The sequence below is a fragment of the Ectobacillus sp. OTK genome (assembly GCF_059698935.1).
In genome coordinates this window covers 5,082,843-5,198,185 of sequence record NZ_AP048547.1, presented here as the reverse complement: position 1 = coordinate 5,198,185, position 115,343 = coordinate 5,082,843, and the positions used below count along the sequence as shown (strand labels likewise).

Here is a 115,343-nt window from a genome sequence, read left to right as displayed (position 1 = left end):
CATATCTTCGCGAGATATTTTCACCTGGTAGATAGTATGGGTATAAGCCATGATGCCTTGCCGCTCGGTAAGGGAAGAATTGATTGGGGAATGGTGAAGCCTTATGTTAAGGATAAGGATTTCATTTTTGAGATAGATTTAGAGTCTTCAAGTCATAGTGACTGTACTCCTATGATTCTAAGTGCAAATTACTTTAACCACATTTAAGAGAAAAATAGAACGTCAAGCTGAAATTATGGGATGATCTGCTTCTATCAGATTTTCTCTATTATCCAATCTCATAGGCGGTAGATTATCGTTCCTTTATATTAATTTGCCTGAAGGGTTTGGATGGAAGACAGAGACTCTTTAGAAGACATCATTGCATCCGCCTGGAATTGGCATTGTAGATTAATTGTATGAGAAAAAACAGAATAGACAGATGTATTTTTTAGCATCTGTCTATTCTGTTTTTTTGTTTTTTGTCGTAAGAAAAGAATAAAGATATTATCAGTATATGTTAGACAATCTTGCCGTTTGACGTGAAGTCTATTTAACCCTGTTTTTGTTTAAGTGAACGAGATATTGTTCGATATGGAATTTCTATTATAAGGCTTTTTATATATGCTTTAGACGATGTCCCTGCTTCTTATAATAATATTTTCCTGCTTCTCGTTCTTTAAAAATGCGTATACCAAATAATTCCAATGGGGTCCAAATCTTTTTTAAGTATAAAATTGGCATTTTCTGTCACCGCCTTATTGGTAATTTGTGAATAATATGGTAAATATATATGTCGTTATTATGTTAATAAAAATTACCATTTTAGTCAACAATTGTAATCGCTAACATAAAAATTGTATGTGATTAGGGATATTTAGAGTGTTTTTTGCAATCGTTTTCAAATGGGTTTAGGTAAAAGACGAACGATGTTGTTTTGGTTGAACTCCCTTTAGTTGTTTCAACAAATATGCGTAAGAGTCCAAAATATAGGAAGCAGCAATTAAACCCCTATTTAAATAAATGTATTTATGGAATTGGGGGGAGTTATTGATTTACTAATTTTTATGTGTATTTGATAAGAAGGCGATTAACAAAATAATGGGGAAAATCTAATTAATCGTATTGACTATTTTAGATTGGTAATCTATTATACTTTATGTGAATAATATTGATAATCATTTTCAGTAGAATGATTTATTTTTTTATTTAATGTTGATAATGATTCTCAAAATCAAAATATAGCGAAGGAAGACGATAGGAATGGATATTCAAGCACAACAAGAGCAGGCAGTCAAAGTAAAGAGCAGGCCGGTTTTAGCTGCGCAGGTCCTTCTTGGTAGCGCGCTGCTTCTGATTGTGGGCTTGATTGGTTCCGTTTCGATAGGAGCAGTCCATATTGATTTTCGAACGGTATGGGAAGCTGTTTTCCATTTTAATCCTGATGTGACTGAGCATCAGATTATTCAAGAGTTGCGGCTGCCGCGTGCTTTGGCAGGTGCGATGGTTGGCAGCTGTTTTGCGGTGGCTGGTGCTATTATGCAGGGAATGACGCGCAATGTGCTGGCGAGTCCGGGATTGATGGGGATCAATGCGGGGGCGGCTTTTGCATTAGCTGTTGTGTTGGCCTTTTATCCGGGCCTTTCGTATCAGTATGTTATTGTTTTTTCTTTCGTTGGAGCGGCTGTTAGCGCAGGGATTGTATATGGGATTGGTTCGATGCATAAGGGCAGGACTAATCCTGCCAGGCTGGTTCTCGCTGGTGCGGCTTTATCCGCTTTGCTTAGTTCATTAAGTGCCGGAATTGCGATTTATTATCATATCTCTCAAGATATTGCCTTTTGGTATGCAGGAGGAATGGGAGGGGTAAAGTGGTATCACATCAAATTGATTGCACCGTGGATGATTGGCGGGGTGATCGGGGCATGCATCCTGTCACGTTCAATTACTCTTCTTAGTTTAGGGGAAGAGATTGCAACCGGGCTTGGGCAGAAGACGAAATGGATTCAATTGATGGGCACTGCGATTGTGTTTATCCTTGCCGGTGCAGCTGTAGCTGTGGTGGGACCGATCGGTTTTATTGGGCTTGTGGTTCCGCATATTGCCCGATTTCTTGTTGGTGTAGATTATCGATGGGTGATTCCTTGTTCGGCTCTTTTAGGCGGTTTGCTGCTTGTTTTGGCTGATATGGGGGCAAGAATGATTAATGCTCCCTTTGAGACGCCGGTAGGCGCCATTACAGCTTTAATCGGGATTCCGTTCTTTCTTTATTTGGCCCGTAAGGAAAGGAGGGAGCTGTAATGGGGCAGAGAGCTATCACGAATTTTATCCTTGTTTTGCTTGTGTTAGGCCTGCTTATTGTAGTTGCTTTTATGGTTAGCATGAATACAGGATATTCCCGTCTTGCTCCGATTGATGTGCTGCAAACACTCGTTGGTGCAGGAACGGAAAAACAGAGCTTGATTCTATTTAATTTCCGGCTTCCCAGAATTGTGATTGCTATATTAGTAGGGGCTGGTCTTGCGGTATCGGGTGCTATTCTGCAGGGGGTTTCCCGTAATAGTTTAGCCGATCCGAGTATACTTGGCATTAACGCGGGGGCGGGTTTGGCCGTTGTATTGTTTATTTCATTCTTTTCCAGTAAGCAGGCTGCTCCTATTTTATTATTGCCGTTTCTGGCTTTAGTTGGGGCAGGGGCTGCTGCCGCGCTTATTTATGCTCTTGCCTATAAGAAAGGGGCAGGGGTTTCCCCGCAGAGCTTGCTACTGGTTGGAATTGCCGTGGGGGCAGGGATTGCCGCTACAATGCTTGTGTTAACGACCAGAATGGATCAAGGAAAGTTTGAGTATGCTACGATCTGGCTGACAGGGAGCATTTGGGGTGCGAATTGGAAATTTGTACTCGCTTTGCTGCCATGGATTCTCATATTGATTCCATTTGCGATTTATAAATCCAGGGTTTTAAATATATTGACTTTGGGGGAGCAGACTGCGAGGGGCCTAGGGGCTTCTGTAGACAGAGAGCGGCTTGTCTTGCTTATTGCTGCGGTTGGGTTGGCAGGAGCCTGTGTTGCGGTTGGGGGAGGTATTGGCTTTTTGGGCTTGATAGGTCCGCATCTAGCACGCAGATTGGTTGGTCCTAGATACCAGTTTGTGCTTCCTGCCTCGGCTTTCATTGGCGGATTGCTCTTATTGGTAGCTGATATTTTTGCACGCGTTCTTTTGCAGCCTACGGAAATCCCGACAGGAATTGTTGTTTCTGCAATTGGGGCGCCTTACTTTCTTTATTTATTGGCACGATCCAAGGATTAAAGTGATTAGAGGAGCGAATGCATGGGGGTAGCGCTTGTGTAATCCTGTTCTTTCATTATTATATAGAAGCTTTTACTTAGAACATTGGTGTATGTAGACAGAAGGAGGAAGATGGCATGGTTGCTTCACGAAAAAATGTATTTGGTTTATTGGCCTTCATACTGATGAGTGTACTGCTTCTTGCCGGCTGCGGTTCTGCCCAAGACCAAAGCGCAGCGGCGAAGGAATCAAGTGCGAATGCGGATGAAGGAAAACGGGTGATCAAACATCTGAAAGGGGAGACAACGATTGAAGGTGAGCCTAAGAAGATTGCCGTGTTAGATTATCGGCTTGCTGATTCTCTGTTAGCGCTCGGTATTAAGCCCTACGCTATGACAAGCTACATGGGTGAAACGAACCTGGAGTACTTGGATGGAAATCCCTTAAAAGATGTCAAAAATCTAGGGGATGAACCGAATCTCGAAGCTATTTTGGAGGCTGAGCCAGATTTGATTATTGGCCGGGAGCCAGATGCCCAGATTTACGATGAATTAACGAAAATTGCTCCTACTATTATTTTGCCAATGCCTGATGATTGGCGCGCTGCATTCGTTGAGTTAGGGGAGGCATTAGGCAAGAGGCAGGAAGCGAATGAATGGTTGGCCCAGTATGATAAAAAGGCGGAACAGGCAAAGCAAAAGCTTGCACAAAAGGTTGGAAAAGATGAAACGGCACTTTATATGCGAGTGATGCCAAAAGAATATAGAATTCATGGTCCTAATCAGTTTCTTGGATCTACCCTTTCTAAGGATTTAGGATTGAAGCCGCTTCCTGAGGTGGAGTCTATCAAGAAGTTTGAAGCTATGTCTATGGAGAAGCTGCATGAGCTCAACCCGGATTATATTTTTCTGCAAATTGGTGCTCCGGTAAAGGGCGGCGATAAAGAGGCGGAAAAGAAATATGAGGAATTGAAGCAAAGCCCGATCTGGAATAGCTTAGAAGCTGTAAAGAAAAACCAGGTTTATATCGTTCCTGAGTGGGTCATCAGCGATTATCCGTATATTCATGATAAGTCCATTGATATCGTGCTTGAGAAAATGGGTGTTAAGCAATAAGAAGAGTATTTTCTAGCTGCATGGGCAGGCGTATTTATTAGCGTCTGTCCATGCAGTTTTTTGTGTTCTCTGCCATTTTCTTATTAGAAGGGAAAAAGGCATTTCAAAATGCATATACATAGTCCGTGGCTCTTCAAATCCCTTTACTGTTAACTTAACGTTAAAAAATTCAAAACAGTATTGACTCTGTACCAAGGTACAGGGTTCATAATAAGGAAGGGGAGGGAGATTATGACAGGACTAACGATGAGCCAAGTAGCAAAGGAAACGAACGTGAATATTGCCACGGTACGTTATTACGAAAAGCGGGGACTTATATGTAAGCCGCCTCGAACGGAAGCCGGCTACAGAATGTTTTCTTCCCAAACGGTTGAAGACATTAAATTCATTAAAAGGGCACAGGATTTAGGCTTTACTCTTGAAGAAATTAAACATCTGTTATCTATATGTAAGGGAGAAGGAGCCCTTCCAACAGAGGAAATGCATCAATTTGCAGTCAAAAAGCATAAGGAAATTGAAGAAAAAATCCAGCAATTAATCAAGCTTCAGTCATTATTAGAATTAGTCGCTGTACGCCCGCCCTCGGAGCATCCGCTTTCAAAGGAACAGTGTCCTATCCTTAAAAAACTAACAGAGGGAGAGATTCATATTGGCTAAAAAAATCGAGGTTTTTACGGCTGGCAGTTATTTGTGTGATGGTGTAGTGAAGCAAGTAAAGCAGCTAGCTTGCCGGCATTGTGAAGTCGTCGTGTATGATTTAAATAGAAGCAATTCTACTGCCGAAGGGGAACAAAAATCTAAAGCATATGGAATTCAAGCGATCCCCGCTGTAGCGATCGATGGAAAAGTCATTGATCTTACGAAGCTGAAAGGAACAAAATGAGGTTTATTCCTGCATGATGCTAAAGCCATGGATGAAGGGAAGATATGGTGGGGAAAGGGAATGTCTTCACTATTTCACAAAGTATGAATAGGGGAAAATAGGAGGGAAGGTCATGTCTTCTTCACATATTTTAAAGAGAACTGGCGGACTAAGTTCGTTTATTTCGGGTATATTATTAGCTTTGGCGCATCTGATTAACCTGTTTAGCGAAGCAGAGTACGGTACTGTATTAGGAAATAGCTTCGTTTTTGCTGCTCATGTCCTGCTGGTATTTGCCTTTATAGGTCTGTATCATGCCCAAGGAGAAGGTAACGGTGTATTAGGTATTTTAGGCATGTTATTCGGTGTACTCGGAACTATATTCGTTTCAGCTGTTGTTTTGATAGAGATCGCAGGTGCATCAGGAGTTAATATTGTACCAATATTTGAACTAGCCGTTCCTAATATGATCCGTACAATAGGGTCTCTTATGTTTGTGATTGGAATGATACTATTCGGTGCTTCCATAGCTAAAAATAAGAAATTACCCTTTTGGGGAGGAGTTCTTTTAATAGTAGGAACCATTGTTTTCGCAGCGGGCAGTGCTGCGGGAGATGCAGAGCCTCTTATTACTGTGATTGGTGCTGCGATTACAGGAGCCGGGTTTGTTTGGATAAGTTTACCCGTTTTTAAGCGAGATACTAGTGTCTTCAAACGAAGTTCAGAAAGTCACAGGCTTTAAGGCAGGGAATGTTATTGCTGTACCAATAGCTGTCTTTCGCCGATCATGCCGCGTTGTACAACGCGGCATCTTTAGCTTTTAATTGACGGGTCTCAAATTTGAGTAACGATGTATGAAAAATGGGTCAAAACAGGTAAATTAATGGTAATAATTATATTCAAAAGAATGCTTCTATAAATATAAAACGATAAAGAGGGGAGGGATTTTATGAAAGAAACGGATGTGGTCATTGTTGGTGCCGGGTTTGCGGGACTTTCTGCTGCTTGGGAATTAACAAAGAGAAAAATAAATGTAGCCGTAATAGAAGCGATGGACCGTGTAGGCGGGCGCGTGTATAGCTTTCAAACGAAGGATGGTGTAACGGTTGATCTTGGGGCACAGTGGATCGGACGCTATCACAGTCGGATGAAGTCTCTCGCTAAAGAATTTGGCTTGCCTCTTGTGGGCACTTATACCGAAGGAAAAACAACCTACCATCTAGGAGGAACGATAAAGAGGATGGAAGGAGAAGATCCTCCCCTTTCACCTGAGGGTCTTTCTGATTTATCCCAGCTCAAGCGTAAAATGGAAAGCCTGGTAAAGGGATTGCCTAAGCAGGAAATATGGAAATCACCTTTGGCAAAGGAAATCGATACATACACGCTAGATGCTTGGATTCAAAGCAATATGTCTACAGAGGAAGGAAGAGCTTTTTTTCGTCGATTTGCAGAGGTGATGTGTGTGGAGCCTTATGAGCCGTCAGCTTTGGATTTCTTATGGGGCTTAAAAACGAACGGCGGTTTTCAAAGGAGTTTAACAGCGGAGGAAGAGTGGTTTTCAGAGGGGGCACAGACACTTGCTTTAAAGATGGCAGATGCAATGAAGGATAACATATACGTAAGTACACCGGTTAAAAAGATTGAATACAGCAAAGATGGTGTGCTTGTTTTTTCTGAAAAGCAGGCTTGGAAGGCGAAGAAGGTCATTGTTGCTGTTCCGCCAAGCGTTAGTGACCGCATTGAATATAATCCGCCTCTTCCAGCGGGACGCGATTTAATGACGCAGAAAATCGGCCAATCATCCATTATAAAAATGGTGCTTATTTATGAAAAGCCTTTTTGGCGGGAGGAGGGTTTAAACGGTGTTGTAGAATGCGGCAGAGGTTTAGTCCGGTTTGTTGCAGATAGTTCGCCGGATGATGGGAAAAGGGGAGTTTTGACGGTTCTCTCCGGGGGAAGATATGCGAGGGAATTAGCGAGGCTTGAAAAGCACGGTCGAAGGCAAATCATTTTAGAGGACATGGGTTGCCTGTTTGGTCCAAAAGCCAGTCAGCCGATCGAGTTTTATGAAAAGGATTGGGCGGAAGAGCCATGGATTCGAGGGGGATATTCTGCTCATTTTCCGCCCGGGATTATTACCTCCTTTGGAGAATGGCTGCGAAGGCCGATTGGGCCGATCCATTGGGCCAGTACGGAAACAGCAGATGAATGGAAGTTCTATATGGAGGGCGCTGTGCAATCAGGGGAACGCGCGGCAAAGGAAGTATTTGATGAGCTGAATTCAACTGACCCGCCGCCTGCCCGCTAGCGTATTAGCGGGCAGGCGGCGGGCAGTTCAATTGATTTCAAAGCAGCTGTTAGAGAGTTCGTAAACTAAAAATATGAATATGGCGTTAATTCTATTTAATTAGCACAATAAGTATCGGCAAAATGATAAAAGAGGCAAGTGTCGTCCAAACAATACAGTTAGAGACAATGCTTGAGGATGCACTAAATTTCTCCGCTAAAATGCCGGCATTCACTGCCACAGGCATACACGCCAAAATAAAAAGAACTAAAAAGAGCGTGCCGTTTATATTTAAAATATATAAACAGAATAATGCTATAAATGGCGATACAATCAATCGGATAAACAGCCCCGTCAAAAATGCCAGCTGCCCCTCGCGCTTCAATCCGTTGACTTTAACACTTGCCATTTGGGCGCCTAATATAGCCAGTACGATTGGAGAATAAGCCGAAGCAACCATTGAAACCCCCTGTTTAACGGAATGCGGAAATTGGAGGTCGAATAGGCGAAGGAAAATAGCTATTAACACTGCGTAAATAGCAGGAAGCGAAAAGATTGCTTTCATAGCATTTGTTATTGAAAATTGTGAACGTGCTGCAAAGTATACGCCTATTGTATTCACAATAATCATTTGGGCAACGACATAAACCGATGCCTTTTCCAGCCCAATTTCTCCAAATGCCAGCAGCACAAGCGGGAGTCCATAATTAACGCTATTTGTTAATGTGGAAACCAAGGTGAGTGCAGCATTCTCAGGAGAGGGCAATTTTATGATTTTACCAAAAGATTTAGCAACTGCCCAAAGAAGAATAATATTTAAAATGCTAAAAGTAACAGTCTGATAGATTTCATTGATGGAGATCTCTGCTGTGGTTAAGGTATTCAAAATGATTGCTGGGCTTAAAACATACAGGTAAATCGTTATTAAGGGTTTTGTATCGAGGTTCTTAAAAATCTTAAGGATTGCCCCGCAAATGACTGGTATGGAAAGCGGGATAATAATCTGATATAGGGTAGAAAAAACTGTCTGAAACATAATTTATACCGTCCTTTCTACAGCTGCGTAAAACGAATCCATGTAGTTTAAGACATAGACGATCGATAGGTATATTTGTTCACTTCGTGAAGGAACTCCTTTTCGGGCAGCTGCCTAAAGCATGTGATGGATCATTTCAACCATTTTCATAACCCTTCAATCAGATTCAAATCCGGGCTATACGGCGGCGGGAACACAAGTTTTCCGTTTTGGAATCGGCGTCTTCCGGTGTCTGATGCAACGCGATGCCGCGTAGGCGTTGTTCCTGCTTCAGTGTAAACCGGCGAGGCGCATCCGGAGAGTACGATATGGTCAGACCCGATAATCTGCCGGTTCGATAGTGTTTGATATATACCCGCCGCCGCGGTCGTTTGGGGTTCAGCGCATCTGTCATTGGTCCATGCGTATAGCAGCCTTTCAAATAAAGAAATACCGCCTGTCAAAAGCCGTCCATTCGTTTTGTATATTCTAGCAGTTAGTTGTTTGTATTTTCTTACTATAATAAAAAGTTATTAAAATATTCTTTTGAAACGAGAGCAGTTTCCTTTTTATCACGGAATATTGCTTCATAATTATTTTCATCCTGCTTCACTAATTCTTTTAGAGAAGATTTATTAATAATAAATGAGCGGTGCGCCCTTAAAAAATTACTCGGCAGTAGCTCTTCTAGTTTTTTTAAAGGTACCCTGACCGATACTTGATTTTCTTTGCATTTTATAAAGGAGCACTGATTTAATCTTTCTATGTAGTACACTTCATCCAAAGGAATGAACAGGACCTGCCCTCTCTTTACAATAACCATTTTATTTGAAACAACAGAAACTGCCAATTCAATCACCCCATTCCCAAATTAATTTACCGAATTTATTTTAAGAGATAAGAAAGTACAGCCTGCCAAGGCTTTGTCTAGCCTCCACGGTCTGCTCCCGGTGGAGAAAGATCCCCGCCCGCCGAGGCAAAAGGAGCCTCATTGTACGGAGAACTGTCTCCTTCAGGAGCAGGGCGGACCGTGTCCGCTTTTCTTAATTCATTCTAGGCAAATAGCTTGGTCTTGATTCTTCGTAGCTAGTAATCAATTCTTCATCACGTAAAGTTAAACCGATGTCATCTAAACCATTGATTAAGCGATAACGCGTAAACTCATCTAATTCAAAGTCTATTTCAAAGCTGCCGCAGCTTAATTTTCTATTTTCAACATCGACACTCAATTCGATATATGGATTTTCCTTAACTACTTCGATTAGCTCTTTTATGGTAGCATCAGATAATTCAACTGTAACTAGACCAACCTTGGAGCAATTCGTTTTAAAGATATCTCCAAAGGAAGGGGCTACAATCACCTGAAATCCATAATCCTGCAGTGCCCAAGGAGCATGTTCCCGGCTTGAGCCGCAGCCGAAATTTTCACCAGCTAGTATAATAACGGAATCTTTATACTCCGGCTTATTTAGAAGAAAATCAGGATTTTCACGCCAATCTCTAAACAAGAAGTCGCTGAAGTTGGCGCGTTTTGAAAATTTCATCGCATCACTTGGGGCAATTTGGTCTGTATCGACATTTGAGAAACCTAACGGCAGTGCTTTTCCTTTAACCTGTTTAACGGCTTTCATTGGACAACCTCCTTATTTAGATCCTGTAAAGATGCAAAGCGTCCCATAATCGCGGTAGCAGCTGCAACTGCTGGGCTAACTAAGTGAGTTCTGGCACCTTTTCCTTGTCTTCCCTCAAAATTTCTATTGCTGGTTGAAGCACATCGTTGTCCTGCTTCAAGGACATCTTCATTCATTCCTACACACATGGAACAGCCGGCAGCACGCCATTCAAAACCAGCATCCTCAAATACAGCAGCTAATCCTTCATCCTCAGCCTGTTGTTTCACATTCATAGAGCCAGGCACTACAATTGCACGTACCCCTTCTTTAACCTTATGGCCTTTCACAATATCAGCTGCCGCTCTTAAATCTTCGATTCTAGCATTTGTACAGGAACCGATAAATACTGCATCCACTTCAAGATCTTTCATTCTCATGCCTGGCTTAAGTCCCATATATTCTAAAGCTCTTTCTTCTGTTGCGTCCTTAGGAACCGGCACTCGGTCATCTATTGTAATAGATTGGGCAGGCGTTGTACCCCAAGTTGTAAATGGCTTTAGTTCAGAAGCATCTATAATTACCTCTTTATCAAACACTGCTCCTTCATCAGAATAGAGCTTGCTCCAAGCCTCTACTGCCTTATCCCATTCTTCGCCTTTAGGCGCATTTGGTCTTCCTTTTAGATAATTAAAGGTAGCTTCATCCGGTGCTATCATTCCTGCACGGGCACCGCCTTCAATCGTCATGTTACATACAGTCATTCTGCCTTCCATAGAAAGAGAGCGAATCGCTTCCCCGCGGTACTCAATTACATGTCCTACTCCGCCATCAGTACCTATTTTTTGTAGTATTCCTAAAATTAAGTCTTTTGCAGTTACATCTTTAGGCAGTTTTCCTTCAACGGTAACCGCCATCGTTTTAGGCTTTCGCTGCGGCAATGTTTGTGTAGCTAAAACATGGGCAACCTCACTAATGCCAATTCCAAAAGCCAAGGCACCAAATGCGCCATGAGTAGATGTATGTGAATCTCCGCATACAATCACCATTCCAGGCTGAGTCAATCCTCTTTCTGGGCCGATTACATGGACAATTCCCTGTCCGCTGGTTCCCCATGGGAACATTTGAATACCAAATTCTTCACTGTTCTTATGTAATGCATTCATTTGTTCTGCAGCAATTGGGTCTTTTACAGGTTGACCAAGATTCGTAGTTGGAACCTGGTGGTCCATTGTAGCAACAGTTAAATCCGGTCTTCTCACTTTTCTTCCCATTTGTCTTAACATATTAAATGCATGAGGCGATGTAACTTCGTGCATCAAATGAAAATCTACATAGAGTAAATCCGGTTCCCCACTTCGGCTGCGGACTAGATTTTTTTCCCACACCTTATCAAAAAGCGTCTTTGGACTATTCATAATGATCCCCTCTCCCTCTACTTTTTTATAAATTCTTAACATTAATAGCAAAAAATCTTTACAAATCCCACTATGTGAGATATGATTCTCATATGATGGATAAACATAGTATAAATGAAAATAATGGTAAGTTCAATAGCGGAGTTGGGGTTTTGGATAAATTTGTTTATATTTTGGAATTTTTAGCAGAAAGGGGTTCAGCAGATCTGAATGAAATTGTTAGGGCAACTAACATTGCCCGTTCTACAGTCCATCGATTATTATCTGCCATGGAGGGGCATCATTTAGTAACAAAAAATAAAGATGGATATCTGTTGGGTTCAAGAATAGCAGGCTGGGGAGAAGTATCGTATTCCAAGAATCTTGTAGATTTAGCTAAGCCTATCCTCGTTAAATTAACAAGCCTGACTGGGGAAAGCAGCCAGATTTACGTTAAGGAAGGAGATAAACGAATATGTATTGCCTCAGTTGAACCGAGCCTGGGATTAACCAATACAGTACCAGTTGGTTCTATATTTCCTTTAGAGGTAGGTTCAGCGGGTAAGGTTTTTTTGGCTTGGTCAGAAAACAAGTCGTATGAGGATAAATATCATAGCATCCGTCAGCAGGGATGGGTGGAAAGTGTAGCTGAAAGGGAAGAGGGCGTAGCCAGCGTTAGTGCCCCCATTTTTTCAGAAACAGGTATTCTTAAAGCAGCGATCAGTGTCAGCGGCCCTATATCCCGCCTTGGTACAAATCCTTCTAAAAAGCTGGCGGAGTATGTTGTAAACGCAGCAAAAGAAATTCAATCCTCTCTCAAAAATTAAATATGGGGCATTCCTTTTGGAGGCTGGGAAATGAAATGGGACATGGAAGAAACTATTGTCCCATTTCATTTGAACGTAATAGTGAAAAAAGATAGGTTTGTTGATGATTTGAGAAGCTCATGCTGATATGGGCTTCTTTTCTTATTTACGTAATTCATAATAAATTTTAATCTTTTTTACACTTAGAAAAGGCTTAAAATGTAAAACCCGCTTCATTAAATCTAGTAGACAGATATTTAAATACAAAACATGCCTAATTGGATAAAATTTACCTTATCTGTAAATTAAATCTAGTATAATTCCCTTTGTAAGTATATTAGTTTGAATTCGGAGGTAAATGATGAAAGTAAAAAATTTAGTACTGTCACAAGAAGCAAGTGCAAGAATTTTTAACTTATTAATTGGCCTAGAGAACAACCCGTATCAAAATTATACACAGTTTAGGGATGAAATTAGCTCGTACATAAAAAGGGATGAGATTCCAAAGGATTTCTTGGTTCTTTGTGAGGAAGTAATAGCTGATCGTAAGACAGGGGCAACGTACGCTCATCTTTTAAAGAATTGTCCGATTGATCCTGTACGTCCTACTTTCGATCACGATAATCCTGTTCAAGATAAATATAATAAAAAGAATACATATGTGGGTGAAGGTTTCCTGGAGTTAGTTGCACAATTATGGGACATGCCTCCTTTAGCATATGACACACGCAATAATGGAGATTTTTTCCATGATGTGTATGCCCAATCTAAATATTCCGGCACGCAAACTCAAAAAACTGATAGCGATCTATTCTATCATAATGACCGTACAGCACATCATGTCCGTGCAGATTACCTGGCATTATTAGGAATGCGTACCCACGATGAAAATCGGGTTTATACTGGGTATATTGATGGAAGGGCTATTCTCAAGCATTTAACAGAAGAGCAGCAGCACGTGCTTCGGCAGCCATACTTTTTTACACCTTTCGATGAATATTCACGAGACTCTAACAAGGAACAAGATATTTCGGAGGCTCATTATATTTTAGAGGATATTCATACATTCCGTTACTATGAAACTCGAACTACTTACTTACACAATGCTCCTGTTGAGGCGAAGGAAGCATTACTAGCTTTGAAAAATGCAATATTATTAGCTGAAAAGGACCACGTGCATATTAACACAGGAGAGTTATTTGTATTCCCAAATCAGCAGGGGCTCCACAATAGATTAATTTTGGAAGTTAAAGATCCAGAAGAGGCAAAGAAGCGTTGGTTGCTTAAAACCTATAATTTTAAAGATAGTGCGGCAATGGAAAAATATCTAGATCATTTCCATTCAGATGTCCCAGGGTTAGTTAAAGAACCTATTCCTGTAATATAACAATTAACGGGGAGAGGGGAAGAACATACTCTCCTCTCCTATTTGCTTTATGAAATGAACAGCAAAGGTGATGAATACAATGAACAAGCTGCTTGAACCAACAACGGAAAATATTATTAGGGCTGCAGAATGCATCAAAAATGGCGGAGTGATTGTTTGTCCGAGTGATTGTAATTTAGGATTGGCAGTGGATCCGTGGAATGACGAGGCTGTGGCAAAGACGTTTGTAATTAAAAAAAGACCGGCAACTAAGCCCCTTACATTATTTATATCCAATCCGGATGATTGGAAGAAATATGCTATTTATGATAGCGAAACAGAACAAATTGTAGAGAAATTAGCTCATGCATTTTGGCCGGGGCCTTTAAATATTATTCTAAAAAGAAATCATAATGTTCCGCAGAAAATGGTATGCGGGGGAGATTCTGTTTCTATTAGCTGTATGGCTAATCCTGTATTGAACAATTTAATCAAAGAATTTAATATGCCGGTGGCAATGACCTCTGCAAACATGGCTGGACAGGCTGATGGGGTTCTGGTTGATATAGAGATGGCAACCAAACAAGTGGGAGATGAAGTGGATTATATCCTTAAGGGCGGCGCACAAGGAACCACCAAATCGAGTACGATTATTGATCTGACTTCAAAACCAACTGTTGTAAGACATGGTGATATTACAGAAGAACAATTAAATCGTGTTGTGAATATTTTCACTGCTGAAAAAGGTTGATTGGATGAAACGAAATATAATCTTTTTCTATATGTATCGCATATCCTCAAGACTCTATTTTCACTTAGCGGTGCTGTTTGTTTATTTCTATGTCAATCATATAGAAATCATGAAGATTGAATTATTTTTAGCGATTTATGGAATTATGCTGATGGTGTCATCGCAGTGGAATGCCAAATTAACAAATTACATATCCGAAAAGTACGTTATTGCTTTGGGTGAAATGGTGAAAGCTGCGGGCTTATTTTTCCTTACGTTAGAGTTTAATTTTTGGCTGCTTTTGGTTGGTCAAGTGCTTTCGGGTATTGGCTATAGTCTGACTGCAGGAACAGATTCAAGCCTTTTAAGGACATTATTATCCGGAACAAACTTTGACAAATACAAAAAGGTCGAGTCCTCCTCCAACAGCATGATGTTTATAGCATTTTTGTTTGCTGGAATTATGGGGAGCATTCTATTTAGCCTTAATGAAAAAAGCGTCTTTTATGTTTCCATGATCGCCAATCTTATAGCGATACTTGCTATTTTAAGTATCCGGGCTGCTAAGGATGAGAAACATACACAAGCAGCAAGTGAGGCGGAAAGTAAGGATCGCCATTCCAGCTTAGAAAACTCATCCTTACAAGGCTTTTGGGTAACATACTATGCTTTATCAAGAGCATTTCCGCTTGCGATTTTTGTTGGGTTCTTACCATATTTTCTATTTGTGGATATTAAAATTAGTCTTTATTTCTTTGGGTTAATTCTTAGCCTGTTTACATTTGCGGGATTTCTTGCTGCTAGATTGCTAACTGGTCTAAGTGCTAAGTTTGACCATAAAGTAATCACAATTGCTTCTATGTCCCTGTCTATTATTTCAATGCTGCTGCTTGGATTAATAGATAATGTTTATATCAGTACGATCGTTGTTTTTCTATTAGGCTTATCTTCTGGCGGAGTCCGTCCATTAGTCGTGATTCATTTAAAAACAGGCCAATTAGAGCCAAAAGAACGAATTTCGCTTTTTTCTTCAATGGAAAGACTGTATGGGTTTTGGAATGCCTCGCTGCTTATATTAGGAGGAGTATTATTTAATCTGATTGGATTCCAATATCTAATGATTTTATTTGCCTCTTTATATACAGTGTTGATTTTCATATTTACAAAGAAATACAACTTTAATTTTAAAGAAAATACCTCAATACATTCGATTAGTAAAGGAGAATCTCTATGAAAATAACTTATTTAAGCCATTCATGCTTCTTAGTAGAATCTGATAATGTAAAGGTCATTATTGATCCATTTCTGACAGGCAATCCGCAAGCATCAGCCCGCGCGGAGGATATAACAGTGGATGCAGTATTAATCACTCACGGCCACTCGGATCACGTAGGAGATGCTGTAGCTATTGCAAAAAGGAATAATTGTAAAATCATTGCTAGTTTTGAGCTGGCTATGCATCTTGCAAAATCCGATGTTCAGGTACATCCATTAGGTATAGGCGGTTCATTTGATTTTGGATGGGGCAAAGTAAAGCTGACGCAAGCATTTCATGGTACAGGTATCGAAACTGAAGCTGGTGAATTGATCTATGGAGGAATGCCAACGGGTATTTTATTAACTATAGGCGAGAAGACATTCTATCATGCAGGTGATACAGGCCTATTTGGTGATATGAAAATAATCGGGGAATTCAATAACATCGATATTGCTGCATTACCAATCGGGGACAATTTCACTATGGGCGTTGAAGATGCTGTTATTGCGGCAACATGGCTTCAGGCAAAGCAATATGTACCGATGCATTATAATACCTTCGATTTAATCAAACAAGATGCAGGAGAATGGAAATCTTTAATGGAAAAACAAAGCTTGGATGGGGTAGTGCTTTCTGCAGGTGAATCTATTTTAATTTAGTTCTATTGGAGAGAAGATGCCTTTTCAATAGTTTAAAAAATGAGCCGTTTTGAAATGGCTCATTTTTTGTTTGTTCCATCACTTGATGAAAGTAATCATAGTCTTATCTATCATTATTTCTGTATATCATGCAGGTGTATTTTATTAAGCTGAAAAATTTTTTTATAATCTAATTTTTTATTTTAATTGAACAAAAGCCGATCATTACATTATTGCTGAAATATATAAAATTTTTGCATACTTGATAATCTTATAAACAGCAAATAAACTCTGATATAATCAGGATCATAGAGGTTATAGAATTGATAACGCGATGTTACGTTAACTATAATTGAATAATTTTATACCAATTCATACATGATAACCTAACTTTTTAAAAGAAGGGTTTTACAGACTTTATTACGAAGTTAAACTTACCTTAAACAAATTATATCACTAGAGCAAGCGGGGGATGGATTACATGATATTCGAAGATCTCTTCATTAACCTCTCTATCTTTTCTTTTTTGGTTAGTACATCTATATTCATTCAAGTTTTCGTAATCCGCAAAATTCATAAGTCTTACCATTGGTTTGGCGGATTGTATGCAGGGGTTGTAGCTGTTATTTTGATGTATTATCCAATTCAATACAATGAACTACTATATGATCTTCGAGACATCCCTTTAATACTTTCATTTGTTTACTTTGGCCGTACTGGCGGATGGATTACAGTAATCAGCATTTGTATAATGCGTATTTATATTGGCGGTCATTGGGTACCAGCCCTGCTTGCTACAATTGGAACCGGTCTTCTACTCACGATGCTTAAAACGTATTTTAAAAATCTTCACCCCTTCAAAAGCAGCTTTCTTTATCTAGCTGTTCATATGAGTATGTATAGTTTAGTATTTCAATCCGTTTTCCTGTTCGAAATATCCCCATTTTTTGAAGCGCAACGTATATTGTTTATTTCTCTCGGACTTTTAATTGGCATTTTTCTTATCGAGTCTTATCATAAATTGCACCGTTTGACACAGGAATTATCGAAAATGAATCAAACATTAGCACAAGCAAAACAAGAACTAAAGGATACCGTGCATGAACAGCAAGGAGGAATTTTTAAGTTTAAAAAGGTGAATGGGTGCTTTATCCATACTTTATGTGATGGACAGTTCTTTTATCAAAATGGGATTCGTCCTGAACAAGTGGTAGGTAAAGATTTACAAACTATGGACTCTTCCATCGTTCCTTCACATTTAGTTCCCCCGCTGCTTGAATATTATCAACAGGCATGGGAGGGGCAGGAGGTTACGTTTGAGCTGCCATGGCCAAATGATACAACCATTATTTTCACCTCGCTTAGACCTATTAAGCGAGATGGAAAGGTTATTGAGGTTGTCGGTTCTGCTATTGATATAACAGGGCGAAAAAAAATGGAAGAGGAGCTAAAGACGACCAAAGAACGGCTGGAATCATTCATCAGTCATAACATAGATGCTATTGTTATATCTGATTTAGAGGGATATATTTTACAAGTCAATAAAGCTTATGAGGAGATATTTGGTTGGTCAGCACAAGAAATTGTGGGGCAAAAGTTACCTTGTGTACCTGATCATTTAATGGATCAAGCTTTAGAAAATATGCAAAAGATCATATCAGGAGAATCCATTATTACTAGATTGGAAACAGTTAGACACCGAAAAGATAGAAGTCTTATCGATGTAAGTGTGACGGTTTCACCTATTCTGGATTCAAAGGGAAATGTGATTGCTTTGTCAGTAATCTGCAGAGACATTTCTACAAGAAAACAGGCAGAGAGAGAGCTCCATCAATTGCATCAACAATTGCGGGAAAGCGAGATGAAATACCGTGCGCTATTTGAACAGGCAGCTGATGCGGTATATCTAGTAGAATTGAATGAGGATCGATTTCCAACTCGATTTCTTGAAGTGAATCCAGTTGGATGTGAAAGATTTGAATGCAGCAGGGAAGAACTTCTCTCGATGCAATTTACCGATATTATTTTGCCCAATTCCGTAATGCTCATAAGAACCTTGGAAGAAATCAAAGAAGGGAACCGTGAGTTCACTCTACAGGACGAATATGTTTTTAAAACAGGAAAAAAGATGAATATTGAGTTTAATGTCCGTGTTTTCAGCTTAGGAGGAAAGGAAGTTTTCCTGGCTATCTCCCGGGATATCACGGAACGGTTAAAAACAGAGGAATTATTAAGAAAATCGGAAAAGCTTGCTGTCGTAGGGCAATTAGCTACAGCGACTGCCCATGAAATTCGAAATCCTTTAACGGCCATAAAAGGATTTATGCAATTACTAAAATCAATGGAAAATGAGAATATTCAGTTTTATGCAGATGTGATGTTATCAGAGGCCGATCGAATAGAGAGTATTACGAATGAATTTATAACGATAGCCAAGCCGCAGGCGGTTAAGGTTCAACCTAATGATCTGCAGATGTTAGTAGAACAGATTACAACCTTGTTTCAACCGCAAGCGATGATGAATAATGTCCAAATTAGGACAAATTTTGAGTCTGACATTCCTTTAGTTTATGGTGAAGGGAGTCAATTAAAACAAGTGTTTGTCAATATCCTGAAAAATGCGATTGAAGCGATGCCGCTGGGAGGAGAGGTTGTAATTCAAATCAATAAACTTGAGGATCAGCAGGTATGTATTTGCTTTATTGATCAAGGATGTGGAATTCCCAAAGAGCGTATCCCATATCTCGGAGAACCGTTTTATAGTATCAAGGAAAAAGGGATTGGTTTAGGATTAATGGTCTGTTATAAAATTGTTGAAGCGCATCAAGGCAAAATACTTGTTGAAAGTGAAGTAAATAAAGGAACAACAGTTAATGTCATTCTTCCTATCTATCCTTTTCAAGGTCAAGATGTTTATACATTTTCTTATGCTGAAGCGAAAGAATAAAAAGGTTATGGTGCAAATATGGTGCGCTTTTGAGATATTCATACAGATCCCTTCTGAAATCGAGGTTTACGCAGTAATTCCGAATCATTGATGTATGAACTTCATTTGATTTTGGACAGACGTGTCCCGTAAGACAAGCTGCCCTTTTTTAACCATATGCACGGCTTCTATTCCAGAAGTATGGAAAGGCTGCAAAGCGATTCTTCAAGAAAGCTTTGCAGCCTTTTTGTCTCTTGTTTTGTTTAGATAAAACTCAACGGTATTTCCTTCAGAATCCACTGTACGATGCAGATACATCCTACGAAATAAAACATCCTCAAGAAACTTTTAAAAGCTGGAACTTCAGGGTGTTGATATGCGCTTTAAAAGTCTGCTAATGCTTATTGAGATTCCGCCTGCACTTTAAAGAAAATATTTCAATTTAGCTAGTCTATCCTCATATTTATTTACTATTAAAAACAAACCATGTACAATGACAATATCTGGATTGTGATAGGGGTGAAGCGAAATGTATTGGACTCCCTTATTTGAAAACGATGTGCCAGCAGCACTTCTCCGTCCTTAATGGAGCAGAAGTGACTGCATCTCTCCGTTAGGGGCATTCTCGACCTAATCTTAAAAACGGAGGGCATAAGCATGAAAAATACCTTGTTAGGTTCTATATATTTAACTTTGGCCGCCAGCATTTGGGGCGGTATGTATGTCGTTGTTAAGGTTGTAGTATCGGTCATACCGCCATTGGAGCTAGTATGGATGCGCTATTTGGTGGCTATTATCGCACTTTTCATTATCGGCTTGCTAACGCGGCAATCATGGCGGATTCATAGACGGGACCTTCCATTAATCATAGCCATTGGACTCATCGGCAACACGATTTCCATCGTCACTCAGGAAATCGGAACCAAATTATCCTCGGCACAAATGGGGGCAATTATCACCTCCTCGACACCAGCATTTATGGTTATTTTTGCCCGTCTTCTATTAAAAGAGCAGTTGAATATGAAAAAGGGATTGTCTGTTTGCTTAGCAACAGCAGGGGTATTGCTTATTGTTGGGAATAGTCATACGGATATGTCCAACCAGCTTGGCGGTATTTCGCTGCTTGTTGCTGCTTTAACATGGGCTCTTATGTCTGTCCTGGTAAAACGTGTTCCAGGTCATTACTCGCAAATTGTGGTGACGGCCTATTCAGCCTTAGTTGCCATAGTGTCGCTGACTCCTTTTGTTTTGGGGCGATTACACGAAATACCTATCCACCAGCTGGCTCATCCGGCTATTTGGGGCGGAGTCTTGTATTTGGGTATTGTTTCGACGGCTGGCGGATTTCTGCTTTGGAATCGAGGGCTCCAGCTGCTTGAGGCATCAAGCGGCGGGTTATTTTTCTTTTTTCAACCCTTAGTTGGAGCATTGCTCGGATGGCTTATTCTAGAAGAGAATATAGGCGGAACGTTTTGGATAGGGTCTATCCTAATTCTTAGCGGTGTTTTAATGGTGGTAAGGGAACCAAAACAGAGTCATGCAGGGCAAGTTAATAGAATATGAGTATTTCGTCAAAATAGAGTAACGGCAGGGAGGCTTCTCCCTGCCGTTTTCTTGTTGTGATCAATCTAATATGATGACAGCCTCCTGCATGGTGATAACAAACTCTATTATATCAACTAATTGTAATATTTTACCCTATACTAAAACCCGGTAAATTACTATAATTAGATTAAGGGCAAACCTTGTGAAAGCTTGGGACGCAAAACTTTAGGGGCTAAAATAGCGAATGCTATCAAGCCAGCCAGTTGCCGTTCACAGGAAAAAAATTAGAGGAGTGAATGTACATGAAAAAGGTAGTTGTAGGAGCATTAGCCGCGTCATTGATATTTTCTCAAGGGCTAGGTGTTGCTGATGCCAAAGGGAAAGATCAAAAAAATGCCGCGAAGGTCGACAAAGATAAGAATGGGATTCCTGACGATTGGCAAAAGAAATATCATTTAGGATACGGAAAGTATGTTGCAGCAAAGGATAACGATAAGGATGGATTAAATAATCTTGAGGAGTATCAATTAAACCTAAATCCAATATCAAAAAATACAGATAAAGACAAATTGTCTGATGGACAAGAGGATAATGACAAGGACCAATTAACAAATCTGCAGGAAATCGAAGCGGATTTAAGCCCATTAAAAGCCGATACCGATAAAGATGGGGTTAAAGATGCAGAAGAAGACAATGACTCCGATGAGTTAAACACAAAAGAGGAATTCGTAGTAGGAACGGATCCTATTAATAGTGACTCAGATAAGGACGGCCTAGTTGATGGCGAAGAAGATAAAGATACAGATAAACTAGAAAACTCTGTTGAATTTGATCTAGGCTATAATCCGAACGATTCCGATAGTGATAATGATGGTTTACAAGATTATAAGGAAGATTCTGACGGTGATGGAGTTTCCAATAAAAATGAAGTAGAAGAGCTTGAAATAGAGCTAGTCGATGCGGCTGATCGTGAATTCGAATTGGAATATGAAATTTCAAGGGAAGGATCTGAAACCAAAATCAAGGATGAAATTGGAATCAAGGACTCTGGAACGATCGTTGAACGATTGGCTTTAACTCCAAATATGACAGATGAGGAGTTAGTTGACCAGGTGAAGCAGGTTCTTGGTACTGAGGATTTTGCAGAATTAAAAATTGAAGTTGAATTTATAGGTGGACAAGAGTTAGAAGCAGAGCATAAATCTGCAGAGGAAACTCAAGAAGACGAGGATGAAGACGAAGAGTAATTTTCTATCCGAAAAAGAAGGAAGGAGGAAGTCTCCTTCTTTTTTTTGTCTATTTGGGCAATTTTTTTTAAGTATAGGTATGTATGCTTCTTAGTGTTTTAGATAGTGTTAATCTTTCATATGGAATTGCTATGATCTTCTTGATTTGATGGGCATGTGACGGTATCCCTACATTAATTTTGAAATAAACATTGTTGCAATTCCAAAATAAATCAGTAGTGATAAAATATCATTCAATGTTGTAATCAATGGACCAGAAGCCACTGCTGGATCTATTTTAAATTTATATAATATAATAGGAATAATAGTTCCAGATAAAGTTCCTATTATTAAAGTCATGATTAATGAACTTCCAACCACTAACCCCAAAATTGGATTCCCTTTCCAAATAAAAGCTATTATTGAAATTAATATTCCGCAGGTAATGCCTATTATCAAGCCAACTTTAAATTCCCGAAAAATGAGTCGCAAAATCATACCTTTATCGATGTCACGGGTAGTGAGTCCTCTTACTACAACAGCTAAAGATTGGGTACCTGTATTTCCGGTCATTCCTGCAATCATAGGCATAAAAAATGCTAAAGCAACTACCTTTGACAATGTTTCTTCAAAACCGCTAATGATGGTTCCTGATACTACTCCGATAAATAAAAGTAAAATTAACCAGGGGAGACGGCGATATGCAGCAACAAGTGCCTTTGTATCAAAGTCTATTGCTTTTCCAGATGCCGAAAGTTTTTCAATATCTTCATTCGCTTCCTTAATGAAAACATCAATAATATCGTCAACCGTTACAATTCCCACAAGCTCATTGTTGTTCTCAACAACAGGAACTGCTAAAAAGTCATAACGTTCAATTACACGAGCTACTTCTTCTTGGTCCGCATTAGCAGAAACAGAAATCACACGGCTGTACATAACATCCTGAATTTTATCCGTTTCATCTGCTAAAATTATATCTCGGTAAGATACAACTCCGACAAGTTTCTTATCGTTATCAATCACATATACATAGTTTATGGTTTCAGAGAATTCAGCAAATATTTTGAGTTTATCGACTGTTTCCCGAATTGTATAATGTTGAGGAATCCATACAAAACGATTTGTCATTAATCGTCCTGCTGTCTCAGGAGGGTAGTTCATGATATTTTGAACGATTTGAGCTTCTTCTTGTTTCATTCCAGAAAGAAACTCCTCTATTTTATCAGGAGATAGGTTCTCAAGCAGTGAGGCTAAATCGTCATTTTCCATTAAGTCCATAACTTGTCCTGATTTTTCAATCCCTAATTTAGTGAGAACTTTTAACTGAATTTCATTTTCAAGTTCCTGAATTAGCTCAGCAATTTGTTCGGAAGAAAGAAACAATAAAAAACGCGTATGATGTTTTTCCGGAAGGTTTTCAAAACATCGTGCTATATCATAAGGTTGCAGCTCTTCCAATATTGTCTGGAATTCTTTCTTTTTCCCTTCTTTTAGTGCCTTTATAATTTGAAGAGTTAATTGGTCCTCTTTCATATTTCTAACCACCAATCCCTTTTAAGTAAATAAAATACGAGCCCCTCAAACAGTAATAAAAAACATTCAAACTGCCTTTTCTTATTATTCCTACAATCCATTGCAAAGTAAGAGGGAACTAAAAAGAACAGGGGAACCAGTAAGCCAAACAAGTATTCTTAACCCCAATATATAATAATGATTCCTGATATTCAAATGCAAAAAATAAGGTTAACGTGACATCCGCGCCAATGGGAAGTGTTCCGGCCGGAATTTGCTTTTTATAATATTGGTTGCTATATTTGCCTAAGGGAATTTGGAAAAAAAGATGTGGAGGTATAAGCACTTGATTCGTGTATTAGCTGTTACGCATGATCATCAAATTTTAAGCGATTTAGGGTTAGACATTCTTAAAAGAAATGATATCAAGTGGTACTGGGTAGATTTTAACATGCCAACAGAAGAAGAAGCACAATTATTAGATACATATTTTCAATTCCACCCATTAGCTATTGAAGATTGTCTTCATCATTTACAGCGGGCAAAGTTGGAGTATTATGATGATTACAGCTTTTTAGTGGTTCACGCAATCAATGATAGTACATTGGAAACGAGTGAAGTGGATTTATTTATAGGAAAGAATTTTATTGTTTCTTTCCACTTTGATGAATTACATGAAGTCGAATCTGCTTGGGAATACTTTCGGCACTTAAAAGATATAAAGAAAAAAGGACCAACGGACGCAGCACATAAAGTTATGGACAAACTGGTAGATACGTATTTTCCTATTGTTTACGCCATTGAAGAGCGGATTCAAGGTCTGGAAAGACATGGGCGAAGGGGTGCCATGTCTGCTTTGATTAATGAAACTTTTATTATAAGAGGAGATTTATTGCATCTTCATCATACAATTACTCCAATGCGTGAGCTGTTATATCGTATACTTGAATCAGAACGTATTCCGATTCAACCAAATAGGAGAGCATATTTCCGAGATATTCATGATCACCTGATAAAGTTAGGGCAATTGATTGAGACAAACAGAGCCATCACCTCGGAAATTCGGGATAATTACCTTTCTTTGAACTCTTATTACATGAACAGCATTATGAAAACATTAACAGTGATTACAACCATTTTTATGCCGCTGACGTTCATTGCAGGAATCTATGGAATGAATTTTGAGAATATGCCGGAGTTAACTTGGGAGTACGGCTATTTTGTTGTATTAGGTATTATGGGGGCAATAGGAGTTGGAATGGTTTTTTGGTTTAGGAAAAAGGGCTGGTTTAAAAGTTAATCATATATTAAGAAGGCAGGGGTCATGCCGACTCCAAACCAAGCTAGTCTAATTATGTGTCCCCTATACGGGAAATACGCTATCCTTTTCGCAGAATTACGAAAAAGGATAGCGTTTTTTAGTGGATCATTTATGGAGATAATCGTTTTAAAATAGTTGTCTTATTCTTTTCAGTGGATTTTTTATTCAATGCCAGCAATAAGATCATTCCAATGATACAAGCAGTACCAATCCATTGAAAGAATCCAAAAGGTGCCTGCAGCCAAACGACTGTTGTTAGAACTGCTGCCAGCGGCTCTAAACTGCCAAGAAGGCTTGTTTCTTTGGGTGAAAGGCTTTGCAGGCTTTCTATATAAAACCAAAATGCGATCATTGTACCGAATATAATAACAAATATTAAATATAGATAAGTTTCTGCCGTTAAACTTGCGAAGTCTAGCTGCCAAGGCGGATGGATAAAGCTTAATGCAGAACCGCCGATCACCATCGCCCAACCAACAATGACAAGAGAGTCATATTGTTTCAGCAGAGAAACAACCTGTAAAGTATAAAATGCTAACGCCAATCCAGATAAGACACCCCAGATGATTGCAAGTGCCGGCACAGATAGTTGAGATATTGATCCATTTGTTAGCAGGAAAAAGCAGCCGATCAAAGCAAGCGAAACGGTTAAAACATCTTGCCGTGTTAAAAGAGCCTGTTTGCGTAGAACGGAGTAAATGATAATCATGACAGGCGCTAAATATTGTAATAGCGTCGCAACGGCGGCATTGCCGTGTTTGATGGATGCCATATAAGTATATTGAACTGCAAGCATGCCCAGCAATCCAAAGATAACCAGTTGAACAGCTGTCCTTCTGTTTTGCCAGACACTAAGTATCTGAGAACGGCCTTTCTTAAAAAATTGAACGGTTAAAAGTAAAAAGCCAGCTATGAGCAATCGTGTTGTTACGAGCCAATTTACATCAATTACAGATTGTTGAAAGAGTTTTTTTGCAACTGTGCCTCCAATCCCCCAAAATATCGCTCCTGTTATGACGAGAAATAAACCTGTTCTTCTAGCATGTTTATTCATGATTGATTTTCCACCCCGCATATAATAATAGTGTTATGATAAGTGGAAAACAGTATGAAAAATACTTAAATTGAACGAAAAAATATCAATATATTGAGGTGGTACTTTGCAGATTAAAGATTTCATGATTGATCAAAGTTTAAAAGAGCTGACTGAACATCGCACAGTCACGTTGCCGGTTGCCTGTTATGAAACAACCATTAGGCAAAATATACATGGCTATATCCCTCTTCATTGGCACGATGAGATTCAATTTGTTTTTATCTTAGAAGGGGAAGCAAATTTTCAAATTAATGAAGAGAAACTAGTGGTTCAAAAAGGGGACGGTCTTTTTATAAATAGCGGCTGCCTGCACATGGCAGAAGATAAGAATTCGTTAGGCTGTGTCTATATCTGTTTAAATGTTTCGCCGCATTTCGTTTTACCGCCAGAACTCTATACGACCTATGTATATCCCTATATCCAAGCTACTAATTTACCTTACTTATATATAGATGCGAACCAATCTTGGGGGGGAAATATTTTAGGTGCTATTGTAAAAATTAATCAATGGATTCAGCAAAAGACACCATACTATGAAATTGACATTACTGTACAGCTTATGTTCATATGGCAAAACTTAATCATTAGTGGTTTTCACTTAGAATACGACCAGACAGAGATGCTGAAGAACCATCGGATGAAGCAAATGTTGAATTGGGTACATGAGCATTACGCTGAAAAAGTCACACTAGATGATATTGCAAAAGCGGGACAGCTGAGCCGTTCTGAATGCTGCCGCTACTTTAAACGAATGCTAAAGACAACACCTTTAAGCTACGTCACTGACTATCGGATTCAAAAAAGCTTGCTCTTACTGCAGCAAACGGAATCAAATGTGACAGAGGTTGCCTATCAAGTAGGATTTAATAGTACAAGTTATTTCATTGAGAAATTCCGAAAGCTGATGAACATGACACCATTATCCTATAAAAAATTAAAAATGAACCTACAAAAATAAAATATCTCCCTGATAAAAGGGAGATATTTTAACTCTTAAATTTTTGTTTACATTTTGGCAAAGTTCGGAGTTTGTGCTAGAACAGAATAGAGCACTAACTCTAAAATAATAATGCATAGCGTTCCTGCACCTACTAGCGCTATTTTTTTGAGAATTTCATTTTCTTTATTAGAAATCTTGCAAACTGAAGTTCCCAGGGCGACTTTAGACGGATTTACCATAATCATTAAAGACGAACTAACATTCTGTGCACAAGCTAATACAATTGGGGGTAAACCAATTTGAAGGGCAGTTTGTGTTTGCAATCTAACAAACATAGTATTTGAGGCAGTATTGCTGCCAGTTAAAAATCCGCCTATTGCTCCAATAAATGGCGTTACATATATGAAAAATTCACCAAAGGATTGCGCTGCCAATGAAGACAGTATGTGTATCATGTCTGCTTCAGCCATTATCTCGGATACAGAAACAAACAAAAGAGTAGTAAGTATTACAGGATTGCATTTTTTTATCGTTAGTTTAACGCTGTCTAAAGTGTCGGACTTACTAACACGAAACATCAATATTGTAAAAAGACAACTTAAAATAAGAAAAAATCCTGGTGAATACAACAAGGCTAAGTGAAAATTGTATTTTGGCAAATTTAAATTTAATATACTGTTTAAAACTTCCTGAAGTGAAGGAAAAGTTCTCGATGTAAACAAAGTTACAATTAAAAACAGATACGGGGCTATGTATTTCAGGAATATAAATTTTTTAGTTTTATTGGCTGAGCTGTCAGGATTCTCATTAACACTTTTACCCTTGCGCAGCTTTATTAGACTAAAAATAACTAACATAACTAGTAAAGATCCAAATAAGCCAGCAAGCTCTACACTTACAAATTTATTGCATAACCAGACCGATCCTCCTAGAATTCCTCCGATTAGGAATACTTCATGTATCCTTTTCATTAACTCTTTTCTGCCAACTGCAACGTATGAGACTAAAATTGCAAAATATATAAAGGTAGGGACACACATGAGTGAACTTCCTACGCCCATTTCATTTAATGGTACGTCGCCTAAGGTTGCTCCAATAATTGTACCCATCGCGAGCGTGCCCCAGGGGATTATACAAAGACTAATTAATGAGATGAGGGTGGATTGCATTCCGCTAAATCCAAGTGCCATAAGAATTGGAGCTATTACAATTACTGCGAGGCCAAAACCGCTAACAGCTTCCACTAGTGGCGACAAACCTAAGGCTAATATTAAAACCTGATAAATTTTATCATTGGTTGATGACGCAATAGTGGAAGCGATCCCTTCAATTGCCCCAGCTTTATCCATTAGGTGAAATAAAAAAATCCCAAAAAATAGTATATAGACAACAATAGAAGTTGTTAAAAAGCTTTTCATAAAAGGTTCTAATAATTGAACAAATTTAACATCGAATATTGGCAATAAAGCAATACATGCAGTGATAATACATGAGATTATGCCTGTAGTTATAGAAGATTTCTTTAATATGAAGATCATAAACAAAATACTTAAAATAGGCAGTAAGGATAATAAAATTTTTATCATTACAAATATGCACTCCTTTTATGTTTATTATTGTGGTTTTTACATCTATACTATAAATATAGATATTTACCATAGTGGAATTTTGTTTGCTATAGAGTAATATGTTACACTATAGTGGATTCTATATCTACCCTTTTTTGGAAAATTTAATTTAAAGGTGGAATTTCTTATGGGATTTGGAAATCGGGTGAAAATGGTTAGGAAGAGCCGCAACTTGACTATTCAAGAGCTTTCATTGTTGAGTAAAGTAAGTTCGTCTATGTTATCTCAAATAGAACGTGAAGAAAAAAATCCAACCATACAGGTCGCCTGTCAAATAGCTGAGGCATTAGACACTACTCTATCAGCTTTATTAGATGAACAAGAAAAAAGGAATACAGTGATAATACGGAAGGACGATAGACTTGTCTATCGTGATGAAAAATCAGGGTTTCAAAGGCATTTATTGTCACCATCTTTTCCATCTAGAGGAATTGAATTTATTTTAAATATTGTCCCTCCACAAAAAGAGTCAGGAGTGTTTCCTGCACATAAGATGGGGGTAAAAGAAATTATTTACGTTGCCCAAGGTAGGTTAAGAGTGGAGCTGGGGAATGGGACTTTTATAGAAGAATTGGGAGAAGGGGACTCGTTCTATTTTGAAGCGGATACTGAACATCGATTTATAAATATATCTGATATAGAATGCCACTATTTTCTGGTAATTGACTCGGCCAATTCAGTTAACCTGTAATGATTTTTTCGGTAGTCTATAAAGTAAAGAATTGTACCGTTACTTAGAAGTGATTAATCTTTTTTAGCAGAATTATGTAAAGATGTACATTGCTCCGGCATGAAACACTCATTTTTTATCGAATTAGAACCAATATTTTTATAAGAACCTTGGATATAAAAGATTATGAATATTTATACTGGAAATTGCTTGAGAAGTATCCTCTGTGAGCATGATTCCAGCGAAAGGCGGCACGGTAATCCATACTACGCAAGGTAAACAGCCTGCCATTTCCACTATTCCCGCCATTCCATGTAAGGCCGTGCTTCTAGGTTATAGCTTATTGAATTGTAAACACCCTTATAAAATATAGCTGTCTTATTTTTATAAGGGTGTTATCTGCAAAAACAAGGTTATTCAGTAAGTGTATCTAAACCTCTAAGCAATCATTCTTGATGCCAGAGACCGTGTTTAACCAATCAATACCTTTTTATCGAGAAGGCATTGTCTTACCAGATTTCAATATATACCCTTCTTTAATAGCATTAGCAGTGCTCCCTACAATAGGAGACTTCTATTGTACAACAAAAGCTCTTGGATACCTGGAAGCTAATAAAGTTCAGTTTTTAGAACTGAGTGAACCAATCTTTGCTACAATCTTTGCTTTTGGATTCCTTGGTGAAACCATTAAAGGTGCAGAGTGGTTAGGTGCTTTGTTAATTCTAATTGCTCTATACATATCAGAATATTCACCAAAAGAAAAAGCGAAAACTGAAAAATCCTTTTAAAAATTTAAAAACTTAAATGTATCCTTTGAATAAAGTTTGGTTGAGGATTAGGGAATATTTTCCGTTTTTGTGTTTGAGGATGAAATGGACTGTCGGTAACTGGTTTTGTATCTACTGGATCAAAAAAAATCGTGTAAAACAACAGTAAGCGACCTCGTCTATCCGTATTGGAATGACAAGGTCGCTTACACTATTTCTTCATCCATTATAATGAACCCTTTCATTTATTTTTATCACGTATTCGGACAGGGGGAGATTAGTAGAAAAAGCGCCTCCTTAAGCAGTATTGTGATTCTTGGATACCTAACGGATCAATTATCCGTTTTCGCCTTACCTACTTCATTGGACTCACCTTTTCCTTAGCTGGATTAGTCTCGTCCCATGTACATCTCCGTACACTTCGCCTTTCACTATCGCACTGGACTCACCCTTTTTGATAGATTTTGGTTATATACCCTGTACATCTTGTACATTCGCCTTTCGCTATCGCACTGGACTCACCCTTTTTTGATAGATTTTGGTTATATACCCTGTACATCTTGTACATTCGCCTTTCGCTATTTCACTGGATTCACCTTCTTGTTGGATTTGTATGTTTTACTTGTTTTTATTATACAAAGAGGGTCGAATCTTGTAAATACTAAAAATTATAAATTTTCTAAAATTTCAGATTATATGTAAGGAAATGGTAAATAGATAAGAGCAGTGTGGAGTTTATAGAAATATAGTCTCTTTTTATCCATAGTATGAACCTTATCACTATCCTAAAAGTGAAGGAGCCGAAACTCTACAATCCACTTAATAATTCATACTATTTTAATTTTTTAAAAGATTCTTAATATTTAGTATTTACACAATTCAGCTTTCTTTGTATTATTTAAGAACAAGAAATACATACATACCGAAAATATCAGAAAAGGAGGCGAGTCCAATGGATTAGGTAAGGCGAAGATGTATAACATATATGCTGGGTATGAGAAAATCATGGAATGTCGTGAAGGATCTCTTTTACAACTATAATCTCCCTGTCCAATTACATTAAAATGAAAATAACTGAAAGGATTTCAGGTTAATGGAAGACGAAATATTATAAGCGGCCTTGTGATTCCTAAGTGGATGGATGATCAAGGTCGCTTAGTTATATATTTTAGAGATAAAAAGATTTTTCTTCTTACTTTTACATGTGTCCAACTCAATAATTTCTCAACAGCATCTATTCATATAATATTCGTGGATTCGATTCTCATTTTCTCTTATAGTTAACAATCCTTGTCTACCAAAAAGGAGATGTGACAATGATATGGATGGATATTTTAGTGCTAGAACACTTAATTAGAGAGAAAAAAGCTCAGTTAATAAATATAGGTGAGAACTATGGACTTAATCATCTTAAGACGATTCAATGCAGCCAAGAGTTAGATCAACTATTGAATCTACACATGAAAGAACAAAATACAGTTACGTATGTAAGCCAAACGTGTGGCTATTCACCTATACATGGCCCTTAGTGAAATCGTTTTCAGGAAATCGTACAAGAGAAACTCGTGTCCATTCCATCATTCAAACAGGAGGTTCTATTGTCATAGGCTATAATGGGGGGCCCATGTATACAATATGCATAATTTTTGTTCTTTTTTGGAAATATACATTTATGAGGAGAAGCGTGGAAAACTGAGAAATAATGAACCTTCTGAAAGTAGTAATCCTGAGTTGTGAATAAGGAAGTGACCTGCGGTGAGTACCAGCCATAAAGACCATATTACGACGCCTCAAGCAACTATTATCGTCATCAATTATGTACTTGGAACGGGGGTTCTGACCTTGCCCCGAACAGCTGCAGAGCAGGTTAAAACACCAGATATCTGGCTAACTGTGATTTTAGGCGGGCTGATCGCGATGATGGCAGGGGTTATCGTAGTCAAATTAAGCCAACAGTTTCCGGGAAAAACTTTTTATCAATACACCCAAGAAATTGTAGGGAAATGGGTGGGCGGGTTACTAAGTCTGCTCCTTGTATGTTATTTTTTTACGATGTGTGGGTTTCATGCCCGTTCATTAGCAGAAATAACAAGTTTTTTCTTGCTAGAAGGCACCCCCCTATGGGCCATCCTTATGCCATATATGTGGACAAGTCTCTATTTGATCATGGGCGGCATAAATCCGATTGCCCGTCTATTTGAAATCATCCTCCCCATTACGGTCGGCATTTTTTTGGTGGTTGCCTTTATGAGCTTCGAAATGTTTGAGGTGGATAATCTGCGCCCGGTACTAGGGCTCGGGATTATACCAGTACTAAAAGGAATAAAAACAACTGCTCTCTCATACACAGGTTTTGAAACCATGTTGCTTCTGTTGGCGTTTATGAAACAGCCAAACAGAGCAGGAAAAGCTGTTCTAGTTGGAATTTTCATCCCGCTGATCTTTTACACGATAACTGTCGTGATGGTCATCGGCGCGTTATCCGTCGATGGAGTGATAACAAGAACATGGCCGACGATTGATCTCATGCGAAGTTTTGAAATGCCTGGTTTGCTATTTGAACGGTTTGAGTCTTTACTGCTTGTGATATGGATTATGCAAATGTTTACTTCCTTTACCGTCGGCTACTATGCCGCTTCTTTGGGGCTGGCCCAACTCTTTAAAAAGAACATTCATCCATTTATGTATGGCTTACTTCCGATTATTTACATCATTGCCATGATGCCAAAAAACATCAATGAACTATTTACACTCGGGGACATGCTGGGTAATAGTGCATTGTTTTTATTTGGTTTACAACCGCTGCTGCTTTTGCTCATCTTGAGATTGAAAAAGAGGAAGAGTGAAGTAGAGTCATAACAATGTACGGTTTCTTTTAGTTTCGCTGTCGGTTCTTTTGCTTCTGCCTCCTACTGGGTGTTAAAGCAGCAACGAAATTGAAAAGTTCTAAATACATCGACTTCCGCTTTTGAATCTTATATCGACCGACAGTCCTAATTAGGGCTGTTTTTTTGGTTCTTAGCGATCAGGTCTGCGTTTTGACGTCAGAACCCCATACCCATCAACCTAGGAAAACAAGTTCCCTCTAAAACAATAAAGGTAGACATCTTTAGAGTAAAAGTGTACAAAATTCTCGTTTTGGAGGGTAATATAAAATCTTAGCTTGACGGGTATGCGTTAGGACCTCTAATAGGGATAAATTTTGCTGAAAGGGAATTACAATGCCTATTCCAGTTCATAGAAATAGTCCAAAACAAATTGTTTAAATAGTCTATTGGGCATCTTGATAACGTCTTCCGCATAATCAATAAAGTTATGTGGTTACCTTATTGCTATCAATGATACTAAAAGCTGCTCCTTCATCATTGCAGTTATACATACTAAGAACTAATAAGGGATTATGCTAACTAAGCATGGATAGAATATACATAATGATATATATCTAGTCTGCCTCTAACAGCATTTTTATATATTCAATAAACCTTTTAGCAGCAGGGGAGATTTCTTTTAGGGATGTTGCGGCAATGCCGATCGTCCGATGCTGCTCTGGCTCTAGACTAAGAATTTTAACTTTATGCGGCATACCTTGCAGAACTAATTCAGGCATGATGCTTACACCTAGTTCATTTTCTACCATTGCTATAATAGCTTGGTCATCAGCCATTTCAAATCTATTTTTGAGAGTAATGCGGGTTTCTTTACATATACGTTTTATATCGTGGTTATGGCCGGACTTATGTGTAATAAAGAGTTCATTCTCTAATTGTTCGATACGAATTTTATCTTGATTACTAAGAGGATGATTGTGTGGAAGGATACACAACATCCTGTCTCTTTTTAGGTGTATCGTTTCAAAAGATTCCAACGTAGGTGAAGTAATAAAGCCAAAATCTATAACTCCGCTAGCAATCCACTCTTCAACATCTTGATAGCTTCCCTGGAAAATCTTAACTTCTATAAAGGGATGGTCTTGTTTAAAATGCTTCATGCATTCAGGCAGCCATTGAATACAAACACTTGTAAATGCTCCTATCCGAACTGTACCAACTTCAAGTCCATTGATAGAGGCGGCTTCTTGCTTCAGTTTTTCATCCCAATGCAGGATCGTTCGTATATGTTTTAATATTCTCTGCCCATTGCTTGTTAAGGTGATACCAGACCGGCTCCTAATCAGCAGCGAGAATCCAAGCTCAGCTTCAAGGTTTGCGATAGAATAACTAACAGCGGACTGAGTTAAATTTAAAGCCTCCGCAGCTTTCGTTAGACTACCGAGCTCAACAACAGTGTTAAAAACCTCGTATTTTGCAAGGCTCATTTTATCATCCCTATCCATAAATTTTATTCATGCTAAATATTTAAAAGTTTGATTTTATTTATATGTAGTTTACCTCTATAATTTGATCAAACACAACTACATAGAAATGGAAAGGTGAAACAAAGTGATGTTAATAGGGGTTCTAGTAAATGGAATAGGTGTAGGTATTGGTACCTTATTAGGTAGTGTACTTCGTCGTATACCGGATAGCATGAAGGACACTGTTATGAATATAATGGGTTTTGTTCTTATAGTTTTGGGAGTACAAATGGGATTTAAAAGTGAGAATTTCCTGATCGTAATTTTAAGTCTTGTTATTGGGGCAGTAATTGGTGAGCTAATTGCCTTAGAAGATAAAATAACCAGCCTAGGAGGTTGGTTAGAGAAAAAAGTCGGCTCAAGTAAACGGGGAAATATATCTCAAGGATTTGTAACAGGTACTTTAGTATTTGTTGTTGGAGCAATGGGTATCATTGGTGCTTTAGATAGCGGCATTAGAGGTAATCATGATGTGTTATATACAAAGGCTGTTATAGATGCATTTATAGCGTTAATATTATCTACAACATTAGGTATTGGGGTCTTATTTTCTGCCATTCCAGTCATTTTATATGAAGGTTTAATTGCTATTTTTGCAACCCAAATTGATCGTTTAGTTCCGGATGCTTTAATGAATCAGTTTATTATAGAAATGACAGCTGTTGGCGGGATTATGATCGTTGCTATCGGTTCAAATTTAGTAGGGATTACAAAGGTCAAAGCAGCCAATCTTCTTCCTGGAATAGTAGTGACTGCATTGCTTGTCTCAATTATTTACGGTTTTAAAACATATTTCTGAATATATATATATTAAATTAAATGGAATTAGAAGAACTAAGGTTATATGTTCAGCGATTGGATTAGTATTTTTTCAACAATTACCTACTCCTAAAGAAGAATTCGTTTTGAAGCACAGAAAAATAGTCCAAGCTCTTATTGAAAGTGGCAGCAAGATTGTTTATGAGTTGATGGAACAAACTGGTTAAGGCCTCCAATTCAATTTTGGATTGGTCCTTTTATTTGTTGCTAGCCTGAGCTAACGTATCCTTTTTAGAAAAAGACGCGGATAATAAGAAGCCAAAATTATCAGAATAAGGTAAATGAAAAGAACGTGTTGTTTATGGAAAATAAAGGGGTTGTAGTCTTCCGCTAACTAAACAGAATGATTGGCCCTGCAACCAATCATTCTGCAAAGAATTTTTTTCTTTCTAAAGGTATCCAAGAGTCCAATTCCTTATCACTTTCCCGTACTAATCGGTTTACTAGAATATCGTGCCATATATAGTCCTCCAACAGGTATACATGGACAGGATCATCTGTATAAAAGGCCTGTCCTTTCTGTTCAATAGAATGGCCATATACCATTTCCTTTCCATCAATTGAAAGAATAAACCATTTTTGATCCCCAATATCACGGATATAATCCGTTTCCCGATGAACAATTAGATTTTCTAAAGGCTGTTCCACTTGAAAAACGATTCCTTTTATATCGCACTCCTGTTGTTTGATTTGCAGGTCTTTTAGAAGGGCAGTATACATAGGATTCCACATTGATAAAATAATCCGACGCTGAGCCCTGCGGATTAGAATACGGCAAAAGGAAAGGATATTATCTGCGCCTTTAAGCGTCGTGACGCGCGGATCCGTTTCTGAATCTTTATTTTCAATCTGTTTTAGCCCTTGTTCTGCAAAGTTATATGTCTCTTTCCATTTATCATGAATCGATTCTAAGAATACCTCCACAGGAAGGGGGGAATATTCGATAGCATCATTAATTTCTTCCTTCATAACAAATCCCTGCTGCGCTAATCCATTCAATATTTCATAAATTCTAGCGCGAGGCACACCTGAAGCCTTGCTGACTTGATAGGCATTGGAAGGACCTAGCTTGACTAAGGCAATGTATGCTTTAGCCTCGTATTGACTGAGTCCTAAGCTTTGAATGTGTTGTACTAAGTTTTCCATAACGTCTCCTTAGATTATTAAGAAACTATCTTCATTTTCTCCTATTTCTTCAATCTAATCTTATTATGAAAGCTCTCTTTACAAATTGCAAATATGTAGTTACTATTTAAGTAGTTACTATATGTTGCGGGAGGGAGCCACATGGAAGACATACATCTTAATACATTACTTTTCTTGGCACTTGCTGGATTTTTAGCTGCATTTATCGATTCAGTTGTAGGGGGCGGCGGGCTGATCGCATTGCCTGCATTGTTATTTGCAGGGCTGAATCCAGCAGCGGCTGTTGCTACGAATAAATTAGCAGGGACAGTAGGCTCCTTAACAAGTACACTGATGTTTTATCGTTCAGGTAAACTCGATTTAACATCAGTGTATAAATTATTTCCACTCGTTTTTATCGGCTCGATGATTGGGGCATGGACTGTTCATTTGATGGACCCTGAAGTGCTAAAGCCATTGATGCTAGTCATGCTCGCAGCTGTTGCGGTTTATACGATTTTCAAGAAAGATTGGGGCAGTACTTCAACCTATAAAAAATTGTCAGTCCGCCGCCTTATTATTTTTACGGTTTTAATTTTTTCTATTGGTTTCTATGATGGATTTTTTGGTCCTGGAACAGGGTCATTTTTAATATTTGCTTTTTTAATGATTGGATTTGACTTTTTAAAGGCAGCGGGGAATGCGAAATTTTTAAACTTTGGCAGTAATATTGCTGGATTGTTGATGTTTATATATTTAGGACAAGTACATTATGCTTATGGCTTGATAATGGGACTTGCACAAATTGCTGGTGCGGTTTGCGGCTCAAGGCTTGCGATTAAAAGAGGAAGCGGTTATGTTCGTGCGCTGTTTATTACAGTAACCTTTTTGCTGTTAGCGAAAAATGTGTATGATTATACCCATTAATATCCAAAAGTTCATCTTGTTGGGAAGGTGCTGTTTCCTTAGGGCAGCATTTTATGTTGAAATTTGCTTGGCGTACAAAATGCGTGTTTTACAGATGCTGCCCCATGCCCATCAAGCCAAGAATTCAGAGTTACCCCAAAACAAAAATTCTATAAAATTTTTGTTTTGGAGTAGTTTATTTTTATTAAGTTGATGGCTATAGGGGGCACCACAAGAACAGCAAGGAGAGAAGATGAAGCAAGTCCCACAATTAGAGCAAAAAAATTCAAAAACAGAATTAGTTCTTGATAAATCAGTGAGCGATAAACACTTAAGTTCAGAGGAAAAAATGATAAAGCTAATTCATAAGGCCTATGCAAAGGCTGGTATGAGCGTACCCCCGAATCTGGAATCGATGACGCTTGAAGAATTAAACAATATCTACCACAGGATATGTTTTTTAGATAGATAACAGACATCTCTTTAAATTGAGGAAGACATTTTTCTGTACTTCCTGTAACGATGATTATATGAACACGAATCCCTTCCAGTAAAGCGATCTGGAGGGGATTTCTATAGGCTTCTAGATACATTGACTCCCGATAATGAATGTTATGTTAACCAGCTCCAAAATTGGGGCTGTCGGTTGATGTAAGATAACTTATCGGAAGTTAATCCTAATTTTTCTGTGTTTTAGATTCAACCTGTTGGTACATATTGTCTTTTACTTAAGGAAATAGTAATTGAGATAAAATATTGTACTTTGGAGGTTGAAGTATGCGAAAAATAACATTTGTTCTTTTTTATATGTTGTGTTTTGTATTTGTTAACAATATATCAGCAAAAGCATCCTCACTTGGTCCTTTACCTATATCAGAGTCTTCTGAACGTTGGCAATTAAAAATTGGGAAAATGGACAATGATCCAAGTCTTTCACAACCAAAACCGGGTGTAGTTAATATGTATAGTTTAGATGTTAAGAACCTGGGAAAGGATGTTTATAATTTAGATGTAGACATATACAGTAACTATAGTGATTCTAAGACTTTGCGGGCAAATATGGATGGAGATGCGCCCGAGAGTACAGCTCCTCAGAATGAAATGCATTTTTCTAACTTTCCTGTATCAGTAAGAGCAAAGGGGATTACAGTTATTATTACATGGCAAGAAGAACTACCTAAGATGTTTAAGGATGGTCAAAAATTACAAGCAAGAAAATATAAAGAAATATTTGTATTTGATCAAAAATGAACGATAAAAAGCTCTCTTTAAAATTTAGAGAGCTTTTTCTGTGTTTAAGTATGAATATCATATCCATGTGAGATTTACATAACATCCGAAAGCGGAAGTTGGAACAAGTGTAATGTTATATCTTTCACCTTAGTTTTAGACTATCAGTATTAAGTTTATTGAGGTCTTAGTTGTTCTGAATGTTTACCATCAGAATCATATAAAGAGGCAGATTTAGTATCTTCACGCCATTTAAAAACATATCCATTACCAGGTTCATCTCTAAATTCAACAATAACTATGGGGGTTCCTGGTGTAAAAGCTTTAAAGTCTACAGCAGCTTTTATATGTAATATATCTTCCTTATGATAGCCTTTCTTTTCTAAATACCATACTGTTCCTACGAGAAGTTTTTCTCTCGTTTCTTGATCACCAATAAAAAATGCACGATCAAGAAGTAATTTCCCGATACTTATAATAGCTATACTTATAAAAACAACTCGTAACAATTTTGACATGTATCTCATCCTTTTATGTCCTTGAATAATTGGAGTTTCATTCATATTTAGTTGTACAGGAAGCACTATTACACAGCAAACCCCTCCCGTTCGGAGAGAGGTTTATCCTTTATTCTGTTTTTCTAACAAATCAATTATTCTGCCTAACTTCTGGTTAATTTGCATAATATTTTTCTGGTTCTCAAATAGACTTCTCATGATGGAAAAACCGCAACCTATTAAAATAAGAATACCAAAAAGATAGAAAATCGTTACCATAGACATTTACCAATACCATCCTTTTTCCTTATTGTACCATCCGGAAGAAGTAATATGTTGTACAAATTGGATGTATATTCCATACATGTGAGGTTAACATAACATGTCATCATCGGAAGTGCCATGCCCATGGGATTCCGCGCCAATACTGAGTTTCTCGCAATCTCAAACATTATCAAGTATGCAGGATTTTATGCAATGCCTGAGTGGCGTGGCTTTTGGCTTCCCCATTCTTTGACAAGCCTCCCTACTTTTTGCATAAAATCCTGCATATTTTATTTATGTTGTTCAATATTAGCACCCGATTGTTGAAGATCTTAACTACTTTTTCTTGTTGAACTAACGCCCCCTTTAGTGTAAGTACATCTTTTCACATTTAATCTAAATCAAACTCAAACTCAAACTTAAAACCTGCAAGTTTAGCGTATCAAATACGTTTCATGAAGTCCTTTTTCGTTGGGCACATGAAACTGGACATATTTTAAAGAATCCAGTTGCAACAATATATTATGTCTTCTAGTTTGAATCCCCTCTTTTTAACTTTAGTAATGAAAATAAGCCAAAACTATGCAACTCTGTATAAAAAGCTGCATAATATCGGCTCTAAGGATTTTATACGTTATAGAAGATTAGCTTTTCGTTATATAGAGCCTTTCTAATTAAAAATTATAGGAAAAGTAAATGTAACGAAAGCTGCCCAAAGTCCGTAGACCGGCAAATACTTAGTAACGGCATCTTGGATAGTTGAAGGTCCGGATTTGTTTTGTAGAAAACGCATATAGGAGAGCATAATCCAAATTAGATTTGCCCAGATAAGTATGTTTACTCCTAAAACAGCAAGTCTATTAGGCGTAATCCCATAAGAAGAAAGTCTGAACACGATGGCTGACAAAGCCACACTGTCAATGATAAGCGCAAGAACAATTAAGGAAAAATTTATATAATCTGAAATGTTCTTTTTCTCGTCTGAGTCGCTCTCGGTAATGGAAAATATGGTAACGGCCAATACACCAAGGAGTACTCCGTTAAAGGCTATCAGGAAATTACGGTCCAAGAATGGATTTTTTCCGACCCATATAACCGTTATAAGATAGACTAACAATGTGACCAGGACAAGAGGACTAAAAATTTTAGCTATATATGGTGTAATATTCTTAGCAAGTTTAAGATTCATTGATACCAGGTATGCAGCCACAATAGCGAGAGCGGCAGCACCAAATAAAACGACATTACTAAAATAGAAGTCTTCTATATCCAAGCCAACAAAGCTAAATAACTGCATGGTTAATGCTGCTAGTACCATTCCGCTAACTGCCATGCTGGCGTAGAGAATACAATATTCCAAATTAAATTTAATATAGGCTAATCTTGTACTGCCTTTTGAATATTCATTTCCTGTAAATGCAAGCCCTACCAATACCCATAAGAATATGGGAAGGTGTAAATAAGCAAGGATAATACTGTCTTTATAATTTAATGGCAGTATATTAAGATAAAACCCGGAAATTAGGAACAACGCTGCAAGGGAATAAATAACACTTTTTTTCGGAGTATTATTGTAAACAAAATAGGCAGCAATAAAGGGAATTATACCAAAAGCCAGGTTAATTGGAGCAATTGCTTCCTGTTCGACAAAATGGAAAATGATCCTGGTGCTTATCCCGGCCAGAATGGCTAAAATGCCCATGAATAAGAAACCTTTTTGAAGCAAGGAGGATTTTTCTGTATTTGCCGTCTCCTTGAAATGCAATCTTTCATACCAAACGCCAAGAACCTGAGAATCAGGATTTTGTTCCCATGCGTGTGAGAATGACTTTTTAAAAGCTTTCGGGTCTTTTCTATACATTCTCTCCAGCTCATGAGGGTTAGCAATATTTTCAATAATCAAATTGTTAATGTCCATAGTTATACCTCCCCTAATAATTGTTATGTTAAGTTTCCTCAATATGTTTAACTGTCTTCGTCACTTTTGTATTCTAAAATATCTCCAGGCTGACATTCTAAAGCCTTACAAATTGCCTCTAAAGTGGATAATCGAATCGCTTTTGCCTTTCCATTTTTCAATATAGAAAGGTTCGCCATTGTTATTCCAACCTTCTCCGAAAGTTCTGTTACGCTCATTTTCCTTTTTGCTAACATCACATCAATATTAATTATAATTGCCATTGTTATTCACCTCAGACCGTTAAATCATTTTCTGATTTGATATTAATTGCTTCTTGTAAAAGTTTTTGGAGAACGGCCGCAAAGACTGCGATAACCATCGAAGCAAAAGGAACAACCAATCCGACAAAGATAACTCCTGGTGCGTCATCTACTTCCGCAAAGATATAGAAGAGCGGCCAAACTAGCACATGCAAAATACTGATTGTGATGGCACAGTATTTGATTTTCTTTAAAGCTTTTACAGATAAATCGGAGAAAGCTTTATTTTTGTCAATATAGCATAAGAGTCTGAAAGCCTGATACAAAGCAAAGTAAAAAGGTATCGCAGATGCATCAAAAGCGATGAAAACGAGATATTTTATAAAAGCAAACTCTGGAAGCAATTTTGCTGCAAGATTCGCCATCTCAGGCACCAAAAAGATGCACAGAGCAAGAACTGGGACCCCTAAAAGAATAACAGCTATTTTTAAAAACAACGTTGTTACTTTTTCCATAAAAAGCACCTCACTTATTTATTCTGATTTTGATTTTAATATATATTTTATCGTTTTACAATAAATTTTTATTAGTTTGGATAATATTTTTATTGTGAGTTTTTGTTTTAAGTAAAAATAAAACGCATTCCTCATTCAAAGAAATGCTCTATAACTTTAAACCATTAAATTTATAACTTGTACAGCTAACCTGTCCCGTTAGCTTAAGTACGTTTCTTCACAATCTTCTTGTAAAAGAAACAAATTTATTATGATTCAACAGCACTCTAATTTTAATATATAGCGACAAATAATTATGCAAGAAATACGACAAGTAAAAGACAGGTACACACCAAAACGATAAAATGAACTTCTCGTAACAAAAACGAACGTTTTTGTTACTGTAAGATCAGCAACTTTTCATATAAATTATGCCTGATTGCCCATTATAGCGTGGCATTCTCCAAAGATACTTTGTCCTTGGTCGCACCGACGCTGGTACTTGGCCGTATAGCACCGGTTTTATTGAGTTTCACGGAAGAGGTAGACTGGACAGCTCTCCACCCGAAACACCCGCCTTTTCTGTAATCTTCAGGACAATTGTAATTAAATAGCGAAAAGTAGAGGGGAATATATAAGGAACCATGAAACATTAAAATACACAGGTTATGCGATTGGAGGTATTTTAGTTATGGAAGCAGCTTTTTCATTGTTGATAGCAGGATTTGCGGTTTGGTTTTTAGCGGAACTCATGGCCAAATTAGAGGCAAAATACCCAAATGACCGACAGGGTACAAGAAAATATCCCATTTCTGTTAAGTTAAAATTCTTAGGGTTTGTAGTATTGTTTCTACTTATCCAATTGTATGTAGTCACAAAGGTTTGGTCCTTAAAAGATTTTACTGGCGGCAATTTCGTTAATATTGTGATATTTGCTATTACTGTTGTGTATTTTTGGATTCCTATGTACCATTATCATCGTGTACTCAACAGGTTGAAAAAAGAACAGGAGAAAACACAAGACTTTAACTAAAGAATACTAGAAATATCTGCACCAAAGATAATGGCGTTTTTTTATATCTTAAAAGTGTCATAACTTAATAGAAGAAACTTATCCGAAGTGGAAAAATAGAGAAATAACTGGAGTTAAATTTATGGAACTATTAGAACTAAAGAAAAATACTTTTTATAAAATAATAAAAGAATATGAAGGTACATTAAATTGAACCAGCTATGAGGGGTAGTACCAGCGAAGCTGACACCACCCGCAATGTAGATGTAATTAAATGGGAAACTTATTGATGATCTCGTTATATCCCTGCTGGGCATCGGTGATTGCAAGCTTTGAATAGACCTCCAAGGACTTGCAGCTATGCCCCTGCCCGCTTCCACTCCGTCCAACCAACTCCTCGTCACGTCCTGGTTCTGCCCCAATAAGGTCGATGAAATTCACTGGCCTTTTTTTAAACGAACGACGAACCACGGGCTCGGTGTCAGTCTTCGATTGCCTGGTAGACCATGGTCCAGAAGTCGTGGATAAGCCGCGCTGAATCCGGGGTGGACATCCCGACCTGGGTGAGCAGGATTCCGATGAGCTGTTTATCCGGATCGGCGTACGTCGTGGTGCCGCTTCCACCGTCCCAGCCGAACTGGCCGATGGACGCGTAGTCACCACGGTAGGTGCGCACCGCCATCCCGAAGCCCCAGCCGCCGTGCTGCCCTTGGCCGAATGACACATGGACGTTGTTGCTGGCCATGGCGTTTCGGGCAGCTTGTTGCTCGGGCGTGAGGCGGTTGGTGGTCATCAGCTGGACGGCGGGCCGGGACAGAATCCGTTTGGTCCCGTGCATCCCGTGATTCAGCAGCATCCGGAAGTAGGCGTGGTAGTCGTCGACGGTGGAGGAAAGTCCGCCGCCGCCGCCCTGGAACGCCGGAGGCTGGCTGTGGCGTCCCCTCTTGGCCTCGTCCCACACGATGAACTCTCCGGTCTGCGGGTCGGGGGCGTAGAGGGGCGGAAGCCGGTCGATCTTGTCGGCGGGCACGTGGAAACCGGTGTCCTTCATGCCCAGGGGGGCAAAGATGCGTTCGCGCAGGAACGTCTCAAACGACTGGCCCGTGACCCTGGCGACGAGCACGCCGAGTAGATCGTTGCTGATGTGGTACTGCCAGCGCTCTCCGGGCTGGTGCATCAGCGGAAGCGTGCCAAGGCGGCGCATCCACTCATCCGGCTCGGGCATCGGCTCCGGTAGATCGGGCGTGAGCCCCTGTTTGAAGACCGCGTCCATGATCGGAGTGCCCAGCGACGTCATATCCATGCCGAGCCCGAACGTGGAGGTCAGCAGGTCCCGTACGGTGATCGGCCGCCGCGCAGGCACGGTATCGTCCAGCGGGCCGTCGGCTCCCTTCAGCACCTGTCGGTTGGCGAGTTCGGGCAGCCACTGCTCTACTGGGTCATCCAGCCGCAGCTTGCACTCGTCGAGCAGGACCATCGCCGCTGCCATCGTAACCGGCTTGGACGTCGAGGCCATCCGGAAGATCGTGTCCCGGCGCATCGGCGCGCCACCGTCATGGCGCATCGTGCCGATCGCTTCGACGTGCGTCTCACCATATCGGCTAACCAAGGAGACGAGCCCAGGAATCTTCCCGGACTCGACATGCCGTGCCAGCACGTCGCGCATTCTGCGCAGCCCTGTTTCGGAAAAGCCGCTGTTGCTTTGTCCCGTTGTAATCTTTTTCATTTGGTTTCCCTCTCTTTACTTTTTTATCAGCCCTATTTGTTCTACAAATTCTCTTTTGTTATTCATGCTTGAAAGTCCTTTGTCACTCTATCTAATCTATTTCCTTTTAGATATAGATATAACTGTTCATTGAATTTTATACCTAAAGATAATAGAAGAAAACCATTCAAAATGGAGGAATGGAGAAATAACAGGCGTTATGTTTATGGAGATGCGTCAGAACCCCATGCCCATTAATTTAGCGGAACAGGTTACTCAAAAAATGATAAAGCTAGCCTTATAGCGAAAAGTATAAAACCCTCGTTTTGGAGGAATCACAAGATCTTAATTTGATAGCGCGGAACTAAGTCAATCCGAGAGCCTCTTAGAATACATAGACTCCATAAGCCGGTTATATTTTCCTGACAATACCTAGGAGCTGTTCTTTAATATTATTCTTACTTAATCCTCCGTGGTAACAAATTACTTTTTCAATATCGAGATCTAAATACTTTTTCAAGGATTGGTATGCGGTATCCATATCTGGTGTGGACGGTGGATGGGGTCCTTGTAAAATGCCTTCTACACTGAACATTGAATCTCCAGCAACAAGAGTTTTACTTTTTCTTAAATAAAGGCTGATATGGCCTGGCGTGTGGCCAGGTGTAAAGATAACGCGAATTCCCCCGCAGTACGGAAGCTCCTCGCCATCAGCCAACGTTCTGTCCACTTTGGCCTTTGGAGGACTCTTTACTGAGGCCAATACTTCCCGGCGTTTGTCTTCTGGAAGCCTCTCTAATTGCCAAGCCATACTATTGGGATTTCCTTTCATGAGAGGTAGTTTCCCTTCGATATATGGTTTATCTGCCTCATGAGCATAGACCTCAATGTCTCCGCCAGATTCTTTCAGGATTTCGGGCAAACTGCCTATGTGGTCAATATCCTGATGTGTTAGAATAATGACTTTTAATTTTTCTAAGGAGACACCGGCCTCATTCATGGCTATACGTATTTGTTCAAATTGTCCAGGTGTGCCGGTATCGATCAGAATGGCAATTTCATCGTCCCAAATCAGAGTGGGATTCAACTCCTGATGACTGCCAAAAGCTTCAATCTGCAATTTCAGCATTTTTACTCTATTTGAAACTAGCATTACTATCTCCCCCTTATATAGATTTAGTGAACGTTCCTTATGAGGGCCTCCCTCTAGAAAATTCACTCCTTATAAATAGCAAACGAATAAGGGAGCTAAAAAGATACGCGGTAACCTTAATTTTTTTCAAGATTTTTTGCACGAAAAGTTTAACCTGTTCTGTGGAAAAAAAGTTGTTTACTTTGTAAAAAAGTTCTTTACTGGAACAGATGATTGTTCTTCCACAAACGGGCCATTTAATGGAGGAAGAATCTCAAGGAGAATTGAATACTTATGGTAATGATTATGGAGTTTGTGAAAGATTATACCTAAACTATAGGGAGGTTAGTTGAAGAAGTATACTTGATGATAAGAGAATAAAACTAATGATATATTGTCTTAATTAATGGGAAAGAATTGGAGAAATTGAGAATGATCATTCTTGAGTGTCAGCTGATCAAAAAATTGAAGAGGGGTGTTCCTTGATGACAAATAGTAGAATGAATCCTAAGGTTGATGAATTTTTAAGTAAATCCAAAAAGTGGAAGGAAGAATATGAGAAGTTGAGAAGTATCGTTCTTGACTGTGAGCTGACCGAAGAATTTAAGTGGATGCATCCTTGTTATACGTTTGAGAAAAAAAACATAGTTTTAATACATGGATTTAAAGAATATTGTGCGCTTCTGTTTCACAAAGGTGCCTTGTTAAAGGATGCCCATGGAATTCTAATCCAACAAACGGAGAATGTACAGGCGGCGCGCCAGATTCGGTTCACCAATGTTCAAGAAATAGTTGAAATGGAAACCATCTTGAAAGCCTATATTTATGAAGCCATTGAAGTTGAAAAGGCCGGTTCGGAAGTGAATCTTAAAAAGAATACAGAATTCATAATTCCTGAAGAACTTCAAAATAAATTCGATGAACTCCCTGCCTTGAAAACCGCTTTTGAAGCATTGACGCCGGGACGACAAAGAGAATACATTCTTTATTTTTCTAAAGCCAAAAAATCCAAAACTCGAGAGTCAAGGGTTGAAAAAAGTATGCAACAAATTCTCAATGGAAAGGGATTAAATGATTGCACTTGTGGACTATCTCAAAAGCAGCCCTATTGTGACGGCTCGCACAAGTACATTCGATAAGAAAATAAATTAATCAAACTTTAAGATATTACCTCACTTTGCGTTCATTCGAACTCCCTTTTAGATCGCAGGTAACACTCAATCAAATAATTTAAAATGGACAAAAAACAAAAAAGTGATTCGTAGAGTATAAGCAAACTAACGTATAACAGGCTACGCATTACCAGCTAAGAAAAGAAAAATACTGCACACAAAAGTGTACTCTTTGGATTTTTGCTGAAGGGTACACTTTTCTTGAACGAACGGGTGCGTTTCTTCAAAATGTTCTTTGAAAAGTTCTTCCACAAAACGGGAGTAAAAGAGGTAGAACGTTACTAATGTCTTTTAAGATTATCTTGAAATCAAGTCCAAATTAACTTCCTGCAACGGATGCTGTGAAGCATCTTCAGAATAGCAGGGGCGGTTTGCCGTATTACAAAGTTACTAAAAAGGAGAATTTATGAGGAAAAAAATTTTAGTTTTCATTGCAGCCTTAATCATATTAGTTGGAGTTCTTCCTCCGATAGTAGCACCTATTGTTCACGATGATTCCTCACCAACATCGGCAATTCGTAATTATATTTATCAGCAAGGATCTCCATACCAGAGTTTCTTTGCTCTTATTCGTTTTCAAGAGACAGACCCTGAATATGGCGAGAGATATGAAGTGGCCTGGATTGATTGGGATAGTCCTACTGGCGATACAGCGACATTGTTTTATGCAAAGAAGGCAGAAAACGGAACATACAAAGTAGAGGCTGGAACAGGTCCATGATGCTCAATTAAGGTGTATTGTTCAAAATTAGTGTATCAGGCATTCTTAAATGTGGGAGCAGGTTAACTTGACGTGGATACATATGCATTTTGAAATTTTGTAAGCAATGATGGGCAGTTGTACAAGCAAAACTATCAAATCTTAATATTATTTTATTATGACTTAGTAGAGGAGGTGTAATATGGGAAATTACTATGATAAATTAAGAGATCAAAGAGGTGAGTACGACAATTTTTACAACTATGATTACAGCGATTATTCACGGAGCAAGAAACAAAAGCATGATGCTCCTATTATTAATGTGAATGTAGATTGTTGTGATCATAAGAAGGATGAGAAAAAAGAAAACGTAAGATCATCAGCGTTCAGGGCGGTCAAAGCAGCAAATCAAATTGTTGCAGCAAATACAGTAGTAAAAGTTCTCTATCCAATTGAACAATTTGATTTAGCGAATGAATATAATGCAGGTCTATCAACATTTATTCCAGCAACAAGAGGTGTATACTCTATCATTGCAAGTGTTAGATTTGCGCCTAATAATACTGTCAATCCTTATAGAGCGTTACTAATTATTGCGGTAAATGGTGTGCAGGTAGCGGCAGATAACGATTTCTTTAGTACAATTTTTTTCAGCAATGTTATAACTGTTACTACTGACATTCAGTTAAATGCCGGAGATAGAGTAGAGGTGTTTTTTCAAAGTTCCGCAGCTGGTCAAATAATTGCAGACGCTACATCTTCACGCTTTGAAGCCGCTAGATTTCCGTCTCCAGCTCACTAGATTAAGAGCTCGTAAAAAAACTTGAATTTCTCCAGAATTCAAGTTTTTTTATGCCTAAAAAGAAAAGTATAAAATTTCATTTATTTTACATCTCTTTAAAGTGAATCTAATTTCTAATAACGCATCCTATATCAACAGACAGCACCAAGAAAAAGCGGATTTACATCAAAAATAGGGTGAACTATCCTGCACTGTTTTTGATGAAATTTCAGAATGAATAATGTTACATAATATTGTAACCCCTTGCTGTAATAGCTGTTCGCTCATATAAGAGTAACTTAATCGTAAATGATGATTTTCGTGCTCTACGGGGTAGCATGCTGCTCCGGGTAAGAATGTGAGCTGCTGTTTTTTTGCTTCTAATAGGAGGCGATTCGTATTCATCCAGGAAGGAAGGCTAATCCATAGGTTTAATCCCCCCTCTGGGATTACCCATGATACCCCGGCAGGCGAATGCTGTGAAAGCACTTCAAGAACCAAATCGCGTCTTATCCTTAGAGCGGTTCTTAGTTTTTTCATATGATCTATCATTTTTTCAGACTGGATAAATGGCAAGATTGCTTTTTGTGTGAGCAAGGGACTTCCTAAGTCAGTATTTGCTTTGGCTGCCAATAGACGATTGAATATGGAACCGGAAGCAGCTACTATTCCAATCCTGCAGCCTGCCGCTAGTGTTTTACTCAAACCTTTCAAGTAAATCACATGACCGTAGTGATCCATACTTTTAATTGGAGCTGGAGGTTTTTTCCCAAAGTAAATCTCACCACATGGATCATCCTCAATAATAATGCTTTGAGTGCTTTGAGCTATATCAAGAATCTGTCTGCGGCGCTTTGGAGTCATAACAGCACCGGTTGGATTATGAAAAGTAGGGATTGTATAAATGATTTTTGGTTTGTACTTATCACATATATTTTGAAGTATGTCTACCCGCATCCCATTATGATCAACAGGCACGGTAAGTATGGTAGCACCCCTCCCACGAAAAACATCAATCGCTCCTGGATAGGTAGGGGCTTCCATCACAACCACATCACCCGGTCCGACAAATGTACGAGTAACAAGATCCATTCCTTGTTGTGAACCGCTCGTAACTAAAATGTTATCAGGTGCAGCAGGAATTCCCAATCTTTTTAAATACTCGGACATTGCATTTCTAAGCTGTGAATCACCCTGGATCTCTCCATATTGAGATAAAATTCTAGGGTTTTCAGAAAGAATTTGATGAATCCCCCGCTCTAAAGATCGATTAGGAAGAAGTCCAGGATCAATCATAGAGGATGCAAGATGAATTTTCTCAGGGACCTGATGAAATTGGGCAAACTGAGATCTAGTTAAATAATCTTGAACAGATAGCTGCCAATCAAAAGCGGGAACCTCTTGCGCTGTATCTACTACGTCTTTTCTTTCCGCATTTATGAATGTTCCTTTTCCTTGGATAGAGATAATGAAGCCCTCTTGTTCCAGCTCCTTGTACGCTTTCACTACTGTAACCAAACTCACTCCAAGCTGTTTTGATAGATCGCGAACTGAAGGCAATTGTGCTCCTTCCTGCAAGAGTCCTGAACGGATGTGATCAATAATAGACAGGTATATTTGCTTAGAAAGTGAAATCTCAGCTTTACGTTGAATTTCAATGTGCATGGTTGATCTCCTTTAAGTGTTATACAGGTGTATTGAGTGTTATATATGGTATTGGCGTAAAATAGCACTAGTGAACGAACACATTATAACACTCGGAGGGATATGATGTGCAAAATTATTGGGTTTTAGAAGTTCCGCAAAAGAAAAAAGCTCCGGAATTTCCTTCGTTTTCTCATGGTAATAAATATGGCTATTGTAATTGGGATACTTGCCTGCGCCTTAATGATAATGAAGAGGGATCATCCTGTACGTTTACCTTCATATATTGAATCCAAAGTTGGATAGGCTGTACTTAGTTGGACAGAAAAGTTAACTGTTGAATTTCAATGTACATGGTTAATCTCCTTTAAGTGTTATACAAGCATATTGAGTGTTATATATAGTCTTGATATAAAATAACATGGTCTAGTGAATACATTATCATGTTTAGAGAGGATTTAACGATGTAGTTTTACTATGAGGCGGGAAGATGGGTAATAGTGTTATTGCGCAAGAAGAAGCGGGTATGTTTGCCAACTGTATGAGGTTATTTGGGCATTGGATTTGCTGCTGGGATGATTGCCGTGCATGGCTCAGCCTTTGCTAGTTCTAAGCTTGATTAGTTGATATAAAAACAAGGAGGTTTATACAATGAAATGTTACGTTGTAGACGCGTTTGCTGAGAATTTATTTGAAGGAAATCCTGCTGCTGTTTGTATTATGGAGAAATGGCTTCCAGATGATACAATGCAAAAAATTGCTGCTGAAAATAACCTTTCTGAAACGGCATTTGCTGTGAAGGAGGGAGACGGATATCGGTTAAGATGGTTTACTCCTGGGGGAGAGATCGACCTATGCGGACATGCTACTTTGGCAACAGCGTATGTAATTGCCAACTATTATGAAAAGAATGTGGATAGAATTAAATTTCAGACAATGAGCGGGGAGCTTGTTGTGGTAAAAAAAGATGAACTTTACGAAATGGATTTCCCTAGCAGAATGCCTGAAGCATTTACGCTAACAGAGCAAATGGTTGAAGCTCTTGGCGTAAAACCTATCGAAACTTATCTTGGCAGAGATTTAATGTTTGTACTAGAAAAGGAAGAGGACGTTCAAAATGCATCTCCTGATTTTTCTAAGCTGGAACAATTGCCGGATGGTTTGGGTGTTTTAATTACAGCAAAGAGTGAAAAATACGATTTTGTTTCTAGATGCTTTTTCCCGAAATTAAATGTAAATGAAGACCCTGTATGTGGTTCTGCACATTGTAATTTCATCCCTTTCTGGGCAAACCGTCTGGGCAAGGATGAAATGGTGGCAAGACAGCTTTCCAAGCGCGGCGGAACATTATACTGCAAATTGGTCGGCGACAGAGTAACAATCAGCGGGTCAGCAGTTTTATATTCCATTGCAGACCTTCAGGTAAATCAATAAGGAATTGCACGTTATGGAAATAGAACGGAAAATTGAAAAACTGGGACTGTAAATTTTTAAGATTGTAGGTGAGGGCTTGAAGCGTATTCATTATAGTTGGATTATTTTGATTATTTCTTTCTTCTCCATTATTGTAGCTGGAATTGTTAGGTCATCATCGGGGGTTTTCATCGATCCTTTTGAAAAGGAGTTCGGCTGGGATCGATCTGTTATTTCACTCGCTTTTGCAATTGGTCTGTTTTTATATGGTATCTCAGGTCCTTTTATGGCTGCATTAATTGAAGTGCTGGGGTTAAAGAAGATAATGGTGATATCTATGGCAACATTGTTGGCTGGCCTCCTGCTAACCTTTGTTATGCAGCATTCCTGGCAGCTCATTATGATTTGGGGCGTTATCATAGGATTAGGGTCTGGATTATTTTTGACAGTATTAAGTCCATATATTGCAAATCGTTGGTTTGAGAAAAAAAGAGGGCTTGCAGTAGGGATATTAACTGCCAGTACAGCAACAGGCCAGTTAATACTGCTTCCTGTCTTAGCCATTTTGATTGATCATTATTCGTGGCGATGGGCGGTTGGATTGATTCTGGTCCTTAGTTCTATCATGTTTGTTATCATCTTATTATTTATGAAAAATACACCTGAAGATATTGGCATCCTTCCATATGGACTTGAGGGAGAGAAACAAGAGAGAGATAACTTTGAAAAGAAAAATCCTATCATTATTGCTTTCAATGGTTTATTCGAGGCGGTGAAGGTCAAGGAATTTTGGCTATTAGCCGGGAGCTTCTTTATTTGTGGACTTTCAACGAGCGGATTAATTGGTACGCATTTTGTTTCTTACTGTATGAGCTTCGGAGTACCTTTAGTTACATCTGCTTTGCTGCTTTCATTTATGGGAGTCTTTGACCTTGTAGGCACAACTATTTCTGGCTGGTTATCAGATCGTTTCGATAACCGATGGCTATTATTTTGGTATTACAGTCTAAGGGGAGCTTCTCTCCTATTGCTTCCTTATGCTTTATTTGAAGGTTCCTTCACTTTGCTAATTATCTTTTCTGTGTTTTATGGATTAGATTGGATTGCAACTGTACCGCCGACTGTTGGTATCTCAAGACAAGTCTTTGGTACTCAAAAAAGCAGCGTTGTTTATGGGTGGATTTTTGCATCTCATCAGGCGGGATCAGCAGTAGCCGCTTTTGGCGGGGGAATTATTTATCAAATATTAAATTCCTATACATGGTCATTTATTCTTGCAGGGATTTTTTGTTTGTTAGCAAGTTTATTTGTTATCGTAATTAAAAAACAAACATCCGAGTCCATAACTAAAGAAGAGATGTTAAAGGCATAACATTAATTTTGGAGTTATGTTATGGTAACAAAACAATATAAAGAGAAGTTAAGGAGCTATAGATCATGCAATATCTAGAAGCGGCAACGGATGAGTATCTAACAGATATTAGAGATATTTTTGTGGAATATGCAACATCAATTGGAATTGATCTAAACTTTCAAAACTTTGAAGAGGAATTAGCAGACTTACCTGGAAAGTACGCACCGCCTGACGGTTCTTTAATTCTTGCGTTAGATAAAGAGGTAGCAGGCTGTGTAGCACTTCGTAGATTAGAAGATGACATATGTGAAATCAAAAGGCTTTACGTTCGTCCAAGCTTTAAAGGGAGAGGCATTGGCCGTCATCTGGCATCTTTGATTATTAAAAAGGCAGCAGAGCTGGGATACAAAAAAGTACGGCTCGATACACTGTCTTCCATGAAAGCTGCTGTATCGCTGTACACAACCTTAGGATTTGAACAAATAGCTCCATACTGTTTTAATCCGATAGAGGATGTGGTATATATGGAGTTAACGATATCCTGGTAAGGAGAGAAATAAGTTTAGTTTAGGCTAACTCCCGCCAACACTTGATGATTTAAATACGAATGCCCTCCAGATTGCTGGAGGGCATTTTTGTAAGCCTCTAGATGCATTGAATTCCGATAAACACATTCGTGTTTTGACGGAGAGACTCTACTCCGAAAACAAATCCTCAATCAAAATCAATAACACTAGGCTTGGACTAAAAGATCCCTTGCATGAAGAAACAATCATCATGTATTCCTAACGGGCGTAATAAAATGATGGTAGCCGCCCTGCTAGTATACGTTAAAAAATTCTTACTATTTGAAGCATGCATTCTTAAAGGAAGAACATTCATGTTAACGGGAGGAAGAGGGATGCACCACAACAATCGAAAGGGAGAGTGGAATGGCTTTTCCAAGGCAATTCCGTATTCTCTTTTATATGTAAAGGATGAATTAAAGAAAAAAGGTGAGAACAAACAAACCTCCGTTAAAGCATGGGAGTTAACGGAAGATGAGACAATGCTCATTCATGAAATTAAAGAACGAACAAGAAAACATAACAAAAATAATGTGACGCGAACACATGCCTATTATCAATTTTACCTCCGGTACCCAGAAATACACTGGGCACTGCTTGGACATATGGTATCGCGTAATGGCGGTTGGAATATGACAGATTTAAAAGGGGAGCTATATACAAGACTATTGTCGGAAGAAGATCAACTCACCTTCTTTTCTTTTTTAGAACGGGGGAATTGGTTGATATTCCAGGATGTGTACCCGCAACTGTTGTTATATGAACAAAGTGTCAAAAAATCTCGCAGACTGTTTCATCTTCTGCCTTTTTTCAATGTATCAACGTTTATGGAAACGATGTGGAACCATTTTTGGAGAACAGGCGACCGCTATACGTTAGCCATTGCCACTGTTATTAATGAACAAAGCTATTTAGAAAAACGGGTCATTCAAAATGACTATTTTAACAAGACCGTACTAAGTAGTATTGGATTCAAGCTTTATGATTTTTTTCGCTTTAATCATATTCTTTTCCCGTTCTATGAGGATGAGACCAAACAAAAAACATTGCTACTTGGTGATACAATTAAGCATTTCACCTCCCTTCATGAGCGGATCCTGCTGGGCAAGCGATTATATTCACTGCTGTTTCGCCGTGAGAGCATATTATCAGGCGTAATAGATTGGGCTCATGATCATCGGCATACCGGTTCACGAAAAGACTACTGGCCGCATTTGTTTTATGATGTAAACGAATCATTCTCTCGTGCATTTTATAAACGCCGGATAAAAAAATGCCAATTAAGAGAAGGGGCGGATCGTTTATACAGTCCGCGGTTAATATACGCATGGAAGGATATTGATCATGAAGAGGCGGAAAGCGGGGACTGGTTTGAAGACTGGCGTATCATAGACTATTTAATCGATAAGGAAGAAAATACGGCTGGGGGGATTTATGATGAATACTGCAAAACGCTTGAAAAGATTGAACTTGCGATTTTGGCCAAAAAAAACGTCCTGCTCCGGGAGGAAGCAGAAGACGAGTAATTATCAGGCCCTTGTAGCCACCATCATTTTCTCTTGTTTCATCGGGACGTATTTAGACTTACTATTTGTCGGTAAACAAATGTATGCCTTTCCAGCAAGGCCATTCCCAGATGTGTTTGGAATCAATGTCGCTTTTACTTTATTGGTGTTACCGGTATTTACCGCCCTCTTTTTATGGACCGCGAAAACATTGCCTGCATTTTTAAGAATCCTATTTATCATTTTGATTGGACTTTGTATGAATGTTTCCGAACAATTTGCGGAGAATTTAGGATGGTTTACCCATAGCGAAGCATGGCACCATTCTTATTCCTTTTTCGGGTACACGATCTTCATGCTTCTTATATGGAAATTTTATCGATGGGTCCAATAGCAGGCTGCTGTTTTATGGAAATCTAAAAACAAACTTCCTTGGTAGATTTATGAATGTGGGTTCTCTTCTTAATATGATTTTTTGATGCTATATTCCCTTTTCTAAACAACCCCGCTAAATTTCTGTTTATAATGAGCGAGAGCCAACAACGGCCAAATATACTCATAGCTATGATAGTGGATGTAGAATGCTCCTGCCATTCCTCTTCCTGCTGGGTAGCCTATCGTCCAATCCTGTGGCTTTATATCTACTAAAAATCTCACTCCCCGTTCAATTTCAGGCGTAGCTTTAGCTGAAGCCGCGATCAGTGCATCCAGCGCCCATGCAGTATGTGTACGTGTACTTACCGTTAATGGCACATACTGTTTTTCTATATCGCTTTTACAAGATTCTCCCCAGCCGCCATCCGGATTTTGGATTCCATGCAGCCATTTCACAGCCTTTTGAATAGCGGGATGATCCGATGCTATTCCAATAGCGGACATTCCTGTTACGGCTGCCCATGTCCCATAAATATAGCATATTCCCCAGCGGCCATGCCAGGAGCCGTCCTCCCTTTGGTTATGCAGCAGCCAATCTACTCCGCGTTTGATAATTCGATGGTCCCTATTCAAAAGTGTGCAGTTTCCAAGGAACTCCAATGTTCTCCCTGTTAAATCAGCCGCCGAAGGATCAATCAGAAAATCTTCTCCTCCCTCAACAGGCAGCCAGGTAAGAAATTGGTGATCTACATTTTTTTCGAATGCAGGCCATCCGCCATCACTGTTTTGCATCGAAATGACCCAATTGATTCCCCGGTCCCATGATTGGCGGTAAGGGGCCTGTTCTGTTGCGAATGTTCGAATTGCCCTTAAAGCAGCAGTTGAATCGTCCACGTCAGGGTTAAGGGTGTTCTCGTTTGAAAATCCCCAACCGCCCGGCTGTGTATTCGAGTTATGAATTGCCCAATCGCCATGCTTGTCATGCTGGCGGGAAAGTAAATATTGGTTCGCCTTTTGAATGACCTGGGCTGAAGCAGGAACCCCCGCTTCTTGCAAAACAGAGCTGATTAACGCTGTGTTCCAAATAGTTGCCGTCGTATACTGTATGTGAGGCCCTCCGTTAATTTGCGAAACCATCGACTTTAATCCCTGAACCGCACGGATAATAACCGGATGATTTTTCGAATAACCCCGAGCTAATAAAGCAAATATCATCAGAAAGGTTGAACTAAAATAATTGTAAAATGTTCCGTCTGGTTCAATTCGCTCTACCATATATTGCTCTGCCCGGCGTAGAGCCGTTAAGTGAAGCTCCTCGGGAAGACCTTGAAGCGTTTGAATCCCTTGTTTGACCATCGCCAAAATTGATCGCCATTTGATCTCTTCATCCTCGTTCAATTGTATATCCTTAAAAAAGGGAATCCCTCTCTCCAGAAACAGATCAGCTAAATCTGGAGAGTATGCTGTTTTTATGCTAAATTGATCGTCAGCAAGAATTAAAATCGGCGCAAGGTTTACTCTGGCATATACAGACAAATCAAAAAAGCTAATTGGAAATGAAACCGGAAGGAGCATCGCTTCAATTGGAACAGGAAAATCACTCGGCCATTCGTATTGTCCGGTTATAGCCAACATCAATTTTGTAAACATATGAGCCTTCGAGATACCGCCCTTAGATAGGATAAACTGTCTTGCCATTTGCATTTCCTGATTATGCTTATTTCGATAACCTGAGTAAAGAAGCGCATAGTATGCTTCAACCGTAGCAGACAGATTTCCCTCCTCCTCATCACGAAACAGCCTCCATGATCCATTTCGCCCCTGTTTACTGATAATTCTATCGACTAAAGCCTTAATTAGTTCTTCATCATTGATTTCTAATGTCCGCAATAGAATGATCATATAACAATCTGATGCAATCCCGGTCTCAAACGGATAACTCCACGACCCCTCCGGTAATTGATCATGAAGCAATACCTTCACAATTCGGTTGATTTTAGTCTCCGCTTTATGCAGCATGTGCTATCAACCCTCTCCCCAATTAAGAAATATATCTTCATATACATATTCCTTAGACTGCATGGAAATTCATCGGATCAAGGAAGGGGGATGGCAGTCAAAATGGGCAAAACTTTTTCAGGCATGGCTTTCCTTTGCTAATCCATCACTAATCAAAAAAATAGTTTTCAAATATCAATACCCTGTGCAGAAGATTATGAGCATTTATTGGACTTTTTACAGGAGTTCATTTATTTGTGATGAATCTATATACTGACATTAATAGTAAATGAGGGGTAACTAAGCGTATCCAGGTATCCGTAATTGAAGATATCAAGAATGATTGGTTTATTGGAGGCGCAGATGAGCCGGAGCTGCAGGTATTCTCATCTGATGTACAGCCTTGTCATGACTTCTAAGTTTTGGGGGAATCAGTTTTGTTCATATCAGCTTGATGGATAGGCAGTAAGATCCCTCATAAAAAATAATTTATGGTAGGAGCATGATTTATGAAAAGCAGCGAAATAAAAAGATTAATTCAAAGTTATGTAAGTGCGTACAACTCTTTTGATGTTGATGGGATTTTGAAACTTTTACACGAAGATATTGAATTCAGAAACATATCAAATGGTGTAATTAATGTTGAGACAAAGGGGATCGATCAATTTCGTGAAATAGCCGAACAATCAAAAAAGCTTTTTTTACATCGACATCAGACGATAAACCATTATTCGATCACGGATGATATGATTGAGGCTGAAATTGATTATGAAGGAACACTAGCGGCAGATTTACCTAACGGACTTAAAGCTGGGGAAAAAATAAAGCTTCAAGGGAAGTCAGTATTTAAGATTAAAGATGAGAAATTATTAGTAATCGAAGACTATAGCTAAGGAAATAAAGGATTAGCAGAATATTGAGTATCCGACAAACATACTCCTTCGTCTGTACATGCTTAAGGAAGCCTTTCAGTCAATAATGAATACTGCGAGGCAGCAGCTTGCTGAGCCAGGCAAGAACTCCATGCTAGTTTGGAAATGGCGGAATAGCTATAAGGATTAACTATTGTTAGTTTTCCGCTTGCCGTCGTAAATTTGTATTTTTCGAATGCTATCCCATAGCCATCAAGCTAAATATGAAAAGTACACCCAAAACAAGAATTTTGTATATTTTCAATCTGGAGATATCAAATTTCTCGTTTTGGGGGATTTGTTTTTGCTAGGTTGATGGCTATGGTAATGCTATCAAATATCCAATAGTATGAAATCTATACTTGGTCCTTTTTCATCTGCCGGATCTCAAATTTTCTAGCTGTCTCCACCAATTATCGATGAGACCGTGCCAATTATAGAAGAGTGTGCTTCGCGGGGACAGTGAAATTCGACCGAAATCACTGTCATTAAAGACTTCACTGCCTATTATATGAACAGCGTCATGAAGGAATGAAGCAAGTAAAAAACGTCCCAATTCATCAGATGAACGGAAGGATGACAGATTATTAACAATTCGATATTCTGCATCTTCCAGCTCTTCGGTCCATCTAGGGTGATTTTTTATTTCGGAAGGAATAGAGGACCAAGGTTCTACCAAGCTTGGATTTAGTCCTTGCGCGTTGTACCAATCTAAAGCTTCCTGCAAAAAAAACCGGTGAAATGAAAGAAAGTCTACCCCATCGCCTGAGCGTGCCCGCCCCATGTGCTGCATATGCCATCTGCTGTGTTCATTAATAAGGCCTTGAGGAAAGTTCTGAATTCTAGCCATTGTTACTCCCTTTTCTTTTGGTTTAATATGATTATATTTATATTTAATTTTAGTGATTTTGTTTGTGCGTTTGTCCAATAAGAGATAATATCTTTGACAGGTTCAGTATTAGCAGCTTCATTTGTCCATGCTGGTTGGTGTGGATTTCTTGGCAGCGGCAGAGAAAAAATGGAGGAGTACTTACTTTGGGAGGGCAGCAGCCCTTAGCAAAAGGCGGGACATCCAAAGAAGCTAACTGTCTAGGTTTATAGGGGAGTTAGCTTCTTTGTTCTTCAAAGGAGCTTTTTAGAGTCCTTATGGCAACGTTGCATATGGGCAAGCCCTGTTTCTTATTATGAGAGGGAATGCAATCCTTGCTTTCGTTTATGCAAACGGGAGTAAATATCATAATAGCTTTTGTCATTTGCCACATGTTTCGATAAAAATTGTATCTTTTCTTTTCGTAATAGCCTTAAAAAGGCATCTGTGACTTCTGGATCAAATTGTGTATGCTTGTTATTTTCAAGTGAACGAAGGGTGTACTCCCAGTCAAGGGCCTCCCGGTACACACGGTTGGAGGTCATCGCGTCAAAGGCATCGGCAACAGCAATGATACGTGCTGATAGTGGGATTTCCTTTCCTCTTAAGCCCTCCGGATATCCTTTTCCATCATATCTTTCGTGATGATACAATACCATATCTGGAATGCCGGTTTCTTTAAGGATAGAAATATGCTTTACTGTTTCATACCCAATAACAACATGAGTCTTAATAAAAGCAAATTCCTCGTCCGTTAATCGTCCAGGCTTTGTGAGTATATGCTCCGGCACTCCAATTTTCCCAATGTCATGGAGTAAACCGCCTATACCGATTGCTTCACACTGATATGCAGGCAGCTTCATTTCCTCTGCTATCCGTTTCGCATAGCGAGCTACATTGTGAGAATGAACTGCTGTGTAAGGATCCCTAAAATCTAGAGATTTGAAAAGAGCTGCTATGAATTCCGAATGATTTTTTTCCGTTTGCTGATAGTTTCTCATTAGGGTAACAGAGATCAGCATGATGATTAGGTAAGTAATCCAATAAAATAACAGCATAAGAGAAATGATCTTTGATGTGTCTATCAGATATACACGGTAAACAGCCAAAATCGTAGTTAAGAAGGCTAAAAGCCAGATTGGCAGGCTCCAAAAGCCAATTCCTAAAAATATTACAGCAAGGATAAGGAGCGGGAGAACAGGAAGTTCTTTTGAAATGCATTCATGTATAAATGGAATGCATATAAAAAGTAAGAGAAATCCGTAACGGAAAAAAGTCGAATTATGTAATGTTAGATTGATTATTTTAGAAATCAGAATCACATCCAGGCATATTATTTTTGGTGGGTAACATAGGTAAATAAGGGTGATTTTTCTATGATTTAGCGCTTTATGCAGAGTATATGGTTTATTTTACAATAGGTTAGCTAGGGAATTGAATTCTAACCGATAATGAAAGCGATATCATATTGCGCCAAAATTCGACTTTTTTCTTGTTTTTAATAGAATAAGGGGATTTGGATGCATCATCCTTCCCCTAAACAAATTTTTGTTGTTACCTATGATACTATTTTTAACGATGTGCTTATTCTAATCCCTGATCCAATCTCCATTGGATTCCGATTTTTTTTGCCTCTTGCCGATCAGATACCTGTAGTTTATTTAATATATTGGTCACATAATTGGCAACAGTTTTCACACTAAGATGAAGCTTCGAGGTAATTTGCACATTTGTAGCGTTTCTGGATATCAACGTTAAAATCTCACGTTCCCGCACTGTCAGTTCAGTATAGGCTGGATCATTCGGCTCATAACGATTAGAAATAACAAAGTAGTCCAGCATTCTGGCCGCTATGTCTGATCCGAAAACAGCGCCGCCGCTTGCTGCCGTCCGAATGGCATGAAGCTTGCCTGGTTGGCAATGGAAGGAAGGTGACATATATTTCCAATCTATTTATGAGATGCGCGAAATACACGCAAAATATAGGAGATTTTTGTATAATCACGCAGTAATTCTATGCTTCTATTACTAAATTTCTTTTTAATTCTACGTAATAATCTATTTTTACAATAAATGTGAGTGACAAGGATGTTTAAATATGTATAATTATGGTTATGTAGGTTTATTTTATCTGAATGTAATTAGTTAAAGATGAATGAATCTATTATCAGGGACAGTTCGATGAAAAGAAAATACATGTGAGGAGGAGGCTGCACAAATAAAAAACAGGTAAAAAGAATACTAGAAAAGCAGGATTTATTTCGGGGGGCTTACGCTACAAGTCTATATTAATATGAAAAAGGGGTTTTAGTATGTTTAAGAGGGTTATACCGGTTACAGCGATTACCACTCTAGCATTATCCCAGATGCTATTTCCAGGTATATCGATTGCAGAAGGTACAGCAGGAACATCAGCAAGCGCAGCTGCTAATAAATCGATCGAGGAGATAGGAATTACACAAGCTGGAGGTTCACCTGATTTTATCTCTGGTACACTCACAGCTCCTTCTAACAGTGCTCCAGAAACGATTGTATACGGGTTTTTAAATAGCGCAAAACGTACATATCAATTGGAAAGTGATGCTAAGGAATTATTTACAACGGCTAAGGTAGAGAAAGACGACTTGGGATATCAGGTTGTTCGCCTCCAGCAGGTATATAAGGGTATTCCAGTATTCGGCTATCAGCAAATTGCCCATATCAATAAAGGGACTCTCCAATCCTTCTCCGGTTCTATCGTTCCTGAAGCTGTAGTTAAAGAGGGTATTAAGGAAGAGAAAAAAATTAGCCCGGATCAAGCGATTGCTACAGCGCAGCAGGATTTAAAATTCAAGCCGACATTTACTCAAAATCCAACTTCCGATCTTAACATCTATGTGTCTGAAGGCAAGGCACATTTGGCCTATTTAGTAAAATTGAATTTCCTTAGCCCTGAGCCTGGAAACTGGTACTATTTTATTGATGCTGTATCGGGGGCTGTTATTCATAAGTTTAATAATATCCACTTTGAGGGCACGTCGGATATTACAGCACAAGCGAAAGCGACAGCAAGCGGGATTGGCGTTCTAGGTGATAAGAAAGTACTTCGCGTAAATAAAGTAAAGAACAGCTACTATCTGCAGGATTATACAAGAGGGCAAGGTATTAAGACGTATGATGCGAAGTCTACAGAGGATCTGCCAGGGAAGCTATGGGTGGATGCTGATGGCAAGTTGAATCAGACGTATGATGCACCAGCCGTCGACGCTCATTATTATGCAGGTGTTACATATGATTATTATAAGAAGACGTTTAATCGAAACAGCTTTGATGGCAATGGGGCTATTATCCATTCTACAGTGCACTATGGTCAGGACTATAACAATGCGTTCTGGGATGGTACACAAATGGTATATGGCGATGGGGATGGAGAGGTATTCCGCCCGATATCCGGTGCTCTAGATGTTGTTGGCCATGAGATTACACATGCTGTGACTGAGCATACTGCAGGCCTTATCTATGAGAATGAATCCGGGGCCATTAACGAATCGATGTCAGATGTATTTGGTACGTTGATTGAATTCTATAATAAGAAAAACGCAGATTGGGAGATTGGCGAGGATGTATATACGCCAAACACACCGGGGGATGCCCTTCGTTCGATGGCCGATCCGACGAAATCTGGGGACCCAGATCATTATTCCAAGCGTTATACGGGCTCTGAGGATAATGGGGGCGTGCATACAAACAGCGGTATTAGCAATAAGGTAGCGTATTTGATCAGTGAAGGTGGAACACACTACGGTGTGAAGGTAGCAGGAATTGGCAGTGACAAGCTAGGGAAAATCTTTTACCGAGCACTTACACAATATTTAACGCCTACATCTAACTTCCAGCATTTACGATATGCTGCGATACAATCTGCAAAGGATCTATATGGAGCAAAGGCAGCTGAAGTTACGACAGTAACAAACGCATTTGCTGCGGTTGGAATTAACGGACTGCCTGCTGAGTCCAAAATCACTACTTTAAATATTGCAAAGCCTTTTTCTTTCCAATTTAAAAAAGCAGGGGATGTAAGATGGTTTAAAATCGACCCTAAATCTGTAGTAGATAAAAACTCCCATATTAAATTCTCTGTGACCGGGGATTATGATTCTTATATTTCAGTATATAAGGATAAAGACGATGCAGAAAAGGGAGAAGGCTTCCCAGGCTACACCAACCAATTGAATGAGATTGATTTCCCATTAGCGTGGGAGGGTACATTGTACGTGAAGGTAGAAAGTACTGGAATAGGGGTATTTACAATTAATAATGAGCCGATCTACAAGGAGCCGACTGATCCTCCAGAAGAGTGTTTAGTAGAAATTAGTGCTCAGGCTAACACTTCTCTTGCAGGAATGCTGGACAGCTTAAGAGGCATTCGTGAAAATCTCCTGCGGAAAACAGAGAAGGGGAAAGCGATCATTGATCTATACTACGGCATTTCCCGTGAAGTAGTAGATGATGCAATTGTAGATTCCAGCTTCCGCAGCTCAGTTACTAATGATCTTAAGCAGCTGCAACCTGTTATAGCTGAGCTTCAAAACATAAGTGCAGGAAAAGCCAGCTCGTATAAATTAACAAAGCAGGATATTCAGGTTATGCAGCATCTGAAGGAAACAGTTGAGAAAAAGGCCTCTGCAGAACATGTGAAGCAGCTGAATGAGCTTTGGAATAGCTTGAATCTTGCTGGAGGAGATCTTTCAACAGCTATCCAGAACCTTGGATTAGCACAAGAATCATCCAATAAGATTATTGTGAAGACTAAGAAGGGTATCAGCTTGGACGAGCTTACAAAGTCTGTTAAGAAATCCGTGGCTGCTTTAGGCATTAAGGATAATGTGCAGGTTCAAAGCTTAGCTAATGATGTTGTAAAGGCTGAAGATACGTATGTCTTTGAAGTAAAGAGCTCTCAATTGAAGCTGGTAGAGTTGTTAAAGAAGCAAAGCATCTTTGAATATGTTGAAATCAGCAAAACGATGCATGCCTTAAGTAAGGATATACAGTATCCAACGCAATGGTCACTGGAAAATACAGGCCAAACAACTGGAGAAAATGGAAATGCCGGGAAGGCAGGCGCGGATATTAAATTCGTTCCAATGGAGAAATTCCTATCCGGAAAGAAACTCCCTGATACTACGATTGCAGTTGTTGATACGGGACTAAATTATGAGCTTAGCGATTTTGCAGGAAAAGCTCTTACAAACATTGATTATGATTTTGTAAATAAGGATGCGGACGCCTTTGATGATGGTGATCATGGTACACATGTTGCTGGTATTATTGGCGCTGCTTCAGGAAACAATTACTCGATGGCAGGAATCAACCAGCATACGAAGATCTTACCAGTTAAGGTTTTGAATGCAGAAGGCTCAGGTTATGTTGAAGACATTGCTTTAGGTATTCGCTATGCAGCTGATAAAGGAGCAAAGGTTATTAACCTAAGCCTCGGCGGTCCAGAGCCTAGCCCTGTTATGGAGGATGCGCTTAAATATGCATCCAGTAAGGGAGCTACGATTGTTGCATCATCAGGTAACGATGGGGAAGGTACATTAAGCTATCCGGCTAGCTCAGAATTTGCAATTTCCGTAGGAGCTACAAATAACCTCGATGAATTAGCTGACTTTTCGAATACTGGTGAAGGCCTTGATTTAGTTGCCCCAGGAGATCGAATCCCAAGCTTCTATGCTAATGGCGAGATTTATTATCAGAGCGGAACTTCCATGGCGGCTCCGCATGTGTCAGCGGTTGTAGGTCTGCTTTATTCAATCAAGCCGTCTATTAAGTCTAATGAAGTGCTTAAAGTATTGCAGAAAACAAGCGTTGATTTAGGCGACAGCGGCTATGACTCTGCATATGGCTGGGGACGTTTGGATGCATACCAGGCTGTCAAGTACCTTTCCAACCGTAAATAGCCGCTCGGTGCACCTCGAATAAATCCTGTTTCTAATAAGGATACGTTGTAGCAGAAAAAGCAGAGGCGAATGCTGCTAGGCATCAGAGTGCCGCGGCGTCGGTAACTATGATTATCAAAAAGTAAAAAGCTGTATTCGGCATAAGCGAATCACATGCTTCATAAAAAAGAGATAGGCGGAATTTGGGCCTATCTCTTTTTTCACAAACGCAAGAGCGGGCGATTCCGTTTTTTTAAGGAGGGAAACCGATGAAAAAGGTAGCAGGAATCCTAATACTTGCAGCGATTGTGCTTTGCGGCTGCGGACCGACGAAAACGAGTGAGAAGGAAGCGACTCATCAACCAAAAAATCGAGGCATTGCTTATTTCGGGATTGAATCTACCTTGGAATTGGTGGAGGATGAGCAAGGAAAAATATTTCGTTTCACATTAAAAAATCAAAATGACCGTCCTGAAAAGCTGGAATTTTCCTCCTCGCTGGAATACGATTATAAGGTTATCAATCAGAGCGGTGAAGTAGTAAAGCAGCGATCAAAAAATATAGTTGCTGCAGAAAGGCTAAAAACTGTTACGCTAAAGCAGGCACAAGAGTTGGTTTATGAGGAAGAGTACGACAAAGTAACGGAAGGGCTGCCAAAAGGCTCCTATACGGTTGAGTTTTCCTCCACAGCAAAAGGAAAGCAAATTCATTCGTCTCTTGCCTTTGAAATCCAGTAGATGCTGAAAAGGAGCTAACTTTGAAGGGTTAGCTTCTTTTTTATATTTAGCTGCGATTTGCTCATTTTATTTTTCTCTTTTTTGGTTGAATTATGAATGCTTGTTTACTGTCTGATTTGAAGATGGTACCTTAGGCAAGGCCGCAAAGATGATATAACTTATATCGCCTTGTTTGTTGGAATAAGGCTGAGAGGCTAGTGGGATGAATAAGAAGGAGAAGAAAGCAAAGGTTCCTCGTGAAATGATATGCATTAGCTAATAGCTATAATGAGATACAATTATCTTGGAAAATCGGGAAAATAATGAAATTTTGTACATCTTTTGGGGAGAGATCATTTGTTTTCTGAGGAGATCGTTTTGTCAGCAAGCACACACTTTCCATACCATCCCTATTTTCATTTTCTTGCAATTGCTATATAATAATAACCATGTGTTTTGTAATATAAAGAAATTTGACATAATACCTAATATAATAGGAATTTTTGGCGAAAGCAGGGAGAGGGAGCTAAATGAAGAAAAAGGTCCTTTTATGGATTGCCGGAATTATCGGCGTTCTTGTCATTGGAGCCGGTATTTATGCATATACGTTATATTCGAAGGTTTCAAATACACTGGAAGCTGTGCAGCAGCCTTTAAACCGTGATAGCTCAGATAAGCGTACAGATAAAGTAGACTTGGAGAAGAAAACGCCGATTTCTATTTTAATGATTGGTGCGGATGAGCGCAAAACGGAGCAAGGCCGTTCAGATTCTTTGATGCTTATTACGTTGAATCCAAATACGAAGTCGATGAAAATGGTGAGTATTCCGCGTGATACGTACACAGAGATTGTCGGCAAGGGCATAAGCGATAAAATTAACCACGCGTATGCTTTTGGCGGCATTGATATGTCAGTCAACACAGTGGAGAACTTTTTGAATGTTCCAATTGATTATTATATTGAAGTTAACATGGCAGGATTTAAGGACGTTGTAGATGCTGTCGGCGGTGTCGATGTTGTGAATGATCTTGATTTTTCGTATGGCGGTCATCATTTCGCAGAAGGCCCGATTCACCTAAACGGGACGGAGGCACTTGCGTATTCCCGTATGAGAAAAGAGGACCCGCGCGGTGATTTTGGTCGTCAAATGAGACAGCGTCAGGTCATTAAGGCCGTGATTAAGAAGGGCGCAAATGTTGAGTCACTTGCAAACTTCGGTGATATTCTAGGAGCAATTCAGCGCAACGTGAAAACAAACCTAACGCAGGACGATATGTTCCGTATTCAAAAGGATTATGCGGAGGCGCGCAATGAAACAGAGGAAATTCAAATTGAAGGAAAAGGCGGAATAGCATCGGACGGCATTTGGTATTACCATGTATCAGATGAAACACGTCAGCAGATTTCACAAAAGCTTCGTCAGCATTTAGAGCTGCAATAAGCGCTCTGCTTCAGACTATGGAAAACGACTTTGTCAATTGACAAGGTCGTTTTTCTATACGAAAATAGGCTGGATGTTTCTGGATGGTTTTTTCTCCAAATAGAGGGGATAATGCTTTCCCAAGCAGTAGCTCTGTATTATAGCCTATCGCAAACAGTGGACCGGGAATCACTCAAGATTCATATTTTTTGAAAATTCTTTTTGACACCCTGAGATTATTATGTTAACATGGCTATTAAATTCAAAATATTAATAAGATACTAAAAACTCTTATTGAGAGCGGTGGAGGGACTGGCCCTGTGAAACCCGGCAACCATTCAACAGCTTTGTTGAAAAGGTGCTAATTCCTGCAAAGCATATTGCTTTGACAAATAAGAGGGGATTCCATAAATAATGAAGCCTCTCTATTTGGAATAGAGAGGCTTTTTATATTTAGGAAGGGATAAGCTAAAAGCGGGCCGAGACCCAGCATCTTTCTTATTAAAAACTACATAACAAAATGCATTAGGTGCTGTGTAAATCATTTACTCAGCTTAAAAGGGAAGACCGGTGAAATGCCGGCACGGTCCCGCCACTGTGATGGGGAGCGACTTATCAATGAGCCACTGTTTCATGTTGAAATGGGAAGGGATAAGAAGCGATGAGCCTAAGTCAGGAGACCTGCCTGTTGTGTGCGCTTGTACTCTACGAGGATATAGAGAGGAGTGAGGAATACGTGTTGAGAAAATCAGGATATCTCAACTCTAGTTAGCTATGCGTATGAATCTCTCTTTTCTATTTAGAAAAGGGAGATTTTTTAGTTGGGGATGAAAATACAAACATATGAGGAGTGTAAAAAATACGATGAATACAGTAAAAAGCTCAAATTTAGGCTATCCAAGAATTGGTGAAAAACGCGAATGGAAACAAGCACTTGAACAGTTTTGGGCAGGGAAACTAGAAAAAGAAGCATTTTTAAAGCAAATTGAAGAGATTCGCCTGCAGCACCTTCAGAAGCAAAGGGAGCAAGGAATTGATCTGATCCCGGTTGGAGACTTTAGCTTGTATGATCATGTACTTGATACAGCTGTTATGTTCGGCTTAGTGCCAAGACGCTTTGAATATGGCGGAGGTACAGTATCGCTTGAAACGTATTTTAATATAGCACGGGGCACTAAGGGTGCGGTTGCGTCTGAAATGACAAAATGGTTTAACACAAACTATCACTACATTGTTCCAGAGCTGGGCGAAGCGGTACCTGCTCTTGTTGAAAACCGTCCGCTTCAATTTTATAAAGAGGCTAAACAAAAACTTAATATTGATGGAAAGCCAGTTATTTTAGGACCTGTAACATTTGTAAAGCTGTCAAAAGGCTATCAAAAAAGTGAATTTAAAACAGTTGTTAATCAATTTGTACCGCTTTATGCTGACATCCTGCGCACATTACAACAAGAAGGTGCAGAGTGGGTACAAATCGATGAACCGATTTTATCAACAACGCTTTCGAAAGAAGAGGTTGCGTTATGCAATGATATTTATCAAACATTGCATGAAGCAGCACCAAACATAAAGGTAATTTTGCAAACCTATTTTGAGAGCATTGAACATTACAAAGATGTCATCTCACTTCCTGTTCAAGGAATTGGACTTGATTTTGTACATGATTCCGGCCAGAATCTTGCTGCTTTGAAAAAGTACGGGTTCCCAGAAGACAAGGTGCTTGCTGCTGGAGTAGTTGACGGGCGTAACATATGGCGTGCAAATCTTGATGATAAGTTTTCCATTCTTACAGAGATTGCAGAGGTAGTTTCAAAAGATCGCCTAATTGTGCAGCCTTCATCAAGCTTACTGCATGTGCCTGTGACAGTGAAAAGCGAAGAAACGCTCACTGAGACTCTAAAAGATGCATTATCATTTGCTGATGAAAAATTACATGAAATTGTTGTACTTACAAAAGGACTGCAAGAAGGAAAGGAAACAGTGCAGACAGAAATTACTGCAAGTGTAGAAGCTATAGAAGCATTAAATCAATCATCAGTTCGAAACAATACACAAGTTCAGGAAGCGATTCGCAGCCTGCATACGTATAGAGCAGAGCGGCAAGCACCATTTACAGTCCGTCAAGAGCTGCAGGAAAAGGCTTTTCAATTACCGCTTCTTCCAACTACAACAATCGGAAGCTTCCCGCAAACACAAGAAGTAAGAAAACAGCGTTTAAAATGGCGGAAAGCCGAGTTAATTGATGCAGAATATGAAACTTATATAAAAGCAGAAATTAAAAAGTGGGTCGAAATCCAAGAAGAACTTGGTCTGGATGTATTTGTACATGGGGAATTTGAACGTACAGACATGGTTGAATATTTCGGCGAAAAACTAGCGGGCTTCCAATTTACGAAATTTGGCTGGGTGCAATCATATGGCTCACGATGTGTAAAGCCGCCGCTTATTTACGGTGATGTTGCATATATAGAACCAATGACAGTCGCAGAAACTGTATATGCCCAATCGTTAACAAGCAAACCTGTAAAAGGAATGCTGACAGGTCCAATTACTATTTTAAACTGGTCGTTTGTACGCGATGATATTCCTCGTTATGATGTGGCAAATCAAATTGCGCTTGCGCTTCGAAAAGAAGTTGAAACACTAGAGAAAAGTGGAATCCGTATGATTCAAGTCGATGAGCCAGCGCTTCGTGAGGGGCTGCCGTTAAAGCATGAAAAACGGGAAAGCTATCTTGATGCTGCAGTTTATGCGTTCAAACTTGCAACAGCGTCTGTCCAAAATGATACACAAATTCACACTCATATGTGTTATTCAGATTTTAAAAATATTATCGATGCTATCAAAGCGCTCGATGCTGATGTCATTTCGATTGAAACATCAAAAAGTCATGGTGAATTAATTCATTCCTTTGAAGAAAATACGTATGATAAAGGTATCGGCCTTGGTGTATACGACATTCATAGCCCGCGTGTACCAAAGCTTGAAGAGTTGACAAGAAATATTGATCGTGCCCTTCAAGTGCTTGATCCAAAGCTATTCTGGATCAATCCTGATTGCGGCTTAAAAACACGCGGTATTGATGAGACGATTGCAGCACTTAAGGTGATGGTTGAAGCGGCAGAACAAACGAGAGAAAAGCTGCTTGTAAGAAAGGGATAAAACCTTTGGGGGAAGTTCTAGCTTATTCCTAAGTAGGGTAGTTCAATATCTGGTAAGAGAACTTTAACTACAGGATCCTTTCTTGCTAATAATTATAGAATTTGGACTAGAAATCTTTCTATTATATATGTCACTCGACTCTATCATTAAACCAAAAGCTCTGGCACTTTTATAGTGTCAGAGCTTTTGATTTTATCTCCGTTTTTTTCAATCTCTTCATCATAGAAATGATTGTTCATTAATGAAAAATGTTGCTTAAACTTAATCATTCAATATCTTGGTTTCTACTTCCAAAGAATTAACTAAAGACCGGCTCTTTTTCGCTTAGACCAAGCGTCTGCGCTGTTGAAGTATGAATTTCGTGCAGAAGCTCTGGGTTTTCCATTAGTGACACGCCATAAGAAGGAATTATTTCTTTGATTTTCGGTTCCCACGCTTTTAGATGTTGCGGGAAGCATTTTTTTATTACCTCAAGCATGACGTGAACGGCGGTAGAAGCACCCGGAGAAGCGCCGAGCAATGCTGCTATCGAGCCATCAGCGGCACTAACAACTTCCGTACCAAATTGAAGCGTTCCTTTGCCGCCTGCAGCAGTATCTTTGATAACCTGCACACGTTGGCCCGCGACCACTATATCCCAATCCTCGTTTTTGGCGTTCGGAATAAACTCGCGTAACTCTTCCATGCGCTTTTCTTTCGATAACATAACTTGCTGGATCAGGTATTTTGTCAATGGAACATTTTTTGCGCCTGCCGCCAACATAGTGAAGACATTATTTAGTTTTACGGAACCTATCAAATCAAAATTTGAACCAGTTTTTAAGAACTTCGGTGAGAAGCCGGCAAACGGTCCAAACAGCAATGCTTTTTTGTTGTCGATATATCTTGTATCAAGATGCGGGACAGACATTGGAGGAGCACCAACCTTAGCTTTACCGTATACTTTTGCATGATGCTGCGCTACAACTTCCGGATTGTTACATACCATAAATAGTCCGCTTACCGGGAATCCTCCAATATGTTTTGACTCAGGAATACCGGTTTTTTGCAGTAAAGGCAGGCTTCCGCCCCCGCCGCCGATAAAGACGAATTTTGCAGTATGGTATTCGATTTTACCGCTATCGATATCATGCACTTTTAATTCCCACGAGTCGTCGCCAGTACGTTTAATATCCTCAACACTATGTTTGTAGTTTATCTCGACGTTTTTACTCTTTAAGTGGTCAAACAACATGCGTGTTAAAGCACCAAAGTTGACATCCGTTCCAGAGTCGATTTTTGTTGCCGCTATCGGTTCATTCGATGTACGGCCTTCCATGATAAGCGGAATCCATTCCTTCAGTTTTTCAGGGTCATCGGAAAATTCCATCCCTTGAAACAGGGAATTGTTTGCCAGTGCTTCAAAACGTTTTTTCAAAAACGTTACATTTTTTTCCCCTTGTACTAAACTCATATGAGGCAATGGCATGATAAAGTCCTGCGGATTACGTATCAGATTGCTGTTTACAAGATAAGACCAAAACTGTCTTGAAAGCTGAAACTGTTCATTAATTTTTATCGCTTTGCTAATATCTATGGATCCGTCCGGTTTTTCGACGGTGTAGTTAAGCTCGCACAGTGCCGCATGCCCCGTTCCCGCATTATTCCATTCGTCAGAGCTTTCCTCTCCTGCGTTTGCGAGCTTCTCAAACACTGTAATTTTCCAGTCCGGTACTAATTCTTTCAACAGTGTTCCCAAAGTCGCACTCATGATTCCGGCACCAATTAAGATAACGTCTGTTCTAGTTTGTCTGTTGCTCATTTTTACCTTCCTTATCCCCTAAGATTCGCAGAAAGAATGTAGGCGCTCCTGCTTAGGCGCCACAGCAAGCCAGAGCGCGACCTAGTCACACATCTTTTCTGGATCAATTATAATCTGAAAAATAGTATATCACTGTTCGGTTATGGATTATAAATAGTATATCACTATTGGATTATAACCTAAAAATAGTATATCATTTTTGTTTATAGATTAAAATATTTATTTACTATTATTATGATAGTTATAAGCTATTTAAAAGCTGGTCAGAAGTGAGAAGTCCGTCCACAAGGCTCTAGAACATACAAAAAACACAGCCCCTTGCAAGGGTTAAGGCTTTGGTTTGCCGTTGCCAGTGAACTTCCAGATCATCGGTCCATTAATGTGTTGCTCTTACTCTATGTATATACACGCTGATGTGGTGGTGCTGCCCTATACCCCCGGTTGCCTCAATAGGGGGAAAACAAAAAAGCTGGCGTAAGTAAGCCGGCTTTTTTTACATTTAACCCTAATATTCCTTATATCGCTCCTCCTTATAGTCCCAATACCCCTTCTTATACAGGTTTTTCTTATGATCACAATCTTCTTTATCCTGGTCTTTCTTATGATCACAACAATTTACATTTACTTTTACTATATTCACAATCGAATTAGCATCTTTTTCTTTCTTGTCCCATGAATGCTCATCATATTGATCCTTCTGTTTCTTTTCCTGTGAATCATTATCGTGCCCATCTTTATATGATCCCATATTTTTCCTCCTTCTTTGATTTGTAATACCATTATATTAAATATTAGTAGTTTTGCTACTATGCTTGTCCCTTATTTTCTAAAAACTCTAAAAATGTATGTATATACGTGTTAAGTTTACATAGCCTATCATTATCGGGAGTCAATGTATTTAAGAGACTACCAAAAACCCTTCAGTTAAATGAAGTGAACCCTAATAGTGGGACATGAAAAAAACACCCCCTTGATTCGCATACTAAAAAAGACGAATCAAGCGGAGGTGTTTTTATTTTGGTTACAAGAGTACATTACCCAGCGGAGATTAAATGGAAAGCAATTGAAATGAAAGAGGCAGGCTACACAAACCATACGATTATGGAAACGTTAGGGATTAAGAATAAGTCACAGTTGAAAAGATGGATGAACTGGTATCGCACGGGACAGACCCATCGATTTGAACAACCTGTGGGAAAACAGTACAGCTATAGGAAAAGTCTAAAAGAACAAGATGAATTGGAACAGTTACGGTTAGAAAACAAACGGTTGAAGGCACAACTTCTTGTATTGGGAAAGTACCGGGAGATCGAAAGGAGTGGAAACCAGACCTTGTCGTCGCGACGTGGCAAGAACTGAAAGGATCCATTACGGTAAAGGAGTTCTGTAACATTCTGAGCATTCCTCGCTCTACTTTTTATCGTTGGATTCACAAACCTGAACGCACATCAGATGACACAGAAAAACAAGTTCAGCGTGTGTGCCGGCAATATAAGCAGCGATATGGATACCGAAAAGTAACAGCGATTCTCAAACGATTGGGATTCCATGTGAATCATAAGAAAGTATTACGAATTATGAGAATGTCTAGCTTATTATCTAGGGTTCGGCGGAAGAGAAAAGTATATATAGGAGGAGCGGAGCCAGTTGTATCTCCCAACCTTCTCCAAAGAGAATTTGAAGCGACCGCACCAAATCAAAAGTGGTTTACAGACGTAACGTATCTCATGTTTGGAGAGCGTACCTTATATCTTTCTACCATCATGGATGCCTACAACCGTGAGATTATCAGCTCTGCCATCAGTGAATCTCCTAATGTACGACTCGCTCTGGATACACTCAAACAGGCGATACGTAAGCGTAATGCGAAGGGTGTGATTCTTCACTCTGATCAAGGAAGCATCTACACTTCTAAGGAATTTCAGATGTATGCCAAAGAAAACGGCATTACCACAAGCATGTCCCGTAAAGGGAACTGCCATGATAATGCCGTCATGGAAAGCTTCTTCGCCGTATTAAAGTGCGAAGCTTTCTATTCACAACAGATAACAAAAGTATCTAACACAACTGTGCGAGAGATTGTGCTAGAATACATTCATTATTATAATTGTGTGCGAATTCAAGAGAAATTAAACTACCTGTCCCCCGTAGAATACGGGGAACAGGTAGCCTAGGTGTTTTATATGTGCCCCATTTTGTGGGTCCACTTCAAAACGATCTGAAGGGCTATTGTGTTCACATAATTAACGAATGCGGAAGTTCTATATACCATTTGACTTAATCTAAATATCTCTTATACTGGTAAGTATGGAAAAATATTGTATAGGAGATTTATTATGTCAGATCTAATCATAGCTTTAATTTTAGGAATTGTAGAAGGCTTAACAGAATTTGCTCCTGTTTCTTCTACGGGGCATTTAATTTTAGTTGGACATTTACTTGGGTTTGAAGAAACTACTCGTGCTACTACATTTGAGGTAGTTATTCAGCTAGGATCTATTCTCGCTGTAGTCGTTGTATTTTGGAGACGATTGTTAAATATTATAGGAATCGGTAAGTCACTTGAAACCGCAGTTCCTCACAAATCCCATCTCAATATTTTACATGTTTTTATTGGGATACTTCCCTTTATGATAGGAGGATTACTACTCCATGATTTTATTAAACATGTTTTATTTTCTCCAAAGACGGTAGTGATCGGATTAGTAGCTGGCGGAATTCTTATGATTATTGCTGAATTATTGCATAAGAACCGTTCTAATACTTTAGATCTTGATGCTGTCAGTTATAAACAAGCCTTGTATATGGGGTTATTCCAATGTTTAGCCTTAGTTCCTGGTTTCTCTAGAATGGGATCAACCTTATCTGGTGGTTTATTAGTTGGTATGAATCATAAAACTGCTTCTGAGTTTAGCTTTATTATGGCTGTGCCTATTATGATTGCAGCTTCTGGTAAAGATTTATTTGAGAGCTGGGGTAATTTGAATACTAGTGATTTACCTTTGTTTATTACGGGCTTCCTAACAGCTTTTATAGTAGCTTTGTTGGCCATCAAGTTCTTTCTCAAACTTATTTCCAGAATAAAATTGATTCCATTTGCCATCTATCGTTTTGTACTAGCTTTAGCATTTTGGGGCTTTATTTTATAAAAAAGAAGGGGCTGACCCAAAAGGGGAGTAATGTTCCTTTTTAAGCTAAAATGGAAAAATAGACCATCATTGAAAACCCAGTAAAATCAAGGGTTTCGATGATGGTCTATTTCACATACTACCGTTAATTTTCATTATTTAAGGGCTTTTGGGTCAGCCCCTTGTATTTTTTGAACTAGGAGTCCTGCCTCATTGCCGTCAATCTGACGAAAACAAATACTTCATAGCAATCACAGAATTTTCGTTTTGGGGTACTATAAAACCTTCACTTGATGGGCATGGGGCGCTGCCCCTAGTTAAAAAGTAAAACAAATCTATCATTAAGAGACCTTTTGCACTTCTCTTAAATATTCTTGGCCCTTCATTTTGTTGTATTCGCCTTCCCATTTGGACATCACGACCGCTGCGAGGGAATTTCCGACTACGTTTACAGCTGTACGAGCCATATCAAGAATACGGTCGATACCCGCAATAAATGCTAATCCTTCTGCAGGAATACCTACAGAGCCGAGTGTTGCTAATAATACAACGAAAGAAACGCCCGGTACACCGGCAATCCCTTTAGAAGTTACCATCAACACAAGAAGAAGGGTAATTTGCTGAGTAATCGGCATATCAATACCATACATTTGCGCTAAGAAAATGGCTGCAATCGCTTGATATAGTGTTGACCCATCTAAGTTAAACGAGTAACCTGTCGGGATAACGAAGGATGAGATAGCTTTCGGGCATCCGAATTTCTCCATCTTCTCCATGATTTTTGGTAGAACCGTCTCTGAGCTCGCTGTAGAGTAGGCCAAAATCAGCTCATCTTTGAGGATTTTCAGGAACTGGAAGATATTGATTCCAGCTATTTTCGCTACGATACCTAGTACAACAACAACAAAGAAAATCATAGAACCGTATACTACTAGTACTAGTTTTCCTAGAGGGATCAGCGATCCAACACCAAACTTAGAAACCGTTACGCCAATCAGTGCAAATACACCAAACGGAGCGAACTTCATCACTTGGTTTGTTACATAGAACATTGCATCTGCTACACCTTGGAAGAAATGAAGTACTGGCTTGCCTCTTTCTCCGATGACAGCTACGCCAAGTCCAAATAAAACAGAGAAGAAAATGATTGCAAGCATGTCGCCTTTTGCCAATGCATCCACAATATTTGTAGGAACAATATTTACAAAAGTATCAGCCATAGAGTGGCTTTGTACTTGCTCACTTGTACTCACATACGTAGAAATATCTGTTTTTTGCAATTGCTTCATATCCACGCCAGAACCAGGCTGGAATACGTTTGCAACCAACAATCCTAATACAATTGCAATTGTTGTGATGATTTCGAAATACAAAATTGTTTTACCGCCCAGTTTACCAAGCTTTTTCACATTGCCAACACCGGCAATACCTACTACGAGACTTGACACAACTATTGGAACAACAATCATTTTAATAAGACGGATGAAGATATCGCCAATCGGCTTTAAGTAGGTAGCGACTGCGGGATTTCCATAAAATGCAGCACCTACAGCAATACCTACAATGAGACCAATTAAAATTTGCCAAGCTAACCCTATTTTTTTCATATTTGTCTCCTTCCTCTTTTTGTTGATTTGTGAGTCCCCTCTTCTCTAATAAGATCAGAGAAAATCTAACAGATTCATTTAAGCGTTTTCATGTATTGCTCTAGAACAACATATCTTTAATTTATAATCAAAACTACAGAAACCAACAAAAAACTACAAAAATAATCTTTTTATTTTTTAATTATTTAAAATATTAAAGCAGAGGTAACGTCCCATGTCTATCAGCTAATTTGAATAAATATCCCCCATATGCGAGAAATACGCTATCCTTTTAGAAGAATTATTGATAAAGATGGCGTTTTTTATAGATATTTCACTCTCAGAAGAATTGCATCCCTTTGTTTGAGAATTACAGTCGACTCCTTCAGAGGTTTGCGAGAGTATTCTTTCGCGGAAGAAAGGGTCGTGGTTATCATTTAATCAAACGTTTGATTAAATCCAATATTGTGAGTGATTTAGACATGAAAGGCGTGCAGGGGAGTACTTCTGTAAGAATGTTGTCAAAGAGGGGGAGCTGTTGCTTATTCGAGGCATGCCTGTTCAAGAAAAAAGGCAAGAGGTTTGTCCTTTAGTGAGGTATAAGATTCTGGCATGAAAGCTGTTCATTGTGGCGGAAATTTTTAAATATAAAGTATAAACACGCCTCTGTCTTTGCCTAAAGGCTCGCCAATCGGCGAGTTTTCTTTATGACATAGCATAGGCATATTGCTTTGATTCATACAGTTCTAGCAGTTCTCGGTCATCCAGCTCTAGAATGGCAGCTTCATGTAACGCAGCATCTTGTTCTAATACCTTTTGTTCATATGCTTCTCGTTCCAGCTCATTTAAAAAATAATGTTTTATAATCATAACTCGTTATCTCTCCCTAGTACTTCTTTTTTAGAAAGAATTATACGTGAAGCTATTCTGACAATCAAATAAGAAGCTTTTCTTTATAATGTATGATTTTCGGTGAGTATAGCTGATTCATAAGAAAAAGTGCCGTCCTCCGTGAGGACGGCCATTTTGTTGTACTGATTAAGAAAAGGGGGTACTAGTATTGTATCCATCTCTTTTTTTCTTCATACATAATTTTGTTTATAAAATTCAATCTATTTCCTATTAGTGAAAAATTTGTAAAAATAATAGGGATTTCGTTGTGTATATATGGAAGTAAAGATATAATTGTATAATGTAAATGGAAGAAAGAAGGAGAGAGAAGCATGCAAGCTAGCACGGCATTGGCTCCGAAAAAGAAGAAGGCATGGATTATAATCGGAATTATTACGCTTATCGCAGTGACTGCTGCTATTAATATAGCAGTCTTGCAGAATAAGAAAACGAGCAGCGCAGCAGAGTTGAAATTTGCAAGCATAGAAGAAAGAACATTAAACAGCACAAAGCTTGTATCGGGGCGTGTGACGCCGGGCAGTACGGAAACGCTGTATGTCGATGCGACTAAGGGAAGCGTGAAGGAGATTTTTGTAAATGAGGGCGATGATGTAATCGAAGGCCAAAGGCTATTTTCCTATGAAAATCCTGAGCTGGATTTGCAAATTAAGCAGGCGGAGCTGCAGGAGAAAACAACCTCCCTGCAGTATGAGCAAGTAAAGGAAAAAATCAAATCGATGAATAAGGAGATTCAAAAGGCGAAGGACGAAGGTGCCGGTGATGCGGTAATTAATCCGCTAGAGTCCCAGTTAAAGGAGCTGGAGCTGCAGCAAAAAACAACAGAGCTCGAAAAGGAGCAAAATAAGCTGCAAAAGCAGCAGCTAGAGAAAAAACAATCCGAACTGACCATATACAGTACGATTAACGGACGCGTACAAACGCTTGATAAGGATGCGGCGCAATCCTCTTCAGCAGCGGCAGGACAGGCAAAGGTATTTATGCAGCTTGCATCAAAAGACCCATACCGGGTGGAAGGAACATTATCGGAGCTGCAAAAGGCACAGGTGCAGCCAGAGCAACCGATTACTGTTACAGCTAAGGCTGTAGCTAATAAAAAATGGACCGGAAAAATCATTGAGGTAAGCGATTATCCAACAACAGATACGACAACGGAGATGAGCGGTGGACAGGGAACACAAAATATTTCCTATTATCCATTTAAAGCAGTGCTCGATGCACAGGACGGGCTATCACCTGGCTATCATGTGTCGCTTGAAATCCAATTGTCCTCGAATACAATGATCGCAGCACCTCGCAGCAGCATTGTGGAGGAGGGAGAAGAGAAGTTTCTCTACCTTGTAAAGGACGGCAAGCTGCAAAAGCAATCGGTCAAAACTGGTATGAGCGACGGTGAATGGATTGAAATTACCGAGGGAGCAGAGGCTGGACAACAGGTGCTTGAAAATCCTTCCGACAAAGTGAAGGATGGAATGGAAGTGACTTCAAAATGATTAGCTTAAAGCATGTCTATAAAACATACCAGCAAGGCATGCTGAACGTGCCTGTGCTGCATGACATTCATGTGGAAATTGAAGGAGGCGAGTTCGTTTCTATTATGGGGCCCTCCGGTTCAGGAAAGTCAACGCTGATGAATATTATCGGCTGCTTAGATCGTCCGACAGAGGGAGAGTACATATTAAATCATATTAATATCTTACAGGCTGATCAGAAGCAGCTCGCGCTTTTGCGAAATAAGAACATCGGCTTTGTGTTTCAGCATTTTCATTTGCTGCCGCGGCTTTCAGCAGTAGAAAATGTGGAGCTGCCGCTTGTATACGGCGGAATAAGCAAAAAGGAACGGCGCAAGCGGGCGCTTGAGGCATTAGAAAAGGTTGGATTAGCGGATCGGATTGATCACCTGCCAAATCAATTGTCGGGCGGCCAAAAGCAGCGTGTGGCGATTGCGCGCGCAATCGCTAATCATCCATCCTTTATTCTTGCCGACGAGCCGACGGGCGCGCTTGATTCGAAATCGGGCGAGCAGGTAATGGATATTTTTACGCAGCTCAACCGAGAAGGAACGACAGTTATTATGGTTACGCATGAGGAAGAGGTAGCTGCCTATACGAAGCGCCGCATTATTTTACGGGACGGTCGTATTACGGAGGATCGGAGGGAGCAGGCATGAGCTTTATGGATAGCATTAAAATTGCGCTTTCCTCCATTATGGCGCATAAGCTGCGCTCTGCTTTGACAATGCTTGGCATTATTATTGGCGTTGGCTCCATTATTACAGTTGTAGCAATTGGCCAAGGTGGTGAAGCGGCATTAAAATCACAAATTGCCGGCGCTGGAAATAATACTATTCAGCTTACATTTACACCGGATGAAGAGGATCCGTTTGCCAATCCTTTTGACCAGCCGCCGACATTTACACAGGAAAATCTGTTCCAGCTTAAGAAGATCCCAGAGATTGCCCATGTTATTACGATGAACAGTACGATGGATAACATTACGGTTGGAGAAGAAACGAAGAGCATTAATATAAATGGAATTACAGAGGATTATTTTGCTGTGAACAAGGTAGAGGTAACGAAAGGGCGAAAGCTCGACGAGGGTGATTTCTCTCAATCAGATAACGTTGTCATGGTGAATGAACGAGCGGTAGAGGAAGTGTTTCAGGGCAAAAATCCAGTGGGACAAATTATTGAGGTGGCCGGGCAGCCGTTTCGGGTCATTGGCGTATTTAAGTCAAACGACGAGTTTTTAGGTTTTGGATTCCCGCAAATGCTCATGCCGTTATCGCTTTGGCCTGTCCTATTTGGAACAGATGATATTCAATCTGTTACGATTCAGGCTGTTGATGCGGATAGCATGCAAATTGCAGGACAGAAGGCAGCTGATATGCTAAATGCAAGTAAGTCTGACGAACTAAAAGGGAAGTATGAGGTATTCAATTTGGAGGAGCTGGAGAAGCAAATTTCACAGCTGACCGGCATTATGACGAGTATTATCGGCGGGATTGCCGGCATTTCCCTTCTTGTCGGAGGCATTGGTGTTATGAATATTATGCTTGTATCCGTGACGGAGCGGACAAGAGAAATCGGCATCCGCAAGGCACTCGGCGCAACGCGCGGCAAGATTTTGCTGCAGTTTCTCATTGAGGCGATGATGCTCACTGCACTTGGCGGTATCATCGGTATCGGTCTTGGAGTTGGCGGGGCGCATATCGTTTCTATATTTGCGAAATGGCCTCCTCTCGTCTCATGGCAGGTCGTTGTCGGCGGCGTCCTATTCTCAATGACGCTCGGCATCGTCTTCGGGCTTATTCCGGCAAACAAAGCAGCTAAGCTCGACCCAATCGATGCACTTCGGTATGAATAAGAAAAGCATAATCGACCCGGTTTGCTCCCGCAGCAACATGTTCATCACCGCCAAAGGCGCTTTTTGCCTTTGTGCGGCGGGGGTTATTTTGCGGAAGGGAGCAGGTTGCTGGAGCTGGACAAAAGAAAAGCGGATGCAGCCAGATTTGCCCTCATAGTCATAAGATAGATTGCTTGTATCATATAATTATTAATTAAAAGGAGGAGATACCTGATGGAACCAAACGTAACAGCAACAGATATAGAGTTAAAAAAACCGTCTTTATTGGGTGTCATTACATCGCCATCCTTGCAATTTGAAAGGATGAAGCAAAAGGCACCTATCGGTATGCCGCTTCTGATTATGGCACTTTTGTATGCTGTTATTGGGGCGCTCAGTGCCTATTTGATCGCAGCTAGCCCAGAGGCAGCAGGGCAGGTACCGACCGATATACCAGAGGAGGCGAAATTTTTTGCCTCGCCGGCATTTGTCTCTATTATGGGCGGTGCGGGCACTTTAGTAGGTATACCGCTGTTATATGTAATTACAGCACTGTTCTATAAGGTTTGTATGATGATCATCGGAAATGATACATCTTATAAGAAGCTATTATCGATTTCAATTTATACGAGTGTAATCGGTGTGCTTGGCGGAATCGTGAACGTGCTGCTGATGGCTGTATTTGGCGGTTTAGATGTGCAATATACAAGCCTTGCTCCGCTTTTTGAAACAGGTACGCTGCTGCATAGTATTGGAAAGGCATTTGAGGTATTTAGTATTTGGGGCTTTGTTGTAACGGCCATTGCATTGCAAAGGGCAGCCGGCCTTCGCAAAGGGCAGGCAATAACGCTTGTTGTGATTTTCTTTGTCATTAGCCTTGGCTTTAGTATGCTTGGCGGTATGTTTAGCAACGCCAGCTTTGCGCCTTAATAAGTAAGAAAAACGCCGCCATTGATTTTGTAGTCCTAGGGTCAACGGCGGCGTTTTTGAGAATGCTCCTTGTTTAGTCTTGCTTGTCCAATCAAAGGAAATAGGCGCATTTTACGCAGCCTCGTTATGCCTTCTGGATGTGAAGATGATAATTGTTCTTTCCTTGTCTTTTTACCTCATACATTGCTTCGTCTGTATATCTCAGCAAAGCCTCGGATGTTTCACCATGATCTGGATAAAGCCCCATACCGATACTAGCTGTTACGCCAACAGCCTGATTTTGAATCATGAAAATGGGCTGCAGTGCCCTAAGGAGCCTTTCTGCAACCTCAATAGCATCTGCTTGAGTAATATTGCTGAGCAGTACAGTAAATTCATCTCCTGCAAATCGCGCTAAACAATCCCCTCTCCGAACACAAGTCATGAATCGTCTGGAAACTTCCTGTAATAATAGATCGCCCGCTTTATGTCCCCATGTATCATTTACTTCTTTAAAGCCATCTAAATCGATAAACAACAAAGCAAATTGTGTCTCATTTTGCTTATGCTGAGCAATCTCCGCATCTAAGCGCTGCAGAAACATACGTCTATTCGGTAAGGATGTTAAGGAATCATAATAAGCCAGCTGCTCTATATTTTTGTACGCCATTTCTAGTTCGGTTTGCTCTTGTTTTAGCTTTTCTGTTGATACGCCAACCATATATGAAATAATCACGCTTAAGCTTAATTGAGTGAAAATAAAATACATATCATCAATTAAAAAATCTGTTCCAGCATGCTTCACGGCCTCATAAAAGCTATGGATTATTTGCAGTATAAAGCTTAGGAGGATTGCTCTCTTTAAGCCGAAGGAGAAGGCGAATGTGATAGGAGGGAGGATATAAACAAACCATGCCATTTCTATCAAATCATGTCCTAGCTCAGAAGAATATATGGTAATTGATGTATCAAATAGAATAGGAAACAGGAGTACAACAATAGTACTTACCCATATTTTAAATGGGACAACATGCGAAAAAGCTGCGTTTCTGGACATAGTACACTCCCTTCAGCTATCTATTGTATGATAGAGTAATTTGGTTTTTGTATGTATAGAGATAGTTAACTATCAATATATGCTATAAAATTATATTTATTATTTTACCATGTTTTGTGCTAATGAGGTAGAAAATGCTAATTTTTTATGAATTTCTGCTTTAAGATAGTGTGAAGTTTTGGTTGAAAAATGTAAGAAAATAAATAAAAAGGTAAAATAAGGAAGGTTGTTATTGTTCTGTGACGAATATGTAGATTTGGGGTTTTTTTTATTAAGTTTTAGGGGTATCTAAATATACCCTATTTATGTTATTGTTTCCCCTATGTTTATATTACATTTAGGAAGGAGGATTTTACATAAGGGAATCTATAAGATCTCTTGCCGTTCATTTCATATGCTTGGTCGATTTTATTAAAGAATTCAGGGGGGCATTATGAAAAAGATTACTAGTTTCGTTCTAAGTACAAGCTTAGTATTTTCGGCTATTCCTGCTTTTGCAGAATCTGCTCAACCAGCAGATAACCCAGCTGGAAACCTGAAGAAAGGATCACAAAAGGTAACTCCAATTGTTCAGATTCCGGCCAAAAGTACAAAAAAGGGCAAGGTCGTACCAAGCTCTAAGGTCAACAAAGCTAAAAAATTTAAAGACAATGAGCTGATTGTGAAATTTAAGAATGCCTATGATGTGCAAAGTCTAGGAAAGGTAAAGGATACACTGGGTTTAAAGACAAAGCAGGATCTAGGAAGCAAAGGCACCAAGCTTGTAGAGTTTAAATCCGGGGTGAAAATCGAGGATGCGATCAACGCCCTGAAGGCCTCATCTCTAGTGGAATACGCGGAACCGAACTACATTCTGTATCCCGAGGAGATAGCGGAGGCAACGCCACAGGATGTTACAGATCCTTTATACGGAGAGCTATGGGGACTGAAAAACACGGGGCAAAGTATTGAATGGGTCACAGGAAAACCAGGGATTGACATTAAAGCAGAGGGTGCGTGGCTCAGAACGCAAGGAAGCTCAAATGTTGTGGTGGGTGTTATTGATACAGGTACAGATATTAATCATCCAGATATAAAAGATCGAATCTGGAAAAACCCGGGCGAAATTGCAGGTGATAACATTGATAATGACAAAAATGGCTATATCGATGACGTGAATGGCTGGGATTTCTTTAATAAGGATAATACAGTCTTTGATGAGGGTGATGGGGACGAGCACGGTACGCATGTATCGGGTACAATCGCAGGCTCTGCTAATAACATAGGAGTAATCGGTGTTGCATCAAACGTAAAGGTTATGCCGCTTAAGTTTCTTGGACCGGATGGGGGGAGTACTTCTGACGCTATTCTAGCAATCAACTATGCTAAAGCAAAAGGTGTGAAGATCACTAACAATTCATGGACCGGCGGCGAATTTAGCCAAGCCTTATATGATGCGATTAAAGGATCAAACTCCCTGTTTGTAGCAGCAGCTGGAAATCAAGGGCTGAACGTAGATACACAGCCTGTCTATCCTGCCGCCTATGATTTAGCTAATATTCTATCGGTAGCTGCGATAGATAATACAGGAAATATAGCTGATTTCTCTAACTACGGTGCGAAAAATGTGGATATAGCAGCTCCTGGAGTAAGTATAAAAAGTACTGTTCCGAAAGGCTGGTCTTCGGATTATTCTTACGCCTATGAGTACATGAATGGAACATCAATGGCTGCTCCGCATGCGGCAGGGGTTGCAGCATTACTGCAGAGCACGAACAGCACGATTAGCCCGGCAACTATGAAGAGCTCTGTTATGAATACGGTTACAAAACTTTCCTCCTTAACAGGAGTAGTTGGAACGGGAGGTCTATTGAATGCACAGGCTGCCGTTAACACGCAGGCGGATAACGATATCCCAGGCAAGCCTTTCCCTGGTACAACAGTGAGTGATACTGTAAGCGCTACAACGGATTTGGATGATGTATATTCTTTAGATTTGAAAAAAGGGGAAAAGGTAACAGTAACACTAACGGGTGCTACTGGAACAGACTTTGATCTCTACCTCTATAAGCCTAGTGCAACAACGGTAAAAAGCAGTGATGGAATTGCAATTTACTCCGAAAAGGCTGGAACTTCCAGTGAAACCTTCACATATATTGCACCTCAGGAAGGAACATATTATTTAGATGTATATGCCTATAAAGGAGCAGGAAGCTATACGGCAACAGTGAAGCGAGGGGCAACGGCAGGAACGTATGAGAACACTGCCAAGGAGATCGGATATATAGGAGCATGGAGCACTACCTCAAGTTCGTATGCATCGGGAGGCTCCTATAAAAAAACGAATACAGGCGGATCCCAGGTACAGTTCGTATTTAATGGAACAGGTGTAGCATTAACAGGACTTAAGAATAGCACCCAAGGGATTGCAAAGATTACGATAGATGGTGTGAGCTCGGAAGTGAGCTTATATTCTACATCCACCGTATATAAGTCTCAATATTTTAAAAAGACGGGACTGGCAGCAGGAAGACACGTATTGACAATTGAGTGGACTGGAAAAGCTGCACCAGGTGCCCGTAAGACATCTACCTATATTAATTTAGATACGATAGTTGTATATTAATCATTTAGGGATATCTTATGGAAGGTGAAGAGAGCATTATCAAGACCTGAATTTTAAAAATCCCTAAAACTAAAGGCACTTACGTATTAGACATAACTAATATGTAGGTGCCTTTTTATTTGTTTAATTAAGGGAGCATTAACTTTTAAATATGAAGTATTTTTTCTATATTTAAGGGGTCATTTCTTAATCTAATGGCTTTGTTAATAACAGATGTTACTCTCGAAAAAAATCGTTCAACTTCGTTTATTTAGATAAAACTCATAATTTCCCCATCATTTGGAATCATTACTTGTTTGTATAAAGCATTTTTGTTTAAGTAATTATGTAGTTCAATCCTTTTGAGACTGCAATGATTAACAGCTTCTAAATGTACTGCAATCACTTTAGAATTTGATATATTTGCGACTTTCAGCACGTCTTCTTTGGTCATTGTGATAGGCTTGCCAAAGATTAACTGTGCTTCTCCTGAATTTACTACTGTTACATCAGGCTGATGGTCTTTTAAAACTCTTTCTACTACTTTGTTATACACCGTATCTCCCGCTATATAGAGTTTTTTCCCTTTTCGGTCTTCAATAATAAAACCAGAAACCTTTCCCATTAAAAGACCAGCTAATCCTGTACCATGCTCCCCCTTGACTCTATAAATCTTCATTCCTTCCCATTGGTGTACATTGTTTATTGAGGTTACGTTATTAAAACCCGATTTTCGAATACTTGCCTCATCTTGTGGTTGGCAAAATAACGGTAGGTTTTTAGGAAGAATTTCCTTGGTCACTTCATCAAAATGGTCAAAATGCCGGTGAGTAATTAAAATTGCATCAATGTCTATTATTTTTTGCAACGAAACTGTCAAAGGCACAATTGGATTTTTTTTCTTATTTCTTGTTAATGGTACGGTTTTTATACTACCAACTTCCCCCAGCATTGGGTCAACCAAAATTTTTTTGCCACCGATATTTACTAAAAGCGTTGCATTTCTTATTAATTGTATTTCCAGTTTCATCACCTTTTCTCTTTGTATATATTATCAATCTAAACTTCTGAAAAATTATACCGAATTCTACCATATTTTTATCTTTATCAAATATTTATAAGCCTCAGGCAAAAGTAGTTACGAAAAAAGCCTTTTTAAGTAAGAAAAGCATAACCTTCGGGGCATTGTCCAATTCCCGCAGTCTATCCATTTTGTATATGTAAATTTAAGTATACCTGCAAGGTTGACTGGATCATGTGATGTAATGTAAACCGGGATTGTACAGTTTGTCTGGATGCTTCTGCCATTTGCTTATAAAGCTGCTGATTGAAATAAAGCAGTAGGACCTTTTCGCTAAATTCCTTTTCGGAATGCGAGGGGATAAGGAAGCCGGTTTGTTCATCTATAATAGCTTCATTAATGCCTCCCTTGTCTATCGCTATCATTGGTGTACCAACTGCCATTGCCTCTAGGATAACCATCGGGAAGACTTCCCGATGTGAAGTGAGCAGCAGTACATCCATCTCGCGAATAAATTGTTCTGGATGTTTTATTTCTCCTAAGCAATGGACCTTTTTTGATAAACCAAGCTCTTTAATTTTTTGAAGAATAGAAAGCTGCTCGGGCCCATTCCCTCCTATGTAGAATTCGAAGCTATCCGGATAATTTTTTTCTAGTTCATAAGCAATTTTTAAGAATAAATCATGGTTTTTCTCGCTGGAAAGCCTAGCTAATATTCCTATTTTCTTGACTGCAGGCTTTACCTTGTGTGAGAAGGTGAATTGCTTCAAGTCAACACCATTATAGATGGTGGTTATAAGGGATTCACGCACTCCGCTAAGGACTAAGTTATTTCTTTCGTATTCGCTCACTGTAATAACACGGTCTACGTAACCATTTAAAATTTTAGAAAGTATAAGTTTATATTTTCCATCCAATAAGGTCAGATTGTGCTTTGTGTAAACGATTTTTATTTCCCTTCTAATTAGCTTCTTTATAAGGATAGCGTAGAAGAGCATGCGGAGGCTGTTTGCATGAATCATATGAATATCGCAAGCTACTACCTTTTTGCTTAATCGTTTGATGTTACGAAAGTGATTTTTCTTGCTTAGTATTGTAAACCGCTCCTTTTGCTTGAGATTTCCATATAAATCCCCATACCCTGCAGCTGTATAGAGTGTGAGATCCGGATGCTGCAGTTCGTTCTCCAGCTTACAGAAGTATGTTTCCGCCCCCCCTGTTATGAGTTTGTCGGTTATAAATAAGACATTCATACACGAATCCCTGCCTTGTTTTTGATATAAGCATTTAATGCATACCTCATGAAGTATATGCTGGCTTGCATCCAGTTCAGCTCCTCCTGTGTCCGAAGCAGGCTCCAGTATCTAAAGGCAGCTTTTAGCTTATTACGGGATACCGAGCCTGGCGAGATCCGATAATATGCTAAATTTTTGGGGATGCTATAGGCTTTATGACCCTGCCGAAGAAGGGAAAGCCACGTTGCTGTGTCCTCCGGTTTTACATTAGGCATGCTAATTTCTCCAATCTTTCTCCGATCTAACATAACTGTCAGGCAGCCGATGATCGTGTTCCCAGCCAGATCCTTATAATCGAGAACTGCAGGTGGATAAATCTTGACTCCAAGCTCTTTTCCCTCTTCATCTATATGACAATAGCCTGTGAAGGAAAAAGCAATGTCATTTTCTATCATGAAGGAGGTCTGTATTGCCAGCTTCTCCGGCTTCCACATGTCATCTCCGTCCAGAAAGGCAATATAATCACCGCAGGCGGCTTTTATCCCTGCATTTCGTGCCTCTGCAGCTCCTCTATTTTCAGGGAATATGATCATTCGAATACGGCTATCGTTTCTTGCAAACTCTTCAATGATTTTCCTTGTCGCATCCTGGGAGCAGTCATCCACAATGATGAGCTCCCAATTTCGGTAGGTTTGCTGCTGCACGGATCGAATTGCGCTTGGAATAAATGCAGCGCAATTATAGGCAGGAATAATCACAGAAACAAGCGGCATGTTATATGTCTTTTCTGCTAAATTATCCATAATTTTATTCCTCCAAATCTGGTAAAGTGAAGTACTTACAAAGAATTGCTAAATAGACAAAAAACATTTCATTCACAATAAGAGACAGAGAAGCCATTTGGAGCAGAAATGCGATGAAAGTCAGAAATAGATACGGAGCTTCCTTATATAGCATAGTTGTAATTAACTTTTGTGCCACGAGGAAGAGGAATATAAGGAATACACAAAAGGCTATTACACCCGACTCCGCAAGAATTTCTATAAATGTGTTGTGTACATACAGCTTCTCTCCATAAAAAAAGAAATTATATTCAGAAAAGTTGAAGGCGCCAATTCCCATGAAGGGATGAGCGATAAAATATTCGATTGCCCGATTCCAAAGCTCAAACCGCCCGCTACCTCTGTCTTCTTGAAAGTCTTCTATCCTTTGGTTCAGGATGCTCATAATATCAAATTTCATAAACATAGTCGTCACAGATACAGTAATAGAGAGGAAGCATGTGAAATGAAACATGAGCTTTAGCTGCTTTCCGGGCTTACTCATAAGCAGATAGATAACAAATACGAGCAGCAAAGCTATCAGTCCGCCGCGGGAAAAGGTTAACACACTAGTTGTAATAGATAAAGCAAGGCCGCATTTGTTTTTTAGTGAATGACTATTGCATAAAAAGTAAAGCAAAAAGATTGTATTATAAAAAACATAAATATTGGGATCATCCAAAAGACCGATCAAGCGGGGATATCCTCTATCAATTAAGACACCGTATGCACTTATTTCATGCTCGCTGAATTGAAAGTGTAAGCTTTGCAGACCAATTAGATACAAAATAAGACTAACCAGATTGAAAAGAAGCCCTGAGTTTCCGATTGCGGTCTCGATGAGTTTTCTAGAATAATTGCCTATTGCGGATTTCATAATAAAATAGCAGCAAAGGACCAGGGTAATTCCTAGAATAATGCGCAGGCTAGAGCCTGCATATATAGAGAGGGCTCCGCTCAAGCTGTAAAGAAAATAAAAAGCCAATAGTGCGATTTCATGACCGTATAATCTTGTAAAATAGAAGGAAGCAAGATTTAAGGAAAACATAACGAATAGGAAAATCATATACGGCTTTAAAGAAAACCCAATCTGGAGATTGTACCTGCTCAATGTAATAAGGAACAGGAGAAGAAAGAGCATTCTTGTGTTTGTATTGAAATCATTAGCATTTCTAATGTCCATCTTAATTCTCCTAAGCGCTATGAACTTTATTTTTTTGAGTGATTCTCTGTTCCTTTTGCTTTTTTATATGATGCAAAATGGTTTCTCTTAGCTCTTTATCTATAAGGATAAGAGTTAATAAGGCAAAGCTTATAATTATGGCAGCTATCGGGAATGCACCAAAGAGTTGACCGGTGCAAAGCAGGATTACAGAGAACAGGGATATATAGGGAAGTAATGCCTGTTTTGCTGTATCCCATCTGTTAGGGCTAAGCATCCAAAAGCCAAGCAAGGCCAATATTTCTATAGAAAGCGCAGCATATACGGCACCTGTAATGTTATATTCGGTGCTTAAAATCCAGTAGAGGGCTGCGCCGATCACGGTGGTGGAAAATTGCACTATCGTTCTCCTAGTTTGTAGTCCCTGCGTTGTTAAACCATCTGCCAGAGCAACGCTAATGCCTTGCAGTATCAGCAAAATAGATAGCATACGCAAGGGTTCTGCTGCGGCCATCCATTTCTCCCCAAACAAAAGCTTAATGATCCATCCTGATAAGTGGAAGATTGGGATTGTGATCATGATTCCTATAATCCCCATGATCTTCACCTGTAGGATGCTTAGCCTTGCATGCTCCTGCCTCCGATTGGAGCTGTAATGCTTGAATAGAACGGGATAAAAGGCTCCGCCTATAATTCCTGGAATTTGGTACAGGGCGGAAGGAATGCGGTAAGCAACTGCAAAAATTCCTATTTGCTTTAGTGTTATTGTCTTCTCTAACACAAGGGGCCCCATTTGGGGAAGGAGCATAATTAGCAGCCCACTTATAATAAAGGACCAAATATTATCCAGCAGCCCCCTTTGGAAATGATGCTTCATTGTGAGCCCAATGCTTGTATGAACCATATATAGTCCATATAATCCTGCCAGGAAATATGATATTCCAAACAAGAAGGACATGATATAAGGCTGCACAGACAGAATCATTCCGATGCCAATCATAATGCAGAGCAGCACGGAAGACCAAATCCGTATTGCACCCAAATAGTGCATTTGTTCCGTTAGCTGGAAGTATGTAATTCCAATACTTTGCATAGCGAGACCGAGAACCATGGGAATAATAAGATAATAGGTCATGTGAGCCAATTCGTTGTTGCCATAGAGGCTGCGGATGATAATGAATGCTCCAAGGAATGTTGCCATAAGGAGAAAAATTCGCAGCCTGATGTAAGAGGCTACAATAGCCTGAAGATCAGAATTTTGCCGCGATCCTTCCCTTAAAACGGTATTGCTGAGCCCGGCATCTGTGAAATATCCCATGACCATGGCGAATGCCAAAGCGACGCTGAACATCCCATATTGATAAGAGTTAAAATATTTTGCTAAAACCATTAACGCAGCCGCATTTAAAGCCCTTGAGAGTGTAGTGCTGATAAATAAGTGAAGCACATTTTTACCAATAGAATTTTTTTTATTTTGATTCATTGTGTAGCCCGCCTAATAAAATAAGATTGTCCCATACATTTACTGTAAACCCTAGGGGGTAATAAGGAGCTTGGAATGGGAATACGAAGCTGCCGCCTGCTGGCTATAATATTTGAACGTAGAATGCAGCCCTTCTGTAATACCGTATACGGGTTCCCAATTTAAAAGCTTAATGCTTTCTTTATTGCATAGGATGCTATCCCTAATATCACCGCTGCGCTGCATAGCATATGCGGGAGATATCGTGCTGCCGCTTTGCTTTCGAATTTCATAGAAGACATCATTTATGCTAATGCCAGCAGCTGTAGAGATATTGAATATACCACAGGAATCGTATTCAACCGCTTTTAGGTTTGCCCGGCTGATATCCTTTACAAAAACAAAGTCTCTCGTTTGCTTACCATCTCCAAAAATGACAGGCTGTTCGTTGTTTAGAATTTTATCAAAGAAAATGGATATAACTCCGCCTTCACCATGTGCATTTTGTCCAGGGCCATAGACATTGCTATAGCGGAGGATTACATAGTCGATCCCGTAGAGCTTCTTAGCCAGCTTTAAATACTGTTCAGCGGCATATTTAGACAAGCCGTAGGGAGAAGCTGGCTGTTCCCTGCTTGTTACGGAGATAGGAAAAGCTGTAATGTCTCCGTATACAGCTGCTGAGGACGCAAACACAATTTTATTCACTTGATGCTTCCTGCAAGCATTTATGAGATTTACCATTCCTATTATATTGATGTCGGCATCTTCGCGACAATCTAATACAGAGCGTTGTACACTGACTTGGGCAGCCTCGTGAATAATACAGCTAGGTTTAAAGGATGCTATAGCATGCTCTAAATCATCATGTATAATATTCCCTAAGTAAAATGTGGCGTCCTTATCCTTAATGTTTTCAAAGGTTCCGGTTGAGAGGTTATCAAATACGGCTACCTCATACCCATTCCTTATAAGCTCATCCACAATATGGGAGCCAATAAAGCCACAGCCGCCTGTTACCAATACTTTTTTCATAGCATTGCCTCCGAAATTTTGATTTATCTGGCTCCATCACCAGTAAATAGAATTATAGATGTTTTTAGAAGAATACGGATATCCAAGCGAAAGCCTGCATGATGAATATAATATAAATCCAGCTGCAGCTTTTGGTCGGGATCGATATCATATCCCCCATTCACTTGCGCCCATCCTGTTATTCCGGGTTTTACAATAAGCCTATTACGAAAACCAGGTATTCTTTTTTCAAATTCATTATAAAAGTACAGCCGCTCTGGCCTTGGTCCAACGATTGACATATCTCCCTTTAAAACATTCCATAACTGCGGCAGCTCATCAATACGAGTTCTTCTAATAAATGAACCGATCCTTGTAATACGCGGGTCATGCTTTAAGGCCCACTGAGCCCCATCCCTTTCAGCATCATGTCTCATAGAGCGCAATTTAATGATCGTAAAGCTCTTTCCATTCAATCCTAAGCGTTCCTGTAAAAAGATTGGCGAACCTGGTGATTCTAATACGATAAGAATACTAAAAATGAGCATCATGGGTACGGCAACCACCAATCCTATAAGCGAAACAGCCATATCAAATAGTCGTTTCAGGACGAGGTACGAGGAAGGAAGGTCTTTGGCTATTATGTTGTATTTCTCCAATTGAACTGATTGATGCATGATTATTTACACTCCTTTGCACGCAAAAGTTTACAGGAAACCCTCTTAATTAATGAAAAATAAGATTATTCTAAATATTTCACACATGCTTACACACCAATTTTTTCTCCCTGAGAGGATGTATATGCTGTTTTCCCTCCCTGCCCCTGTTTGTTCTTTTTGCTTCCAGTACGCAGATCCATTTGGCTGGAATCATCTAAATGATCACGCAAAAATGCTGCACCAATTCCCGTTAATAATCCCATGATCAGAGAGATTGCTATACTAGGAGCTTGTTTGGGAAATACCATCTCTGATACCTCTGGGACATCCCCTTCCAGTAATATAGTAAAATCCTGTGCTTTCATCAGCTCCTTTATTTTTTCTTTAGCAATCGAAGCAGCTGTATAGGATATCTTTTTTACTGTTTCAGGATTGTTGTCTCTTACAGTAATGCTGATAACCTGAGAGTTTTCATTATTAGTTACTGAGATTTGCTGCTGCAAGTCAGAAACGGATCTATTTAATCCTAACTGTTGAATTGTTGCTTGCATGATAATGGGACTTTTCACAATATCCATGTAAGAAGCAATAAGCTGAACATTGGTTTTTCCATTATAGGAGCTAACACTGTTTTCCTCTTGTACCGAGCTTAGAACAACCTGTGTAGAAAACTGATATATAGGCTTTAAAACAAAGAATACGGTGCAGAGGATAGAGCATGTAATGAATATGGCTGTCAATACAAGCGTAATCCATCTCCTTCTAAGCAGATGAAGCAATTCCTTTAACTTCATTCCTTTTTCCATCATGAACCTCCTATGAATAGCAGGGAGCACCCTGGCTAAGTTTCTGTTTTGCTATTAGAAATCGGCTTTGTAAATAATACGATTCCTTTTGTTAGCTTTTTCCCCAGTCTATGTGAGGGTTTCTCAAATATTTTATAAGCAATCCCAGCTATAAATATGGAGCTGATAAAAGCTATAACTAGTATCAGTCCAACCGGAATGACTCTATAGAATATATGGATCAATGATAATAGAGAGATTAAGTGATATAGATAAAGGCTATAAGAAATTTTCCCTAAAGATATCAGTGCTTTTTGTTTTAGAAAAGAAGAAATCATGGGAGAAGATAGGCTGAGAATAATAAAAATACAGCTTCCCAACGCAATCGATATATTCCGGAATATTAGGTTATTCAGGAATGGATAGTCTCCTGCCCAGCCTTCATATAAATAGAAAATGAAGCCTATAAAAATAATAAGAATTTGGTAGATAAAAGGAATCCCTCTATAAAGCTTGCTCAAAGCATGCCGGTATTTTGCCAAATAGGCCCCAGCCAGGAACAGGGTGCAATAATGAAATGTAAGCAGGAAGCTTGTAGGATGAATCTGTTCCCTGTTAAGAGCAAGAAGAACGGAGGAAGCAGCAAATATTGTCGCTAGAACGAATAAGGACCTTTTTAATCGATATTGCAAAGGGATCATCATCACTGGATAGATAAGCGAAATCCTCATTTCATGAACAAGGGACCATATGACATTGTTATACGCGTCTGTATTATAGGTTCCGATTAAAAAAAGATGGCCTAATAATAAGCTAGGGGAGTCTATAGACGTCCACGAACGGTAAAACCAGCCGCTTAAACCGGGAATCTTCTCTCCGCTCAGTAAAGCTTTGCACAGGATTGCTATTATAATAGAGCAAGCGTAGGGAATATAGATTCTGCATATTCTTCTTATGATATAGGTGCTATACGCGGTATTTTTGTTTCCATAATATGGAAGGGACAGAACAAATCCGCTTAATACAAAAAAAAGGATTACAGACTCATTTCCGCTACTAAAGATCAGGCGGAGAGGACTTTCCTTAAGAAGATGAATAAGCGCTGGGGAGTTGTTATTATATGTGTAATTAGCATATTCAGGCATAATCATAAAAAGATGCCCAATCATCACAAATAAAGAAGCCAGTCCTCTTAAGGAATCTAATTCTACATATCGATTATTCATCTTATCACCTGCAAAATGCACATCTCTTCTTTTATAGTTTATTTTAGGGAATCAAGCTTTGGTTCTTGTATCCGTATTGCAGAAACTAGCAGCCGCAGTTTGGCTGTGTTCTTCACTTTTTGTTATTGTAAATCTATATGCTGAATAAAATGCAGCTTTGAATGATTTTATTTGTGCAGCCTTTTAGGTGAAGGGAAATCACTTAATAACGCTTATATAACCATCAATTCACCTTTTTACACTTTAAGAAAGTATAAATTTCTAGCTGGAAGACAATTCGGCGTAGCGAGAAATTTTAGGAATAAAGTATAAGTGCAACTGCGCCTCTGTCTTCGCCCAAAGGCAGGGCTCGCCAATCGGCGAGTTTTCTTTATCTTTTTAGCCAAGAAGACTCCTACTTCCATTTCGTGAAGGGCAAAGCCCAGAAATAAGTGGGAGATGAATTGGCTTTTTGCGTAGCAAAACATTTGTTCCTGTGGTAATATATCCCTGTGTAGATTGTCCTTTGAAAGAGGTTGTAGCAGGAAATCCGTCTGCTGCGTAAAACCTTTAATCTTCTATCGCCTACGCCTACCGAAGTAGAGCGAAAACGAGGCCGAGCAGGAGGCGTGCGGGTCCAACTTACAAACGATTGCTATCAGGGCCGGGACGGTCCGTAGAGACTGCTAAAGAACTAAAGGATACTTTGGTGTTCGCAGGAAGAATCCCCCACTTCAAGCGTAGCTAAGTGGGAGGAGAGCTCACCCCATAGGCATTCCTTATAGAATTCAATAGTTTTTTTAAAATCTTTATTATGTTTCATATACTTTTTTTCTTATGTTACAACCCCATAATAAGTAAGTATCCATATAGTATAAGGTTTGGTAAATGTAGGGGAGGACCAAAAAATTACCCCTTCCTAACTTAGGGATAACATGATAGAATTATGGTTTTTTAGTGTGTAATAAGATGACCAAGGGGGATAATGCTCTCCTGTGAGTTAAAATGGAAAATAGGCCATCATTGAAAACCGAGTAAAATCAAGGGTTTCAATAATGGCCTATTTCGCATTCTTACTTTAATTTTTATTGTTTAGGGGCTTTTGGATCAGCCTCAAATCTTTATTATACAGATAATTTCCTTTTAATGGACTGCATTTGTTTTTTTACAGTCTCTACAGATTTAAAAAGTGCTTCAGCAATCTGCTTTTTGCCATAGCCTTTTTGTTGAAGCTTATAAATTTCCCGTTCTGAAGAAGTGAGGACCTGTATTTTTTTATCTTCTCTTATCTTAGATAATAAGGCTGGTGCAGCATCAGAATGTATCCGAGCTTTACCTTCAACGACTTCTTCTATAGCTGTTATAATGTCAAATATACTGGACTTGTTTAAATAATTGATTACCCCCGATTCAAAGGATCTAACAATGATTTCCTCATCCTCAATTGAGGTCAGGGCAATGGTTTTGATTCCTTGATTATGTAATATTTCTATAATTTCAATCCCATCCAAATTAGCTCTGGAAAGGTTGATATCTATAAGTACGACATCTATTTTGGGTTCTCTTTTGATGACTTCCAGTGCATCCTCTTTACATCCGACAACACTGACTACTTTGATATTATTTGTCTCTTTTTCAAGATGCTTAGATATGTTTTCCTGCCAGAATGGTTCGTCCTCGACCAATACCACTTTTATTTTTTTATCTCCTAACATATGAATCCCCCAGTCCCAAACTATACGGTCATTTAAACATTAAGTATTCGGGATTTAGGGAATTGAATAATGACAGAAGTACCTTTGTCTACTTCACTATGTACAAATAACTCGCCATCATGCGCTCGGATTACCTGGTAAGAAAAACTAAGCCCTAAACCATGATTTTTTATGTTCCCCTTTGTTGAAAAGAAGGGTTCCATAATCCGGTTAAGCTCTTGTTTAGGAATTCCGACCCCGTTATCATTAATCTCAATACTTATTCCGTTCTTTATATGAAACAGATAAACATGTATCATACCTTCCTGTACGACGATAGCTTCCATAGCGTTATTCAGGATATTTTTCATCACTTCCGATAAAAGAACATTATCGCAATATAACGTAATATCGGTTTCTAAATGGGTTTTTATTGTAATGCCCCGGGCATTACAAATAGACTGTACTTCATCGACACAATTCTTAATCAATTCCGCTATTTGAACACTTGTTTCTTTAAGAATAATTTCTTCTGTTTTTGACCTTATGCGATCTACCATATTGTCAATGCCTTGAATCGCAGAAAATACTGATTCAATAGAATCTTTAGCTTGATCTAAGTCTTTTTTTTCAATAGAGTTTTTGGCGAGATTGAAGAAAAATTTAATTTTACTAATTTCATTTTTAATCGTGTGATTTAAAATTGCCGTTCCTTCACTCATGATTTTCATAGACTTGTCTAATATATACTGTTGTTCTATTTTAACTCTAATTCCGAAAGCGCCAATGATGAAAATATATACGATAAATAATATGTAAGCGATGAAAAAGAATATCGGGACAATCCGAAATAATTCGGTATCTGGATCAATGGCTCTGAACGTGTAATTAAAAATAAAAACACCTAACCACGCAGGAACCAATACGATAAATACTCGAAATTTACTTTGTTTGCGATATATGTTTATTTCGTTGCGCCAAGTGTAAAGCATGAGCCAGCTTGCAATTAAGAAATACGGAGCAGACCATACTAGCAGTATTCGAAAATTAATTGCAATGTCTGGGTAGAAATCAGTAAAAAATAACATAATAGCCATTGGTGCCGCGAGAATGTATGATAGCCTTTTTTTAATCTCTACCTTAACTATTGCTGAATACACGATAGAGTACATAAGGATTGCATAAGGGGAAATAATCTCACTTAAAAATTGAAAATAAATATGTACCTGAAACAAAAGCTTAGAGAGAGATATAGCTTTCATGGTTTGTAATACTGGTATCATGTCACTCACGATGGATTCTGAAAGCGCACCTATTGCAGCAGACATAGTGAATGTAATCATCCAGCGATTCGCTTCATTTTCTTTAGGTTGGCTAACAAATAAAATAATTGCAAATAACAAATTAAAAAAGAAAATAAACAACATTGGTTATCTCCCCGAAACAATATGTAAAATATCCTTCGGCTGTTGTGCGACATGATCTGCATGCCCTGTGTTCAAAAGTTCAGCTGAATCGTAGCCCCAGGCTGCCGCTATGCAACAAAGCTGATTCCTTTTAGCTGCTTTAATATCTCTTAGCTCATCACCAACATAAATAACCTCACTGTGGTGTAGCGTATTGCTTTTAAGAAAGGAGGCAATATTTCTTGCTTTCGAAAAAGAATTAAATGAATAATGAGCATAATCGAAAATATTAATGGAATTGTTTTTTAAAAATTGGTTGATGCCAGCACGGGAGTTGGTTGTCAAAAACCCTAAACGAAATCCCTTTTGCTTGAGCTCGTGAATTACTTCATTTATGCCATCGACAGCATTCAAATTAGGGATGTACTGTTGATACCTTTGCTTAATGGTTAGCCCAACAAGAGGCATTTTGTAAATAGGCACATTCAGTCTTTTACATCTGTCAGGTACTGACAGCGTACTTAAATATGGAACGTCTTCTTCATTAATTTTGTTGTAACCCTGTTTTTCTGCAATTTCATTAAAAATGTCAATTGCCAAAGATTTTGTGTTCACAATCGTTCCATTGAAATTAAAAAGTATAACTTTAGACATAGCACTCTCCTTAGAATCTAGTGATTTATAAAATATACATTCTTCTTCATTATACCAAAATATATAAATTATGGTTTTGTAGCGCACTTATTTGTTGTTTTTAATATCGACCATTTATGTTTAAATATTCCTTTTTATATGAATTTTGGTATGGATATACATCGATTTTCTTATCAGAATTCCATTACCTGGGGGTTTACAGGCGTATTATGTTTTCCATGCGAAACGGAATCTTCGTCGATATACAGATGGAGGACAAGCATTTTGCCCGTCTTTTTTAAGAAGGTATAACCTTTTAGAACCAATTCTGCTTTCTTGCTTTTTCAAATCCTCGTCATCTTGTAGATAAAATGATAAGAGGGGCTATTTTTATACAGAACAGCCGCCTTTAAACTGCTAAATTGAAGTTACGTCTAGCCAAATTTCAAGCTAGGCATACATATGGTCATGTTTGATTAGGTGAGCCATCCGGGTATTTCTTTTATTGTAAAGGTACCGCGGAATAACAAGAAGGACGCGTCTTTCAGAAGGACGTTAATTTATGAAGCCATCGACGTTTGAGGAAGCAGCCCAATTATATGAACAAATGATTTACAAGCAATTAAAGAGGCTGTGCATCTATCGGAATCAAGATGAGTTTTATCAGTGTGGCTTAATTGCACTTTGGAGGGCATATGAACAGTTTGACGATCGAAAGGGAGCTTTTTCGACGTATGCCTTTTATACGGTGCGCGGCTATTTGCTTAGGAAGCTGTATGAGGAGCGGAGGGTAGAGGAGAGGCAGATTATGCTGGAGCCGGAGCTTGCGGAAACAATTTCATCAAAGGAGCAGAAGGATGATGCTGATTTTTTTCAGTATTTGGCGCCTTTAAATCCGAAGCAGCGTTTGGTTGTTGAGGAGCGCTTCTATCACGGCAAGAAGCTGACTGCCATTGCGCAGGAGCAGGGAATGACATACGATCAGGTGCGCTCATTTTACCGAAGAGCAATTCGGAAAATGAAAGAGTATGCCTGCGAGCAGAGGTGGATATAAGGGCGGGGAAGGCTGCTAATAGGCAGCCTTCATAGGTCGGAGCAAAGCTGAAAGTGAGTAAGAATGCGGGCAGCCTTCTGAAGCTGCTGCTTTGTGCGGTATGCGCTGCAATTGAGAAGAAGCTCTTCGCCATTTGCAAATAGCAGCAGTGTTTTCTTTCCGTGCGGCCGTACCTCGCGTACATGGGCATAGCAATACCAAATGCAGTCCCATTTATTTGGCGATGTAGATGGAATAGGACAAATATTCCGTTTCCAGCAAAGCGGAATCGGGAGGTTTCTCTGTATATGCAGCAGGCGCTTGATGGCCTCTCGTTTGCCTTGGTAGCTTGCGCCAGTACGGATGCAAGCATCATCGAGCAGTTGTTTGCAGGTTTTCTCGGAATAAAAGACACCTCTTGTATCAAGAATTTTCGTTTGGTATAGCGGATGGGCATAGGGAAGAAATGCAATGGTGTATTCACAAATGTGATAATCTGTTTGATTCATTGGAAATCCTCCTTCATTTTTGGAGTTTTATTTCGTATTTATATTATAACTGGAAATTAGTTTCTTTGGGCTGTAAAATTTAAAATTTCATGGTGAAAATTGTAAAAGGATGTTTGAATATAGAGTTTTCGGGTACGATAACCGTATCTTTAAGGAAAAGAGAGAGCAGGCATGAAACGAAAACGAATCTTTATTTGGCTGGCCGTTTGTCTCGCAGTGCTTGTGGGAGGGGCTGGTGTGTACGCATATCAAGTCTATTCAGATGTGAATCAAACACTTCAATCGGTGCATCAGCCTGTGCGGAGGGAGGCAATTGAAATAAGACCGGAGCCTCTTGAGCTAAAGCAGCTCGATCCCGTTTCTATTTTGCTGCTTGGCGTGGATGAGCGGGAGGGAGACAGAGGACGTTCTGATTCCCTTGTACTTGTTACCGTTAGCCCGAATGAGAATACAACAAAGCTTGTTAGTATTCCGCGCGATACATATGTCACGATTGAAGGAAAGGGCAGGCAGGATAAGATTAACCATGCGTATGCTTTTGGGGGTGTACCAATGACGCTGAATACGGTGGAGCGGTTTCTAGGCATTCCGATTGATTATTATATTGAGGTTAATATGCAGGGCTTTCAAGAGATTGTTGATGTGGTCGGCGGCGTAACGGTTAATAATCCATTTCCTTTTAGCTATGAAAGATATTCATTTGCAAAAGGAAGCATTGCACTCAATGGGGCGCAGGCGCTTGCGTACGCGCGTATGCGCAAGGAGGACCCAAAGGGTGATTTCGGAAGGCAGGGGCGGCAGCGGCAGGTAATTGAGGCGGTGATGAAAAAGGGTGCTTCCTTCTCTTCCTTGACGCATTACGAGAAGATTTTACAGGTTATCCAGCATCATGTAAGGACGAATCTAACAGCTGCGGAGATGTATGAGATTCAAAAGGATTATCAACAAGCTGCGCAGCATGTTGAACAGATTGAAATTACTGGGGAAGGAAAAAGAATTGGCCGCATTTGGTATTATGTTGTATCCGAGGCGATGCGGCAGCAGTTATCGAATCAGCTGCGCAAGCATTTGGGACTGGCTGCGGAATCTTAAAGCAGATTGGAGTATTCCAGTCTGTTTTTATTTTCCTTGATTTGGTAGTATAGATAATGAAGGGAGTTGGTATGATGTGGAAAAAAATTGGAGCAGCAGGTGTTGTTGCTTTGACACTGGGGGTAACAGTAGCCGGTAATATGCATTTTAAGGAAAAAATTCAAGCTGCAACAAATAACATGAAGACGGTGCTTCGAGATGCTGTACCTGGGACTAAGCAGCAGGATTCTTCCTACACTGTGCATATGAAGAACCTGCCAGAGGCAGTGCAAATGAAAATCAAACAGGCAGTGGAGACGAAGAAGCCGCTTCAGCTTGTGATTGCTGGAGATGAGGCTGCAACAGGATGGCCTGACATATTGGCAAAAAACCTGCAGGATACATACGGATCTGATGTGTTTCAGGTTACTGTGAAATCGTACCCACAAAAAACAACGCAGCAATGGGTAGATGAGAAGGTTTTTGAGGATGTAGTCAATTCGAAGCCGGATATTTTGTTGTACGAGCCTTCCTTGCTTGTGGATGCGGGCGTAGTTAGTAAGAAGCAAACGGTGAATAATATTTCCATCATTTTGGATGAGATTACAAAGCGCGTCCCAGGTGTTGCGATATTCGTACAGCCGCCGAATCCGCTGCACCAGGCAAAGCACTATCCGAGTACTGTACAACTATTAAAGGACAGCATGCAAAGCAAGGGAATTACATATCTGGATCATTGGACAAGCTGGCCTGATCCAAATGGAGATGATATTCTGAACTATCTTGAAAAATCGGATGGTTGGGCAAATGCACAGGGACAGCAGGTTTGGGCGCAATATTTAACGGGCTATTTTATAGCGAACGAGAAGGAATAGACTAGGAATCTACTTGAATATGTTGACTTCATTTCTATTTGCTCCTACGATTAGAGAGAGCATATACAGCAGTGAGGGGGAGCGGGAGTGTTTTCGGAATTTTTGAAGAAAAATAAGAAAATGGCATGGTTTCTAGCAATCGTGCGTTTTTTCTTGGGGGTTGTATGGTTCAGGCATGGGTTTGAGAAAATTTCAAACAAAAGCTTTGACGCTTCCATTTTCTTGAAGGATGCAATCACTAAAACATCAGGGGATAATGCGGTTGTGCAGGATTGGTGGGCATTTATCGTAAAGTATTTCTTCCTGCCAAATGTTGATATTCTGAATTATCTTGTGCCGATTGGGGAGTTTTTCGTCGGTCTTGGTCTCATTGCCGGTGCATTTACAAGACCAGCCCTCTATTTTGCACTTATTATGAATTTCTCATACTTGCTAAGCGGTTCCATGGATATTAATCCGCAAATGATTCTTTGGTCGTTGCTGCTTCTATCAGCGCGTGAAAATGCCGGACGCATCGGGGCAGATGGTTGGATTTTTTCTTCCCTCAAGAAGAAAATGAGCGCGCCGCCGGCCAAGCCCCCGGTATAAAGCAGCTTGTATAAGCTGCTTGTTTTATTTTTAAGGCTGCCTTCATATGTATATTAAGAAAAGCGTTCACTAGATAACATCTGAAATTTGATAATTTTGCAGTGTGGAACAGCTAAGGAAATGGGGGTGAAGAAATGAAATGGCGTTATATTTTACTGCTTGCACTCATGGGCGGTCTCCTATATTTAGCGAATACGAATCCAGAAAAGGGAGAATACACGAAATGGGCTTCTGAGCAGCTGATTCACAGAAGTGACCTCCATAAGTCATTATCGAAAACCGAGAAAGAGGATGCTGGCGGCCTGTTTGGAGAGCTGGCGTCTCTTGGTAAGCAATTGACGGAGAAATACGTACAGCCGCAAGTCGGTTTGCTGATTGACAAATATACAACAAAGAAGGACTATATATTTTTCTCTACATATACGACCTCATTTACCATTGGGGGAACGACCTATACGTATGTGACAGTTGCGGTGGCAGATCGCTTCGTGCCGGTTCAGGTACCGGAGCAAACAAAAAAGGAAGGGGCCTAGAACTCCTTCCTTGAATAGATTATTATTAGTTAATATATGGGCATATGTTTAAATGTTTGCAATACGAGCTTGATCCAACCGATGAGCGAGATCCATAAAATTAAAGATAGTATACTTCCCCAAAAAAGTCCCTTCAAAAAGTTTCCTTCTGTGTATGTATTCATACTATCCTTCCTTTCTGGAGCGAATAATCGTCACTATTAGTTTGGACTTCTTATAGTATATATATTCTACATAATGTTATTGTAAGCCTTTTCACAATTGGAATTTAATCAAAAATAATTAAAATCTGACTCTTTTATCAAAAAAAGGGGCGGGAGAACACTCCTTCTTCAATCATGTGAAGGGTGATGATATTAACCCGCCTCTTTATCTTTTCTCAGATCCTCATCATAACCAAGGGCCTGATCGGATTTTTTAGACATGAGAAGCAGGCTCATCGTAAAGACAGTAACAATACTCCCAACAAAAGCACCTAAAATAAAACTCCACATAAATTATTCCCCCATTAGCCTTTGTTTACAATTCAATCAAAATTAACTAAAAAACCTGTGTTCGGAAACTGACATATTTACAGAGAATTACGTCCTGCTGCAGCTTTGCAAGATTCCTTTTCGTATAAATGATATATTATTAATAATATTATATAAAAATATCCTTATGAATAGGGATATTTTCTTTGTGGTAAATTGAACCATCATATATACAAACGAAGGAGTCTTCTCAGGCTCCTTCGCTTCTAAGTTTAATTTAGTTTTACTTCCGCTACTGTTCGTTCGATAAGGCGAGCACCCTTTTTGCGGGCATTTTGCCCAAGCGTCAGAAATACATCCGATGCGAGCACTGTGTCCATGGCGCTGTTCACCGCTGCTTCATTCACTGGAATGATTGGGCTATCAACGGTGAATGTGACTGTTTTTCCGTCTTCGCGTAAAAACTGCAATTCAAGAACCTGCATGTAGGCATCCTCCTTTTTATACTTTAGGAAATTTTAGAAACAAAGTGCAACTGCGCCTCTGCCTTTGGAGCAAAAAGCGCCCCATCTGGCAGAGACTGTCCCCTTCGCAAGCAAAACAGGCTTTTCTATTATGCCTGGGCTACATCGTTGGTGCTTAGCATTTGCACTGCGTCTAGTGTGTATGTTTGCAGGGAAGCAAGTGCAACTGCTGCTTCGTGCACTTTTTCAGGCTGTGCATTTAGCTTAATTCCTTTGTACAGCTTGTTTTTCAAAACTGGTTTGCCGTTCGTGCCCATCCCGCTATTTAAAACGAGGCGTACACTTACATCTGTTACCACTGTTTGTACTGCCATCTCTCTCACCCCCTTTGCCTTATATATAAGTGCGAAGAGAGAAAATGGGCTTGGCAGGAGAAAAAAATTTGGTTTTTTGAAGAAATGCCCATTTTTTTGATATATGATACACTGAAGGGGAGATGGAGGGACTAGAATGAAGAAATGGATTCAACTATGGCTGCCTGTGCTGCTTTGGATCGGGATGATTTTTTACTTTTCTTCGCAGCCATATGAAAAACAGGATATGAGACCGAAGCTTTCACAATATGTAGATGAGCAGGCTGTGGAGGAGCATTTTTCCTGGGTAGACTTCAGTTATGCGAAGCATACGATTAGCATTCATCATTTAGGGGTACCAGGATTTTTAGAGTTCTTTTTACGAAAGGCTTCACACTTCTCTGTATACTTTGTATTAGCTATTCTATTGCATCGTGCGCTTTCCCATTATTCTATGCGGAAGGGGCAGGCTATTATACTTGCGCTGCTGTTAACGGCTGCGTATGCCGGATTTGATGAGATTCATCAATCGTTTACGAAGGATCGGACTCCGCTTTGGCAGGATTCAGTTTTGGATACAGTCGGAGGAATGTTCGGGATTGCCGTTCGTTTGTTGTTTATGAAACAAAAGCGAAGAAATCAGGCTGTTCGTATATAGGAAAGATAGTGTGAAAAACATAGGAAAAGAGGCGGGGGAAAGCAGACTCCGCCCTTTTTTTGTTCACATTTTAACAAGGTATAAATTTTCAAACGGGAGCAAATTCGATGTAGTAGGAAATTCTAGGAATACAGCATAAGTACAACTACGTCTCTTTCTTCGCCTAACGGCTTGCCAATCGGCGAGTTTTCTTTAAAAGAAAGTATAGTACATACACATCCTTTTGAACTGAGAAATATCAGCATGTCCAAGATTTATAGATTAGTTTAAAAAGCAGAAAAAATTATTATTATTATTTGTAGCTTTTTGTTTAATTTTGTAGTTCCGATAATAAATTAAAAATGTGATTTTATTTGATTTCAATAAACGTGAAAGCGCTTAATAAATTAATTGTTTTTCAACCTTCTAAATTGAGCTGACAATGTCCCTGTTTCAACTAATTTGCTTTAAAAATAATAAATGTATTCCTTTTCAATTAGACGATTATGCACTTAGTTCGCCAGATATCTGGTTTATATAGATAAAAATACAAAAAATCTGTGCTACAAAGTTTTGTGAGTTCAACATAGGGACCGTAATGAAACGTTTGTTCGCATTTTTGCGAGTAATATTTTTAGGTGGTGATGCGTTAATACTTATATTATTGTCTTCTTTATGTAGGTTAGATACTAAAGCTGTCAAGGAAAAGAAAAGTTTATCTTAAAATTTTTCTAGGTTAAAACTAAAGCAATATTTTCGTTAAAAACGTAATTATTAGGTTCGTTCCTTTTGCTATATTTGCTTTAGTTAGTATTGCCATATCAAAATTCATTAAGCTTTTAAGCAAAATGCTATAGGAACCTGAACTTTGGAGGGCATGATTGTCTTTCCACAATTACTACAACTTGCATGAAAGGGGTTAATTAATGAATAAATTAAATCAAAAGATGGGGACTTTCGCGCTGATTATGGTAGGGCTTGGATCTATTATTGGATCCGGTTGGTTATTCGGGGCCTGGAGAGCCGCGCAAATTGCCGGGCCGGCTGCTATTTTCTCTTGGATTATCGGTATGATTGTTATCTTATTTATTGCGCTTTCTTATAGTGAATTAGGCGCTATGTTTCCCGAAGCTGGGGGAATGGTGAAATATACGCAGTATTCTCATGGTTCTTTTCTAGGGTTTGTTGCAGCTTGGGCAAACTGGATAGCGATTGTTTCAGTTATTCCAGTTGAAGCAATTGCGTCTGTTCAATATATGAATTCATGGCCATGGGAATGGGCGGAGTGGACACATAGTTTAGTAGTAAACGGAAGCCTTACCGGAAAAGGTTTGGCTATTGCTTCTGTATTAATGCTTGTTTACTTTTTCTTGAATTACTGGACAATAGGTTTGTTCGCAAAAGCGAACTCTACTATTACTATATTTAAAATTGTTATCCCTGGGCTTACGATTGGTGCACTCCTATTTGCCGGCTTTCATGGAGATAACTTTACGTCTGGGCAAAGTATGGCACCTAATGGCTGGGCAAGTGTATTCACTGCCGTAGCAACATCTGGTATTGTATTCGCATTCAACGGTTTTCAAAGCCCGATCAATATGGCTGGCGAGGCCAAGAACCCCGGTCGTTCTATCCCGATTGCAGTCGTCGGTTCTGTTCTAATCGCAACTGTTATATACGTTCTATTGCAAGTTGCTTTTATTGGGGCTGTTGATCCTTCCGAGCTTGTTAATGGCTGGCATCATTTAAATTTCAACTCTCCATTTGCGGATTTGGCAATCGTGCTTGGCTTGAACTGGCTGGCCATCTTATTATACGCAGATGCATTCGTTTCTCCTTCCGGGACAGGAATCACTTATACAGCTACAACAGCGCGGATGATATACGGAATGCAAAAAAATAAATATTTGCCAGAAGTGTTAGGAAAGCTGCATCCTATTTACGGTATACCGCGTCCGGCTATGTTTTTCAATTTAGCTGTATCCTTTTTGTTCTTGTTCTTATTTAGAGGCTGGGGCGTATTGGCAGAGGTTATTTCAGTTGCTACTCTGATATCCTATATTACGGGACCTGTTACTGTAATGACATTAAGACGGACAGGTAAGAATTTGTATCGGCCTTTGCGTCTAAAAGGCTTGGGCATTATCGCGCCATGCGGATTTATATTTGCTTCTTTAACCCTGTATTGGGCGCGTTGGCCGCTTACAGGACAAGTATTATTCATTATTCTGATCGGGCTCCCTATTTACTTTTATTACCAAATGAAAGTGAAATGGAAGGGATTCCAAAAGAACTTCCTGGCAGGGCTTTGGATGGTCTTTTACTTATTATGCATGATAGCCATTTCTTATTTAGGAAGTGAAAAGTTCGGCGGAATCAACGTCATTCCATACGGCTGGGACATGCTTGTGATTGCATGTATATCCCTTGTTTTTTATACGTGGGCTGTAAAAAGCGGATATGAAACAGAATACCTGCAAGAAGCAAACAAAGTGAATAAGGAAATGGAAAGAAGAGAGGAAGCAATAGCATCTAAAATAGATAAAGAAACTGCTGTGTGAAAGTAAAAGCAGGAAATCTATCGCATTTAGAGATGCTAATACTATCAATAAAAAGAGATCAAATTTAGTATGATGAGTGGAAATTATGTTACTTCAAAAAGTATCTATCAACCTATGTAAAAATGAAAAATTATCTTTTAATTGGAGGTATTTTTTGATGTGGATAATCACTGTCTATGCAAAAGAAAACACTACCCTGTTTGAATTTGGCACAGAAGAAGAAGCAAGAGAAGCTTTCGAGAAAATTCCAGGTTGTAAGATCCTTTCTGAAGTCATCTACTTTAATGATCCTTGTTTCGCTGCAGCTGCGGTTTGAAATTTGTAACATGGCAACTGAGATGAAAAGGGGCTTGTCCAAAGATATAATACCTTTAGACAAGCCCGCTTTTTTTCTTCATCCCTTAATTAAGTGCTTAACCGGTAATTGAATCGTGAAAATTGCTCCTTTTCCTCCCGGTCTGTTTTGGAATGTAACTTCACCTTCAAGCTGTTCCACCATTTCTTTTACATAGGATAGTCCGATACCTGTTGAAGGGTTACCGTCATTGTCGTATTTAGAAGTAAAACCAGGCTTGAAGATTAAATCCTTGTACCTCGGTGCAACACCAGGGCCATTATCTCCTATCAGAAATTGAATTGAGTCCTGCTCCTTACTAATAAAAATCGTGATGGTTCCTATGTCTTTGATAACCTCTACCGCATTTACAACAATATTATTTATAATTGATAAAATGGTATACACGTGATAAGGCAGATGCGCACCTTCAATTGTGTACACAAACTGAATCTCTTTTCCCAGTAAACGGGCATATTTCTCATTTGCCCGCACAATGATATTGACTAGTTCATGTATTTCCATATAATCTTCTGCAGGACCTTCATTGGAAATCAGTTTTGAAAGTCCTGCAAAGATACGTTGGTTATCCTTTTTCACCTCATGAACTTCACCAGCGATTTTTAATGCTTGTTTTCGTAAATCTTCTACCAAAAAATTAACCTGTTCATTTTCTAAATCATTTAAACTTTTGTACAGATCGTATGATTTTTTTGTTATATTTTCAGTATCACGTAATGTTTTTTTTAAATGAATGGATTCTTCATATAAATTGGAAATGAGCATTAGCATGTGTTCATTTCGTTTTCTAGCTTGCCTTTCCCTAGACTGTGCTTCATATAATTTCATCATATTGAAAAAGCTTAGAACGATAAAACTGTGAGAAAATGCAATAATGATAATTTCATTCAATCCCGCTAACGTAATCGTTGTTTTTAACATAAAATATTGCATAATCAGCTCTGCAAAATCGGATAGTATTTCGATTACAAGGCCAATAAGACCAATTATTAAAGACTGGTCTTGAAAGTGATTGACTTTTGCTTTTGCTACATAAAAAAAGCAAGCATAAGCGAAATAATAGAAAAAACTAGGGAAATGGACTTGAAAAGAGGAAGCCCAATCAAAATGTTCCTGCGTAATGGCATCTAGCAGAATACGAAACCCTACCACTGCTGTTCCTGTTAAAAAGCCTGGTAAAGTTGCCGGCATTTTCTGCAGCAATAGTAAAAGAAAAAAAAATGTTGGTGCACCAAAGCTGATCCGAAATGTTTCATTTAGAGGATAGAACTTTAATTCGCTTGCTAATGGCACTATAAATATCATCAGGGCAAGAATGTAGCTATCTTTTTTTAATACAGTATTGAGATTCAAGATTGTCACTTCCTAATTTTAAAAATCCGTATACTGTTTCACCAATCTCAATATAACACTTACCACTAGCCTTAAAAGGTACATATAATTATACAACTAATCATCATTATAATGCAAAGTGCTCAGTAGTATGAAAACTTTATTAACGAATGCACCTTTTAGAAAATACTTAGATCCCATTCCTGCGCTATATGTTTTAATAACATTCCCCCGGCTAAACTATTGCCATATTCATCAATAGCTGGTCCATATATACCGATGCCAAGTTCACCTTGAAGAGACAGCGCTCTTCTAGTGCTTGAAGGAGCTAATGCCATAATCCCCCCGGATACACCACTTTTGGCTGGAACTCCAACAAAAGCCGCAAATTTTCCTGATGCATTATACATTCCACAAGTAAGCATTAAGGCTTTGGTTAATCTAGCTACTTCTTTAGGCAAGATTTGTTCCTTACGGATAGGATGGTATCCATCCAGGGCAAGAATTAATCCAATCAAGGCTATGTCTTTTGTATTCACTTCTATAGAACATTGTTTTAGGTAGACCTCTAAAGCTTCTTCTACCTCTGAGTCTAAAAACCCCGTCTCTTTTAAATAGTGGGCTAAAGCTCTATTTCGATGAGCTGTTTTCCATTCAGATTCAAACACTTCTTCATTAATAGTTGGACGTTTCCCTATAATTTTTTCAATCAATGTATATAGAATCTCTAATTTTTGCTGCGGGGATTTCCCAGGCAGGAGTGAGGATACAGTAATTGCTCCTGCATTAATCATAGGATTAAATGGCTTTCCAGGCTTATGCATTTCTAAACGCGTAATTGAGTTGAATGCATCTCCAGTTGGTTCTACATCAACCTTTTCTAATACATAAGAAATCCCACGGCTTAAACATGCAGCTATAAAGCTAATCACCTTGGATATACTTTGTAAAGTGAAAGGAACCTCCCAATCTCCTGAATATATCATTGTGCCATTGGGTTCTGCTATGCAAATGCCCAGCTGCGACGAATTTGCCTTTTCTAAGGCAGGAATATAGCTGGCATTTTGTCCTTTAGCAGCATAGGACCGATAATGTGTTACCCATTCATCCAGGCTAGCTTTCTTCATTTGCTCCTCTTTTGTCATTACTTGAACCATGTCCTCTCACTCCCTTAAGTGTGTATAGTGTAAATTTTTCACTACCCAAACTTTCATTTTGTGCTGAAGCTATAAGTAGTTATATCTAAATCTAGCAAAAAAATAAGTAAATGAACCTCCCCCGCCTGCGCAATGCGTGGAGGCGGGGGATTTTTTGCTGATTCCTTATCTTTAAGCCTGGTAAAGGGACTTTCCTTGTGACAGGGGATAGATTTCATATAGAATTTTTTGCAACATTATCATTTTCCTATTTAGCTGTTGCCTGATCTTTATTACAGCTGGATCAGAGACACCCTTATCCCGTACCAATTCATACATATTCCGGTGATCTTCATTGATACTCTTACTTAAATCCAGGGCGTTCTTCAAAATCATTAGTCTCATTTCCTTTCCCTTAGACCTATAACCAACATACTTATACCCAACCGCGAAAATGAGCTGCTTCTGCCATTTTTCTTATTCCAACCATATATGCAGCCAAGCGCATGTCTACCCGGTATGTTTGAGCTGTAGAGAAAACCCTTTCGAAGGACTCTACAATCTTACTGCGTAACTTTTGGGCTACTTCCTCTTCTGACCAGTAATACCCTTGATTATTTTGTACCCATTCAAAATACGAAACGGTCACACCGCCAGAGCTAGCAAGCACATCCGGTACAAGCAGTATGTCGCGTTTTGTTAATATATTTGTTGCTTCAAGCGTTGTTGGTCCATTCGCAGCTTCGACAACAATTTTAGCTTTAATGCGATCCGCATTTTCGCGTGTAATTTGATTGGAGATTGCAGCAGGAACAAGAATTTCACATTCTTTTTCAAGCAATTCCTGATTCGTAATGACATTTGTAAATAAATTTGTTATTGTACCAAAACTATCTCTTCGGTCAAGTAAATACTCTATATCGAGTCCTTCCGGATCATAAAGTGCGCCAAGTGCGTCTGAAATACCGATTACTTTTGCTCCTGCATCCTGCATAAATTTCGCAAGATAGCTTCCTGCATTCCCAAACCCTTGGATAATAACGCGTGCACCCTTTAATGGAATCCCTTTCCGTTTCGCTGCCTCTTCAATACAAATTGTTACTCCTGTAGCAGTCGCTGTTTCACGCCCTTGTGAGCCGCCAAGCACAATCGGCTTTCCTGTAATAAATCCTGGTGAGTCAAATTCTTGAATACGGCTATACTCATCCATCATCCAGGCCATAATTTGCGGATTTGTAAATACGTCTGGTGCAGGAATATCTTTCGTTGGTCCGACAATTTGGCTAATAGCACGCACATATCCCCGGCTCAAACGCTCTAATTCAAAAGACGACATGCTGCGAGGGTCACATACAATGCCGCCTTTTCCGCCGCCGTACGGAAGATCGAAAATGCCGCACTTTAAACTCATCCACATTGACAGTGCTTTTACTTCCTCTTCATTTACTTCCGGATGAAAACGCACGCCGCCTTTTGTAGGTCCCACAGCGTCGTTGTGTTGGGAACGATAACCAATAAAAATTTTAGTGGAACCGTCATCCATTCGAACAGGGATACGTACGGTGATGATTCTGAGCGGTTCTTTTAATAACTCATACATGGCATCACTATACCCTAATTTTTGAGTTGCCTCTTTTATAATAGATTGTGTTGAACTTAATAAATCTAACGTTTCATTATCCTGTTTTATACCAATTTTCATTTTCATTCCTCCCACCGCTAAGGTTATAAATTGTTTACACGACAAATAGCTGATAATGGTTCAATTTCCCAACCGATGCTACTTATGCAACAGCAAGACCGAACCGAATAGTTTCGTTCAATCTTGATAAACAAGCATTCCTTTAATAATTGAATTGTTGATAACACATAGTTTAATCGTAGGTTGATTCCAGCTTTATGCTAAATCCACTGCTTTTCTGAAGTATATAATGCTGGCATTATTACCTTTTACAACACCCCAATCTTGGTTAAACGCTTTCATGTTTTTTCTAACAAAAACTTAACCCTAATTTATAATGAAGACTACATAAAGACACAAAAAGATACAGAACATTTTTTTTGTTTTTAAACATTTTTAGAAAACTAAATTTTACTATTTTCTCACAGAATATCCCTCTTCAAGCGCGTTACACATTTAACGAGCAGGTGCGGGCAGTTCAATCCCAAATAGAGCTTTCTTCATCCAGAATTGTAAAAAGCGCCTCAATGTGCAGAGAGCTGTCTCCTTCGGGAGCAGGGAGGACCGTGTCTGCTCTTACCATGAAAAAAGGAGTGCAGCATCATGCTACACTCCTAATAGCTCCTTCAATTCATCTGTTGTTAATTCTGTAATCCAGTTGTCGCTTGTAATAATTGCATCGTTGAGCAATTGCTTTCGGTCGAGCATTTCATCAATTTTTTCTTCTAGGGTTCCGGTCGTAATTAGCTTGTGTACGTGTACGAATCGTTTTTGGCCGATGCGGTAGGCACGGTCAGTCGCTTGGTTTTCTACAGCTGGATTCCACCAGCGGTCATAGTGGATAACATGATTGGCAGCTGTGAGGTTGAGACCAATGCCGCCCGCCTTTAGCGATAGAATGAAAAATTTATAGCGCCCGTTTTGAAATTGTTCAATCATGCTGTCGCGTTCTGCTTTCCGAACACTGCCGTTTAGGAAGAGAACACGTTCTCCTGTTGTTTCTTCGATGAGCTTTTGCAGCATATCACCCATGCGGATGTATTGCGTGAAAATGAGACAGCTTTCGTTGCGGTCTTGAATATTGTCTACAAGCTCCAGCAGCTTTTGCATTTTTTCTGAGCGCTCTATTACATCACGCGGCTCTGTCTCCTTTAGATACAGCGCCGGATGGTTGCAAATTTGCTTAAGCTTGTTGAGCATAAGCAAAATGAAGCCCCGCCGCTCGATGCCCGAGAGCGTTTGAATATGAGAGAGTGTATCCTGCACCAGCTGCTCGTATAAGGAGGCTTGCTCGACGGTAAGCGGGCAATATTCCTTTTGCTCCTGCTTGTCCGGTAAATTGAGCGCAACGTCGGGGTCCTGCTTTGTACGGCGCAGCAAAAATGGTGAAATGAGACGCTGCACCTGCTGAATTTTCGAATGATCATTATCCTTTTCAATCGGTGTTACAAAGCGGCGCTGAAACTGCGGCAGACTGCCGAGGTAGCCGCGGTTGAGAAAATCAAAAATGGCCCATAGCTCAGAAAGGCGGTTTTCCATCGGCGTACCTGTCAGTGCGATCTTATGATGTGCATCAAGATGGCGGACAGCGCGGGATTGCTTCGTTTGGGCATTTTTTATATTTTGCGCCTCGTCGAGGACAACGCTGCTCCATTTATAGGAGGAAAGCTCTTGTTCATCTAGATTAGCTAACGCGTAGGATGTGAGTATAACATCGTTTCCCTCTAAAGATGACAAGAATTGATCGCCTTTTGGACGGTTGCTGCCATAATGCAGGGAAACGCGTAAGCTTGGCGCAAAGCGTTCGATTTCTTTTTGCCAGTTGCCAAGCACGGAGGTCGGAGCGATGATGAGAGCCGGCCCTTGGCTTAAGCCATGTTCTTTTGCGTATAAAAAATAAGCGATTGTTTGGATGCTCTTTCCCAATCCCATATCATCGGCTAACAGTGCTCCAAACCCCAGCTCACGCAAATACAGCAGCCATTCCACACCCTTTTGCTGATACGGACGCAGCTCGGCGCGGAGCAGCTCCGGCATACGGACCGGCGGCACGTCACCGATTTCTGTTAAGCGGTGCAGCAGCCCATCATAATAATCATCCAGCTCAATTTCAATCTCGGAAAATGGATTATCCTCATCAAAATCCTTCAGCTGCTCGGCATCGGCGCGGAGCAGCTCCTGCTGCAGCAAATCCTTCATTTGCAGACCGTACCGATCCGCTTTGTCCATTAGCTTTTTCACCTGTTCAATAAATGCCGGGTCTAGCTTAATCCATTGTCCATTGATGTTAATCAGCCTGCGATTTTGTTCGACCAGCTGGCGAAATTCCGCCTCTGATAGCTCGATGCCGTTTGTGGAGATGCGCCAATCGAAGTTGACGAGCGTGTTGATGCCGAAAAAGGATTGGCCGCCGCGCACGTTAGCATCGCTTTTTACCTTGGCGCGAAGAGAGAAGGCATTTTGCGTGAGCGCCTGCCACCAGGATGGAAGCAAAATGTCAACACCAGCAGCCAATAGCTCATTGCTCGCCTCTGTTAAGAAGCGCCATGCCTCCTCTTCCAGTAGCTCATGACGCCAGCGCCCATCCTCCAGCAGCCATGGGACGAGCTTTCCCCAGCCTTCATAGGTGTTCTGGATGCGTTCCTCATATCCTTGCCAGCGCTTTGGGAGAGAAGCGGCATTCTTGTATACGTACGAGCGTTTCGCGCCCCGTTTTGGAACGAGAATCGTTTCGAGCCTCCACATTTCTCCGTCTTCATGCGGCTCTAATAGGCGAAGACTGATTGTAAATGGTATATCATCCTCAATGTAGCCAATTTTGCGGAGCCAATCCTCCTCATCTGTTGCGGCGAGCAGCTGCTTGATAGAGAATTCGCGATGGTCATGCAGCCGTTTTGCTTTTTCCCACTCGTCGCTCGGTAATGCCCCTGTGCGCAGCGTTTCATTTACTGCATCGGAAAATAATTGCGCGAGAATTGAACCGCTGATGGAAGCGTGCACTGGCTTCCAAATAGGTTCGCTTGCCCAACGTTCCATATCTGGTAAAAAGAGCCCTTCCTCGTAGTCGCTCCATGCCTCCTGCGCTGCTGCGCCAGGCATCCATGCCTCCATGCCGTAACGCAAGGGAGCGAAGGAGT

General features: G+C 39.5%; 101 protein-coding genes, 3 pseudogenes and 3 riboswitches (2 of these 107 cut by a window edge). Of the genes and pseudogenes, 57 read left to right on the top strand and 47 right to left on the bottom strand.

All coding sequences use genetic code 11. The features are described 5' to 3' along the window. The 8 genes from AC6HZ4_RS25765 to AC6HZ4_RS25730 form a co-directional block, all read left to right on the top strand. A protein-coding gene (locus tag AC6HZ4_RS25765; protein ID WP_497492732.1) for a TIM barrel protein crosses the window boundary here: on the top strand, positions 1-207 show its 3' portion. 573 nt of this gene lie to the left of the window's left edge; only the last 207 of its 780 coding nucleotides appear in the window; the start codon falls outside the window, past its left edge; the stop codon is at positions 205-207. 1,035 nt (positions 208-1,242) lie between these two features. Continuing rightward, the gene (locus AC6HZ4_RS25760; RefSeq protein WP_497492730.1) at positions 1,243-2,280 is read left to right on the top strand and encodes a FecCD family ABC transporter permease; all 1,038 of its coding nucleotides are present in this window, start codon (positions 1,243-1,245) and stop codon (positions 2,278-2,280) included. Then, on the top strand, positions 2,280-3,290 hold the full coding sequence (locus AC6HZ4_RS25755; protein WP_497492728.1) for a FecCD family ABC transporter permease: 1,011 nt from the start codon (positions 2,280-2,282) through the stop codon (positions 3,288-3,290). Before AC6HZ4_RS25760 ends, AC6HZ4_RS25755 begins: the two co-directional genes overlap by 1 nt. A gap of 116 nt (positions 3,291-3,406) precedes the next feature. After that, entirely contained in the window at positions 3,407-4,384 is a 978-nt protein-coding gene (locus tag AC6HZ4_RS25750) for an ABC transporter substrate-binding protein (protein ID WP_497492727.1), read from the top strand. A 231-nt stretch (positions 4,385-4,615) separates the two neighbouring features. Continuing rightward, positions 4,616-5,041 carry a MerR family transcriptional regulator gene (locus AC6HZ4_RS25745; protein ID WP_497492726.1) on the top strand — a complete coding sequence of 142 codons (426 nt, stop codon included), beginning with the start codon at positions 4,616-4,618 and terminating at the stop codon, positions 5,039-5,041. After that, entirely contained in the window at positions 5,034-5,267 is a 234-nt protein-coding gene (locus AC6HZ4_RS25740) for a thioredoxin family protein (protein WP_497492724.1), read from the top strand. The genes AC6HZ4_RS25745 and AC6HZ4_RS25740 overlap by 8 nt, the downstream gene beginning before the upstream one ends. A 112-nt stretch (positions 5,268-5,379) precedes the next feature. Next, positions 5,380-5,988 (top strand): hypothetical protein, encoded by a 609-nt coding sequence (locus AC6HZ4_RS25735; protein ID WP_497492723.1) that lies wholly within the window; start codon positions 5,380-5,382, stop codon positions 5,986-5,988. A gap of 207 nt (positions 5,989-6,195) precedes the next feature. Beyond that, entirely contained in the window at positions 6,196-7,554 is a 1,359-nt protein-coding gene (locus AC6HZ4_RS25730) for a flavin monoamine oxidase family protein (RefSeq protein WP_497492722.1), read from the top strand. Positions 7,555-7,645: 91 nt separating this feature from the next. Here AC6HZ4_RS25730 and AC6HZ4_RS25725 read toward each other — a convergent pair whose 3' ends face one another. From AC6HZ4_RS25725 to leuC, 4 genes are all read right to left on the bottom strand, one after another. Next, complete coding sequence (locus tag AC6HZ4_RS25725; protein WP_497492721.1) at positions 7,646-8,569, bottom strand: AEC family transporter; 924 nt, start codon at positions 8,567-8,569, stop codon at positions 7,646-7,648. 496 nt (positions 8,570-9,065) lie between these two features. After that, positions 9,066-9,398: a LytR/AlgR family response regulator transcription factor gene (locus AC6HZ4_RS25720; RefSeq protein ID WP_497492719.1), complete on the bottom strand. Its 333-nt coding sequence runs from the start codon at positions 9,396-9,398 to the stop codon at positions 9,066-9,068. 193 nt (positions 9,399-9,591) lie between these two features. Further along, positions 9,592-10,179 (bottom strand): 3-isopropylmalate dehydratase small subunit, encoded by a 588-nt coding sequence (gene leuD, locus AC6HZ4_RS25715; RefSeq protein ID WP_497492718.1) that lies wholly within the window; start codon positions 10,177-10,179, stop codon positions 9,592-9,594. Then, positions 10,176-11,576 carry a 3-isopropylmalate dehydratase large subunit gene (gene leuC / locus AC6HZ4_RS25710; RefSeq protein ID WP_497492717.1) on the bottom strand — a complete coding sequence of 467 codons (1,401 nt, stop codon included), beginning with the start codon at positions 11,574-11,576 and terminating at the stop codon, positions 10,176-10,178. The genes leuD and leuC overlap by 4 nt, the downstream gene beginning before the upstream one ends. Positions 11,577-11,668: 92 nt before the next feature. Here leuC and AC6HZ4_RS25705 point away from each other — a divergent pair, with 92 nt between their 5' ends. The 6 genes from AC6HZ4_RS25705 to AC6HZ4_RS25680 all read left to right on the top strand — a co-directional run bounded on the left by AC6HZ4_RS25705 (position 11,669) and on the right by AC6HZ4_RS25680 (position 19,300). Beyond that, on the top strand, positions 11,669-12,382 hold the full coding sequence (locus AC6HZ4_RS25705) for an IclR family transcriptional regulator (protein ID WP_497492716.1): 714 nt from the start codon (positions 11,669-11,671) through the stop codon (positions 12,380-12,382). Positions 12,383-12,719: 337 nt separating this feature from the next. Continuing rightward, on the top strand, positions 12,720-13,748 hold the full coding sequence (locus tag AC6HZ4_RS25700) for a hypothetical protein (RefSeq protein WP_497492715.1): 1,029 nt from the start codon (positions 12,720-12,722) through the stop codon (positions 13,746-13,748). A 79-nt stretch (positions 13,749-13,827) separates the two neighbouring features. Further along, positions 13,828-14,478, top strand: coding sequence for an L-threonylcarbamoyladenylate synthase (locus AC6HZ4_RS25695; RefSeq protein WP_497492714.1), 651 nt, complete (start codon positions 13,828-13,830; stop codon positions 14,476-14,478). Between the two features lie 4 nt (positions 14,479-14,482). Further along, positions 14,483-15,691 carry an MFS transporter gene (locus tag AC6HZ4_RS25690; protein ID WP_497492713.1) on the top strand — a complete coding sequence of 403 codons (1,209 nt, stop codon included), beginning with the start codon at positions 14,483-14,485 and terminating at the stop codon, positions 15,689-15,691. Then, positions 15,688-16,374, top strand: a complete 687-nt coding sequence (locus AC6HZ4_RS25685; protein ID WP_497492712.1) for a metal-dependent hydrolase — start codon at positions 15,688-15,690, stop codon at positions 16,372-16,374. Before AC6HZ4_RS25690 ends, AC6HZ4_RS25685 begins: the two co-directional genes overlap by 4 nt. A 460-nt stretch (positions 16,375-16,834) precedes the next feature. Next, a complete protein-coding gene (locus tag AC6HZ4_RS25680; protein WP_497492711.1) occupies positions 16,835-19,300 on the top strand; it encodes a PAS domain S-box protein in 2,466 nt (821 codons plus the stop codon). An 84-nt stretch (positions 19,301-19,384) separates the two neighbouring features. On the opposite strand, the pseudogene AC6HZ4_RS25675 reads toward AC6HZ4_RS25680, so the two are convergent. After that, positions 19,385-19,597: pseudogene (locus tag AC6HZ4_RS25675) on the bottom strand (DDE-type integrase/transposase/recombinase); the annotation flags it as partial. Positions 19,598-19,936: 339 nt separating this feature from the next. On the opposite strand from AC6HZ4_RS25675, the gene AC6HZ4_RS25670 reads away from it, so the two are divergent. Next, complete coding sequence (locus AC6HZ4_RS25670) at positions 19,937-20,842, top strand: DMT family transporter (protein ID WP_497492710.1); 906 nt, start codon at positions 19,937-19,939, stop codon at positions 20,840-20,842. A gap of 164 nt (positions 20,843-21,006) precedes the next feature. Beyond that, positions 21,007-21,095: riboswitch (cyclic di-GMP riboswitch) on the top strand. A 31-nt stretch (positions 21,096-21,126) separates the two neighbouring features. Next, on the top strand, positions 21,127-22,071 hold the full coding sequence (locus AC6HZ4_RS25665) for a hypothetical protein (RefSeq protein WP_497492709.1): 945 nt from the start codon (positions 21,127-21,129) through the stop codon (positions 22,069-22,071). Positions 22,072-22,239: 168 nt separating this feature from the next. Here the strand turns inward: AC6HZ4_RS25665 and mgtE are convergent, their stop codons facing one another. After that, positions 22,240-23,586: a magnesium transporter gene (gene mgtE, locus AC6HZ4_RS25660; RefSeq protein ID WP_497492708.1), complete on the bottom strand. Its 1,347-nt coding sequence runs from the start codon at positions 23,584-23,586 to the stop codon at positions 22,240-22,242. Positions 23,587-23,911: 325 nt separating this feature from the next. On the opposite strand from mgtE, the gene corA reads away from it, so the two are divergent. Then, complete coding sequence (gene corA / locus AC6HZ4_RS25655) at positions 23,912-24,865, top strand: magnesium/cobalt transporter CorA (protein ID WP_497492706.1); 954 nt, start codon at positions 23,912-23,914, stop codon at positions 24,863-24,865. Positions 24,866-24,995: 130 nt separating this feature from the next. Here the strand turns inward: corA and AC6HZ4_RS25650 are convergent, their stop codons facing one another. After that, positions 24,996-25,940: a DMT family transporter gene (locus AC6HZ4_RS25650; protein WP_497492705.1), complete on the bottom strand. Its 945-nt coding sequence runs from the start codon at positions 25,938-25,940 to the stop codon at positions 24,996-24,998. A 106-nt stretch (positions 25,941-26,046) separates the two neighbouring features. On the opposite strand from AC6HZ4_RS25650, the gene AC6HZ4_RS25645 reads away from it, so the two are divergent. Further along, positions 26,047-26,940: a helix-turn-helix domain-containing protein gene (locus AC6HZ4_RS25645; protein ID WP_497492703.1), complete on the top strand. Its 894-nt coding sequence runs from the start codon at positions 26,047-26,049 to the stop codon at positions 26,938-26,940. A gap of 47 nt (positions 26,941-26,987) precedes the next feature. Here the strand turns inward: AC6HZ4_RS25645 and AC6HZ4_RS25640 are convergent, their stop codons facing one another. Next, entirely contained in the window at positions 26,988-28,508 is a 1,521-nt protein-coding gene (locus AC6HZ4_RS25640) for an L-lactate permease (RefSeq protein ID WP_497492702.1), read from the bottom strand. A gap of 169 nt (positions 28,509-28,677) precedes the next feature. On the opposite strand from AC6HZ4_RS25640, the gene AC6HZ4_RS25635 reads away from it, so the two are divergent. From AC6HZ4_RS25635 to AC6HZ4_RS25620, 4 genes are all read left to right on the top strand, one after another. Then, positions 28,678-29,241, top strand: a complete 564-nt coding sequence (locus AC6HZ4_RS25635) for a helix-turn-helix domain-containing protein (RefSeq protein WP_497492700.1) — start codon at positions 28,678-28,680, stop codon at positions 29,239-29,241. Between the two features lie 434 nt (positions 29,242-29,675). Next, positions 29,676-30,008 carry an EamA family transporter gene (locus AC6HZ4_RS25630; protein ID WP_497492699.1) on the top strand — a complete coding sequence of 111 codons (333 nt, stop codon included), beginning with the start codon at positions 29,676-29,678 and terminating at the stop codon, positions 30,006-30,008. 1,295 nt (positions 30,009-31,303) lie between these two features. Next, complete coding sequence (locus tag AC6HZ4_RS25625) at positions 31,304-31,516, top strand: Spo0E family sporulation regulatory protein-aspartic acid phosphatase (protein ID WP_497492698.1); 213 nt, start codon at positions 31,304-31,306, stop codon at positions 31,514-31,516. Positions 31,517-31,742: 226 nt separating this feature from the next. After that, positions 31,743-32,846 carry a spore germination protein gene (locus AC6HZ4_RS25620; protein WP_497492696.1) on the top strand — a complete coding sequence of 368 codons (1,104 nt, stop codon included), beginning with the start codon at positions 31,743-31,745 and terminating at the stop codon, positions 32,844-32,846. A 583-nt stretch (positions 32,847-33,429) separates the two neighbouring features. On the opposite strand, the gene AC6HZ4_RS25615 is transcribed toward AC6HZ4_RS25620, so the two are convergent. Next, entirely contained in the window at positions 33,430-34,302 is an 873-nt protein-coding gene (locus AC6HZ4_RS25615; RefSeq protein ID WP_497492695.1) for a LysR family transcriptional regulator, read from the bottom strand. 127 nt (positions 34,303-34,429) lie between these two features. Here AC6HZ4_RS25615 and AC6HZ4_RS25610 point away from each other — a divergent pair, with 127 nt between their 5' ends. Beyond that, positions 34,430-35,140: a DUF554 domain-containing protein gene (locus AC6HZ4_RS25610; protein WP_497492694.1), complete on the top strand. Its 711-nt coding sequence runs from the start codon at positions 34,430-34,432 to the stop codon at positions 35,138-35,140. A 383-nt stretch (positions 35,141-35,523) separates the two neighbouring features. Here the strand turns inward: AC6HZ4_RS25610 and AC6HZ4_RS25605 are convergent, their stop codons facing one another. Continuing rightward, positions 35,524-36,306: a TrmB family transcriptional regulator gene (locus AC6HZ4_RS25605; RefSeq protein ID WP_497492693.1), complete on the bottom strand. Its 783-nt coding sequence runs from the start codon at positions 36,304-36,306 to the stop codon at positions 35,524-35,526. Positions 36,307-36,447: 141 nt separating this feature from the next. Here AC6HZ4_RS25605 and AC6HZ4_RS25600 point away from each other — a divergent pair, with 141 nt between their 5' ends. The 3 genes from AC6HZ4_RS25600 (at position 36,448) to AC6HZ4_RS25590 (ending at position 38,442) form a co-directional block, all read left to right on the top strand. Beyond that, positions 36,448-37,212 (top strand): TSUP family transporter, encoded by a 765-nt coding sequence (locus tag AC6HZ4_RS25600; protein WP_497492692.1) that lies wholly within the window; start codon positions 36,448-36,450, stop codon positions 37,210-37,212. Between the two features lie 232 nt (positions 37,213-37,444). Beyond that, a complete protein-coding gene (locus AC6HZ4_RS25595) occupies positions 37,445-37,663 on the top strand; it encodes a hypothetical protein (protein ID WP_497492691.1) in 219 nt (72 codons plus the stop codon). 305 nt (positions 37,664-37,968) lie between these two features. After that, positions 37,969-38,442 carry a YozF family protein gene (locus AC6HZ4_RS25590; RefSeq protein ID WP_497492690.1) on the top strand — a complete coding sequence of 158 codons (474 nt, stop codon included), beginning with the start codon at positions 37,969-37,971 and terminating at the stop codon, positions 38,440-38,442. A gap of 155 nt (positions 38,443-38,597) precedes the next feature. Here AC6HZ4_RS25590 and AC6HZ4_RS25585 read toward each other — a convergent pair whose 3' ends face one another. The 5 genes from AC6HZ4_RS25585 to AC6HZ4_RS25565 all read right to left on the bottom strand — a co-directional run bounded on the left by AC6HZ4_RS25585 (position 38,598) and on the right by AC6HZ4_RS25565 (position 41,857). Further along, a complete protein-coding gene (locus AC6HZ4_RS25585; RefSeq protein WP_497492688.1) occupies positions 38,598-38,939 on the bottom strand; it encodes a hypothetical protein in 342 nt (113 codons plus the stop codon). A 102-nt stretch (positions 38,940-39,041) separates the two neighbouring features. Continuing rightward, entirely contained in the window at positions 39,042-39,197 is a 156-nt protein-coding gene (locus AC6HZ4_RS25580; RefSeq protein ID WP_497495839.1) for a DUF4083 family protein, read from the bottom strand. A 655-nt stretch (positions 39,198-39,852) separates the two neighbouring features. Beyond that, on the bottom strand, positions 39,853-41,100 hold the full coding sequence (locus AC6HZ4_RS25575) for a DUF4153 domain-containing protein (protein ID WP_497492687.1): 1,248 nt from the start codon (positions 41,098-41,100) through the stop codon (positions 39,853-39,855). Between the two features lie 47 nt (positions 41,101-41,147). After that, complete coding sequence (locus tag AC6HZ4_RS25570) at positions 41,148-41,363, bottom strand: helix-turn-helix domain-containing protein (protein WP_017153334.1); 216 nt, start codon at positions 41,361-41,363, stop codon at positions 41,148-41,150. Positions 41,364-41,374: 11 nt separating this feature from the next. Then, positions 41,375-41,857, bottom strand: a complete 483-nt coding sequence (locus AC6HZ4_RS25565) for a DUF2975 domain-containing protein (protein ID WP_497492686.1) — start codon at positions 41,855-41,857, stop codon at positions 41,375-41,377. Positions 41,858-42,527: 670 nt separating this feature from the next. Here AC6HZ4_RS25565 and AC6HZ4_RS25560 point away from each other — a divergent pair. Together AC6HZ4_RS25560 and AC6HZ4_RS25555 are read left to right on the top strand one after the other, a co-directional pair. Then, positions 42,528-42,869, top strand: coding sequence for a hypothetical protein (locus AC6HZ4_RS25560; RefSeq protein WP_497492685.1), 342 nt, complete (start codon positions 42,528-42,530; stop codon positions 42,867-42,869). 64 nt (positions 42,870-42,933) lie between these two features. After that, positions 42,934-43,062 (top strand): annotated as a pseudogene (locus tag AC6HZ4_RS25555) (recombinase family protein); the annotation flags it as partial. A 267-nt stretch (positions 43,063-43,329) separates the two neighbouring features. Here AC6HZ4_RS25555 and AC6HZ4_RS25550 read toward each other — a convergent pair. Then, positions 43,330-44,574, bottom strand: coding sequence for a serine hydrolase domain-containing protein (locus tag AC6HZ4_RS25550; RefSeq protein WP_497492684.1), 1,245 nt, complete (start codon positions 44,572-44,574; stop codon positions 43,330-43,332). Positions 44,575-44,965: 391 nt separating this feature from the next. Next, the gene (locus AC6HZ4_RS25545) at positions 44,966-45,706 is read right to left on the bottom strand and encodes an MBL fold metallo-hydrolase (protein WP_497492683.1); all 741 of its coding nucleotides are present in this window, start codon (positions 45,704-45,706) and stop codon (positions 44,966-44,968) included. Between the two features lie 464 nt (positions 45,707-46,170). Here AC6HZ4_RS25545 and AC6HZ4_RS25540 point away from each other — a divergent pair, with 464 nt between their 5' ends. The 3 genes from AC6HZ4_RS25540 to AC6HZ4_RS25530 all read left to right on the top strand — a co-directional run bounded on the left by AC6HZ4_RS25540 (position 46,171) and on the right by AC6HZ4_RS25530 (position 48,359). Next, positions 46,171-46,824, top strand: coding sequence for a YdeI/OmpD-associated family protein (locus AC6HZ4_RS25540; protein ID WP_497492682.1), 654 nt, complete (start codon positions 46,171-46,173; stop codon positions 46,822-46,824). 439 nt (positions 46,825-47,263) lie between these two features. Next, positions 47,264-47,578 (top strand): YjcN family protein, encoded by a 315-nt coding sequence (locus AC6HZ4_RS25535; protein ID WP_497492681.1) that lies wholly within the window; start codon positions 47,264-47,266, stop codon positions 47,576-47,578. Between the two features lie 181 nt (positions 47,579-47,759). Continuing rightward, positions 47,760-48,359 carry an ABC transporter permease gene (locus AC6HZ4_RS25530; protein WP_497492680.1) on the top strand — a complete coding sequence of 200 codons (600 nt, stop codon included), beginning with the start codon at positions 47,760-47,762 and terminating at the stop codon, positions 48,357-48,359. Between the two features lie 165 nt (positions 48,360-48,524). Here AC6HZ4_RS25530 and pdxR read toward each other — a convergent pair whose 3' ends face one another. Next, entirely contained in the window at positions 48,525-50,003 is a 1,479-nt protein-coding gene (pdxR, locus tag AC6HZ4_RS25525) for a MocR-like pyridoxine biosynthesis transcription factor PdxR (protein WP_497492679.1), read from the bottom strand. Between the two features lie 630 nt (positions 50,004-50,633). On the opposite strand from pdxR, the gene AC6HZ4_RS25520 reads away from it, so the two are divergent. The 5 genes from AC6HZ4_RS25520 (at position 50,634) to AC6HZ4_RS25500 (ending at position 55,214) form a co-directional block, all read left to right on the top strand. Then, entirely contained in the window at positions 50,634-51,416 is a 783-nt protein-coding gene (locus AC6HZ4_RS25520; protein ID WP_497492678.1) for a PhzF family phenazine biosynthesis protein, read from the top strand. A 76-nt stretch (positions 51,417-51,492) separates the two neighbouring features. Beyond that, complete coding sequence (locus tag AC6HZ4_RS25515) at positions 51,493-52,767, top strand: MFS transporter (RefSeq protein WP_497492677.1); 1,275 nt, start codon at positions 51,493-51,495, stop codon at positions 52,765-52,767. Positions 52,768-52,832: 65 nt separating this feature from the next. Next, positions 52,833-53,297 (top strand): GNAT family N-acetyltransferase, encoded by a 465-nt coding sequence (locus AC6HZ4_RS25510; protein WP_497492676.1) that lies wholly within the window; start codon positions 52,833-52,835, stop codon positions 53,295-53,297. Positions 53,298-53,650: 353 nt separating this feature from the next. Continuing rightward, the gene (locus AC6HZ4_RS25505; protein WP_497492675.1) at positions 53,651-54,841 is read left to right on the top strand and encodes a DUF2515 domain-containing protein; all 1,191 of its coding nucleotides are present in this window, start codon (positions 53,651-53,653) and stop codon (positions 54,839-54,841) included. Continuing rightward, positions 54,750-55,214 (top strand): CBO0543 family protein, encoded by a 465-nt coding sequence (locus tag AC6HZ4_RS25500; RefSeq protein WP_497492674.1) that lies wholly within the window; start codon positions 54,750-54,752, stop codon positions 55,212-55,214. The genes AC6HZ4_RS25505 and AC6HZ4_RS25500 overlap by 92 nt, the downstream gene beginning before the upstream one ends. A gap of 101 nt (positions 55,215-55,315) precedes the next feature. On the opposite strand, the gene shc is transcribed toward AC6HZ4_RS25500, so the two are convergent. Beyond that, positions 55,316-57,214 carry a squalene--hopene cyclase gene (gene shc, locus AC6HZ4_RS25495; protein ID WP_497492673.1) on the bottom strand — a complete coding sequence of 633 codons (1,899 nt, stop codon included), beginning with the start codon at positions 57,212-57,214 and terminating at the stop codon, positions 55,316-55,318. A gap of 488 nt (positions 57,215-57,702) precedes the next feature. Between shc and AC6HZ4_RS25490 the strand changes: the two genes are divergently transcribed. Next, entirely contained in the window at positions 57,703-58,086 is a 384-nt protein-coding gene (locus AC6HZ4_RS25490; RefSeq protein ID WP_497492672.1) for a nuclear transport factor 2 family protein, read from the top strand. Positions 58,087-58,477: 391 nt separating this feature from the next. On the opposite strand, the gene AC6HZ4_RS25485 is transcribed toward AC6HZ4_RS25490, so the two are convergent. From AC6HZ4_RS25485 to AC6HZ4_RS25475, 3 genes are all read right to left on the bottom strand, one after another. Further along, a complete protein-coding gene (locus tag AC6HZ4_RS25485; protein ID WP_497492671.1) occupies positions 58,478-58,954 on the bottom strand; it encodes a hypothetical protein in 477 nt (158 codons plus the stop codon). Positions 58,955-59,286: 332 nt separating this feature from the next. Next, the gene (locus AC6HZ4_RS25480; protein WP_497492670.1) at positions 59,287-60,030 is read right to left on the bottom strand and encodes an HD-GYP domain-containing protein; all 744 of its coding nucleotides are present in this window, start codon (positions 60,028-60,030) and stop codon (positions 59,287-59,289) included. Positions 60,031-60,556: 526 nt separating this feature from the next. Continuing rightward, the gene (locus AC6HZ4_RS25475) at positions 60,557-60,910 is read right to left on the bottom strand and encodes a response regulator transcription factor (RefSeq protein WP_497492669.1); all 354 of its coding nucleotides are present in this window, start codon (positions 60,908-60,910) and stop codon (positions 60,557-60,559) included. 374 nt (positions 60,911-61,284) lie between these two features. Here AC6HZ4_RS25475 and AC6HZ4_RS25470 point away from each other — a divergent pair. From AC6HZ4_RS25470 to metE, 5 genes and pseudogenes are all read left to right on the top strand, one after another. Further along, a pseudogene (locus AC6HZ4_RS25470) lies at positions 61,285-62,949 on the top strand (M4 family metallopeptidase); the annotation flags it as partial. A gap of 405 nt (positions 62,950-63,354) precedes the next feature. Next, positions 63,355-64,911 carry a S8 family peptidase gene (locus tag AC6HZ4_RS25465; RefSeq protein WP_497495838.1) on the top strand — a complete coding sequence of 519 codons (1,557 nt, stop codon included), beginning with the start codon at positions 63,355-63,357 and terminating at the stop codon, positions 64,909-64,911. A 248-nt stretch (positions 64,912-65,159) separates the two neighbouring features. Then, entirely contained in the window at positions 65,160-65,627 is a 468-nt protein-coding gene (locus tag AC6HZ4_RS25460; protein WP_497492667.1) for a BsuPI-related putative proteinase inhibitor, read from the top strand. Positions 65,628-66,136: 509 nt separating this feature from the next. Continuing rightward, on the top strand, positions 66,137-67,048 hold the full coding sequence (gene tagU / locus AC6HZ4_RS25455; protein WP_497492666.1) for a polyisoprenyl-teichoic acid--peptidoglycan teichoic acid transferase TagU: 912 nt from the start codon (positions 66,137-66,139) through the stop codon (positions 67,046-67,048). 267 nt (positions 67,049-67,315) lie between these two features. Next, positions 67,316-67,426: riboswitch (SAM riboswitch) on the top strand. A gap of 111 nt (positions 67,427-67,537) precedes the next feature. Further along, positions 67,538-67,730, top strand: a riboswitch (cobalamin riboswitch). A 161-nt stretch (positions 67,731-67,891) separates the two neighbouring features. Then, entirely contained in the window at positions 67,892-70,189 is a 2,298-nt protein-coding gene (metE, locus tag AC6HZ4_RS25450) for a 5-methyltetrahydropteroyltriglutamate--homocysteine S-methyltransferase (RefSeq protein ID WP_497492665.1), read from the top strand. 298 nt (positions 70,190-70,487) lie between these two features. On the opposite strand, the gene AC6HZ4_RS25445 is transcribed toward metE, so the two are convergent. Both AC6HZ4_RS25445 and AC6HZ4_RS25440 read right to left on the bottom strand, forming a co-directional pair. Continuing rightward, positions 70,488-71,990 carry a malate:quinone oxidoreductase gene (locus AC6HZ4_RS25445; RefSeq protein WP_497492663.1) on the bottom strand — a complete coding sequence of 501 codons (1,503 nt, stop codon included), beginning with the start codon at positions 71,988-71,990 and terminating at the stop codon, positions 70,488-70,490. Positions 71,991-72,495: 505 nt separating this feature from the next. Beyond that, positions 72,496-72,738 (bottom strand): hypothetical protein, encoded by a 243-nt coding sequence (locus AC6HZ4_RS25440; protein ID WP_497492662.1) that lies wholly within the window; start codon positions 72,736-72,738, stop codon positions 72,496-72,498. 269 nt (positions 72,739-73,007) lie between these two features. Between AC6HZ4_RS25440 and AC6HZ4_RS25435 the strand changes: the two genes are divergently transcribed. Both AC6HZ4_RS25435 and bacA read left to right on the top strand, forming a co-directional pair. After that, positions 73,008-74,164 (top strand): IS3 family transposase gene (locus AC6HZ4_RS25435; protein WP_497492661.1). Its coding sequence is split into 2 segments (ribosomal slippage): positions 73,008-73,275 and positions 73,275-74,164, totalling 1,158 coding nucleotides; the frame shifts between segments, so codons are not numbered across the junction. Between the two features lie 162 nt (positions 74,165-74,326). Beyond that, positions 74,327-75,139, top strand: a complete 813-nt coding sequence (gene bacA, locus AC6HZ4_RS25430; protein WP_497492659.1) for an undecaprenyl-diphosphate phosphatase — start codon at positions 74,327-74,329, stop codon at positions 75,137-75,139. Between the two features lie 320 nt (positions 75,140-75,459). Here bacA and gltP read toward each other — a convergent pair whose 3' ends face one another. Both gltP and AC6HZ4_RS25420 read right to left on the bottom strand, forming a co-directional pair. Beyond that, positions 75,460-76,725 (bottom strand): glutamate/aspartate:proton symporter GltP, encoded by a 1,266-nt coding sequence (gene gltP, locus AC6HZ4_RS25425; RefSeq protein ID WP_497492658.1) that lies wholly within the window; start codon positions 76,723-76,725, stop codon positions 75,460-75,462. A 684-nt stretch (positions 76,726-77,409) separates the two neighbouring features. After that, positions 77,410-77,574 carry a hypothetical protein gene (locus AC6HZ4_RS25420; RefSeq protein WP_497492657.1) on the bottom strand — a complete coding sequence of 55 codons (165 nt, stop codon included), beginning with the start codon at positions 77,572-77,574 and terminating at the stop codon, positions 77,410-77,412. Between the two features lie 353 nt (positions 77,575-77,927). Between AC6HZ4_RS25420 and AC6HZ4_RS25415 the strand changes: the two genes are divergently transcribed. The 4 genes from AC6HZ4_RS25415 to yknW all read left to right on the top strand — a co-directional run bounded on the left by AC6HZ4_RS25415 (position 77,928) and on the right by yknW (position 81,888). Next, positions 77,928-79,106 (top strand): efflux RND transporter periplasmic adaptor subunit, encoded by a 1,179-nt coding sequence (locus tag AC6HZ4_RS25415; RefSeq protein ID WP_497492656.1) that lies wholly within the window; start codon positions 77,928-77,930, stop codon positions 79,104-79,106. Next, positions 79,103-79,783, top strand: coding sequence for an ABC transporter ATP-binding protein (locus AC6HZ4_RS25410; protein ID WP_497492654.1), 681 nt, complete (start codon positions 79,103-79,105; stop codon positions 79,781-79,783). The genes AC6HZ4_RS25415 and AC6HZ4_RS25410 overlap by 4 nt, the downstream gene beginning before the upstream one ends. Further along, complete coding sequence (locus tag AC6HZ4_RS25405) at positions 79,780-80,979, top strand: ABC transporter permease (RefSeq protein WP_497492653.1); 1,200 nt, start codon at positions 79,780-79,782, stop codon at positions 80,977-80,979. Before AC6HZ4_RS25410 ends, AC6HZ4_RS25405 begins: the two co-directional genes overlap by 4 nt. 213 nt (positions 80,980-81,192) lie before the next feature. Beyond that, positions 81,193-81,888: a YknW family membrane protein gene (gene yknW, locus AC6HZ4_RS25400; protein ID WP_497492652.1), complete on the top strand. Its 696-nt coding sequence runs from the start codon at positions 81,193-81,195 to the stop codon at positions 81,886-81,888. A gap of 124 nt (positions 81,889-82,012) precedes the next feature. On the opposite strand, the gene AC6HZ4_RS25395 is transcribed toward yknW, so the two are convergent. Then, positions 82,013-82,924, bottom strand: a complete 912-nt coding sequence (locus tag AC6HZ4_RS25395) for a diguanylate cyclase domain-containing protein (protein ID WP_497492651.1) — start codon at positions 82,922-82,924, stop codon at positions 82,013-82,015. Positions 82,925-83,357: 433 nt separating this feature from the next. Between AC6HZ4_RS25395 and AC6HZ4_RS25390 the strand changes: the two genes are divergently transcribed. Then, positions 83,358-85,529, top strand: coding sequence for a S8 family serine peptidase (locus AC6HZ4_RS25390; protein ID WP_497492650.1), 2,172 nt, complete (start codon positions 83,358-83,360; stop codon positions 85,527-85,529). 250 nt (positions 85,530-85,779) lie between these two features. Here the strand turns inward: AC6HZ4_RS25390 and AC6HZ4_RS25385 are convergent, their stop codons facing one another. From AC6HZ4_RS25385 to AC6HZ4_RS25330, 12 genes are all read right to left on the bottom strand, one after another. Continuing rightward, the gene (locus tag AC6HZ4_RS25385) at positions 85,780-86,538 is read right to left on the bottom strand and encodes an MBL fold metallo-hydrolase (protein WP_497492649.1); all 759 of its coding nucleotides are present in this window, start codon (positions 86,536-86,538) and stop codon (positions 85,780-85,782) included. 173 nt (positions 86,539-86,711) lie between these two features. Continuing rightward, a complete protein-coding gene (locus tag AC6HZ4_RS25380; RefSeq protein ID WP_497492648.1) occupies positions 86,712-87,782 on the bottom strand; it encodes a glycosyltransferase family 4 protein in 1,071 nt (356 codons plus the stop codon). Further along, the gene (locus AC6HZ4_RS25375; RefSeq protein WP_497492647.1) at positions 87,779-88,567 is read right to left on the bottom strand and encodes a glycosyltransferase family 2 protein; all 789 of its coding nucleotides are present in this window, start codon (positions 88,565-88,567) and stop codon (positions 87,779-87,781) included. Before AC6HZ4_RS25375 ends, AC6HZ4_RS25380 begins: the two co-directional genes overlap by 4 nt. A gap of 4 nt (positions 88,568-88,571) precedes the next feature. After that, positions 88,572-89,768: an O-antigen ligase family protein gene (locus tag AC6HZ4_RS25370; protein WP_497492646.1), complete on the bottom strand. Its 1,197-nt coding sequence runs from the start codon at positions 89,766-89,768 to the stop codon at positions 88,572-88,574. A gap of 10 nt (positions 89,769-89,778) precedes the next feature. Continuing rightward, a complete protein-coding gene (locus tag AC6HZ4_RS25365; protein WP_497492645.1) occupies positions 89,779-91,230 on the bottom strand; it encodes an oligosaccharide flippase family protein in 1,452 nt (483 codons plus the stop codon). 51 nt (positions 91,231-91,281) lie between these two features. Continuing rightward, a complete protein-coding gene (locus AC6HZ4_RS25360) occupies positions 91,282-92,244 on the bottom strand; it encodes an NAD-dependent epimerase/dehydratase family protein (RefSeq protein ID WP_497492644.1) in 963 nt (320 codons plus the stop codon). A 23-nt stretch (positions 92,245-92,267) separates the two neighbouring features. Further along, on the bottom strand, positions 92,268-92,900 hold the full coding sequence (locus AC6HZ4_RS25355; RefSeq protein ID WP_497492643.1) for a sugar transferase: 633 nt from the start codon (positions 92,898-92,900) through the stop codon (positions 92,268-92,270). Between the two features lie 89 nt (positions 92,901-92,989). Further along, positions 92,990-93,691, bottom strand: a complete 702-nt coding sequence (locus AC6HZ4_RS25350) for a YveK family protein (RefSeq protein ID WP_497492642.1) — start codon at positions 93,689-93,691, stop codon at positions 92,990-92,992. Between the two features lie 32 nt (positions 93,692-93,723). Next, entirely contained in the window at positions 93,724-94,893 is a 1,170-nt protein-coding gene (locus AC6HZ4_RS25345; protein WP_497492641.1) for an acyltransferase family protein, read from the bottom strand. Positions 94,894-95,996: 1,103 nt separating this feature from the next. Continuing rightward, positions 95,997-96,587, bottom strand: a complete 591-nt coding sequence (locus AC6HZ4_RS25340; RefSeq protein ID WP_497492640.1) for a response regulator transcription factor — start codon at positions 96,585-96,587, stop codon at positions 95,997-95,999. A 32-nt stretch (positions 96,588-96,619) separates the two neighbouring features. Continuing rightward, positions 96,620-97,993 carry a sensor histidine kinase gene (locus AC6HZ4_RS25335; protein ID WP_497492639.1) on the bottom strand — a complete coding sequence of 458 codons (1,374 nt, stop codon included), beginning with the start codon at positions 97,991-97,993 and terminating at the stop codon, positions 96,620-96,622. 3 nt (positions 97,994-97,996) lie between these two features. Further along, positions 97,997-98,626 (bottom strand): HAD-IA family hydrolase, encoded by a 630-nt coding sequence (locus tag AC6HZ4_RS25330; protein WP_497492638.1) that lies wholly within the window; start codon positions 98,624-98,626, stop codon positions 97,997-97,999. A 541-nt stretch (positions 98,627-99,167) separates the two neighbouring features. Between AC6HZ4_RS25330 and AC6HZ4_RS25325 the strand changes: the two genes are divergently transcribed. After that, positions 99,168-99,659: a sigma-70 family RNA polymerase sigma factor gene (locus AC6HZ4_RS25325; RefSeq protein ID WP_497492637.1), complete on the top strand. Its 492-nt coding sequence runs from the start codon at positions 99,168-99,170 to the stop codon at positions 99,657-99,659. Between the two features lie 29 nt (positions 99,660-99,688). Here AC6HZ4_RS25325 and AC6HZ4_RS25320 read toward each other — a convergent pair whose 3' ends face one another. After that, the gene (locus AC6HZ4_RS25320) at positions 99,689-100,147 is read right to left on the bottom strand and encodes a competence protein ComK (protein WP_497492636.1); all 459 of its coding nucleotides are present in this window, start codon (positions 100,145-100,147) and stop codon (positions 99,689-99,691) included. 171 nt (positions 100,148-100,318) lie between these two features. Between AC6HZ4_RS25320 and tagU (AC6HZ4_RS25315) the strand changes: the two genes are divergently transcribed. The 4 genes from tagU (AC6HZ4_RS25315) (at position 100,319) to AC6HZ4_RS25300 (ending at position 103,214) form a co-directional block, all read left to right on the top strand. Beyond that, on the top strand, positions 100,319-101,239 hold the full coding sequence (gene tagU / locus AC6HZ4_RS25315) for a polyisoprenyl-teichoic acid--peptidoglycan teichoic acid transferase TagU (RefSeq protein ID WP_497492634.1): 921 nt from the start codon (positions 100,319-100,321) through the stop codon (positions 101,237-101,239). A gap of 71 nt (positions 101,240-101,310) precedes the next feature. Beyond that, positions 101,311-102,093 carry an SGNH/GDSL hydrolase family protein gene (locus AC6HZ4_RS25310; protein WP_497492632.1) on the top strand — a complete coding sequence of 261 codons (783 nt, stop codon included), beginning with the start codon at positions 101,311-101,313 and terminating at the stop codon, positions 102,091-102,093. 87 nt (positions 102,094-102,180) lie between these two features. Continuing rightward, a complete protein-coding gene (locus AC6HZ4_RS25305) occupies positions 102,181-102,681 on the top strand; it encodes a DoxX family protein (RefSeq protein WP_497492631.1) in 501 nt (166 codons plus the stop codon). A 134-nt stretch (positions 102,682-102,815) separates the two neighbouring features. Then, positions 102,816-103,214, top strand: a complete 399-nt coding sequence (locus AC6HZ4_RS25300) for a DUF4359 domain-containing protein (protein WP_497492630.1) — start codon at positions 102,816-102,818, stop codon at positions 103,212-103,214. Positions 103,215-103,570: 356 nt separating this feature from the next. On the opposite strand, the gene AC6HZ4_RS25295 is transcribed toward AC6HZ4_RS25300, so the two are convergent. The 3 genes from AC6HZ4_RS25295 to AC6HZ4_RS25285 form a co-directional block, all read right to left on the bottom strand. Continuing rightward, positions 103,571-103,708 carry a DUF3789 domain-containing protein gene (locus AC6HZ4_RS25295; RefSeq protein ID WP_497492629.1) on the bottom strand — a complete coding sequence of 46 codons (138 nt, stop codon included), beginning with the start codon at positions 103,706-103,708 and terminating at the stop codon, positions 103,571-103,573. 251 nt (positions 103,709-103,959) lie between these two features. Further along, the gene (locus tag AC6HZ4_RS25290; protein ID WP_497492628.1) at positions 103,960-104,172 is read right to left on the bottom strand and encodes a DUF2922 domain-containing protein; all 213 of its coding nucleotides are present in this window, start codon (positions 104,170-104,172) and stop codon (positions 103,960-103,962) included. 128 nt (positions 104,173-104,300) lie between these two features. Continuing rightward, positions 104,301-104,525, bottom strand: a complete 225-nt coding sequence (locus tag AC6HZ4_RS25285) for a DUF1659 domain-containing protein (protein WP_497492627.1) — start codon at positions 104,523-104,525, stop codon at positions 104,301-104,303. A gap of 136 nt (positions 104,526-104,661) precedes the next feature. On the opposite strand from AC6HZ4_RS25285, the gene AC6HZ4_RS25280 reads away from it, so the two are divergent. The 3 genes from AC6HZ4_RS25280 to AC6HZ4_RS25270 all read left to right on the top strand — a co-directional run bounded on the left by AC6HZ4_RS25280 (position 104,662) and on the right by AC6HZ4_RS25270 (position 108,018). Further along, the gene (locus AC6HZ4_RS25280; RefSeq protein ID WP_497492626.1) at positions 104,662-105,162 is read left to right on the top strand and encodes a VanZ family protein; all 501 of its coding nucleotides are present in this window, start codon (positions 104,662-104,664) and stop codon (positions 105,160-105,162) included. A gap of 905 nt (positions 105,163-106,067) precedes the next feature. Further along, positions 106,068-107,702: a glutamate/serine transporter AimA gene (gene aimA / locus AC6HZ4_RS25275; RefSeq protein WP_497492625.1), complete on the top strand. Its 1,635-nt coding sequence runs from the start codon at positions 106,068-106,070 to the stop codon at positions 107,700-107,702. An 85-nt stretch (positions 107,703-107,787) separates the two neighbouring features. After that, complete coding sequence (locus AC6HZ4_RS25270) at positions 107,788-108,018, top strand: hypothetical protein (protein WP_497492623.1); 231 nt, start codon at positions 107,788-107,790, stop codon at positions 108,016-108,018. 78 nt (positions 108,019-108,096) lie between these two features. Here AC6HZ4_RS25270 and AC6HZ4_RS25265 read toward each other — a convergent pair whose 3' ends face one another. From AC6HZ4_RS25265 to AC6HZ4_RS25250, 4 genes are all read right to left on the bottom strand, one after another. Continuing rightward, complete coding sequence (locus AC6HZ4_RS25265; RefSeq protein WP_497492622.1) at positions 108,097-109,419, bottom strand: ATP-binding protein; 1,323 nt, start codon at positions 109,417-109,419, stop codon at positions 108,097-108,099. A gap of 149 nt (positions 109,420-109,568) precedes the next feature. Beyond that, positions 109,569-110,546, bottom strand: coding sequence for a glutaminase (locus AC6HZ4_RS25260; protein ID WP_497492621.1), 978 nt, complete (start codon positions 110,544-110,546; stop codon positions 109,569-109,571). 415 nt (positions 110,547-110,961) lie between these two features. Then, the gene (locus AC6HZ4_RS25255; protein WP_497492619.1) at positions 110,962-112,227 is read right to left on the bottom strand and encodes a Glu/Leu/Phe/Val family dehydrogenase; all 1,266 of its coding nucleotides are present in this window, start codon (positions 112,225-112,227) and stop codon (positions 110,962-110,964) included. Between the two features lie 585 nt (positions 112,228-112,812). Beyond that, on the bottom strand, positions 112,813-115,343 hold the 3' portion of the coding sequence (locus AC6HZ4_RS25250) for a DEAD/DEAH box helicase (protein ID WP_497492617.1). It continues 232 nt past the right edge of the window; 2,531 of the gene's 2,763 nt are visible here — the last part of the coding sequence; the start codon falls outside the window, past its right edge; the stop codon is at positions 112,813-112,815.

Coding starts and splice junctions, on each gene's coding strand:
- AC6HZ4_RS25375 (WP_497492647.1), bottom strand. CDS start 88,567: ATGGATAATTTAGCAGAAAAGACATATAACATGCCGCTTGTTTCTGTG.
- AC6HZ4_RS25485 (WP_497492671.1), bottom strand. CDS start 58,954: ATGGCTAGAATTCAGAACTTTCCTCAAGGCCTTATTAATGAACACAGC.
- AC6HZ4_RS25730 (WP_497492722.1), top strand. CDS start 6,196: ATGAAAGAAACGGATGTGGTCATTGTTGGTGCCGGGTTTGCGGGACTT.
- AC6HZ4_RS25625 (WP_497492698.1), top strand. CDS start 31,304: ATGATATGGATGGATATTTTAGTGCTAGAACACTTAATTAGAGAGAAA.
- AC6HZ4_RS25760 (WP_497492730.1), top strand. CDS start 1,243: ATGGATATTCAAGCACAACAAGAGCAGGCAGTCAAAGTAAAGAGCAGG.
- AC6HZ4_RS25320 (WP_497492636.1), bottom strand. CDS start 100,147: ATGAATCAAACAGATTATCACATTTGTGAATACACCATTGCATTTCTT.
- metE (WP_497492665.1), top strand. CDS start 67,892: ATGAATACAGTAAAAAGCTCAAATTTAGGCTATCCAAGAATTGGTGAA.
- AC6HZ4_RS25480 (WP_497492670.1), bottom strand. CDS start 60,030: ATGCTGTTATTTTATTGGATTACTTACCTAATCATCATGCTGATCTCT.
- AC6HZ4_RS25510 (WP_497492676.1), top strand. CDS start 52,833: ATGCAATATCTAGAAGCGGCAACGGATGAGTATCTAACAGATATTAGA.
- AC6HZ4_RS25560 (WP_497492685.1), top strand. CDS start 42,528: ATGGAAGCAGCTTTTTCATTGTTGATAGCAGGATTTGCGGTTTGGTTT.
- AC6HZ4_RS25550 (WP_497492684.1), bottom strand. CDS start 44,574: ATGAAAAAGATTACAACGGGACAAAGCAACAGCGGCTTTTCCGAAACA.
- AC6HZ4_RS25670 (WP_497492710.1), top strand. CDS start 19,937: ATGAAAAATACCTTGTTAGGTTCTATATATTTAACTTTGGCCGCCAGC.
- AC6HZ4_RS25260 (WP_497492621.1), bottom strand. CDS start 110,546: ATGGTTCAAGTAATGACAAAAGAGGAGCAAATGAAGAAAGCTAGCCTG.
- aimA (WP_497492625.1), top strand. CDS start 106,068: ATGAATAAATTAAATCAAAAGATGGGGACTTTCGCGCTGATTATGGTA.
- AC6HZ4_RS25475 (WP_497492669.1), bottom strand. CDS start 60,910: ATGTCACCTTCCTTCCATTGCCAACCAGGCAAGCTTCATGCCATTCGG.
- AC6HZ4_RS25335 (WP_497492639.1), bottom strand. CDS start 97,993: ATGTTGTTTATTTTCTTTTTTAATTTGTTATTTGCAATTATTTTATTT.
- AC6HZ4_RS25505 (WP_497492675.1), top strand. CDS start 53,651: ATGCACCACAACAATCGAAAGGGAGAGTGGAATGGCTTTTCCAAGGCA.
- AC6HZ4_RS25355 (WP_497492643.1), bottom strand. CDS start 92,900: ATGCATCAATCAGTTCAATTGGAGAAATACAACATAATAGCCAAAGAC.
- AC6HZ4_RS25290 (WP_497492628.1), bottom strand. CDS start 104,172: ATGCAGGTTCTTGAATTGCAGTTTTTACGCGAAGACGGAAAAACAGTC.
- AC6HZ4_RS25545 (WP_497492683.1), bottom strand. CDS start 45,706: ATGCTAGTTTCAAATAGAGTAAAAATGCTGAAATTGCAGATTGAAGCT.
- pdxR (WP_497492679.1), bottom strand. CDS start 50,003: ATGCACATTGAAATTCAACGTAAAGCTGAGATTTCACTTTCTAAGCAA.
- AC6HZ4_RS25300 (WP_497492630.1), top strand. CDS start 102,816: ATGAAATGGCGTTATATTTTACTGCTTGCACTCATGGGCGGTCTCCTA.
- tagU (WP_497492634.1), top strand. CDS start 100,319: ATGAAACGAAAACGAATCTTTATTTGGCTGGCCGTTTGTCTCGCAGTG.
- AC6HZ4_RS25565 (WP_497492686.1), bottom strand. CDS start 41,857: ATGGAAAAAGTAACAACGTTGTTTTTAAAAATAGCTGTTATTCTTTTA.
- AC6HZ4_RS25365 (WP_497492645.1), bottom strand. CDS start 91,230: ATGAATCAAAATAAAAAAAATTCTATTGGTAAAAATGTGCTTCACTTA.
- AC6HZ4_RS25590 (WP_497492690.1), top strand. CDS start 37,969: ATGCGAAAAATAACATTTGTTCTTTTTTATATGTTGTGTTTTGTATTT.
- AC6HZ4_RS25405 (WP_497492653.1), top strand. CDS start 79,780: ATGAGCTTTATGGATAGCATTAAAATTGCGCTTTCCTCCATTATGGCG.
- gltP (WP_497492658.1), bottom strand. CDS start 76,725: ATGAAAAAAATAGGGTTAGCTTGGCAAATTTTAATTGGTCTCATTGTA.
- AC6HZ4_RS25605 (WP_497492693.1), bottom strand. CDS start 36,306: ATGGAAAACTTAGTACAACACATTCAAAGCTTAGGACTCAGTCAATAC.
- AC6HZ4_RS25685 (WP_497492712.1), top strand. CDS start 15,688: ATGAAAATAACTTATTTAAGCCATTCATGCTTCTTAGTAGAATCTGAT.
- AC6HZ4_RS25255 (WP_497492619.1), bottom strand. CDS start 112,227: ATGAAAATTGGTATAAAACAGGATAATGAAACGTTAGATTTATTAAGT.
- AC6HZ4_RS25705 (WP_497492716.1), top strand. CDS start 11,669: ATGATGGATAAACATAGTATAAATGAAAATAATGGTAAGTTCAATAGC.
- AC6HZ4_RS25310 (WP_497492632.1), top strand. CDS start 101,311: ATGATGTGGAAAAAAATTGGAGCAGCAGGTGTTGTTGCTTTGACACTG.
- AC6HZ4_RS25490 (WP_497492672.1), top strand. CDS start 57,703: ATGAAAAGCAGCGAAATAAAAAGATTAATTCAAAGTTATGTAAGTGCG.
- AC6HZ4_RS25575 (WP_497492687.1), bottom strand. CDS start 41,100: ATGGACATTAACAATTTGATTATTGAAAATATTGCTAACCCTCATGAG.
- AC6HZ4_RS25580 (WP_497495839.1), bottom strand. CDS start 39,197: ATGGTAACGATTTTCTATCTTTTTGGTATTCTTATTTTAATAGGTTGC.
- AC6HZ4_RS25600 (WP_497492692.1), top strand. CDS start 36,448: ATGGAAGACATACATCTTAATACATTACTTTTCTTGGCACTTGCTGGA.
- AC6HZ4_RS25440 (WP_497492662.1), bottom strand. CDS start 72,738: ATGGGATCATATAAAGATGGGCACGATAATGATTCACAGGAAAAGAAA.
- AC6HZ4_RS25630 (WP_497492699.1), top strand. CDS start 29,676: ATGCCAGAGACCGTGTTTAACCAATCAATACCTTTTTATCGAGAAGGC.
- AC6HZ4_RS25445 (WP_497492663.1), bottom strand. CDS start 71,990: ATGAGCAACAGACAAACTAGAACAGACGTTATCTTAATTGGTGCCGGA.
- AC6HZ4_RS25420 (WP_497492657.1), bottom strand. CDS start 77,574: ATGATTATAAAACATTATTTTTTAAATGAGCTGGAACGAGAAGCATAT.
- AC6HZ4_RS25695 (WP_497492714.1), top strand. CDS start 13,828: ATGAACAAGCTGCTTGAACCAACAACGGAAAATATTATTAGGGCTGCA.
- AC6HZ4_RS25280 (WP_497492626.1), top strand. CDS start 104,662: ATGAAGAAATGGATTCAACTATGGCTGCCTGTGCTGCTTTGGATCGGG.
- AC6HZ4_RS25325 (WP_497492637.1), top strand. CDS start 99,168: ATGAAGCCATCGACGTTTGAGGAAGCAGCCCAATTATATGAACAAATG.
- AC6HZ4_RS25285 (WP_497492627.1), bottom strand. CDS start 104,525: ATGGCAGTACAAACAGTGGTAACAGATGTAAGTGTACGCCTCGTTTTA.
- AC6HZ4_RS25350 (WP_497492642.1), bottom strand. CDS start 93,691: ATGATGGAAAAAGGAATGAAGTTAAAGGAATTGCTTCATCTGCTTAGA.
- mgtE (WP_497492708.1), bottom strand. CDS start 23,586: ATGAAAGAGGACCAATTAACTCTTCAAATTATAAAGGCACTAAAAGAA.
- AC6HZ4_RS25500 (WP_497492674.1), top strand. CDS start 54,750: ATGATGAATACTGCAAAACGCTTGAAAAGATTGAACTTGCGATTTTGG.
- AC6HZ4_RS25595 (WP_497492691.1), top strand. CDS start 37,445: ATGAAGCAAGTCCCACAATTAGAGCAAAAAAATTCAAAAACAGAATTA.
- AC6HZ4_RS25385 (WP_497492649.1), bottom strand. CDS start 86,538: ATGAAACTGGAAATACAATTAATAAGAAATGCAACGCTTTTAGTAAAT.
- leuC (WP_497492717.1), bottom strand. CDS start 11,576: ATGAATAGTCCAAAGACGCTTTTTGATAAGGTGTGGGAAAAAAATCTA.
- AC6HZ4_RS25270 (WP_497492623.1), top strand. CDS start 107,788: ATGTTACTTCAAAAAGTATCTATCAACCTATGTAAAAATGAAAAATTA.
- AC6HZ4_RS25295 (WP_497492629.1), bottom strand. CDS start 103,708: ATGTGGAGTTTTATTTTAGGTGCTTTTGTTGGGAGTATTGTTACTGTC.
- AC6HZ4_RS25540 (WP_497492682.1), top strand. CDS start 46,171: ATGACAAATAGTAGAATGAATCCTAAGGTTGATGAATTTTTAAGTAAA.
- AC6HZ4_RS25380 (WP_497492648.1), bottom strand. CDS start 87,782: ATGAATGTCTTATTTATAACCGACAAACTCATAACAGGGGGGGCGGAA.
- AC6HZ4_RS25370 (WP_497492646.1), bottom strand. CDS start 89,768: ATGGACATTAGAAATGCTAATGATTTCAATACAAACACAAGAATGCTC.
- tagU (WP_497492666.1), top strand. CDS start 66,137: ATGAAGAAAAAGGTCCTTTTATGGATTGCCGGAATTATCGGCGTTCTT.
- AC6HZ4_RS25755 (WP_497492728.1), top strand. CDS start 2,280: ATGGGGCAGAGAGCTATCACGAATTTTATCCTTGTTTTGCTTGTGTTA.
- AC6HZ4_RS25700 (WP_497492715.1), top strand. CDS start 12,720: ATGATGAAAGTAAAAAATTTAGTACTGTCACAAGAAGCAAGTGCAAGA.
- AC6HZ4_RS25345 (WP_497492641.1), bottom strand. CDS start 94,893: ATGAATAATCGATATGTAGAATTAGATTCCTTAAGAGGACTGGCTTCT.
- AC6HZ4_RS25585 (WP_497492688.1), bottom strand. CDS start 38,939: ATGTCAAAATTGTTACGAGTTGTTTTTATAAGTATAGCTATTATAAGT.
- AC6HZ4_RS25465 (WP_497495838.1), top strand. CDS start 63,355: ATGCTGGACAGCTTAAGAGGCATTCGTGAAAATCTCCTGCGGAAAACA.
- AC6HZ4_RS25395 (WP_497492651.1), bottom strand. CDS start 82,924: ATGTCCAGAAACGCAGCTTTTTCGCATGTTGTCCCATTTAAAATATGG.
- AC6HZ4_RS25410 (WP_497492654.1), top strand. CDS start 79,103: ATGATTAGCTTAAAGCATGTCTATAAAACATACCAGCAAGGCATGCTG.
- AC6HZ4_RS25650 (WP_497492705.1), bottom strand. CDS start 25,940: ATGAATAAACATGCTAGAAGAACAGGTTTATTTCTCGTCATAACAGGA.
- AC6HZ4_RS25360 (WP_497492644.1), bottom strand. CDS start 92,244: ATGAAAAAAGTATTGGTAACAGGCGGCTGTGGCTTTATTGGCTCCCAT.
- AC6HZ4_RS25635 (WP_497492700.1), top strand. CDS start 28,678: ATGGGATTTGGAAATCGGGTGAAAATGGTTAGGAAGAGCCGCAACTTG.
- leuD (WP_497492718.1), bottom strand. CDS start 10,179: ATGAAAGCCGTTAAACAGGTTAAAGGAAAAGCACTGCCGTTAGGTTTC.
- AC6HZ4_RS25520 (WP_497492678.1), top strand. CDS start 50,634: ATGAAATGTTACGTTGTAGACGCGTTTGCTGAGAATTTATTTGAAGGA.
- yknW (WP_497492652.1), top strand. CDS start 81,193: ATGGAACCAAACGTAACAGCAACAGATATAGAGTTAAAAAAACCGTCT.
- AC6HZ4_RS25530 (WP_497492680.1), top strand. CDS start 47,760: ATGGGAAATTACTATGATAAATTAAGAGATCAAAGAGGTGAGTACGAC.
- AC6HZ4_RS25610 (WP_497492694.1), top strand. CDS start 34,430: ATGTTAATAGGGGTTCTAGTAAATGGAATAGGTGTAGGTATTGGTACC.
- AC6HZ4_RS25390 (WP_497492650.1), top strand. CDS start 83,358: ATGAAAAAGATTACTAGTTTCGTTCTAAGTACAAGCTTAGTATTTTCG.
- AC6HZ4_RS25690 (WP_497492713.1), top strand. CDS start 14,483: ATGAAACGAAATATAATCTTTTTCTATATGTATCGCATATCCTCAAGA.
- AC6HZ4_RS25680 (WP_497492711.1), top strand. CDS start 16,835: ATGATATTCGAAGATCTCTTCATTAACCTCTCTATCTTTTCTTTTTTG.
- AC6HZ4_RS25615 (WP_497492695.1), bottom strand. CDS start 34,302: ATGAGCCTTGCAAAATACGAGGTTTTTAACACTGTTGTTGAGCTCGGT.
- AC6HZ4_RS25460 (WP_497492667.1), top strand. CDS start 65,160: ATGAAAAAGGTAGCAGGAATCCTAATACTTGCAGCGATTGTGCTTTGC.
- AC6HZ4_RS25665 (WP_497492709.1), top strand. CDS start 21,127: ATGAAAAAGGTAGTTGTAGGAGCATTAGCCGCGTCATTGATATTTTCT.
- bacA (WP_497492659.1), top strand. CDS start 74,327: ATGTCAGATCTAATCATAGCTTTAATTTTAGGAATTGTAGAAGGCTTA.
- AC6HZ4_RS25750 (WP_497492727.1), top strand. CDS start 3,407: ATGGTTGCTTCACGAAAAAATGTATTTGGTTTATTGGCCTTCATACTG.
- shc (WP_497492673.1), bottom strand. CDS start 57,214: ATGCTGCATAAAGCGGAGACTAAAATCAACCGAATTGTGAAGGTATTG.
- AC6HZ4_RS25340 (WP_497492640.1), bottom strand. CDS start 96,587: ATGTTAGGAGATAAAAAAATAAAAGTGGTATTGGTCGAGGACGAACCA.
- AC6HZ4_RS25570 (WP_017153334.1), bottom strand. CDS start 41,363: ATGGCAATTATAATTAATATTGATGTGATGTTAGCAAAAAGGAAAATG.
- AC6HZ4_RS25735 (WP_497492723.1), top strand. CDS start 5,380: ATGTCTTCTTCACATATTTTAAAGAGAACTGGCGGACTAAGTTCGTTT.
- AC6HZ4_RS25415 (WP_497492656.1), top strand. CDS start 77,928: ATGCAAGCTAGCACGGCATTGGCTCCGAAAAAGAAGAAGGCATGGATT.
- AC6HZ4_RS25535 (WP_497492681.1), top strand. CDS start 47,264: ATGAGGAAAAAAATTTTAGTTTTCATTGCAGCCTTAATCATATTAGTT.
- AC6HZ4_RS25330 (WP_497492638.1), bottom strand. CDS start 98,626: ATGTCTAAAGTTATACTTTTTAATTTCAATGGAACGATTGTGAACACA.
- AC6HZ4_RS25745 (WP_497492726.1), top strand. CDS start 4,616: ATGACAGGACTAACGATGAGCCAAGTAGCAAAGGAAACGAACGTGAAT.
- AC6HZ4_RS25725 (WP_497492721.1), bottom strand. CDS start 8,569: ATGTTTCAGACAGTTTTTTCTACCCTATATCAGATTATTATCCCGCTT.
- AC6HZ4_RS25640 (WP_497492702.1), bottom strand. CDS start 28,508: ATGATAAAAATTTTATTATCCTTACTGCCTATTTTAAGTATTTTGTTT.